Origin of the sequence: Pasteurella dagmatis, from assembly GCF_900186835.1 — a bacterium.
Taxonomy (GTDB): Bacteria; Pseudomonadota; Gammaproteobacteria; order Enterobacterales; family Pasteurellaceae; genus Pasteurella; species Pasteurella dagmatis.
In genome coordinates, this window is the sequence record NZ_LT906448.1 from 1,037,028 (window position 1) to 1,152,370 (window position 115,343).

The following is a 115,343-nucleotide window of genomic DNA, read 5'->3' on the forward strand; positions in this document are numbered from 1 at the left end:
TTTTCAAAATTTTTATTTCATATTGAAATAGAAAACGATAAAAAAATTTAACTGCACTTTTAACTTTTAATTAATCAAATGATGTCGAGCGTTTCTGCTTTACAAAGTCCAAAATCCCCCTAAAATATCCCCCTTTAAATACCTACTTCAGTAGGTTACTGACTTGTAATCAGACTAACGGAAAATTTATGACTACTTTTACTCCTGAGCTTCTCTCGCCTGCTGGCTCATTAAAAAATATGCGTTATGCCTTCGCTTATGGTGCTGACGCGGTTTATGCAGGTCAACCTCGTTATAGTTTACGTGTGCGTAACAATGAATTTAATCATGCTAATTTAAAAATTGGTATTGATGAAGCACACGCTTTAGGCAAAAAATTCTATGTTGTGGTGAATATTGCACCGCACAACTCAAAATTAAAAACTTTTATCCGCGATTTAGAACCAGTGATTGCAATGGGACCAGATGCATTAATTATGTCTGATCCTGGCTTGATTATGTTAGTTCGCGAACATTTCCCTCATGTTGCGATCCACCTATCAGTACAAGCCAATGCAGTAAACTGGGCATCAGTAAAATTCTGGAAACAAATGGGATTAACACGTGTAATTTTATCCCGAGAGCTTTCATTAGATGAAATCGCAGAAATTCGCCAACAAGTGCCAGATATGGAAATTGAAGTATTCGTACACGGTGCCTTGTGTATGGCGTATTCTGGCCGTTGCTTATTATCAGGCTACATTAACAAACGCGATCCAAACCAAGGCACTTGCACAAACGCCTGTCGTTGGGAATATAGCGTGACCGAAGCAAAAGAAGATGAAATTGGCAATATCGTTAATGTGGGTGAAGAAATTCCAGTGAAAAATGTGGCACCCACTCTAGGTGAAGGCGATACCACTAGCAAAGTGTTCTTACTTGCAGAAAGCCAACGCCCTGAAGAACAAATGTCAGCCTTTGAAGATGAGCACGGCACTTACATTATGAATTCAAAAGATCTACGTGCCGTTCAACACGTGGAAAAATTGACCGCACTTGGTGTACATTCATTAAAAATCGAAGGTCGTACTAAATCTTTCTACTATTGTGCTAGAACTGCGCAAGTGTATCGTAAAGCCATTGATGATGCTGTTGTAGGTAAACCATTTGATGAAAATTTAATGGATACTTTAGAATCCTTAGCGCATCGTGGTTACACAGAAGGCTTCTTGCGACGTCATACGCACGATGAGTATCAAAACTATGACTACGGTTATTCGATCTCTGAACGCCAACAATTTGTCGGCGAGTTTACAGGTAAACGTAACGAGCAAGGCATGGCTGAAGTAGCTGTAAAAAATAAATTTTTGCTTGGAGATGAAGTGGAAATGATGACACCAAAAGGTAACATCATATTCAAAATCCAACGTATGCTTAACCGCAAAAATGAAGAAGTGGAAGCTGGCTTAGGTGATGGGCATTTTGTATTCTTAGACGTGCCTAAAGATGTACAATTAGATTATGCGTTATTGATGCGTAATTTAGTCAATACCAACACACGTCAACCCCATCAAAAATAAATACCTGAATAATAGAAGTGCGGTAATTTTCTTAAAATTTTTTAGAAAATTACCGCACTTCTTTATTATCTATAACCATTTTTTACTTAATTAAGACAACGCAATTTCATCAATTGGCTTGCCAAAGCTTGGAATAAAGACCTGAATAAAATAGTCCATTTCCTCACTATACCATTGATTCATCAATGTTTCTAAACGCCCTTTCGCAGCCTTAAATTCTTGGTTGCCATTTTCAAGCTCAAATTGTGCTTTGATATAAGCACAAATTAAATCTGCTTGCTTAACGATATGTTTCTCTTCAGGCGAAAATTTTTCTGAATTGAGATAAGGTGAAAAAGTGGATTGTAACTCTGGCGGTAATAACGAAATTAAATGTAATTCCGCCGCACTTTCAATCTCTTTATATGCTTGGGTAATTTCCGCATTAAAATATTTGATTGGTGTAGGCAAATCACCTGTGAAAATCTCTGATGTATCGTGATACATCGCTATCACTGCAATTTTATCAGCATTCACTTGCCCCTGATAAAACTGATTTTTAATTAAGGCTAATGCGTGAGCCACAAAAGCCACTTGCAAGCTATGCTCCGCTAAATTTTCTTTCTCAAGATTGCGCATTAAAGACCAGCGTTGAATTAATTTCAAACGATCTAAACAAGCAAAAAAATGACTGGTTTGAATTTTTATTTTTGGCATAACTAGTTACTTGGATATTCTTCAATAATAACAGGTAATTCAATTTGCTTACCAAGGCGTAAAATAAGTACATTTAACTGGGTATTAGGGCGTGTATTACTAATAACTTGCATCATTTGTGCAGGTGAAATAGCATCTACATCACCCACTTTTAAAATAATGTCACCCGCTTGCACGCCGGCCTTACCCGCGGGACTATCTGGACTCACATTAGTAATTAAAATGCCTTTTTCAACGCTAACCCCTTGCCCATTATTAAATAAAATATCGCTTTGTACGCCAAAATAACCACGGATCACACGCCCATCACGGATAATTTTCTTCATCACATCATTGGCAAGCTCAATTGGAATCGCAAAGCTCAGACCTTCCGCAATTTCACTGGACGTTTTACCAATACTTAAGGTATTAATGCCGATGAGCTCACCTAGTGAGTTAATCAGTGCCCCACCAGAATTACCTCGATTGACTGATGCATCAGTTTGAATAAAGTTTTGACGCCCAACAAAATCCCCTACTGCATTACGTCCAACTGCACTAATAATCCCTTGTGAAACACTTTGCCCTAAGTTATATGGGTTACCAATCGCAAGCACAACATCACCAACGTAAGATTGTCGCTTTAAATTTTGGGGAATGGTAGAAAGGTTATCTGCTCGAATTTTTAATACTGCAAGATCTGTCAAACTATCTGAACCAATTAAGCTAGCATCAAAAATTTGCCCATTTTGCAAAGCGACCACAATTTGATCAGCATTTTGAATGACGTGTTTATTCGTTAAAATATAGCCATCTTTTGACATAATCACGCCAGATCCCAAATTGCCTACTTCAAGCTGATCGCCACTATTTGATGAAAAAGAGCGGTTATAGACATTCACAACCGCTGGCGACGCTATACGCACCGCCTCTTTGAATGACATTGGTTCTGATTGAAAAAGATTTAATTGATTGACTTTAGGTAACGCAAATAAGATAAATGCTGCACAGGCTAAACCAATAAACACTGAGCGGATAAGTTTTTTTAACATTTTGGCTCCCTAACGATTGGATGATAAATAGACTTCACATCATCTCCGATCCTTTCGATTGAGTGCAATTTCCATTGTGAAGCATCCGCTAATTTGTTCAAATGTGGCAATTTGCATAATCCTCTTGCCTCATCGCCCAATAATTTTGGCGCAGTATAAATAATTAATTCATCGACTAAATTCGCTTCAATTAAAGCCCCTGCTAAAGTCGCACCGGCTTCAATCCACAATGTATTAATTTGACGTTTACCAAGTTCAAGCATTAAATTGTGAAGATATTCTGCCTTATCTTCTAAAATAATTTGCTCACAAGATTGTGGATAGCCAGATAAATCACGTTCAGATTTACTTACAAACCAAACTGGCGAATCCACTTGGAATAAGCGTTGTGTCGGTTGAACTTGATTTTGGGAATCTAAAATTACACGAATTGGCTGGCGCAGATTTTCGTGTTTATATTGTTGTTGAACCTGTTTTGGTAATTGCTCCCAACGAACATTTAACAAAGGATCATCAGCAATAACAGTACTACTTGCGGACAAAATTGCTGAAGCTTTTGCTCGTTCTACCTGAACATCTTGACGTGATAACTCGCTTGTAATCCACTTGCTTTCGCCATTTGCCAACGCTGTGCGTCCGTCTAAACTCATTGCCATTTTAAGCTGAACAAATGGCTTGCCTGTACGCATACGTTTTAAAAAGCCACGATTCAACCACTCTGCTTTTTCTTCTAATAAACCGACCGCACTTTCGATCCCTTGCTCTGCTAACATTTGCAAGCCTTTGCCTGCCACTTGTGGATTAGGATCACGCATTGCACTCACCACTCTCGCCACGCCAGCTTCAATTAAACCTTTTGCACAAGGTGGCGTACGCCCAAAGTGAGAACAAGGCTCTAAGGTCACATAAGCCGTAGCACCTTTGGCTTGCTCGCCTGCATCACGCAATGCCATCACTTCTGCGTGCGGTTCACCTGCTTTAAAATGAAAACCTTTTCCAACAATACTGCCATCTTTTACCAACACACAACCCACTGATGGATTAGGTGTTGTGGTAAATTGACCTTGTTGTGCAAGATCCAACGCCATTTGCATAAATACGGCATCTTGCGCGCTAAACTCGCTCATTTTAATCCCTTAAATTTTCAATTTCTTTACTAAACTGGTTAATATCATCAAAGCTTAAATACACTGATGCAAAACGAATATAAGCGACTTTGTCTAATTTTTTTAATTCTTCCATCGCTAACGTGCCAACTAATTTGCTTGGGACTTCACGCTCCCCCGTTGTACGTAAACGATGAATAATATGACTGATTGCTTGCTCTACATCATCGGCGCTTACTGGACGTTTTTCTAATGCATGTTGAATGCCTCGACGTAATTTTTCCTCATTAAAGGGTTCACGTGTGCCATCATTTTTAATAATTTTGGGAATGATTAACTCAGCGGTTTCAAAAGTAGTGAAACGCTCATGACAATTTCCACATTCACGACGACGGCGTACTTGATAACCATCAGACACCAAACGACTGTCAATCACTTTAGTTTCTTCAGTAGAACAAAAAGGGCAATGCATAGTGTCTCCTAAAAAATAATCAATAAAATGAACTTTATCTTAACAAAGTTTAGATTTATTGACGATGACTATTTCCCTATTTTGCTTAAGATATAATTCATTCAAAATACGGTAATTTAAAACCCGCCAATTCGAAAAAAGTGCGGTAAGATTTTGCTTTGTTTTCTAAGCTCATCGGATAGGCTCTTGAGGTTGAGGGTAAGCGATACAAATGCAATTCTCGCCTCGCATAATGAAAGCTGACAAACTGGTTGGTTTTCGGTGCTTTAATCTTTTCAGGCAATAAGCTCAAAATAGTTTCAGTAGCTTTACCACCTGTAGTAAATAACCAACGGCAATTTGGCACTTCCTTCAACACTGCGGATAAATCAACAGGCTCCACTACCGTTAAAAATTTGTCTGATGCATTATCCTTTTCACGAATGGCACTATGAATAGTCGAACATAAGCCAATCCCCCATTCACGTAAAAATGCTTCAATACGCACAGGGTCAAAACGTTTCTCACCCGATACTTGAAAATACTGAGGATCATTGAAAAATATCAGCCCATAAATTCGCCACATATCATTTTGAAAATTAGGATAATGAAAATGCATACAACGCTTATCCTCTTTAGGAGGAAACGTTCCCATCATCATGACAGTGGCTTGTAATGGGAAAATAGGTGGGAAAGGATGAATTTCAATATTCGGTTCAATCATCATTACATCTCAAAAAAACAGAAAAAATGACCGCACTTTTAATCAAAAGTGCGGTAGTTTTTTATTAATTTTACATCAAAATCATAACAAAAAGGGAATGACTTGCATTCCCTTTAATCAATTATAGCGCTTTCAAAATATCATCCACGCGATCTTTTGCATCACCAAAGAGCATTTGGGTGTTGTCTTTAAAGAACAATGGATTTTGTACGCCTGCATAACCCGTATTCATTGATCGTTTGAATACGATGACGTTTTGTGCTTTCCAGACTTCTAACACTGGCATACCTGCGATTGGGCTGTTTGGATCGTCCATTGCAGCTGGGTTTACAGTGTCGTTTGCACCAATGACCAATACCGTATCCGTATCAGAGAAATCTTCGTTAATTTCGTCCATTTCTAATACGATATCGTAAGGCACTTTCGCTTCCGCAAGTAATACGTTCATATGACCCGGTAAGCGACCTGCAACAGGGTGGATACCAAAACGGACATTCACTCCACGCTCACGCAATTTTTGGGTAATTTCAGCTACTGGATATTGCGCTTGCGCAACAGCCATACCATATCCCGGAGTGATAATAACAGAGCTTGAGTTTTTAAGTAATTCAGCCACTTCTTCTGCGGTAGTTTCACGGTGTTCACCTTGCTCTTCATCGCTACTTGCAACTGGATCGTTACCGAAACCACCAGCAATAACGCTGATGAAAGAACGGTTCATTGCTTTACACATAATGTAAGAAAGAATCGCACCTGATGAACCTACTAATGCGCCTGTTACAATTAACAAGTCATTGCTTAGCATAAAGCCTGCTGCTGCCGCTGCCCAACCAGAATAAGAGTTCAACATTGACACCACAACTGGCATATCCGCACCACCGATTGATGCCACTAAATGCCAACCAAACGCTAATGCAATCGCTGTCATTAATAACACAGGGAAGATATTTTCCGGGCTATTTAAGAATGACACCATCAATAATGCAGAAACAATAATCGCCGCTAAATTTAATTTATGACGATGTGGTAAAGTTAATGCTTTTGAATCAATAATCCCGCGTAATTTACCAAATGCCACCACCGAACCAGTAAAGGTTACTGCACCGATAAAGATACCAAGGAATACTTCCACATTGTGGATATTGCTTAATACTTGTTGCTCAGCTAAAAACGCTGCTTGTGCTGCTGCATCTAAATTGGCTGGCATTGCAGCCTCGTGGTGTAAACCATAGCTATTAAAGCCAACTAATACTGCCGCTAAACCTACAAAACTATGTAAAATCGCCACAAGCTCAGGCATTTCGGTCATTTCAACTTTTAATGCACGTTTGATACCAATTACTGCACCAATCGCCATTGCAATTAAAATCCAAAATGTACCTTCTGATTTTGGACCGAAAATGGTTGCAACTAAGGCGATTGCCATACCGACAATACCATACCAACAACCTGCTTTTGCAGTTTCGTGTTTAGAAAGACCTGCTAAGCTCATAATGAAAAGTAATGCTGCAACGATATAAGCAGCTTGTACTAAACCTTCAGACATTGCTTACTCCTTAATCTTTTCTAAACATGGCAAGCATACGTTGGGTAACTTTGAATCCCCCGAAAATATTGATACTTGCGACTAAAATAGCAATAAATGCTAAGATGCTAATAAAAAAGTTACCTTGTGCAATTTGTAATAATGCACCCACAATGATGATGCCTGAAATCGCATTGGTTACTGCCATAAGTGGTGTATGTAATGCGTGGCTGACATTCCAAACCACGTAATAACCCACTACACAAGCCAATACGAATACGGTGAAATGTGATAAAAACGCTGCTGGTGCAACGGCTGCGATTGCCATAAACAACGCTGCTGCGCCTGCCATCACGACATATTTCATGCGAGGAGCAGTTGGTTTTTCTTCTTTTTTCTCTACTGGTGCCACTTTCGCTTTTTGTGGCTGCGCAGAGACTTTAATTGGCGGTGCTGGCCAAGTGACTTCGCCTTCACGAATCACAGTGACACCACGTAACACCACATCTTCAAAATCAATATTGATATTACCGTCTTTTTCTTTACACAATAATTTCAGTAAGTTGACTAAGTTTGTACCATAAAGTTGAGAAGATTGGGTTGGTAAACGGCTTGGTAAGTCAGTATAACCAATGATTTTCACTTGGTTATCTGTCACAACTACTTCGCCCGCTTTTGATAACTCGCAGTTACCACCCGTTGCCGCAGCTAAGTCCACAATCACAGAACCAGGTTTCATTGATTCAACCATTTCTTTAGTGATTAAACGTGGTGCAGGTTTGCCCGGAATAAGTGCAGTAGTGATAATAATATCCACTTCTTTAGCTTGTTCTGCATAGAGGGCTAAAGCTCTGCGGTTAAACTCTTCCGACATCACTTTAGCATAACCATCACCACTACCGCCTTCCTCTTGGAAATTAATCTCAAGGAAACTTGCGCCCATACTTTCAACCTGTTCTTTCACTTCAGGACGAGAGTCAAACGCACGTACGATTGCACCTAAACTGTTTGCGGCCCCGATTGCCGCTAAACCAGCTACACCTGCACCAATCACAAGCACTTTTGCAGGTGGAACCTTACCTGCAGCCGTAATTTGCCCAGTAAAGAAACTACCAAACTCGTGAGCTGCTTCCACAACCGCACGATAACCCGCAATGTTTGCCATCGAACTTAATGCGTCTAATGACTGTGCACGTGAAATACGTGGTACAGCGTCCATCGCAAGCACATTAATTTTCTTCGCGGCTAATTTTTCCATCAACTCTGGATTTTGTGCAGGCCAAATAAAACTAACTAAAGTCGCACCTTCTTTTATTAAAGCAATTTCTGCATCTGTTGGTGCATTGACTTTAAAAATAATATCTGACTGCCAAACCTGCTCTGCTGAGCCAAGTTTTGCGCCTGCTGCTGCAAATGCTTGATCTTCAAAACTCGCTTTAAAACCTGCGTTATGCTCAACAATCATTTCAAAGCCAAGCTTCAAAATTTGCTGCACAGTTTTAGGCGTTGCCGCCACACGACTTTCGTTATCAAGCAGTTCTCTAGGTACACCAATTAACATAATGTTTCCTTCAAATTGATTGATGATAATTTTTGAGTAAAACCTTACTCTCCTAAAAGATGACAATAAGTCAAAACTGTTCCACTGTATCACTTATTGTTTTAAAGTTGAAAAAATTTTTATCACTTTTATAGCGTATTTAACGTTATTTACTTAATATCAATCAAAAATAGAAAATGTCTAAAATTGTTTATTTCTAACCCTATCATTTATATAAATGATTTAAAATAACATTGTTATCAACAAAATTTTTCACTCAGCACACTTCTCTATCAAATAAAAAAGTGCGGTGGATTTTTCACAGATTTTTTCTTGCCATAGTCAAGAAAATTTCGCAATATAACGCCACTTTTTCAAATGATTTATAGGTATTTGCTATGAAACTTCCTTCGCTTCAATCCGCTACACTTATTCGGCGTTACAAACGTTTTCTCGCTGATGTTCAATTGGATAACGGAGAGGTATTGACCATCCATTGTGCCAATACAGGGGCGATGACAGGTTGTGGTGAGGCTGGTGATATTGTGTGGTATTCCCACTCCGATAGCCAGACCCGTAAATATCCACATTCTTGGGAATTAACGCAACTTAAAAATGGCAATATGGTGTGTATTAATACGCACCGTTCTAACCAATTAACTTTCGAGGCATTACAAAATAAGCAAATTAAAGAATTAGCCATGTATGAGCAAATTCTACCAGAGGTAAAATATGGTGAAGAAAATAGTCGTATCGATTTTTTATTGAAAGCTGAAGGATTGCCTGATTGCTATGTCGAAGTGAAATCTGTCACATTAGTAAAAAACACTATTGGAATGTTCCCTGATGCAGTTACGACACGCGGACAAAAACATTTGCGTGAATTAATGGTGATGAAAAAGCAAGGACATCGTGCTGTAGTCTTTTTTGCGGGATTACACAATGGATTCGATTGTTTTAAAGTTGCGGAATATATCGACCCTGAGTATGACAAATTATTAAGAGAAGCTATTCGTGAGGGGGTGGAAGTCTATGCTTATGCTGGAGAATTTAGCTTTTCTTCTGATGAAAAACCGACTGATCTTTCTTTAACAAATTTAGTACCTTATATCGGTGATAAAAAGCAAGTTGATTATTGATAATAATTTTCATTAAAGTTGTTGACTTTATTCTTGAGAACAATTATCATTTAGCTATTCAAACAACAATAGATAATCACTCCAACATTTGAACGCCTCCTCCCCCACAAAGAGGCGTTTTTTTTATGCAAAATTTTCCTAATACTTACCGCACTTTTTTCTCTCATAAAAAACAAAGGCAAACTGTGAATCGCAATTTGCCTTTTAATTAATAACCTTATTTAATTAGAACGTTGCAGTTAATCCTAATTTAATCGTTCTACCCGGTGCCGGCATTGAAGATTTCGTCATCGGATCAAGATAGTAACGATCCGTCAAATTAGTCGCAGAAAGTGACACAAGTAAATTAGAATTAATTCTATAATTCATATAGGCATCTACTAAGAAAACTGGCTGCCAACGAGGGTTATTATCAGTATTTGCAAACCAACCCGCATCGCGTAATGATTTGTTTCGTGTTTCTTTTACATTAGTGTGATAGACCATTCTCGTGCCTAACTCTAATTTACGATCTAATAAGCGTATACCTAAATTCGAGGTGATCGAATACTTAGGTAAAATGGTATTTTTTAAATAACCATTCGCATTTCCTCCATTCACACATTCTGGCATTACTTCGAGTTGATTATTTTGAATATAGCCACCATCAGTAATTGCCGAACCTTTATCGCAAAATTTATTTCTTATGTTATAGCTAATGCCTAAATCACTAAAGAAATTACCTTGATCATAACGTGCTTGTAACTCAACACCTTCTAAAATACGCTTATCAAACTGCTTCATTTCGTAGGTCTCGTCACGATCAAAAATATTATATGTAGTGTTACGATACCAATTTAAGCGAAGATCTGCTCGCTCTAAACTTGGGAAAAATCCACGTAAATCATGTACATAACCAATTTCAATATTTTTACTGTGTTCAGGTTTACGTTGATAGAACGGCGTTAAAATATCAATGGAATAACCAATTGTATCTTCAAAAATACTTGGCATTCGTTTGGTTTCATCATAACGTGCATAAAGTCGTGCATTTGAGCTTAAAAACACTGTCGCAGCAAAAGAAGGTGCCCAAGCGTGCGCTTTACGCTCGGCTTTTTTCATTTGTTCCCATTGTGCTGCTGTCAATGGAATGCGTTCAGGTTTTGTAGGATCGCTCATGCCAATTTGATGTCGATAAACTTCTTCACCCGTTAGTGGATGTTTCATTTTTTCCGTTAACATTTGTTTAGTAATACGGCCGTCATTAAGCGGAAAACTATCAGGAGAAAATCGCCCATATTGATCACGCTCCCAATAGATTATGGTTTCTTCACCCTCCCAAGGATCTAAGTCTTTTGCCTCAATTTCTGCTTCTGTTGGCGCAACATAACCATTATCTGCTAAATATTTTTCATGAAATTGATTAAACGCTTCCACATCCTGTAAGTATTTATCCTCATTAAACTCACCGTTAGGTAACAAATATTTAGGGTCATCAGTATGAAAAATAGGGTCTTGCTCACCATAGAGTTCACTAAATTGGTTACGTAATTTTGCTCCTAAATCGTCTTTCATATGATAATTGTTATAATTTTTCATTTGTTCTAGAGTAAAAAAACCATACTCTTTATATTTACGATAACTGAATGGAATACGTCCCGCATAAATACGATCTTCTGATCTTAAATCTTTAATTTTTTCCTGTAAACCAATATCTTTCGATTTATAATGTGTATATTTCATTCCTGCAGTGAGTATTAGCCAATCTGTTGGCATATATTCAAATTTAAACCCTGCGGTAAATTCATTGCGTTTCCCTTTGCGGTTACCTGATTTTGCACCATTATCTGCACGGCAGATATAATCCGCTTTCGCACCATATTTATCTTTATCTAAACAAATATGCTCAGACTCTTCCCAGGTTTCGCGTGTCATATTATATTTATTCCAAAGATCATATACATTCGTACTATCTAAAGTTTCACGACGATAATTCGCCATCACATCGAAATTTAATTTTGGATGCAAAGCAAATCGGTTACTAAAAGTAATCCCTTGATGATTGTCACGAGCAAACTGTACTTGTGCACGTTGAGTATTTAATAAGCCATTTAAGTTAGGCACAGCATCATCAGACTTAAGATATTCACGTGCCATTTTTTTTACTTCTTCAAATAATAAATTTTGGTAATACTTCTGCTTCTCGAGTGGTAATGTATGCAGAATACTTTCTAAGTTTTCAATATTTTCTCGTTCGCCAACAATATCAAATACATCAAGACGCTTATAACCCCAATTTTTATCATAAAAAATCACATCACCAGGCGAACCACCAGAAGTATTTGTTTCCGTTTTATTCCAAACAGACCAAAGTCCTATTTTTAAATCAATCCATTTGTTATCTGCTGGGCTATAAGCAAAATCAATACTGGCTGTTGTTTGTTTCACATTCGCTAACGGCCATTCACGCACTGCACCATCATCACGAGTTAACACTGTCCCCAAACGAGAAGGCATAATATCCCCATAATTAATTTTTGAATGACGAACATTAGCATTCACAGATGCTGTATCCGTTAAATTTAATTTTCCTTTTAATAACCAAGAGTTACTATGATAGGAAGTATTGGGTACCTCTTTACCGGGATGATAGATTTTTGCTATTAAAGGAATATAAGGATCATCAGAATTTATTAACTCATAGTTTGGTGGTGTTTTTAAATCTTCTCCATATTTATTGCCACCTCGTTTACCTGAAAAATAATTCCCTTTTGTACGATAAGCATAAGCAGCTAACACGTCATAATTTTCATCTTTGGCAGCAACAGCAATCCTTGCCGCATTATCATTAAAAAATTTATTTCTCCCTTTATTACGAGCTAAAATATGCTCGTTATTTTTAAAATAAACAGCCCACTCCCCTAATTCCGCACTCCCATCTGGCGCAGCCAAACGATAGTCTTGTCCCATCACTGCCCCCTGGTAAGGCCGAGCTTTAATTGAATTATTCGCAGTTTCTGTTTTTAGCTCAATTCCCCATTTTTTACCTGGTTTAATAATATCATCTGCATTTAATGTTTTCATACGAACGGTTCCCCCCGCCCCTGTACGTAAAGAGCGGTCTAAATTTGGCCCTTTTTCTACATTAACCTCACTGATTAAAAAAGGATCTAGATAGTTTCGATTATTTACGCCAGAATAACCACGCCAAATAGTAATTGCTTGCTCCGTATCATCGACTAAAACAGGAATACGCCCTTGTCCCCAAGTGCTACGTATAATAGGATCAATTGCCCCACCATTACGAGCATCACCACTATAAACCCCTGTCACACCACTGATTAAATCAGCTACAGAATGGTTATGAAAGGTTTCAATTTCTTTTTTGCTTTTATATTCAGTGACTTGATCTTTGAGAAATACATCATCTTTACCAGCAACTGCTTTATTTTGTTCAGTACCTTCTACAACAATAGTATCTAAATTTGTTTCAGAATAAGAGAAGGGAATATTCAATAAAAAGAAAAGTAATGCCATTGCTAGGCTCGTTTTCCTAAGGGACAATTTTTTATTACTTATTACGTTCATAGATGCTCTCCATAAAAACAATTAAAATGATAATAATTCTCAATTTTATTATTAAACATTTCTGATGCAATTGAGTAATTTAATTTTTGTGAAGAAAGGCACAGAATTTTCTTATTTTTTTGTAAAAGTTACAAAAATTGATTGGATGAATGTTAAGTGAATCAGCAAATATTAATCCTAGATAAAGCACTGTCTGCTCTTTTCATTTATTGAATAATCACTATAATGTAGAGCTTTATATTAAATAAAACAGGATAAAATAATGACGGATATCAATACAGTCCTCGCCGAGCTGAAACGTGGTGTAGATGAAGTGCTTTCAGAAGCTGATTTAATCGAAAAATTAAAAGAAAATCGCCCTTTACGCGTCAAATTAGGTGCTGATCCAACTGCACCCGATATTCACTTAGGACACACTGTTGTATTAAATAAATTACGTCAATTCCAACAATTCGGACACGAAGTTATTTTCTTAATTGGCGACTTTACAGGTATGGTTGGAGATCCGTCAGGTAAAAATAGCACTCGCCCACCGCTTAGTCGTGAAGATGTGTTACGCAATGCCGAAACTTATAAACAACAAATCTATAAAATTTTAGATCCGCAAAAAACTCGTATTGTATTTAACTCAAGCTGGTTAGGTGAATTAGGCACTGAAGGTATGATTCGTTTAACCTCTAACTATACAGTTGCACGTATGTTAGAGCGTGATGATTTCAAAAAACGCTTTGCTAACAATCAACCTATTGCGATTCACGAATTTATTTATCCATTATTACAAGGTTATGACTCCGTTGCATTAGAGGCTGATATTGAGCTTGGTGGTACCGACCAAAAATTCAACTTACTTGTAGGGCGTGAATTACAAAAATCAGCAGGTCAAAAACCACAAGTGGCTATCACATTACCATTACTAGTGGGGTTAGACGGTGAAAAGAAAATGTCAAAATCACTTGGTAACTATATCGGTGTGACTGAAACACCAAGTGAAATGTTTGGTAAAATTATGTCGATCTCTGATGATTTAATGTGGGATTGGTATAACTTGCTTTCATTCCGTCCATTAACTGAAATTGAGCAGTTAAAACAAGAAGTAGAAAATGGTCGCAATCCACGTGATGTAAAAGTACTGCTAGCAAAAGAAATTATCTCTCGCTTCCACTCTAATACAGATGCAGAAGCTGCAGAACAAGAATTCATCAATCGCTTCCAAAAAGGTGCAATACCTGATGAAATGCCAGAGTTTACTTTTGAAGGCGAAATGGGATTAGCAAACTTACTCAAAGAAGCAAGCTTAGTTGTATCAACTTCTGAAGCAAACCGCATGGTTCAACAAGGTGGTGTGAAAATTGATGGTCATAAAGTAGAAGATGCAAAATTAATTATTTCAACAGGTACCTCAGTTTACCAAGTTGGAAAGCGCAAATTTGCTCGAGTCACCATAAAATAATTTTCTTTTGAATATGACCTTATCAACGAGGTGTGCATAATCAGCCACCTCGTTTTTTTGACTTTTCTTTTCATTATTTTTATAAAAAATAATTTTTGAATATTTTTCAACCTTAACTTGCATTATAATTAAACAAAATTACAATATAATTGACTCAATAAAATCATAAAAATGATTACCTGTCCTTAGTAAAAAGGAGATTCATATATGAAATTAAGCAAGTTATCATTCAAAAGAACATCAATAAGCACTCTAATTGGAGTTATACTCTTTAACCTACCTTTAAGTGCTCCAGCATTCATTGATGAAAAAATTAATGAGGCAATAAGCAATATTAAAAAACTTGAGGCCGCAACAGAGTACAACAAAATAGAAGTAAAAAATACACCAAGTAGTTTCGGTCTTAATGAAGATGACAAAGGGTTCGTTACATTTAATGTTCATTACAATGCTGACAGAAACTATGCGGTTTATTCCAACCATAACCCTCATACAGTACGAGTACTTAATAAAGTCCACTTAGAAAGCTGGGCTGAAGTACTTACTAGCCGTCACGGACATCATATTAAACACCTTTATTTTGTTGAAAACGAAGGAAAAATATTAGGAACAGCAAACAATGCCAATGCGATGACCATTTACGCCCCTAATGTCTATCTCCATAATAAAAAAACTGGTGATATTGTAGGTGAAACCTATACACCTTTAGTAATGTTAAACCTCTATGAGAACCCAGAAAATAGTGTAGTTGTACTTGATAACGAAGGTTCTATATCCACTCTTAAAGCTGACCCTGTTGCCTATATTTCTGGAAAAAATATATTTATGATCAATAGAGAAGGGGCAATCATAAAATCACCAACAACGTATGCATTTTATCTTTATGCAATAAACACTACGTATTTTAAAAATGCAGGAAAAATAGAAGGTAAATCGAAAAATGAGATAACTTCTCCAGAATTATATGGTGAAAATAGCGGCATTATAGATAATGGTTTATCTCTCAATGCAGATAAAGGTGATTTTTTTAATACTGGGATAATAAAAAATGACCTTAGTTTAGCGAAAACTTCTAATGCCGCTGAACTTTTCACCTTACACTTACAAAATGGTACTGTTGAAGGTGATGTTAATATAGCCGATCGGCAAGCACGGACCAAAGTTGTGATCAACTCAAAAAGTAATATTACAGGAAATATTAATGCTCACGGTCCTGATGATATTTTAAAACTCCTTGAAAGAGGAAGCCTTTCAGATCCTAATAAATTTAAAGGCTTTGAACACCTTGCTTTGGAAGGTGATTGGGTACTTGATGATGCAGAATTACAATTCACTAAATCAGTCATTATGGAAAAAGGGACATTACGTCTGAATGGTGGGCAGTTAAATTCACAACGTATTTTTAACTCCACAGAAGCTGATATTATTACCAATAAAGATTATCTGTTTAATGGTTCATTAATTAATGAAGGGCGATTACTCTTCTTATCTGACAATAAATCGCATCATACACTCACTGTTTCTGATGATTACCAAGGATCTGGTAAAATCGTTATGCGTGTCAATGTGGGAACTGAACCATTAAAACATGATAAGTTAATTATTAATAATCAAGCCACAGGATCTACTGCAGTAGAAATTGTTAACCCTGATTCCACTCTTGAAAAACAAATGAAAGGCAAAGCAAAACTGATTGAAACACAAGGTTCATCTGAAAATGCCTTCTACTTAGTGCAAAATAAATTTGGCTCATATAAATATTATCTCTCCCCAATGAGTGAAAATAACCAAGTGAACTGGTATTTATATCAGCTGAAGCTTATCCGAAATGAAATAGGTAACTTGGCATCGTCTATCTCAGCGGGACAACAACTCTTTGCATTTTCTTATTATGATCGTTTAGGTGCAACAAAAATAGAGCACAAAGATCGTCTTTGGACTCGTATGTTCTACAATCGCCATAAAAATGGCTTAATCAATAGTGACATTAAAACTACTAGTAATTCTTATGGATTGCAAATCGGTTATGATTTTGGCGATGTGATATTCAATGATAAACAGTGGAAATATGGCACATATATCAATTTAGGTATGGATAATGCTAGATCACAATCAGCATCAGACGATGAGCAAGCTAAAAGTAAATTGAAAGGCTACGGTGCTGGTTTATATGCATCTTTAGAGCATTCAAATTGGTATGTAGATAGCTGGTTAGGATATAACCATTTTAAAACGAGAGTGACTTCACCAGAAAGCCGAATTAACTACTCAATGAATGCTTTCCAAACCTCTATTGAAGCGGGTTATCAATATATTTTACCGCATAATTGGACTTTACAACCTCAATTCCAAATTATTTATAGCCATTTATCTAAACCGTCATTCAGTGAGTACAAACTAGATGGTAGAAAAAATCTCACAACTAGAATGGGCGTACGTTTATCAACACCACCAACTTTATTTGCGGGAGGTAGTCCATTTATTGAATTAAACTGGCTACATAATAAAAATCGCACAGGTGTATCTACTGATGGAGAAAATTTCTATGTTGCAGGAAACCGCGATTTAAAAGAAGTTAAAATTGGTTTAGATAGTATGAAACTTGGTACTAATATATCCCTTTGGGGAAGCTTTACGCATCGTTTTGGTAAAGATAGATATCGTGATAATTCGGTGAGTTTAGGTATAAGTTATAAATTCTAATCCACTATAAAAACTGACCGCCTAATAAAAGTGCGGTCAGTTTTTTATTAATTTATTCAAAAATGCTTTCGAATTTTTGCCTTAATTTTGTGTAACCAAACGCTGAGGACGAATCACATTATTGCGATCCACTTCCGCTACACCTAAAAAACGATTTTCCGCAGAAAACAACCGCACTTGACCATAAAGCTGCTGAACATTATCAAACCTGACTCGTTGACCAAAACTAATCGCCTTGCTTTGTTCGTCCGTTAGGCTTAGAACTGGTAACTTTGCAACCGCACTGTCCACCGGCAATAAATGCTGATCGAGCAGTGCAAGATCTTGTTTCTCGGCTAGCTCCTGTAAATGCTTCCAATCCATCATGGCTTCAACTGGATAATCAGCGACCCCAGTACGACGCAATACTACCACGTGGGCACCACAACCTAAATATTCACCTAAATCATCCACTAGAGTGCGAATATAAGTTCCTTTAGAGCAATGTATATCCAAAGTTAGATAAGGTGCATTGTATTCAATGAAGTTTAATTCAAAGATCATAATTGGACGGGCATCACGCTCAACTACAATGCCTGCACGCGCATATTCATACAATGGTTTGCCTTGATGTTTCAACGCCGAAAACATTGTCGGTACTTGCATTAAATCGCCACGAAAATGTGGCAATGCAGCAAGAATATCTTGCTCTGAGACATTCACTTCCCTGCTTTCAACCACTTGCCCTTCTGCATCAGAAGTATCCGTACGCTCACCCAATTTTGCTGTCACTTGATAACGCTTATCCGCATCTAATAAAAACTGTGAAAACTTAGTTGCCTCGCCCAAACAAATTGGTAGCATACCTGTTGCCAATGGATCTAATGCTCCCGTGTGTCCTGCTTTGTTAGCTTGAAACACCCGTTTGACCTTTTGCATAATATCATTTGAGCTCATCCCTTGCGGTTTATCGAGCAAAAAAACGCCGTCAATATCACGTCCACGTTTACGAGGTTTTGACATTATTTTTCCTCTGATACCACTTCATCTTCATCATCAATATGACGTTCTTTATCTTGGCGAACAACACTGGTTACCAAATTAGACATACGCATTCCTTCAATTAAAGAGCGGTCATAAATAAAACGAATTTCAGGTACGATGCGTAAACGCATTGCTTTACCTAATAAACTACGAATATAAGGCGATGCTTTTTCTAATCCTTTCATTCCAGCTTCAATTGCGGATTCGTCATTATCAAATAAGAAAGTGACAAAGACCTTTGCATATGCAAGATCGCTTGATACTTCAACATCAGAGACTGTTACCATACCAATACGAGGATCTTTGACTTCACGCTGTAAAATCACCGCAATCTCTTTTTGAATTTCTTGTGCAACACGATCACTACGTTTAAATTCTCTTGCCATTTGCTTTTCCTTCATTTTTTATTAAGGCGTGTATTTTGGCATAAATACCATATTTTTAATACAAATAACTGAACGTTCAAGGTTATTTTATCCAATTTTTCTTAGCAATTTTTCACCTCCTTGTTAAAAATAAGTCAGTTTTAATAAGGATTGATTATTTAGCACAAAATGTTTATGGTATTGATGCTATCTTCCATGAATCAGGAGGCTTTATGAATGTTTTTAAACATTATTTCTTCACATTATTATCGGTTTTATTGTTAACTGGTTGTACAGGTGGATTAACGGAGGCCTTATATGAAAGAGATATTCAGCCAGAGAGAATTCGTTTTGATCTCGAAAAAGATAACCTTTACTTCTTTGGTTTAACAACAGATAAAAAAATTGCGGCATTTGGCGAGAAATACCATTACCTTTTAGAAGAAAAAAATCCGAAAAACAAGCAAATGATTGCTCGATTAGTGAAATTGCCTTTTAAACAACATATTTATTCACAAATTGGGATTATTGAAAGTACACAAGAAAAACCTAGCGAAATTACCACAGCGCTGTATTTAATCATAGATATCAGTAAATTAAATCCGAAAGAGTTAAAGATTGCTACGGAACTCGGCTTTAAAAATAAATCTTATAAGAACGGTCTTTCTCGTATGATTAAGCAATATCAAAACAAAATTGACTTGGAAAAATTAGATAAAGAAAAGAAAATTTGGCATCGAGAAATTACACTTGTTGGTCATCGTTATTTACCTAAGACTGGTGTCAATTATGTAGCAAAAAATCATTACCAATTTTCTGAAGAAGTAGAAATACATACTGAGGCTGAATATCTCCCCGCAGAAAGCAAACCCAGTGCAAGTACAGTTCTACTTAGCCCATTTGCAGCACTTGCAGATATGGCAACTGGGATTGTTGCAGTACCTGCCTATATTGGTTTAAAAGCAGCCTGTATTGATCAAAACGATGGATTTATTTGCAAGTAAAAAGGGGAAAGTGCGGTCATTTTTCTGAAAGTTTTGAAGGATAAATCGTCAATGATCTTTCTGACACAAACAAAAAGCGGATAGTTTTAGCCTATCCGCCTTTTTTCTTCTTGTTAAGAACTAGATCGTACGTTTGATTTCAACCACTTCAAACACTTCTATTTGATCGCCAACTTTCACATCGTTATAGTTCTTCACACCGATACCACATTCCATTCCGTTACGTACTTCTGAAACGTCATCTTTAAAGCGACGTAATGATTCAAGCTCACCTTCAAAGATAACCACGTTATCGCGTAACACACGGATTGGGTTATTACGTTTTACGATACCTTCAGTTACCATACAACCTGCTATTGCACCAAATTTCGGATGACGGAATACATCACGTACTTCTGCAAGACCAATAATTTCCTGTTTGAATTCAGGTTGTAACATACCGCTCATCGCTGCTTTAATTTCGTTCAATAGCTCATAAATAATTGAATAATAACGTAAATCAATGCTTTCTGATTCGATAATACGGCGTGCTGATGCATCTGCACGAACGTTAAAGCCAAGTACAATAGCATTTGATGCTGCGGCTAAAGTTGCATCAGTTTCTGTAATACCACCTACACCTGAACCAACAACTTTCACTTTAACTTCCCCAGTTGAAAGCTCATTCAATGATTGACAAATAGCTTCCACAGAACCTTGTACATCAGCTTTTACAATGACGTTCAATTCTGCAACATCACCTTCCGCCATATTCGTAAACATATTCTCTAATTTTGCTTTTTGTTGACGAGCAAGTTTCACTTCACGGAATTTACCTTGGCGATACAATGCTACTTCACGTGCTTTTTTCTCATCACGAACAACAGTTGCTTCATCACCCGCCGCAGGGACACCAGAAAGACCTAATACCTCAACTGGAATTGACGGACCAGCACTTATCACTTCTTTACCATTTTCGTTACGCATTGCACGTACACGACCGTATTCAAAGCCACAAAGTACGATGTCTCCACGGTTTAAGGTGCCTGATTGGACGAGAATTGTTGCAACTGGACCACGACCTTTATCAAGATAAGACTCAATGACGACACCAGTTGCCATCCCATCTTTAACTGAAGTTAATTCAAGCACTTCTGATTGTAATAAGATAGCTTCAAGCAACTCATCAACACCTGTACCTTTCTTCGCAGATACATAAACAAATTGAGTATCGCCACCAAATTTTTCAGCAACCACTTCATGTTGTAATAATTCAGTTTCCACACGCTCTGGATTTGCTTCTGGTTTATCAATTTTGTTTACTGCAACAACAATTGGTACACCTGCTGCTTTTGCGTGTTGGATAGCTTCAATTGTTTGTGGCATCACACCATCATCTGCAGCAACAACAAGAACAACAATATCCGTTGCTTTCGCACCACGAGCACGCATTGAAGTAAATGCAGCATGTCCTGGTGTATCTAAGAAGGTGATCATTTTTCCATCTTCAGTTTCTACATGATATGCACCGATGTGTTGAGTAATACCACCAGCTTCACCTGAGGCTACTTTAGCTTTACGAATGTAGTCAAGTAATGAAGTTTTACCATGGTCAACGTGCCCCATAATAGTTACAACTGGTGCACGAGTCACTAATTCCGCATCTACATCACGGTCACTCATCACTGATTCTTCAAGCTCATTTTCTTTACGAATAATTACTTTATGACCCATTTCCTCTGCAACAAGCTGTGCAGTTTCTTGATCGATCACTTGGTTAATGGTTGCCATTGCACCCATTTTCATCATTGTCTTGATTACTTCTGTTGCTTTTACTGCCATTTTATTTGCAAGTTCAGCCACAGTGATGGTTTCACCAATCACAACATCACGGTTAACCGCTTGTGCTGGTTTTGTAAATGCCTGCTGTAATGCACTACCTTTCTTCGCATTTTTGCCTTTACCGTTTTTGCCATCTTTTTGATTACGACGATTAGATTCACGTTCTGTTTTTGAGCTTTCATCTTCACGACCGCCTTTTTTCGCCTTAGCTACTTTATTTTTACCACCACGATTACGGCTTTCTTTACGACGCTCTTCTTCATCTTCTGCTTCACGAGCATAAGACGATGTTAAATGATAATCAGCATAATCATCGCTTGAACTAGATTCTGAATCATCAGAGCTTAATTCGGCATAACGTTTTGCCTCTTCAGCAGCTTTACGTGCTTGCTCCTCTGCTTTTTGACGCGCTAATTCATCTGCTTTGCGACGTAATTCAGCTTCTTCTGCACGACGCTTTTCTTTTTCTGCATCAATAACTTTATTCGACGTTGTAGCATTTTGTGCTTTCTTCAGTTCCTCAATTTTTTCAGCTTGTTTTGCTTTTTCAGCTTTCTCTGCTTCTAAACGAGCTTTTGCTTCAGCTTCTTTTTTTGCTTTTTCTGCTGCTAATCTCTCTGCTTCTTGGATTGCTTTCAATTTCGCTTCTTCCGCTCTTTGTGCTGCATCTGTTGGCACCGTGCGTTTTTTACGTACTTCGACTTGTACTTCTTTTGCTTTACCACCCGTTGTAGTACTCACTGTCGTTTTAGTTCTACGTTGTAAACTCAATTTTTTTGGGGTAGTCCCATCAGCTTTTTTTACATCTTCTGTCATCTATTCACTCCTCCACTTACTCACTGAACCAACAAATATTACGTGCAGCCATAATAAAATCTGCGGCTTGTTCCGCTGTTAAATCTTCAATATCAGCTAAATCATCAACACCTTGTTCTGCAAGTTCTTCTAGAGTAGTAATGTTTTTCTCTGCTAATTTTAATGCGATATGACGATTCATACCATCTAATGCAAGTAAGCGGTCTTCAATATGTGCTTGTTTAAGCGCTTCCTCTTCTGCTAACGCTGCAGCAGTGATTGCATTTTTTGCGCGTGTTTGTAATTCTTCAACCAAATCTTCATCTTCTAAACCATCAATTGATGTAAGCTCGTTGACTGAAACATACGCTAATTCTTCTAAAGTTGAGAAACCTTCTTCAATTAAAATATGAGCAAACTCTTCATCAATTTCTAAAGTATTCATAAATAATTTCAATACTTTATTATCTTCTGCTTGATGTTTTTGGTTTAATTCATCCGTGGTCATTACATTTAATGTCCAACCGGTTAATTGGGTTGCAAGACGCACATTTTGACCATTACGACCAATTGCTTGCGCTAAATTTGCAGATTCAACTGCAATATCCATTGAATGAGAGTCTTCATCTACAACGATTGAACTAACATCTGCTGGAGCCATTGCATTAATCACGAATTGTGCTGGATTATCATCCCAAAGCACGATATCCACACGCTCACCACCTAATTCATTAGTAATCGCTTGAACACGTGCACCACGCATACCTACGCAAGCACCTACTGGATCAATACGTTTGTCATTGGTTTTTACTGCAATTTTCGCACGTGAACCGGGGTCACGTGCTGCATTTTTGATCTCAATAAGCTCTTCGCCAATTTCAGGCACTTCGATACGGAATAACTCAATTAACATTTCAGGTTTAGCTCGAGTGACAAATAACTGAGCACCTTTGTTTTCAGGGCTTACTTTATAAAGTACGCCACGTACACGATCTCCTGGACGGAAATTTTCACGTGGAAGCATATCCTCACGTAACATCACCGCTTCCGCTTGTTGGCCTAAATCTAATACAATATTGTCACGATTTACTTTTTTAACAGTTCCAGTCACAATCTCGCCTTCTTGCGAGCGGAATTGTTCAACGATTTTGTTGCGTTCAGCTTCACGAATTTTAGTGCTAATTACTTGACGTGCTGTTTGCATTGTAATTCGATCAAATGCCACTGATTCGATTTGATCTTCAACATAATCACCTAATTGCACATTAGGATCTTCAAATTGTGCCGCTTCTAAAGTAATTTCTTTGGTTGGATTAGTGACTTCTTCAACAACTAACCAACGGCGAAATGTATCAAACTCACCTGTTTTGGTATTGATCACAACACGTACATCAATTTCTTGCTCATATTTCTTTTTAGTAGATAACGCTAATGCACTTTCTAGTGCTTCAAAGATCTTTTCACGTGGTAATAATTTCTCATTAGACACTGCTTCAGCAGCCAATAAAATCTCTTTACTCATTGCTCTATATGCTCCTTAGAATTTAGGAATAATATTGGCTTTTTGAATATTGCCAAACACTAAAACTTGTTCTTGACCGTCAACAGTTAAGGTCAACATATCATTTTCAATTTTTTCTAACTTACCCTGCCATTTACGACGATCTAATACGGGAATACGTAAATGCACAACAATATCTTGACCAATATAGCGTTGGTATTGCGCTAAAGTGAACAAGGCTCTATCTAAACCTGGTGAAGAAACTTCGAGGTTATATTTATCTGCAATTGGATCTTCTACATCTAAAATTGCACTCACCTGACGGCTTACATCTGCGCAATCATCCACAGTGACACCGCCCTCTTTATCAATATATAAACGAACTGTTAAGAATCTGCCTGAACGTTGGCATTCAATGCCCCATAACTCACAACCTAAATCTTCAACAGTGCTTTGTAATAATTCATGTAATTTTTGTTCTAACGTTGCCAAAATTGTCTCCTCTAAATATAGGATGTACAACACATATCAATAATTTCAATACATAATACCAACTGTGTTTACTACCACCTTACATATCAATCTTGAATTTCAGACGTAAAAAAAGGACTTGGTTAGTCCAGTCCTTACATCAAAAACTCCGTATTTAAATATGAAAAAACCCCACTACTTGGGGCTTCTTTACTAAACTATCTGTAAAGTGGTTGCGGGGGCCGGATTTGAACCGACGGCCTTCGGGTTATGAGCCCGACGAGCTACCAAGCTGCTCCACCCCGCGTCCGAAATATGTGCTGTATTATAAGGATTTTGTAAAAAATATCAAGTTTTAATTCTGATATTTCCTATTTTTTCAAAAATCCTGATAAATTTACCGCACTTTTTAATTAAAACCGAATACCAGTACCAACGCCTAAACCAACACCAACACCACTGGAGCCACCACCAGCATTTACACTAGCGCCAATGCTACAAGCTGAAATTATGGTGCTAATAGCTAAAATCATCATTAATTTTTTCATTCTACTTTCCCCTCTTTCATCAAAAATGACATATTCTCAAACAAGCGATAAATTGCAATTAAATCTGTCCTTGCTATTAATTTGAATGGTAGCAAAAGAAAATAAAGAAAGCGATATGTTTGCAACAAATGTAACACTTGTTGCCAAATAGGAATCTTTGCTTGCTGAGCTAATTCATTCACTAAGCGTCTTATTTCTAAATCAGGAATGGCTTTTGAACGGCATAAACTATAAATAAAAATAATAATATCATAAGTTTGTTTTTTTTCACTTGCCTCGTGGTGTGTTTCCAAATCAATAAAGCTAATTTGTTTGCCATTCCACGCCATATCTCTGAGTGCTGGTCGACCATGTACTAGCCCTTTTTGATGTAATGCTAGTAAGGCTTTTACACCTTCTGATAAAATATATTTCTTCTCATTTTCTGGCACTGTGATATCTTCAACCCAATCAGCAAGTGTCGGACCCGCATCTTTTAACACTAAAAAATCTTTGCCGGTTAATAATAGTTGAGGTACTGGGGCATTGGATTTTGCGAAATTTATTAATGAATTGATTTCATGTTGAAAAGCTTTGTTAGGATTTGGCTTAATTAATCGCCAGCTTGCACTCACTACTTCCGGCTGCTTAAGCCAAAAAAGATGACCTTCATATTCAAAAGAATGAATTCGTTTTCCTTTATAGGTTTCAACAAGCTGATGAACATAATTTTCGAAAGAATGCTGGCTTAATTCCATTTTAATTACCTAAAAGAGAAAGTGCGGTCAATCTAACCGCACTTTATAGAAATGATAGAAAACTATTTTTTCATCAAAGTTAATTTCGCAACTTTATTTGCTGAAATTTGACAATTCATTTTATAGTATTGGTTACCATTTAGACGAACTGTTGCATCAATGTGGCTTGCAGTAACAATAGCATTTTCTGGGCTACGGAAAACACGTTGAGTTCCTGCAACTTGCTGAATTTTTGCGATACACAAATAATTCACTTTTGCTTGCTCACCTGTTTTCATATTTACCGCACTACCATCTGCACGATTGTAGCTCATCATTTTATAAAGTTTTGCGCCTTTTGCAGATAATGCTGATTTTTTCTCTGTGCTCACATCTTGCGCTTTGCCTTGTGCATTGAAAGATAATACTTCACTGTTTGCACCAAACTGATAAACACCCGATTTATCTTGTACCGCTAATAGTTTGCCTGATTTATAGAAGAATTTGCTTAAGCCTTCTGCATCTTGAACTTTAATTAATTCAGGTTGTGCACTAAGATAAGTCACATAGTTGTTTTGATTGTAAGTATATTCAAACGTTTTTAAACCTGTTGCCTGCTGTTCTAAACTGACTAAATCAATACCTAATGCCTTGGTCACTGCTGGTGAAGTTGAGACAGTTCCAGTTGAGGAGGTCATGTCAGATAAGTTACTACAAGCAGATAAGGCAAGTACTGAAGAAATTAACATTGCTTTATTGATATATTGACGCATAAAGTTTCCTTTAATAAATAAAAAAGTGCGGTGCTATTTTAACGAAGTTTATTCTTCTTTTGAATAAAATTTCATCTTTTAATGAACCGCTCTTTTATAGCTCAATCGTTTTAAATAAGCAAATCTTTTCTTATTTCTTTAAGAATAATGCAGCTGCTCCTCTTACACCACCTGAATCACCATATTTTGCTTTCTTAATTAAAGGAACTTGTGCACTACGCATTAAGTGAGCAGGCAATGCTTTTGGTAATGCCTCATATAAATAATCAAAGTTAGAGAGACCACCACCTAATACTACAACGTGTGGATCAAGAATCGTAATAATGTTGCCAATAGAAATTGCACAAAGCTCAATGAAAAGATCAACAAATTTCACCGCAGTTTCATCGCCTGCATAAAAACGTTGGATCACCTCTTTTGCACTTAATGCTTCACCTTGTAAATCACGATACAACATTTCGAAACCACGCCCAGATAAATAAGTATCTAAACACGCTTTATTACCACATCCACAACCATAAATTGGTGCTTTATCCCAACCCAATAATTGAAGGGCGTGATAGTTTAGTTGGATATGACCTAATTCTCCGGCCATTCCTACTTGACCTGAATGAATTTGACCATCAAAAACTAATCCACCACCAAATCCTGTACCTAAAATAAGCCCCAATACGCTCGGATAATCTTTATTATCCTCATCCCAAGCTTCTGATAAAGCAAAACAATTTGCATCATTTTCAGCACGTACTTCACGATCTAAAAGTGCCGAAAGATCTTTGATAATCGGCTTATTATCTGCTGCTCGAATATTCGCAATTTCTGCTAACCCCGTGGTATGATTCACAAAACCCGGAATTCCTAATCCAACTGAACCTTGACAATTAAACATTTCATCAGCTTTATGTACCAATCCAACAATAGTATTCAGCCACTCCTCATAACTTTCTTTAGGCGTATCTACACGCTCACTATGCAATTTTTCAAGTTTTTCATTAAATACTGCAAGCTCAATTTTTGTACCGCCAATATCAAGTCCGTATAACATTGTTACCTCACTGATTAAAAAATAACACTGATTTTAACCGCACTTCGATGTGCAATTATTGATAAAAATCGTCTTTTTCTGTAAAAAATGAAAAATTAAAATATGAACGACAAAAGAAAGTAATACACTCACAAATAAATCAATCGGGTAATGCATTCCAAAACGTAATCTGCTAAACAACATTAGGACTGACCAAATTGTCACTACTGCGATCAGTATTTTTGAACTCATTGAGCGTAAACCTAATAATTGTGTAAAACCAACCACAAGGAATAACCAACCTGCTGCAAAAATCGTATGCCCAGACGGAAATGAATAACCCACTTCTTTTTCATAGTGATATTTTAACCAGCTTGGTATAGTAGATTGAGTTTGAAAAAAATGCTGTAAAAATAACGAGCGCTGTTCTCGATCTCGCTGATAAAAACTTTCTGTACTAGTTTGAGTTTGCTCAGCAACATAAGTTACATAAGGACGGGGTTCGGTAAAAATATTTTTCAACACACTTTTGATACCTTGGGTCAAAATCACTGAAAATGCCATGACCATAACTGCTTTCACCCATAATTTTTTATCTAAAAAGAAAGGGTAAAAACACAGAGCCAATACACCACAAGTAATAATAGCGTAAGGCACACTACCACTTTCCGTTAAAAAATAAAGCGCATAGTCAAAATTTGTCATTACATCATTTGCATTCCACTGCCAAGCAAAAATCCAAGCAAAAAAAGGGACAATACAAAGTAATAAGGTATATAATGACAATCTTTTTAACATATTCGTAACCATAAGAATTGATAATCTGTAGAAAGCGTATTCTATCAGAGAACAGACAAAAGTATAAGGATTGATTATGGCAAAAATTCAACGTGTCACTGAAGCCAATTTACCTACTGAATTTGGTATTTTCCGAATTGTTGGCTTTGAATTTCCTGACACTAAAAAAGAACACGTAGCCTTAGTATTAGGTGATATAAGCAATAATGATGAACCTGTTCTCGCACGAATTCATTCTGAATGTTTAACCGGCGATGCTTTATATAGCTTAAAATGCGATTGTGGTTTCCAACTAGCAGCAGCATTACGTCAAATTAGTCAAGAAGGACGTGGTGTTTTAATTTACCATCGTGAAGAAGGGCGTGGCATTGGACTAATTAATAAAATCCGTGCTTATTCATTACAAGATCAAGGAATGGATACTATTGAAGCAAATTTAGCACTAGGCTTTGCTGCTGATGAACGCAATTTCGAAGTTTGCGCAGATATGTTTGATTTACTGGGTGTGAAAAAAGTTCGTTTATTAACTAATAATCCGAACAAAATTGAGACAATGAAAAAAGCTGGCATCAATGTAGTTGAACGTGTTGCCTTAAACGTGGGTGAAAACCGATATAATACGGAATATTTAGACACTAAAGCGAAGAAAATGGGACATTTTATTGTACATAATGAGCAAAAACATTTATTAGAATGTCCTTACTGCAACGAAGAAGTACCACATAAATAAAAGACCACATAAATAAAAATTGCCCACTATAAAATATGGGCAATTTTTTATTAAAAACGAACGCACTGCCTACAGTCGAACCAATCACGTATTATTGTGCCCTCACTTTTCTAAATACATCTTTACTGTAAATCACACCAGTGGAGTTGTCTAAGTGAACGCCATTCAATGTTGGATGAACCCAAATAGGGATTTTATATTGAAAAATCGGCAATACCGCATTATCACTCTGTAAAATCTGCCCCAACTGCGCATAAATACTATGACGCTCTGCCTCATTGACCAACGTTAATGTTTTTTCTAGCAATTCATCGACTTTTGGATTGGAATAGAACATTTTGTTATCAGGACCTTTTGAATAAAACACATTCAAAAATGCTGATGGATCGTGATAATCTGCACACCAACCAGAACGAATAATTTGGAAATCCCCTTTGCTACGCTTTTCAAGTAAACTCTGCAAACTTACTGCTTCAGTGCTTACACGTAGCATATCAGATTGCGATAACATTCTAACCAAGCGTTGTGCAATATTTGAATGAATATTGCCTTGATCGTGTGTAATCTTTAATTGCAATGGATTTGTTTCGGTGACACCATATTGCCCGAACACTTGCTCCACCACTACTGGTTCCCAAGTGCTTTCTTGGTCCATTTGCATTGAATAGGGCAATAAATTAGTGGTCGCCATCATTTGTGGATCAACTTGCTGAACAATATCCCTTGCTGAGACCATCGAAACTAACGCTTTTCTGACCGCACTTTTGCTCAACATTGGATCTTGCATATTAAATTCATAAAAATAGGTGCAGTTTTGCGGAAAATAAGGGCTATTTTCAGGTACGTTTTTTGGCTGTTGTACGATGTCTAAGCCAGTAATATTCTGGTTTTCCGCTAATTTCTGATAATCCACAAATTTAAAAGAGGCTTTTTGTGCCGCCCAATAATGCGGATTTTTTTCCAAATGAATGAGGTTGGCATTTTGATTTACTAAACGATATGCACCATTACCCACAAACTGTGCAGACTCGTGGGAATAACGAGGCAACATTGCAATATGCGCTAGCATATGTGGCAAATATGGCGTAGCTTTTTCAAGTTGAATGCGTAAAACGCGGTTATCAACAGCCTCAACCCCTAATTTTTCAACGGCTATCTCACCATTTATCACTGATTGAGCATTTTCGATATTTAAAAACGCTAAATAAGATTTCAACTCACTGCTTACTCGTGCTAAATTTTGCCAACTAGTCACAAAATCTTGTGCAACTATCAATTCCCCTGTTGACCACTTCGCATCTTCACGCAAAATAAAAAACCAAGTTTTGTTATCTTCAGTTTCCCAACTTTCAGCTACGGCCGGAATTAACTTACCTTGACTGTCATAAGCCGTCAGACCTTCTAATAAATCTCTTAAAAAAGCACTTTGATCACTATTTTGTGCCGAATGGGGATCAAGCAACAAATCACTATACACACCACGTACTAATAATTCACGACTAGGTTCGACATTCACAACAGCTTTATCTTTTTTAGATAGCTGAGAAGGCAACGTAGGATTTTCTTTAGGTTCACAAGCAAGTAAGGAAAAAAATGCTGTAAAAAGGACCGCTCTTTTGATTTTGCTGTAGAAATGAGAGTTGTCGAAACTAAACATACGAAAATTCCCTAAAATAAGGGCTATTATAGCGACAATATAAAAGGCTGTTAACCTTTAAGTTAACAGCCTTTTAATAATTTCCTTTATTCTAGCTTTGCTTGACCGTTTTGATCCAGAAAAAGAAGAACCAATATTTTGTTAATAACACAAGGATAATAACTGTACGTCCAAATACGCTTGGTGTGAAGTAAAAACCGATGGATAACATAATTGTTGCGAATAATAAAATCCAGAATTTCGATTTTTGGCTTAACGCACGCTCTTCTTTAAAGGTTTTTAAGTGTTTCTTGTATAACTCGGTTTGTAAAAACCAGTTATGTAAACGATCTGAGCCTTTGGCAAAGAAGAAAAGCGTTAATAACAAAAATGGTGTAGCCGGTAGTAGCGGTAAAATAATACCAAGTACACCCAAACCGAGAAAAATAAACCCTAATATGATATAGATCGCTCTCATAAAAATCCTTTAGAATAAAAACAATTCTCAATTATATATAGTTTTGCAAAATTTTAAAGCTTGAATTTAAAAAAAATTCCCCCATATTCGAAAAACATTTGCTTAAAAATAAGGATATCTTATGACTAACCCATTACTTACATTTGAAGGCTTACCACCATTCTCTTCAATTAAGCCTGAACACGTTCAACCAGCGGTTGAAAAGCGTATCCAAGATAGCCGCGAACACATTGAAAAATTAGTTCAACAAGAAGAAATCACTTGGGAAAACTTCATTTTGCCATTAACTGAAATAGGCAATCTGTTCAGCAAAACCTGGTCACCAGTGTCTCATCTTAACGCTGTAAAAAACAGCCCTGAACTGCGTGAAGCTTATCAAGCTTGCTTACCGATTTTATCAGAATACAGCACTTGGGTTGGTCAACACAAAGGCTTATACAATGCTTATGAAAAGCTAAAAAACAGCCCTGAATTTGAAAGCTATGATCTTGCACAGAAAAAAACCATTGAAAATGCACTGCGTGATTTCAAACTTTCTGGTATTTCTTTACCAGCAGAAAAACAAAAACGCTACGGCGAAATTTCTGCTCGTTTATCAGAATTAAACTCACAATTCAGCAACAACGTGCTTGATGCAACAATGGGCTGGGATAAAATCATTGAGGATGTTGAGCAACTCAAAGGCTTACCTGAATCTGCATTACAAGCTGCAAAACAATCCGCAGAAAGCAAAGGCTTAACGGGTTACCGTTTCACGCTTGAAATTCCAAGTTATTTACCCGTAATGACTTATTGTGAGAATCGTGAGTTACGTGAAGAAATGTATCGTGCATTTGTCACTCGTGCTTCAGATCAAGGACCGAATGCAGGTAAATGGGACAACACAGCGATTATGGAAGAAATTCTAAATTTACGTGTTGAGCTTGCCAAATTATTAGATTTCAACACTTATACTGAGCTTTCTCTTGCTACTAAAATGGCAGAAAACCCACAACAGGTATTGGACTTCTTAGATAATTTAGCAAAACGTTCAAAAGCACAAGGTGAAAAAGAACTCGCCGAATTAAAAGAATTTTGCGAAACACACTTCAATGTGACCGCACTTGATGCTTGGGATATTGCGTTTTATAGCGAAAAACAAAAACAGCATCTGTACTCAATTAATGACGAAGAACTCCGCCCATATTTCCCTGAAAATCGTGTACTCGCTGGTTTATTTGAATTAATCAAACGCATTTTCAACATTCGTGCCGTAGAACGCTTTGATGTGGATACATGGCATAAAGATGTCCGCTTCTTTGATTTAATTGATGAAACTGACAATGTGCGAGGCAGCTTCTATTTAGATTTATACGCTCGCGAAAACAAACGTGGTGGCGCGTGGATGGACGATTGTATTGGTCGCCGTCGCAAAGCAAATGGTGAAATCCAAAAACCAGTTGCGTATTTAACTTGTAACTTCAATGCTCCGATTGGCGACAAACCAGCATTATTCACACACGATGAAGTCACTACGTTATTCCATGAGTTTGGTCACGGTATTCACCATATGTTGACTCAAATTGATGTAGCAGATGTGGCTGGCATTAACGGCGTGCCTTGGGATGCAGTGGAATTACCAAGTCAATTCTTAGAAAACTGGTGCTGGGAAGCAGAAGCACTTGATTTCATTTCAGGTCACTATGAAACTGGCGAGCCTTTACCAAAAGAAAAACTGGCTCAATTACTGAAAGCGAAAAACTTCCAAGCTGCAATGTTTGTTCTTCGCCAATTAGAATTTGGATTGTTTGATTTCCGCTTGCATCACCATTTTGATCCAAGCAAACAAAATCAAATTTTAGACACGTTAAAAGCAGTAAAAGAAGAAGTGGCAGTAATTAAAGGCGTTGAATGGGCAAGAACGCCACATAGCTTCAGCCATATTTTTGCTGGCGGCTACTCTGCTGGCTATTACAGCTATTTATGGGCAGAAGTGTTATCCGCAGATGCATTCTCTCGTTTTGAAGAAGAAGGAATCTTCAATCCAGAAACAGGTAAATCGTTCTTAAATGAAATTTTAAGCCGAGGTGGATCTGAAGAACCGATGACCCTATTCAAACGTTTCCGCGGTAGAGAACCACAATTAGATGCGTTATTAAGACATAAAGGCATCGCAAACTAAACGCTCTATTTATCAAAATAGCGAAAAAAACAACCGCACTTCATCATCAATAGTGCGGTTATTTTTTAAGGATTATTTGCATATTTAAGATCAAGTTCAAACTTATAATTAGCGTTATCAAGACACTGATTGATTATATGAATACCCGAATATTGCCTAAGGTGGAATGTCCACCCACAATCACGGTCATAAATACGCCTCCTTGGTGTCAATAATTTCTTGGTAATTCATATCAGTAATAGGTCTGTGGTAAAAATCCAGCCATTTTTCCAGTAAATAGGCAAATTCTTTACGGGGGATTACATAGGCATCCGTATCTCTCTCGTCAACATCATCAGGGATATCCTCTTCCTCCAAGCCATCTAATAGATAAAAACCCACTTTTATTTGATCATGGTCTATCAAGGCATCAAATGCCTGAGAACTAATCCAATCCCAAGTATTTGCTGGATCTTTGACTGCTGCTAAAACTTTAAACCCATTATCTGCATAAGAATCTGGAATAGTACTAAGATAATCAGTAATCATCCCATCATTTTCCTCGTTATCACTTTCATAAACACCACAGGTTTGATAGATACCACCCTGAAATTCGTAATATCTAAAACGTACTTTCATTTTATACCTCATTGCTTTCTTGTTGGATAAACTGTTGATAAATAACCGTCTTTATTAATAACCCATTCTACTTTCACCCCTGATTTTGTTGTGCCTTCCCACTTGTTCTTCATAAATACGCCTCCTTGGTGTCAATAATTTCTTGGTAATGAGGGTCGATTATTGGTCTTTGCTTAAAAGCCAAAAATTTTTCTAGCAAATATACCAATTCTTTACGGGGGATTAAACGAGCATCGGTATCTCTTTCGTCAACATCATCGGGAATATCCTCTTCTTTCATATCATCCAACAAATAAAAACCCACTTTTACTTGATCATGATCTATCAATGCTTCAAAAGGCTCTGCATCAATCCATTCTCTATCAAGAGATGGATTTTTAAGCATTTGTAATATGTTATCTATCCAATTTAGCTCGTCTAATGTACCAATATAGTCAGTAACAACGCTATCATCATACTTATTATCACTTTCATATACTTTACAATAAGTATCCCAGTCTCCATTCAAAGCATAATAACCAAATTTTACTTTCATTTTATAACTCCTTGTTTCTCAGAAGGATAAATAGTCAACACTTTACCATTTCTATCCAGAACCCATTCTACTTTCACACCTGATTTTGTTGTCCCTTCCCATTTATTTTCAAACTTTTCCATTGCTACTCTATTTTTAAACGCATGCTCCAGCTCCACTTTCAACCTATCCTCTGTCCATGTTCTTGGAAACATCATACAAACACCGTCTTGATTTTTTGCCATTTTCACCGCTAGCGCTCGTCTTTGATGAGTGCTTTAATCAAACCACACGCCAGTCAACACAAACAGGATATCAATTGCTCACATCACCTCCATGATACAAAAACGGTCAATTTTTCAAAGATAAAACTTTTTTGAAATTGACCGCACTTGAGGAATAATAAGAAAAATATTTTATACCTAGCTATCGGCGATAATGCTAATTAATAAACTCTACGAGTATAGCTTGTTCAATATTATTTATTTCAGAGGGATCAAATATACTTTCATCATTTCTCACCTTATGAAACGTAAAAGTAGAAAACTCACCTATCTCATCATTTTGAAAAGTAATTAACACTACACAATTAAGATCTGGATATATTTCCTTCCATCTTTTCTTAAACTCATCTAAAAATAAGATAGATTGACATAAAATATTACCACTCACATAATCATCGATATGAAATCTATTTATAGACACTTCATAACCTGATAAATCCAAGAACTGCCCAGCAATTTCATTTGCATCAACTCTGGAAATCTCATTGTCTATTTTTTGAAACTTGAAAAATATACATCCATCAATATCAATAAAATCTAATAAATCTAGTAAATCACTAGATATTACACTTTGTTTTATATTATTCTTTTCTTTATTGATTTCATTTTTCATAAGTGGACTAATATAGATCATTTTTTCTCTCCTAAATATTCCAAACCTTTATTTATTCCATTTCTAATTTTAGAATTATTTAATAAATTCTGAATATTTGCTGGAGCCTCTTTACCATCAGAAATTTTTCCTATATAAAATTTATCGTCCATATGGTTATAGTAATACTTTACATTATTTTCATCTTGATAGTGAATTTGTCCTAGTCTTTTTCCTGGAGCAGGATTTTCCACATCAATTCTAGCTTTAGACCCTTGTTTTTTCCAAACAGTAGAACTATATATTTTAGTGCCTTTTGCACCAAACATTACACTATTTGTATCTAAAGCATCACCTGTTTTTACTAAACTGGTAATATCAGAGGCTCTCTGATTTCTCTTCGCAAAACTCCTAATCTTAGGCGATACCTTCTTATTAAGGCTACCTATATTGTTAATATAATCATTGACTAATTGTGCAACCAAGGCTTCAGTAAAGCCTATTTTTTCTGTCAACAAAGACGCTGATTTCTCATTTTCATCAATGATAAACTCAACAAACCTCCCCAGCTCCTCATCAGGCAATTGGCTAAAGAAAGAACCAATAAAACTCGTAAAATCTCGTGCTAATTGATTTGATTGGTCGATTAAGTCTAATGTTGTATGGCGACATAAAATCGCATCTATACAACCTGCACTTAATTCCTTGCGTTGATTTTCACTTAATTGACCAAACTCATGATAAACCTCTTCAAGTGGCGTCCCATTTTCGATGGCTTTTACCAGTTTCCGTCTCAATGCTTCCACTTGGTTCGGTAATAAATAATTATTCTCCACCGCAACCTTACCAATCTCCCCACAGCTAGCGCTCGTCTCTGACGAGTGCTTTAATCAAACCGCCACCATCATCTTCATGATACAAAAACGGTCAATTTCTCAAAGCAAAACTTTTTTGAAATTGACCGAACTTACAATATTAGTCCGTAAATAACGCTTAAAAAATACAATACATTAGTTAAATAAATATCTATTCATAACCATTCGGATAGCGTTCATCAAAATCGTAAAGCATATCTAAAAATGCCTCAAAATTTTCTGCCACAGGAAACAATAAATGCTTACCTGTTTCTTCATCATATTCATCATGAATCACAATACAGATCTTAGGCTCATCACCTTTTGGATCATCACGGTAATCAAAACAGACAAAGTCGCCATTTCCAGTGTAACCAAAGGAATAAACATTCTTATATCCATAAATTTCATCATCATAAATATACTGTCTTAATATATTATTCATTGGTTCGACATTATCTTGTGTCTCAAAACTATCAAAGCTCAATGAGTTTATTATTTTTTTCCTATTTTGGGAAAAATATTCAAAATCACTTTCCTTAAACCAAACGCCATTATATTTTTTCACAAGTGAGATATAGGATGAAGGTAGTTTTATATCAAACTCTTTTTCAAAATTAAAAATAATTTCCTGAGAGACAGAACCATAATCACCATATATTCTTAGATTTCTAAATGTTTTATCTACCTTCACTCAAAGCTCCCTCCCCGATATGTTGGACTGCATCATGAATATTTCTAGGTACTAATTGCATATTATTTGGTGCACTTTGTGCATTATGGTGCCAAGTAAAACCATCAATATTTGGTCTTCCTTGATTAATTTGAGACAATTGCTTTTTGTTAAATTGTTTTACATTTATTTGACCATCTTGAATAGCTTTTTTTAAAGCTAATGTTGCATTTTTCATTTCAGTTTTTTTTCTATCCTCACTTAGTATAATCTGGTAATTACTCGGTTTTTCTATTTTTGTCGTAAACTTCGATACATCATCAAATATAGGCAATCCCCTTTTATCATAAGGAATATTGGCGATTTCCTGACGATGACCAAACTGATCAGGTTTAGCATAAATCTTAACCGCTTTACCTCCTTCAGATTCAATTACTGATACTGTTTCTCCTGTATTTAATACTCTGTTTGTCACTGTAGAACGGGGTTTCATCACGACTGTTGTCGACTTCACTTCCTCTTTCTCAAAACCTTTCTCTATTTTATGACGAATTTGTTTTGGATCATAAAGTGACTTTTTAGCCGATGAATTACCTATATTTTCACCGCTAGCGCTCGTCTTTGACGAGTGCTTTAATCAAACCACACACCAGTGAACACACACAGGATATCAGTTGTCCACATCATCTCCATGATACAAAAACAGCCAATTTCTCAAAGCAAAACGTTTTCAAAATTGACCGCACTTTTGCCGATATCCCTCAATAAGTCAGAAAACAGCACTATTCCCGCTTTGGTGACCAAGGTTTAGCATCGGGTTTGCTATGCTTTTTCCGCCATTCCACACAAAGCGGTTTATCCTATTCCAATTCATTCTCACAGTAAGGACCATCCTTCAAATACCAGCCTTTTCTCTCTAAACAAAGGTTGACTTCTGGATAATTGGACTCCCCTACAAAAGGATCCATCCCACAAGCTCGCATTTCTTTACCACGGTGAACCACCCATTGATAAAATCGCTCTTCTTCAGGGTATTTCTTCAAATGAGGATAATCTGGTGCCCGCCATTTAAAATAGCGGGCAGGAGGTTGGAACCCCTTACCAAAAGAACAGCCTAGTAATAATATACTAGTTATACATAACAAACTGATTATGCTGTATTTTTTCATATATCTTCCTTATTGATTATCCATTTTTATCTCATTCAAAAATTGTCTTTTTTGGTTGCATAATACATTTACGCTTGTGCTGATTTTATACAAAAAAACGGTCAATTTTCAAAACAAAACTTTTTTGAAATTGACCGCACTTTATTTTTACGCTGTGTGATATTTTTGCGGCTTGAAAGCCTAGACACTCCACAAATTACACTATCCATGTGTAAAAGAGTGTTATTAGAACCATATCCAATTTGTTATTTTTTCTTATAAATACTCGTACAATATTTAAACCCTTCCATGACGACTTTTCCTAATTCTTCATCAGATATATCTATTGGATATTCAAATCTAACCCACTTTCTATTTTCATCTTCTATAGCCGTATAACCATTAAGACAGTCTTGATGGTTAGGCTCTATCATAATTTTACCATTCATAATACTCACAGATAAAAAATCCATATTTTTATAAATTTCTTTTCTATTCTTATATGAAAACTCTTCTTTTATTTTTTGTTCTAACGACTTAAAAAATGTACCACCACTATCTAATGACATGACTGCTCTAAGTTCATCAAAATCAATCCTTCTACTTTTTGATAAATTTTCCCTGATGTGTTTTCCCAAAGCAGAATAAGTTATATTCGGTGGTAGCAGATTAATATCTTGCGTAGGATCTAATACACTAAGCACCCCCACCAAGAAATAATTAATCAAAATAAATTTATCTGTTTTTCTTATTATAACGCTATGTACAATCATTATTATTTAACCTCTTTTACTATAATTTTAACACTTTGCAATTCTTCGTATCTAATTGACTTATTTATCGCTTCCCATTACGGTTTAGTTATTGAGTGAGGTATTGCTAAATACATCTCTTTACTCTTAATTTACTCCTTTCTGTAAGTATAAAATCTTCTCAATAGAGATATATTCAATTTCTTATTTTTTCTTATAAATACTCGTAGAATATTCAAATGCATCCATCACCGCTTTCCCTAGTTCTTCATCGGATAAATCAATTGGATATGTAAATTCAATTGCTTTACCATAGCGATCTCGAGCAGTACCAAATGTGCCTAATCCATCTTGATGAGTTGAGCGAATAACAATACTATTATTTATAACTAAAACTGTTACAAATAATGCATCTTTACAAATAGCCTTTGCACTTTTGTATCCATAAACCGACATTACTTTTTTTTCTTCATTTTTATTAAATGACGAGAGTCCTTCATTATCATTAAAATGAAACATAAATAAATCTTCTGAAATTAAATCGCTTTCATTTAATTTCTCTTTTATAGCCTTACCAAAATCGCTAGACATAACGTTAGGGTTTAAATATATCAATGTTTGCTGTGTATTTAAAAGGTTTATTCTTCCAACCCAATAGCTACTTATCGAAATATACTTACTGGTTTTTTCAATAAAGATAAATTTTTTTAACATTACTTAATCTCCTTAACAAGTATTTTAATACCTCGTGAATTCGCATAATCAATAGATTTCTTAATTGCTGTCATTTTCTCTTTGGAAGTTCCGTATGGAATGGCTAAATACATCTCTTTAGATGAAATTTGCTCTTGGGTAATGACTCTACCCCCAATCTAGCGCTCGTCTTTGACGAGTGCTTTAATCAAACCACACACCAGTGAACACACACAGGATATCAGTTGTCCACATCATCTCCATGATACAAAAACAGCCAATTTCTCAAAGCAAAACGTTTTCAAAATTAACCGCACTTTTGCCGATATCCCTCAATAAGTCAGAAAACAGCACTATTCCCGCTTTGGTGACCAAGGTTTAGCATCGGGTTTGCTATGCTTTTTCCGCCATTCCACACAAAGCGGTTTATCCCATTCCAATTCATTCTCACAGTAAGGACCATCCTTCAAATACCAGCCTTTTCTCTCTAAACAAAGGTTGACTTCTGGATAATTGGACTCACCTACAAAGGGATCCATCCCACAAGCTCGCATATCCTTTTCTTTTTGCTCGAACCATTGATAAAACCGTTCTTCTTCAGGGTATTTATTAAGATGAGGATAATCTGGTGCCCGCCATTTAAAATAGCGGGGTGGGGGCTGGAATCCCTTACCAAAAGAACAGCCTAGTAATAATATACTGGTTATACATAACAAACTGATTATGCTGTGTTTTTTCATATATCCTCCTTATGGTTTACTCACATCTTGGTTGAATTCAAAAATTGTTTTTTCAGGCTGCATGATACGATTATCTTTTTCATCCCTATAGCCATCTTTTCCACATTGTTTTTGTCCCAAACCATAACAATTATGAGAAGAGCTTTCACCAAAAGCAATATCCCATAAAAGCACACCGCTAGCGCTCGTCTTTGACGAGTGCTTTAATCAAACCACACACCAGTGAACACACACAGGATATCAGTTGTCCACATCATCTCCATGATACAAAAACAGCCAATTTCTCAAAGCAAAACGTTTTCAAAATTGACCGCACTTTTGCCGATATCCCTCAATAAGTCAGAAAACAGCACTATTCCCGCTTTGGTGACCAAGGTTTAGCATCGGGTTTGCTGTGTTTTTTACGCCATTCCACACAAAGTGGTTTATCCCATTCCAATTCATTTTCACAGTAAGGTCCTTCTTCTAAATACCAGCCTTTTCTCTCTAAACAAAGGTTGACTTCTGGATAATTGGACTCACCTACAAAGGGATCCATCCCACAAGCTCGCATTTCTTTACCTCTATGAACAATCTTTTTATAGAACTCTGTATCGGGATCTGGATCTTTAATGTGCGGATAATCTGGTGCACGCCATTTAAAATAGCGGGCTGGGGGTTGGAATCCCTTACCAAAAGAACAGCCTAGTAATAATATACTGGTTATACATAACAAACTGATTATGCTGTGTTTTTTCATATATCCTCCTTATGGTTTACTCACATCTTGGTTGAATTCAAAAATTGTTTTTTCAGGCTGCATGATACGATTATCTTTTTCATCCCTATAGCCATCTTTTCCACATTGTTTTTGTCCCAAACCATAACAATTATGAGAAGAGCTTTCACCAAAAGCAATATCCCATAAAAGCACACCGCTAGCGCTCGTCTTTGACGAGTGCTTTAATCAAACCACACACCAGTGAACACACACAGGATATCAGTTGTCCACATCATCTCCATGATACAAAAACGGTCAATTTCTAAAAGCAAAACTTTTTTGAAATTGACCGCACTTTTGCCGATACCCCTCAATAAGTTAGAAAACAGCACTATTCCCGCTTTGGTGACCAAGGTTTAGCATCGGGTTTGCTGTGCTTTTTCCGCCATTCCACACAAAGTGTGTTTATCCCATTCCAATTCATTTTCACAGTAAGGTCCTTCTTCTAAATACCAGCCTTTTCTCTCTAAACAAAGGTTGACTTCTGGATAATTGGATTCACCATCAAAGGGATCCATCCCACAAGCTCGCATTTCTTTACCTCTATGAACAATCTTTTTATAGAACTCTGTATCGGGATCTGGATCTTTAATGTGCGGATAATCTGGTGCACGCCATTTAAAATAGCGGGCTGGGGGTTGGAATCCCTTACCAAAAGAACAGCCTAGTAATAATATACTGGTTATACATAACAAACTGATTATGCTGTGTTTTTTCATATATCCTCCTTATGGTTTACTCACATCTTGGTTGAATTCAAAAATTGTTTTTTCAGGCTGCATGATACGATTATCTTTTTCATCCCTATAGCCATCTTTTCCACATTGTTTTTGTCCCAAACCATAACAATTATGAGAAGAGCTTTCACCAAAAGCAATATCCCATAAAAGCACACCGCTAGCGCTCGTCTTTGACGAGTGCTTTAATCAAACCACACACCAGTGAACACACACAGGATATCAGTTGTCCACATCATCTCCATGATACAAAAACGGTCAATTTCTAAAAGCAAAACTTTTTTGAAATTGACCGCACTTTTGCCGATACCCCTCAATAAGTTAGAAAACAGCACTATTCCCGCTTTGGTGACCAAGGTTTAGCATCGGGTTTGCTGTGTTTTTTACGCCATTCCACACAAAGCGGTTTATCCCATTCCAATTCATTCTCACAGTAAGGACCATCCTTCAAATACCAGCCTTTTCTCTCTAAACAAAGGTTGACTTCTGGATAATTGGATTCACCATCAAAGGGATCCATCCCACAAGCTCGCATTTCTTTACCTCTATGAACAATCTTTTTATAGAACTCTGTATCGGGATCTGGATCTTTAATGTGCGGATAATCTGGTGCCCGCCATTTAAAATAGCGGGGTGGTGGCTGAAAACTCGCAACATCAATACATTGTGTTAATGACATTGCTGCCCCAAAAATAATCCAATATTTAATTTTCATGCTCTATCCTTCGTGTCTCGTTGTTTAGCTCAAAAATCGTTTTTTCTGGCTGCATAATGCATTTATGTTTGTGCTGATTTTATACAAAAAACGGTCAATTTCTCAAAGCAAAACTTTTTCAAAATTGACCGCACTTTTCCTATTTATCCATCATGAAAAAACTATTTATTATTTAAATTTAGAATCTGAAATAATTTTATATTCCCCATCAGAAATAATGCACTTATCTATAATGTAAATATCTATATCTTCTGTGTATTTTCCCTTCAATATTTCTTTTGCAACTTTTTGTTGCTCTTTTTCACAAATAAGAGATGTTTTATACCTTTTCGTATCCGCGACACTTTGATTAAAATTCCGATCCAAAAATTTACAAGGATAGCAACCCGTAATGAGAAAAATTAATATCATCAGAACGATATTAGAATGTATTTTTATCATAACGATCCTATTTGTTTGTATTTATAGAATTCACTAATCGCGGAGCCGATAGATTATACACACCATTTATTCCTTTTGTATTTTAAATAGCCATAAAATACATAACTTATTGATAATTTTCATCAGTTACAAATGAGTATTTTCCTTTAGAATGGAGACATTTATGCCAAATATCACTATCTATAGAATCGGAGAGTGTATTCCCTCGCTTTAAGACTGCTATTTTTCTTTCTCTCTGCCAGCATATATTTGCTCGTTTATAAGATAATCTTTGATCCAATTTATTACTATTCCAATCTATTCCTATATATGGAACACCATTATCATTTTCACCTATATAACATCCATATAAACAGAATAGAATAATGATTAAAATAATATGGGCTTTCATCAAGCATCTCCTTATTATTAGAAATATTCGGTTTAACAAGAATGGGTATAGAAGGATTATTCCCTTTTATTGGAGTCCCCATTTTTCGGTAAATTCATCATATTGCAAATTACGCTCTTTAATTCCATTTTTAATAATGAATTCATTTGGTATCTCTGCATAATAACGACTATACGAATAACACATCCAACAAGCACCACCTGTGCTTTCATTAAAGCCCATTAAACCTAGATTCCATTTATTACCAATAGTATCTGCTTTATGCACATGAATATGATTTAAAGTAAAGCATCATTAAAATAAATATTAAAGTTTTTTAAAACCATTTCTTAAAAGACATTCCTCTTTAGTTGAAGCGTTATTTTTATTTTCTAGCATACATCTATTAAAAATAATTTTTGCATCTTCACTATTACCTGGATAGGTATATACATATCCAGCTTTCGATAATGTCTGTTTTTCTTTATCTATACAATTCATATTCCAATCTAAGAAACAATCATTAGAAGGATTTAGAACACCGCTACACCCAAATTGTAAGAATGTTAAAAACAGCAGGGAAATTTTTTCAAAAAGCTTTGTCATTTAAAACACCTCCATCGCTATTTGCAGGTCTAACCAACCTAGGTAATGAAAGATTAACAGGATTTTTAATATCCACTCCCTTAAACATCATCTAATAAAAACAGAAAATTCTGGATAAATTGACAACTCAATTTGCATGCATTCTAAAAAAAATGATATAAAATTACCATTCTCATCTAATAAAATACTTTTTAAATTTTCTTTATATAAGTCAAAACATATCTTATTTCCATGATAAATAATAATACGCAAAGAATTTATGCTTCTATCAAAGCTTAAATTTAACTTTATAGTTTTATCTTTATTATAAAAAAAAACAAGTTTGAATAAACTCTTCAATTTCACAATCACAACCATACATTGAAATAAACTCATTGCAATTGGGTATATCATATACATACATTTTTAATTTCCTCCTTTCAAAATTGTAGTTATAAATCTTCGTGAACCATCATTCATGACTTCAAAAGTCACTTCTATTTTTCTTATTCCCCCCACTACCTATTATAATACTTTCTCTAATCTCAAAATTTTGATGTTTTCCATTAATATTTTTAGAAAAAGACTCTTTAACATATACTTTATCAGATAACATTTTTTCCAATGTTTTTTCTATTATATTTCTACCTCTTTGATCATTATAAATACCAATACTAGATAATTGCTGCTTATTTTGAAAAGCACGTGATGAGTTATGAATATCAAATCTAACATTTCCAAATAAATAATCATACTTACTTTTATCAAAAATCAGTTTAGGTGGATTAATTGATTTAATTTTACTATTGATATTTTCATTTAATAAAAAATTAAAACCACTACGATTCCGCCCAAGATTCGCATTATCTTGTACATAATCTAATTGCTTCGCTACCTCACGTTGATACTTCAATGCCTCTGCACTATTACCTAATCGCTCCGCTTCCTTCGCTTTTTGTAGTGCGGACTTAGCCTTTTTTAAAGGCTTTGTCACAGCTTCCGTGCCAGGTACAATACTAATAAAGGCTAAAGCATAATCAATCCCATCCTCTGCTTCAGCAAAGGATTTTATATCTCCAACTATTGGCGTAAAGTCTGCTAAAAATAATGCAACATCTCCTGTATTTCTTAAACCCTCGACCAATTCAGGATGTTCTTTCGCAAATCGTTCTATCGCTTGCCGAGTTGCTTCATCTGCCTTCTCCTGCCCCAAGCTAGCGCTCGTCTTTGACGAGTGCTTTAATCAAACCACACGCCAGTTAACACAAACAGGATATCAATTACTCACATCATATCCACGATACAAAAACGGTCAATTTCTCAAAGCAAAACTTTTTGAAATTGACCGCACTTTAGGGTTGATAAATAAAGCCCCTCGATATCAAAGGAACTCTCGCATCCGTTAAGATCGCATATCCGTCTCTATTAGAGAGCAATGAAAGACATTACGAATACTTCTCCATCAATTCATCAAATGATTTCAAACTATCTAAAAACGCTTCAAAATTCTCTGCTACAGGAAACAGTCGCATTTTCCCTGTTTTTTCATCATATTCATCATGAATCACTATACATATCTTAGGCTCATCACCTTTTGGATCATCACGATAATCAAAACAAATAAAATGTCCCTCGCCCGTACTACCAAAAGAATATACATGCTTATAACCATACTCTGTATTGTCATAAATATATTGTCTTAAAATATCTTGTGATGACTCATAACTTTTCGTGGAAAAACCATCAAAAGCAATTTCGCTTATTACTTCTTCATCACGATACAAATCATGATATACAAAGCAATTATTCTTTAATGATATATTATTATGATTTAACATCAATTCAATATATGTTTTAGGAAAATTAATATTAAATATATTTTCTACATCAGTAATAACTGATCTTTCAATTACACCATCATCATATAATATTTCTATATTTTTAAATTGCATACTATCTTCCTTCACTTAAAGCACCTTCACCTATATGTTGGACCGCATCATGAATACTTTTTGGTATTAGTTGCATATTATTCGGACTACTTTGCCCATTATGATGCCATGTATATTTATTGATCTGAGCTTTTCCTGAATAAATTTCTTTTAACTGTTGATCTGTAAATTGATTTTTATTCACCTCTCCTCTCTCTATTGCTTGTTTTAGTGCAAAAGTTGCACTTTTCATCTCTGCAATTCTTCTAGATTCACTATTCGTCTCTTGATAATTTTTAGGTTTCTCAATTTTTGTCGTAAACTTCGATACATCATCAAATATAGGCAATCCCCTTTTATCATAAGGAATATTGGCGATTTCCTGACGATGTCCAAACTGATCCGGTTTCGCATAAATCTTAACCGCTTTACCTCCTTCCGATTCAATGACTGATACCGCTTCTCCTGTATTTAATACTCTGTTTGTCACTGTAGAACGGGGTTTCATCACGACTGTTGTCGACTTCACAACCTCTTTCTCAAAACCTTTCTCTATTTTATGACGAATTTGTTTTGGATCATAAAGTGACTTTTTAGCCGATGAATTACCTATATTTTCACCGCTAGCGCTCGTCTTTGACGAGTGCTTTAATCAAACCACACACCAGTGAACACACACAGGATATCAGTTGTCCACATCATCTCCATGATACAAAAACAGCCAATTTCTCAAAGCAAAACGTTTTCAAAATTAACCGCACTTTTGCCGATATCCCTCAATAAGTCAGAAAACAGCACTATTCCCGCTTTGGTGACCAAGGCTTGGCATCGGGTTTGCTATGCTTTTTCCGCCATTCTACACAAAGTGGTTTATCCCATTCCAATTCATTTTCACAGTAAGGTCCATCCTTCAAATACCAGCCTTTTCTCTCTAAACAAAGGTTGACTTCTGGATAATTGGATTCACCATCAAAGGGATCCATCCCACAAGCTCGCATATCCTTTTCTTTTTGCTCGAACCATTGATAAAACCGTTCTTCTTCAGGGTATTTATTAAGATGAGGATAATCTGGTGCCCGCCATTTAAAATAGCGGGGTGGTGGCTGAAAACTCGCAACATCAATACATTGTGTTAATGACATTGCTGCCCCAAAAATAATCCAATATTTAATTTTCATGCTCTATCCTTTGTGTCTCGTTGTTTAGCTCAAAAATCGTTTTTTCTGGTTGCATAATTCTATTATCTTTATTCGTTCTATAACCATCAAATTCACATTGTTTTTGTCCTAAACCATAGCAATTATGTGATGATAATGAACTATTACTCACAATATCCTTCAATAAAGTGTATTTATTTTTCTTTAACGTATTTAGGTTTATCGTATAAGGATTATTCCCAATAAAAAGCGAACTCCCCACGGTATCATGCTGACTATTCTCAATCAGAATCGCCCCTTCTTTCGACATTCTATCCTCCCCTTTTCCTTGTAAATAATTCAAAATATTATCTGCTTTGCTCACATTCGCTGCGGGACCGACCATTTTTAAGGTTGTGTTGGCTAATAACCCTACGTTCTGTTTATCTGGATAGAGCGTTTGTAAGGCATTGCTGATGGTGAGGGTACCTCGGCTGTGAGAACCTAAATATAACCCTTGCTGACTATTGCCTTTATCTTTCAAAATATCTATCGCCTGTTTCACCGAATTATCCTCTGAAGCCGTCCATTTCTGATAGCCTGCGATTAACAGTTCAGACACAATATTATTGGCTTTGGGGTGATGAACAAAATAAACATTTTCATATAATGGCGTGGAAAGAGTCCCCGTTTGGGCATCTCTGCCTGCGATATAGTTTTGTGTGGCAAATTTTGCGGCGGCTTGAATATCATTTAAAATGCCATTAAAGGCAACAAAATATTTTGTTTCTTGTTTACCTGTGTTTGGATCGGTATAAGTCACCGGTTTTATGTGCTGGCGTTCTTGGTCTGACAGCTCATAAAGTTGATAAATATTGTAGCCTTTGCCGAGTTCCTTATCATAATAATCTCTTACATATTGTTTAATTTCAGCTTGATCCGTTATGCCTTTCTTTATTGCCTCTTCCCTACCTAGTTTTTCTAATTTTTCTAGTCGCTCAGGATCCTTCCCCCAAGCTAGCGCTCGTCTTTGACGAGTGCTTTAATCAAACCACACGCCAGTTAACAGAAACAGGATATCAATTGCTCACATCATATCTACGATACAAAAACGGTCAATTTCTCAAAGCAAAACTTTTTCAAAATTGACCGCACTTTTGCCGATATCCCTCAATAAGTCAGAAAACAGCACTATTCCCGCTTTGGTGACCAAGGTTTAGCATCGGGTTTGCTATGCTTTTTCCGCCATTCCACACAAAGCGGTTTATCCCATTCCAATTCATTCTCACAGTAAGGTCCTTCTTTCAAATACCAGCCTTTTCTCTCTAAACAAAGGTTGACTTTTGGAGAATTAGACTCTCCATCAAAGAGATCCATCCCACAAGCCAGCATATCCTGCTCTCTTTGTTCAACCCATCGATAAAATTGCTCTTCTTCGGGGTATTTCTTAAGGTGAGGATAATCTGGTGCACGCCATTTAAAATAGCGGGCTGGGGGTTGGAATCCCTTACCAAAAGAGCAGCCCATCAGTAATATACTGGTTATACATAACAAACTGATTATACTGTATTTTTTCATATATCCTCCTTATGGTTTACTCACATCTTGGTTGAATTCAAAAATTGTTTTTTCAGGCTGCATGATACGATTATCTTTTTCATCCCTATAGCCATCTTCCCCACATTGCTTTTGCCCCAAGCCATAACAATTATGAGAAGAGCTTTCACCAAAAGCAATATCCCATAAAAGCACTCCAGATCCTTTATTTTTCAAGTTTGTGTTGATCGTATAAGGATTATTCCCAATAAAAAGCGAACTCCCCACGGTATCATGCTGACTATTCTCAATTAGAATCGCCCCTTCTTTCGACATTCTATCCTCCCCTTTTCCTTGTAAATAATTCAAAATATTATCTGCTTTGCTCACATTCGCTGCGGGACCGACCATTTTTAAGGTTGTGTTGGCTAATAGCCCTGCGTTCTGTTTATCTGGATAGAGCGTTTGTAAGGCATTGCTGATGGTGAGGGTACCTCGGCTGTGAGAACCTAAATATAACCCTTGCTGACTATTGCCTTTATCTTTCAAAATATCTATCGCCTGTTTCACCGAATTATCCGCTGAAACCGTCCATTTCTGATATCCTGCAATTAACAGTTCAGACACAATATTATTGGCTTTAGGATGATGAACAAAATAAACATTTTCATATAATGGCGTGGAAAGGGTACCCGTTTGGGCATCTCTTCCTGCGATATAGTTTTGTCTCGCAAATTTTGCAGCGGCTTGAATATCATTTAAAATGCCATTAAAGGCAACAAAATATTTTGTTTCTTGTTTACCTGTGTTTGGATCGGTATAAGTCACCGGTTTTATGTGCTGGCGTTCTTGGTCTGACAGCTCATAAAGTTGATAAATATTGTAGCCTTTGCCGAGTTCCTTATCATAATAATCTCTTACATATTGTTTAATTTCAGCTTGATCCGTTATGCCTTTCTTTATTGCCTCTTCCCTACCTAGTTTTTCTAATTTTTCTAGTCGCTCAGGATCCTTCACTGGATTCCCGTTTTCATCCGTAACAAAGCCCATCATTCTATGTTCTGAAATAAACATTTTATGATATTCCTCATCCGTGAATCCTGCTGCTTGTGAAAGTAAAAACTTATTCACCTCTGTTTTTATTTCCACATCTTTCATCAATTTGTCCTTATCGGCTGTCTTGACTTGCTGATTTTCTGCCTGCGTACTTTTTGTGATTGCCTCGATCTGTTGCTGACCCGATGTGCTGGAAATATTAAATTTACCTTCACTGATAACTGAATGGGTGACCGCATGATGATTTTCCGAGGCTTTTGCATTCCCTAATGCATTGACTAACAGCAACTTACTTGCCGCATAGAAATCGTTACTGTGAACATCATTGGCATTTAAACCAAACTTCAATGCACTCACATTTTGTTGATTTGGATTGGCGGCTTTAAAGGTTTCGCCTTTTGCTTCTTTTTCAGCTCGATACTTCGCATTTAGGTGTTTATCTTCGGCTGAAGTTTGATCCCGATTGACAGAAAATCCCCCCATCAATGCGAGACCGCTCGCTTTCGCATGAGAGTAATTGCGAATATCTGTAAAAGAAAAATCTTGTGCTGATAAACTATTTTTTGACTTATCCGCTTTAGAAACTATTGCTCCGCCCACTAAATTGACTTTATCCGCTGAAATATTATAGCCTCGATCGCCTGCGAAAAAGCCAGACTGTTCTGTCACTTGTGCCATTTCACTCTGTCCTTTTTGTTGACTAAATGAGCCAGCCCCCCAAGCTGTGCCAAATGAAATCTGAGCTCGAATGTTCGCACCTGTTTGACTTGATGAGCTTGTATGATGGTCCTGTTGACTGATAATCTCTAAATTTCCTTTTATATCTGCATCAATCTTATTCGCATGAACACTTGCACCTTTTAAGCTCATATCCCCATCAGTTTGTGCTTTAAAATGATTCGTCACCACATGAGAATGATATTTTTGGTGATCATGTTGAGCTTGTTTCCCTCTTTGATAACCTGCTTCAACATACGCATAGGCACCTGTTCCTGCACCGACTTGTACGCCTACCCCCACTTGTGCACCAAAATTAGACTGTTTACTTTTACTGCTCGCTTCTTCTCTTCCAGAATCCAAATATATACCTTGTTTAGATTTCAATAACACATAGCTGTCAGGCAATATTTTCCCTGTTTGATCTTTGGTTGTCATCTCAATATGAGATAAATCAATTTTCCCCAACTCCGTATTAATAGAAATACCTTTTGAAGCATTTAATAGATTCCCTTGGCTTTGTAATGCACGTTGTTCATAACTTGATTGACCATGTTTAAATCCAACACCGGCCTCTGCTCGCAACAAAGCACCAGACATAATAGATTGATAAGCAGAATAACCTTGTAACCCAAGCATTGCACCTTTTAATACTTTTAATCGACTTTCAGCTTTATCATCTTCTACAGTTGATTTGGCTTCTTGAACAAGATTCGCGACATCTAACAATGGCGAAGAAACTTTAGCAAATCCACCCACTTTAGTATTACTGGTTTTGCCACTTGCTAAACTTACATTATCTTTTGTTCTGCTTATGACATTCCCTTTTGCTACAATATTCAGCTCACCATTATTTGCCATCACAGCACTGCTATCTTGGACATAATCTTTTCCAGCATAAATATTCACATTGCCTTTATTGGAACCTATAACAGAACCCTTATGTAACGTTTGATTCGCATTTTGTCGAGACTTGTCTAGATAAACCCCAGTGAATGATTCCGTATCAGAGATTTTTGCACTTCCAAAACCAACACCTTTTGACTTAGCCTGATAAGCATTTTTACTTTGAGTTGTCCCTAATTCAATATTATTGTTTGCGAATAGAGTAATATTACCATCTGATACTATATCTACACCTGATGAACGAATATCCTCCCCAGCTTTTAGAATACTATTTCCACCAACTGAAATGACCGTTTGTTGGAAATCTTCACGGTTTGCATTTTCATTTTCTTTATTACGGTAGACACCTAAGTTTTTTAATAATGACTTTGATGTATCAAAACTAATTCCTTTTTGTTTTCTATCTGCACTCGACTCATTACTTGATTTTACTGCTTCTAATAAAATACTCCCTTTTGCTGATACAATAAAATCCCCTTCAGCCTGCACTTGAGCACCTTCAATTCCTATATCTTTTTTAGTTGCTTGAATATTTAAATTATTTCCAGCAACAATACTTCCCGTTACAGATTTATCAATGAAATGCGTTTGTTTCAATGAATTTGAACTAGTTCCCATACTCATTACGATAGGTTTAGAAAGGCGTTCAATGACTTCGTAACCAGTATCTGCGATAGTCATCACTTTTCCTATTGCACTCTGATTTTTTAACCCGCCTTGCGAATTAATCTGATCTTGTGCCGCTTTTACTGAAGCCCATAAAGGAGAATATGTAAACCCGACGGAAAAACCACTTGATTTTGCATATTGTGAATTGTGTTGTTGATGTTTTTCGCTAACTGCAATGAGTTTTACATCATTACCTTTCAAAGAGATATCTCCTGCTGATTTTAAATCAGTTGCAGAAAGTAAAAGCATTTCGTCAGCAAGCACATTGATATTACCTTTAGCAGATAATTCCGTGGTAACAACATTTTCATCTAACTTCTTAGTTTCACTACCAGCTTTACTACGTTGATATCCAAAAGAGGCTACACCACCTTTTAAACTGCCTCCCAAACCTGATTTTTTAGTTTCTTGCCAATGAATTTCATTACGTTGATTTTTGGCTGTATTTAATTCAATTTCTTTCGCATGCAACTTGATATCTTGCTCTGCTTCGACAGACAGTGCTTCTGCACTTAAACGTTTCCCAGCTTGTAAAATAACATTCTGAGCCTGAATATCTGTGCCTTGATAGGTTTTCTCTTTGATTTCATCATAGCGAGTGTTTTTCGTTTTACTCAAAAAAGAACCGCTCTTCATATGATGATATTCACTATAATCTAATTGTTTACTTGCAGAATTGAGTAGCAAATCATTTTCAGCTATTGCAATAAGCTTTTGCTCAGCCTCTAATTGAGCCGCTTCTGCTCTTAAGTTGCTCGATTGTAAACGTACATCTCCACCACCACTCACACGGCTGATCACTATATCTTGCACCCGTTCATTACGATAATTATCTCCAGCACCCATTTTTTCATCAACAACCGTTTCAAGTGCGGTCAAATTAAATTGATTTTTTGCATGAATACTAGTGTTCCCTACACCTGTATTAATAATATTGGCACCTTGTACTGTCAAATTATCAGCTGTAATGGATAAATTACCCTGTTGTCCTTTTACATAGATAGATGCTTGACGAGCTAGATGAGTTTCATCACGCTTATAGTTTTCAGCGTTAATATGTGTAGTATAAGTCTGGCTTTGATGTAACAAATCCTGTTTTACATTCAATTTCAACGTGTCTTGTGCACTAATTTCACCACCTAAATTGCTGAGACGATCTGCATTAATGATGACTTGTTGAGCATCAAGTTTTCCTTGGTTCGCAAGGTTATTAGCATGTATATCTAGTTGCTTTTCAGCCACAATTGCACCAGTATTTTGAAGCAGCTGTGTATTTAGAGAAATATTTTTGGATGCTATTAATGTTCCTACTGAATTGACATCATTCTTATGTGGAACAGTATAAACTGTTGGTACTAAAACACGCTGTTGACTACCATCAGGTAAAATGACTATTTGTGGTTCAAACCAAACAATATCAGTTGTTAGTTGTTTAATTTGTGCTTCACTTAAACTAATTCCAGGGCGGAGATTAAATTTTTGCGCAAACAAAATTCCACTATCCATCAAAGCTTTATATTGCTGCTCCATATCTTGATAATTGCCTAAAAACTGACGCCCTGTAAGCTGATTAATTTGATCTCGGATCAGCCGCTGTTCATAATAACCATCCCCTAAACGTTTATGTACAGCATTATGCTCTGAACGAAGTATATTAAACATATAATCTCCACTCAGCCACTTCTTACGATCAGCAAAAGCGGGATCAGTTTCTACTAGTACGTGACTCTCTGCTTCAGGATTAATTTTATATAATCGAGAACTCGGTAAAGGAATATTTTCTCCTGTACTTTTCAAGGCTAAACTTTCACTGTCGAATGCGTAATTATCAAACACATTTGCGACAGGTAAAGTAATTGGCTTATTTTGTTGAGTCAAAAGCCCCGAATGCCATTGATTATGCTCCCGGCGATATTTGTTACGCCCACTACCAGTTTTACTTTTACGCTTTCTTAAAAAACTATAATGTCTATCACCATAAGTCTCAGTAATTTGTCTCCCTTCAGAATTAACATTTTCTATTTTTCCTTGCTGGAAGAACAAATTTTCTCCTGAAATGACTCTACTTTTATCATTCAGTAATTTATCTGTATTAATCACTAAAGAACCACCAGATAGAATTTCTCCAGCTTGTGTTTTTTTAACAACATCTTCTTTAACAATTCGACGCTTAACATCTGTTTTCCAATAAGCCTCATAGCGTTGCCCAGCTTGACTTGCTCGATGCTGATTATGTTGTAGGACATGTTTTTGTAGCTCAGCAAATGCAGTTTCGTTATCTTTTACCCATTGCCAATAGGCTGGTTTTACTTTTTCATCAAAATATACTTTGTCTTGTAAGTATGCTTGATACTCAGCATCGTAAATAGATTTTTTCTTTTGATAATCCGCAAGGCGTTTTTCGTAATCTTTTAATTGCTGCTCATTCGCATTATCTGGCTTATTCGGCTCAATAGGTGCACGTGGTTCCACAGGGATTTTGGCTGTATTTAATAAATCTGAGAGGTTATCTCTGATATTTGGCTTTATTGCAAAATGTTCCCAAGCAGGATCTGTTGGGAAATAATAAGAATCTGCGATTAAATCACAATTGGCTCCTTCACCTGCCAAACATTGATTAACTTCAGGTAGATAATTAGATTGAACATCACCATTTTTAGGTTTATGTATTTCATTTGGCACGCCTTTTGCAATATAACCATTACGCCCCCTACTGCGTTCATGCCAATACACTAAATTCATATCTAAGCGCAAATCATGCTCTGAAACACCTGCGGGGAAAATATAATGCCAATCAATCTCTGTTTCAGAAATTAAACGTAATTCAGTTTCAAAAAAACGATTTGTATTATTGATGTTTGCAATATTTAATTTCATATTGCCTTGGCTCTCAATCAACGCACTATTGTTATCTAAGCGAGTAGCTTGTTCAATCGCATCATATTGTTCATTTAAAGAACCACCAATATACAAACTATCACCACTATAAATTGCAGTAGCCCCTTTCACATCCCCTGAATAATGATGATTTTCATTAATAATATGTTTTACACCAATATCAAGACGCTGACGTGCTGCAATAATCGGGCTCACCACACTATCAGTTTTCTCATCGTGGTTATGCAACTGCTCTGCACCCAATGCTACTTTGTCACCATAAATACGACCTGTGCCGATATTTTCAATATGTTTTGCCTTAATGACTGTGCTGGCAATATCGTTTGGTTTGTCTGTTCGGCTATTAATTAAACCTCGGTTAGTCACTTTTCCTTTCGCGTCGATATGTACATCGGCACCTTGTAACTGACCATCTTTATTCTGAATTAAGCCGCCACCAACTTTCGTTGTAAGCTGTTGTCCAGCTCCAATAATACCTGATTGAGTTAGTGATTTTTCAGTATGTAACTCTAGGTTTCCTTGCTGTGCAATTAATTTCCCTGAGCTTGTATTTTCAATTTGTTCTTTGCTTTTAATTTTAAGCTGCTGTTGTGCCTGAATTTGGTTGGTATTTAGCACTTTTCCATTCACATCAATCACAACGTCGCCTGCCGAAGCACCAATATTCCCAGCATTACGAACACCTAATCCCTCTTCTGTGCCAATTAAGTGAATTTTTTCAGCGTACATTCCACCTAAATTAGACACATCTAGGGCGTATTCCACTTCATTTTCTGCTTTTTGATTTTTTAGAGATTTACTGTTAATGATTTGAACTGCATCATTATTTTTACTGACTTTATTTTGCCCTGTCGTAACATTCACTGCTTTTTTTGACCATACGCCTGCATTAATTTGTGCTTCGCGAGCAATAATATCGGTATAATCACTTTGGCTATTGTCCATACCTTTGCCAGTCACTGTCACTTTACCTTTTTCTACGACAAAGCGATCTAAATGCCCATTTTTAAATTGTGGCTTACCCGTCGTTAAGGTTGCTCTATTTGCGTTGATCACGCCACATCCTTCACAATGCAAGCCACTCGGGTTTGCAATAATGACATCTGCCTTTTGCCCGGCAACTTCAACATAACCTTTTAATTGACTTGGTTTGTTTGAGTTAACTTCATTAACAATGACTTTTGCTTCTCCCCCAACTAAATAAGGGTTAGCTTGAACCCAACCGCCTAACTGAGTTTGCGTATGTTGTCGGCTGTTATTTAAAATCGCCCCTTTTTTGTCCACATCAAATTGAGCATAACGGTTATAAGACATTCCTTGCTGATTTGGCGTTTGAATATTGACCTGTGGTATGCCATTTGCGGTTTCTATTACTTGTGGGCGTTGGTTTGCTGTCGCCGTAGGATCTGCTTTAATAATGAGCTGTTCATTTTGTGCTTGCACCTGTGGAATAAAGGTCACAAATCCCCAAGCACAGCAAAGTGCAAAAGAAAGTGGTTTTAAAGAACAATGTGCCATATTTGAGAAAAGTGCGGTCCATTTTTCAGTAATTTGTGATGTTGTATCTAACGACATAACCTCTGCTTTTGCCTTGCCTTCTTTTTTCGCTAATTCAGAAACAACCACAAAACGTTGCTGACTTTTACTGAAAATGACACGATAACAATATTTATTCATAAAAAATTCCTTTATTCTTTCCTAAAAACTCATCAAAAATTGACCGTACTTTGTGACTTTTCCAATGATTTAAAAACTGGCGCTTAAATTAAAACCTAACACTGTATTAGCAGTACGAAAACCTTCAGGTACATAAAGAGGTTTACCGACAAAGAAATCATAGCTAAACCATTTCCAGCTACCTTTAATACCTAAACTCGTGCCAATCAGCGTTGTACCTAATAGATGTTGTGTTGAAGGGCCACTGACTTTCCCTTTATCAAGTGTCACATAAATTTGCTGCCCTCTATCAACAAGTAGCCAACCCAACTCATTACGCCATACCCAACCACGCTCTGCAGAAAGTGAAAGTTCCCCATCTGTGCCTCGCACGGTATAACGTCCACCGATACTAAAACGATCTTGTGCCACTAGTGGTGTTTTGTTCCATTGTGCATTCCAAGTGGTATTTAAAATAAAGTGCTGTGTAAATAAATCAAAAGGCTTAGTTACACTGATATTCACACTGATGATTTTCATTCGAGATGTGCCTTCATTAAGCTTTTCATCAGGTGAAGGTAATGAATGGTTTAGTCCTGTACCTCTTTTATAGTTTGCACCAATTTCTACTGTTGCATTACCTAAATAGGCTTTATGTTCTACTCCTAATTCCCAACCACCTGTACGTTTACGTTGGATTTCAACTTCGTCCTGATTAATAAAGTTGTGGGATTTTCTCGCCCATAGTGAAGCGGAAAGTGACGTTTTATGTTGGCTATTACGAAAAACTAAACGAGATAAAGTCAATCGACTATTTTCACTTTCCCCTGAATAGAGAACGGTAGATCCAAAAGCGCCTGCAACCTCTTGATAATATTCATTTTTAGAATGGCTAGCAGAAAGTTGCCAATAACGCCAAGGAGCGGAGTAATAAAAACTCAAATTGTGGCTTTGGCGACGCCCTTTATCATCTTCGCCTGCCCAATGAGGTCGTTTGAGACTGTGTGTAAAGCTAGTATAAAACAAGTCATTCGCTGTAAAGGTATTGTCTAAAGATAAGGTTGCAGAACCTTGCCAACGCCCCGTTGACGTCGAGCCCGAGTCATCTAACCCAAGAGTTAAACGAAATGGAAAACGTTGTGCATATTGTACAAATAAGTCACTTTCCCCTAACTGAGCATCGCCTTCAGCAGGCACAATATTGATTGTCGCATCGGCGGTTGGTACACGTTTAAGATTTTCTAAAGATTGTTCAATATCACGCACATTTAATAAATCACCTTGCTGTGGCACAATGCCAGCCCAAGCTGTTAATTTTGTAAATTTATCGACCGCACTTTTATCTTCAATCATCGTATGACGTAATGTTCCTGGAATAGCAGTTAACACTAATTCACCAGAAGTGAGATCTTGTTCACCAACAACAGCACGTGTTGTGACATAACCTTTTTCAATGATGGCATTTTGCATTTTTTTCATCAGTACATTGATGCCTTCATTACCTAAACAATGTGGCAGAGTTAAACCTAGTTCACTTGCAGCTTGTTGATAAGCCCATTCAAATTGACTTTTCTTTTGCTGAGATGTTTCAAGCTGTTTTGCTAATCGATATGAAAAATCAACTGAAGAAAATGCGGAAAACTGTGTCACAAGGTCTTGTACAGGTAATTCGGAGGCATGATGTTCAACAACTTGAATTTTATTAATCGGAAAACAAGGTTGTTCATTAACAGGTAATGTGATGGTTGGTACAGGCGGTTTATCAAATAATACGTCAGATTTTGCCGATAATTGAGCGGATTGCTGTGCTTCTAATGCTTGTTGACGTTGTTGCTGCTGTGCATCTAACTGTTCCAATCGTTTTGAGTCAAGCGGAAGATTATTTGCGTTTGCATAGACAAAATTTGAGAAAAAAAGAAATAGAGAGACCCTCGTTAAAAGACTTAAATGCATAAACTACTTTATCCTTAAAAAATCAATAATTAATTTCATATCCTAAATAATTGCAGTGTAATTTATTTCAAATCGTATATATATCTGGAAATTTTAATTCTGAGAGCTAGATCTCAAAATTAATTTTGGTTTAAAAAAATAAAACTTGAATCGATTTAATAAAATTTATTTTAAAAAATATTCAAGAAAGAAAAGAAAATAAATGAATATAAGAAAGGTGAATAATAAAGAGAATATAAAAAATAAGCCCTATATTTTATAGGGCTTATTTGTAATGAATGGGTATTTTGATAAGCTACTCAAAGTGCGGTTATTTATCAAAAAGTTTTGTGAAATTAGTTCAACCAGCCGGCTTGTTGTACGATAAATAATAACGTGAATGATGTTAAATACATTAAGCCGATAATTGACAACCAGAATAAGCCACCTTTGACTTTATGCTCGCCTTTTAATACTAACGATAAGTTTAAATACGCAAATACTGGTGTTGAAACAAATGAGGCGATCATTGCAAATTTCAACATTGGACCTACCGCATTATTAAAGTAGAAAATAATCGCTAAACCTGAAACTGCTGCGAATAAAATAGCAATATTTAATGTGCTTGGGCGACTTTCTTGTTTACCTAAGATTAAGCGTAAACTTTCAACGTTTGTGCGTGAATAGCCATCAATAACGGTGATCGTGGTACCAAACATACACATAAATGCGATAAATGCAATCAAACCTCTAGCCCATTCACCAATGGTGGATGCGTACATATTGATTAATTGCGCAATATATTTACCACCAACCATTTGTACGGTTTCACCTGAGCCGTATTGTACTAATGCGCCCAATGCTAAGAAGACTAAGGCAAGAATAGCAGTTCCAATGTAGCCCACGTTGAAATCCCAAATTCCATCTTGATAAGACACTTTTGAGATACGGCGTTTTGCAATCACCCACATTGAGTTAATCGCCGAAATTTCGATTGGAGCTGGCATCCAGCCCATTAAGGCAACGATAAAACCTAATGCGGCTAAATTCCAAGGGCTTGCACTGACATAATCCGCGGGAGCAACACCATCAATACCATTACGCATTAATGCAATCACTACTGCAGCAACCGTTGTTACAGTTAACGCAATCATAATTAATTTAGATAATCCGTCTAATAAACGGTATTTACCTAATAATAAAATTATTGTACTCACGCCAATCACGATGAAACTTAACGTTGGTATAGGCACTTGCACAGGTAGAACGAAAGTTAAAATTGCAGCACAAAGTAAGCCAACAGCGGCTGTGTTAATCACTGTTGCAAAAGCATTAAGGATAAAGAAAACCCAAAGATAGTGCTTTCCTTTTCTCAAATAACCTTGAAGTAAGGTTTCACCCGAATCTAAGGTATATTGTACACCAAAACGAAAGAAGGGGTATTTGAATAAGTTCGCTAAAATAATAATAATCGCTAGCTGCCAACCGTAAATCGCCCCTGATTGTGTGGAAGCGATAATATGCGATCCACCTACTGCGGCAGATGCCATTAAGATACCAGGACCTAAAGCAGCAAATTTAGAGTGCCAACTTGATTTTTCTATTTGTTGTATTAATTCTGTCATAATTTGTTCCAAAAGTTATTGTAATAAGCATTGTTTTCACAATGTTTTAACAATATCTAATATTTGTTTATATTAGTCAACGGAACAAAAATTAATCAAAATAGCAGTTTATACTAAAATATACATCAAATTAAGAACAATAAACTTTTTTTAGAAATGAAGATCCACAAAACTATTCAGTCTGAGAATTAGAATGCGATATAAAATAAATTTTAAAAAATAATAAAATAATTTAAAAAAGATATCTGTGATCTTTTTTATCGAGATAAAATTGAGATGAAAAGGGATTTTTAATGGCTGGGGTACTAGGATTCGAACCTAGGAATGCCGAGATCAAAACCCGGTGCCTTACCGCTTGGCGATACCCCAATTGAAATATCTTGATGTGAGAATTAAGAAGTTTATTGATAGTATGGCTGGGGTACTAGGATTCGAACCTAGGAATGCCGAGATCAAAACCCGGTGCCTTACCGCTTGGCGATACCCCAACTACTATGTTGATCTGCAAGCTAATGAATGGTGCGGGACGAGGGACTTGAACCCACACACCTCGCGGCGCCAGAACCTAAATCTGGTGCGTCTACCAATTTCGCCAGTCCCGCAAATATGGTGGCTATGACGGGATTCGAACCTGTGACCCCAACATTATGAGTGTTGTGCTCTAACCAACTGAGCTACATAGCCATTTTCCTATTTGCATTCACCTCATCGGCTTTGCGGGGCTAATTATGCTGATATCCATCCCTCTCGTCAACTCTTTTTTTTATAAAAATGAAATTTTCAGCTTATTCGAATAGAGTTTGAACAGGTTGCACTAAAAATATTCCAGATTTATTCAGATAATAAACGGCGTAATAAACTACCATCTAATAATGCACGTTTAATTAATGCAAATGCACCAATAACATCTTCATTTTTTAACTCAGATGCAACTAAAGGAGTATCTTTTACAAATGCTGGTAACGCATGGCTTTCTAATGAACGCTGAATTGCCGCAAATAAAATGTTTTTGGCTTGGGTAATTTCGCCCGAAATCACAATTTTTTCAGGGTTAAACATATTTACGCTCATTGCAAGTACACGCCCTATTTGCACACCTACATGCTCAATTAATTCAATAGCAGCCGCATCTTGTTTATTACTCGCTTTGCAAATCGCTTCAATGTCATACTCATCTAAAGATAGCCATTTACTCTTATAACCATCCTCGAGGAGATCATGCATTTTCTTTTCAATAGCAGTATTGCTCACAACTGTTTCTAAGCACCCTACATTACCACATAAGCAACGCTTACCCAATGGATCTACCTGGATATGTCCAATTTCACCCACATTATTTTTATAACCGAGGAACACCTCGTGGTTAATGACGATTCCTGCTCCTACACCTCGATGAATACGTAATAGCAAAGAGTCATAACAATCTTGTGTTACACCAAAATAGTGCTCTGCTAGCGCAAGACTTCTAACATCATGCCCTATGTAAGTTTGTAAATTAGATAATTCTGAGATTTTGTGCGCAAGATCCCAAGGCTTTTCCAATGATAAATGTGGAATATGTTCAATCATATCTGTTTTTACGTCAACAAAACCTGGCACCGTAATACCAATCGCAATGAATTCACAACCACGCTTTTGGTTCTGTTCAATAAACAAAGATAAATGCGCTAATAAAAAAGTCTCAATAGATTCAACTGTTTGATTTTCTGGTAATTCTAAGACTTCTTTTTTCCACAATTTTGTAGATAAGTCCATAATCGCAAAAGTAGCATGCTTACGACCTAAACGGATTAGGATAGAACGAAACGCTTTATGTTCAACAATAATTGAAGTTGCACGACGACCGCCAGTTGATTCTTGTTGTTCAACTTCTTTAATTAATCCACGTGCTAATAAATGACGGGTGATTTTTGTTACACTCGCAGGTGCTAATTGACTAAACTCTGAAATCTGAATACGCGAAATAGGTCCTTGCTGATCGATCAGTTTATATACGACCGCACTATTCATTTGTTTCACTAAATCAACATTTGCAATTTGATGACTGTCTCGCATATTTGCTCCAATAAAAAATAATATGCTTATTCTAAAATGGATTAAAATAATTAGAAACCATTTTTAAAAACTAATTGGATTTATCTTCATTATCTATAGTAGAAGAGAATAAAGCCAATCCTCCAGAATTCCCAGTTTTGACCATTGTATTCATCACTTGGGTAGGGGAATGTAATAATTTATTCATCAACTTATAACTTAGCTCCTGTAATACTTTTTCAGCATTTTCACCTTGACGTAAACCTTGCAAGGATTTTTCTAAGAGCTCTTCTCGAATAATATCGGCATTTTCTCGATAGTTTCGAATTAAATTAGAAAATTGGTGCGTTTTCAACCATTCAAAAAAATCATCACATTCTTGTTGAATAATAGACTGTGCTTGTTGAGAAGCTTTTTCTCGTTCAGTTAAATTGCGTTGGATAATATGCTGTAAATCATCTACTGTATAATGATAGACACTTTCAAGATTGGCAACACTTGAATCAATATCACGTGGAACAGCAATATCCACCAATAACATTGGTAAGCCACAACGTACTTTTTGTGCATTTTCTACCATCTGTTGAGCAATTAAAATATGTTGGCTACCCGTAGAACTAATTACGATATCCGCTTTATCCAAACCTTGCTGTAGATCGTCTAAGGATAAAATTTGAATATGTTCAGATTGATCCAATTTCTCCACTAAATGCACTGCTCGCTCAAAAGTACGGTTAGCAATCATTAAATTTTGTACACCGTGACGCAACAAATGCCGTGCCACCAATTCAATAGTTTCACCTGCCCCCACTAACAGCACATTTAAAGTCTTTAATGAATCAAAAATTTGGCGGGCTAAATTGCAAGCAGCATAAGCAACAGATACCGCATTGCTACCAATATTGGTTTCGTTTCTGACACGCTTTGCGGTTGAAAATGTTTTTTGGAATAAGCGAGATAGCTCGCTCGAAATAGTATTTTGACAAGTTTTATAATATTCTTCGCTCATTTGGTAAGCTTGTTTTACTTGCCCTAAAATTTGTGGCTCACCGAGAATTAATGAGTCAAGTCCAGAAGCCACACTCATTAAATGTTGAACTGATGCTTGATTTTGTTTCACATATAAAAAATCTCGCAAAATGTCTAATTCCAATTGATGAATTTGAGCAAACCAGTGCAAACAATGCTCGACCCATTGTTCATTATCTTTAGGCGAAATATGTTTATTATGTAGATAAACTTCAGTTCGGTTACAGGTGGATAAAATGACTACACTCTGTGCTAAATCAGAATGCTGAATTTGTTCTAACGCTAAAGTGCGCTTTTCTGCCGAAAACGCAGCTTTTTCTCGAACTTCAACGGAAGCTGTTTTATGATTGAGACCTAGTACTAAAATCGTCATAAATTTATCAAAAAGTACCGCACTTTTTCTACTTTCTCATATCTGAAAAAACAGAAAAGGAAGAAAATATCACTCGCCAACAACATTACAAAACTATAAAGATTATATTCTAATCAATAGTTATTTATTGTTCAAACCTATTGACAAAAATTGCTATCAAAATTTTTCTGAATGTTGATTAAAAGTTATCTTTCGCTTTCCGTAAAGTAATAAATTCATCTAATGTCTTTGCACGTAAGAATGGGTTAATTTCTTTTTCAAGAGCTAAGGTTGTCGGCAAACTTGGCTGGTTGTTAGCACGCAAGTGCTTTACTTTTTCTTTATGCATAATCAAGATTTCATTGTGAACGAATACAGTCTCAGCAAATGCTAAATTACTTAACGTATATTCATGTGCGGGGCAAACTATCGTCTCATCAGGCAATTGCTTTAAGCATTGCAAACCCGTAAACATTTTTTCATAATCTCCTGTAAATACTCGCCCACAGCCGGCCGAAAATAAACTATCACCACAGAATAAATGCCCATCTACAACATAACTTATATGTTGTTCCGTATGCCCTGCTGTTTCTATCACTTGAATATCGTAGTTTTTAGTTTTTAACTTGCCCGCTTGAATAATTTCTGTCGCACCTTTTTTGCTTGTTTCTTCGGGGCCAAATACTTTAATATGTGGAAACACACGTTTGAACTCATTTACACCAGCCGTATGGTCATCATGGTGATGAGTTAATAGAACGGCTTCAACTCGTAATTGATTTTGCTGAATATAAGGTATTAATTGGGTAGTTTCTGGAATATCGATCACAATGACAGGAAAATCTGCTCGTCCATAGAGCCAAATATAGTTATCATTTAAAGCAGGAATAGACACTAACATAACTTATCCTTTAAGGTTGATAATGCGTTGGGATGCTAAATATACAAAAGCAATGACATTGCCAAATAGCTGGCAAGAATTACATAATGGTGAGCACTATTGTAACGCACTTAGTGACTATTTTTATAATTGGTTTCCAAAAATTTTAGGCAATCAACTACTTAAACTTGGTGGACTCAGTGCAGAAATTCCTTGTGATTGCTTTTTAACACACCAAATCTTACTTTCTCCCAATATTAATGAACGTCTTTATACTTTTAGCAAGCAAAAAAATACAAGCGTCATCCAAGCTAATATGACAGACTTGCCTTTCGTAGAAAATTCAGTCAATGGTGTTGTCCTTGCTAATATATTACATTTTAGCCAAGATCCGCATCAAATTCTGCGTGAAGTTGAGCGTGTTTTAACTGAAGATGGTTATCTCTTTCTCTCTCTCTTTAACCCGTTTAGCTCTTTGTTATTTAAACGACACTTAAATAGCTCTAAACAGCCAACACTGCCACTTCGTCATTATTTACCGTGGCGAGTATTAGACTGGTTGTCATTATTAAATTTTGAAATTTTAGATCAACAACAATTGGGACATTGTGAAAAAACAAAGTTCTTTCCCCATCTGATCGCAATCGTTGCACGTAAACGAGTTTATCCTCTCACTCTGAATCCCCAAAAAGTGCGGTTCAAAAATCAAGAGGTTTTTGAACCAGTGAGTGCTTTCAAAGAACAATTATTGCGTAAATAAAGGTAATAGGGCTTGCAGCAAGGTATAAACTCACCTATCATGCCGAACTTTTGTAATAATATGAAAAGATGAGAAGAATTATGTCTGAACAAACATTTATTTTAGGTAAAGATGCCGCACTTGAAGATACTATTAATAAATTTCAACAAAAATTAACCGCACTTGGCTTTAATATTGAAGAGGCTTCATGGTTAAATCCTGTTCCTAACGTTTGGTCAGTACATATTCGAGATAAAGATTGCCCACAATGTTTTACTAACGGTAAAGGTGCAAGTAAAAAAGCAGCATTAGCCTCTGCGCTAGGTGAATATTTTGAGCGTCTTTCAACTAACTATTTCTTTGCTGATTTTTATTTAGGTCAAACAATTGCAAATGGTGATTTCGTCCATTATCCAAGTGAAAAATGGTTCCCGATTGAAGATGAAGCACTACTCCCTTCCGGTATTCTAGATAAAGTATTACTTGATTATTACGATCCAAATCAAGAACTTACACCAGAATTATTAGTGGATCTTCAATCAAGTAATTACGAACGCGGAATTGTAGCAATGCCTTATGTTCGCCAGTCTGATCAATCCACTGTTTATATTCCACAAAGCATCATCGCAAACTTATATGTCTCAAATGGAATGTCTGCGGGTAATAGTAAATTTGAAGCACGTGTCCAAGGGCTATCAGAAGTTTTTGAACGCTACATTAAAAACAAAATTATTGCGGAAACAATCAGTCTACCTCTAATTCCAAAAGAGGTAATGGACCGTTTCCCAAGTATCCAAGCCTCTATCCACAAACTCGAAGAAGAAGGTTTCCCAATTCTTGCCTATGATGCATCATTAGGTGGGAAATACCCCGTTATTTGTGTAATTTTATTAAATCCAAGCAATGGTACTTGCTTTGCTTCTTTCGGTGCACATCCAAACTTTCATGTAGCTTTGGAAAGAACAGTAACTGAGCTATTACAAGGTCGTAGCTTAAAAGATCTCGATGTGTTTACTCCGCCCTCTTTCAATAATGATGATGTAGCAGATCATGCGAACTTAGAAACTCATTTTATTGATTCAAGCGGTTTAATCTCGTGGGATCTTTTCAAACAGAATGCGGATTATCCATTCGCTGACTGGGATTTTTCAGGCACAACCGAAGACGAATATAATAACTTAATGGCAATTTTCCAAGCGGAACAAAAAGAAGTATATATTATGGATTATACACACTTAGATGTATATGCTTGTCGAATTATTGTCCCGGGTATATCAGATATTTATCCTGCTGATGACCTTATTTATGCGAATAATAATATGGGAATGGAATGGCGTGAAATCTTACTGGATCTGCCACATTTCCACCATACCCAAGATACTTACCAAGAATTACTTGATGAACTTGATTCTCAAGGCATTGATGATGCAACTCGTGTACGTGAATTTATTGGTATCGTTGCACCACCCAAATCCGGTTGGAGCACCTTGCGTGTCGGTGAATTGAAATCAATGTTACATCTAGCCGTGGGTAATCTAGAATCGGCACTTGATTGGGCGAATTGGACATTGAATATGAACAGCTCAGTCTTTACCTCTGAACGTGCTAACTATTATCGTTGCTTAATTAACAGTATTGAATTGTTCCTAGATAATCAACGTCAACCCGAGCAATATCGTATGGTATTCGAAAAAATGTACGGCGAAAGTACTGTTAGTTTTGTGTGGGAAGCTATTCAAGGAGGCAATCCGTTCTACGATTTGATTGCAGATGATGAACATCTACAACAATTCCAAGCCCATCAAAAATTGCTTCAAGCTTACGAAAAATTGCAAAACGCAAAACGTGAAAACTGGAAATAATTCATTATTTTAGGATGTCAAACTTGACATCCTTTTTTATACTTGTGATCTAGTGCAAAGAAATATTTCTTGTTTTATGTTAGATTATTACTATCTATCCATCCGTCATAAGGAGTAATTATATGCAAAATTGGACACCTGAAATGTGGCAATCTGCTGGTATTGGCCTACTCGTTGGCTTAATCATTGGCTATTTTTTCCTCCGTTTCACTAAAGACTCAGTGAAAAAACAAGTAAAAACAGAAACTGAACTACAAAAAGTCAAAAATCAATTAGATAGTCAAAAAGAGCAGCTTGAAAAACATTTTGCTGAAAGTGCAGATTTACTAAAAAATATCGCACAAGACTATCAAAAGCTCTATAAGCATCTTGCAACTTCATCTACAACACTATTACCTGAATTAACAAATAAACCCTTATTTTCAGAAAACTTAATTACGGATGAAAGTGCGGTAAAAAAACTAGAAGAAACTGATGGACAGCCAAGAGACTATTCTGAAGGATCATCGGGTTTATTAAAAGGTGAAAAGATTAATCGCTAATTAAAATTGAAAATTGCTCAAAGTAACAATGATAACCCCAAACAAAAAGCTCAGTGAAATCTGAGCTTTTTTATTAATATAGTACTTCTCTAAGTAGTTAGTTTTATTACTCTCTCACATTAAATTATCTTGTCTACGTTCATCATCTTTTACCAATACTTCACAGCCTCTTAGTAATAAAATTCACTGCTGATTATCTATATAAAATTAACAAAAAAGAAAAGCCTCTTATATCTAAGAGGCTTTTGAACTATGAATAACTTTCTTATTAGAATGTTGGTTTCTTAATTGAAGAACGCCCCACTTCTTCTTCGAAGCTTAAAATTTGCTTAAATGCATCTAACAATGCTTCTTTACTACTTGGTTCGTAATAATTATTTTCACCTACACATTTTTGCCACGCTGCTTTTTGTTCTGGTGGTGGTTGGAAACCAAAGGCTGCAAACGCAATCTTAGTCGGTAATGTATTAAATTTTGGATCTTGTAAAGAATCTGCTTTCTTACGAATGTTATCACATAAACCAGCATTTAATAAAGTGGTCAAGGTATCAAAAGTAGGGCGATTGTCCTCACCATCCGAAAGCACCATTAAAATACGCTGTGTATTTGTTCCCAATTTAGCTGGTTGTGCTTCAGGAACTGTATTCTTATCCATCAACAAATTTGCGCCAATGATAAAACCTGATGATGCTGCAGTACTTCCTGTAGGTTTAATTTTAGATAGAGCCTCTGCAACCTTAGGTTTGGATTTAGTAAACCATGCCTGACTCGTCTCAACTCCTTCGTTACCACCTAAACAATGATCTGGGTTATTGTAAGTCAACTTATAATCATTTACTCGATTGCCATCAAAATTCTCAACTTGTTTAATTGTCTTATCTACATCAAGTACATCTTCGAAAATAAGCTTCATTGAAGTTGATAAATGACGGTCATTTAGAGCTGTACGCAAGGCATCCTCTGGGTTTCCTTTTATCAAACAAGCATTCACTGGACGTGGATTACCACGATCATCTAACACATTTGTATCTTTACAATCCCATGGACTACCTCTGTAATTAAAAGAATCTAACTGCCAATAGGCGACTCTAAAATCATGTACACCCGATTTTAAATAATAAGGCATCACACAACTATTCTTATCACCACGTTGTCTTGTTCCTCCTGCAAAAGCAGCAAAACCCATACGATTATATGGACTAGCATCTTCCGACAATTTAGTTGGGAATAAAATATTTTGGATATCAGATACAACAGATCTTAAAATATCAATCTTACGATTTGGATATTGAGCATTCTCGTTATTTTTTAAATCCCATAACATTGATCCAGAAAAATCAGATACCAACATCAAATCTACAGGAATTACAATCGCTTTTTCTTTAACTGCGTAAGAAATACCGGAGTTAATAGGTAAGCGACCGTTTTTTGTATGTGTTTTCACTAAATCAGCACTTAATGGAATCCAAAACTCTCTATTCACACTACCTTGAACATAACAGGTAACTGGTTTACGACGTGAATACTGATTCTTAGGATTAATCAGATCTAACTCTTCGCACTTATAATCAAATGGCTGATCAATCGTAACAGGTAAATGATTATCTTTTTGAGCTTTATTTTCTGAACGTAAATACATCTTAGCTAATCCTTGGATTAACTCCTGATTACGTTTATCTTTTTGCGCACTTAGTTTATCACCAGAAAATTTGCTAAGCTCCTCTTTTGATACACTCTGCTTTGTTACATCATCATGCATAGGATTTTTTCGATAAGCATTATTTTCCGCTACCAATAATAATGCTGCTTGATCTGTTGCTTGAGCTAGACGTACTTTATCTAAAATAATACCTGTGCCATCTACAGTAAAAGCAATCAATACTAGTAAAGGAAAGCTTAGTAGTGCTGTCATTACAGCATACACACCTTTTTCCTCTTGATAAAAGTCTTTAAGTTTTTGAAAACAACGCGTTGACCAATAAAAATTTTTCATAAAAATCCCCTCAAGATTATTACCTTGCAACAGACATTGAGGAAGAACGTAGCCACCCTAATGAATGAGATGATTTATCCAATAAAATTGCCTTAAAGAAACTATGTGTTTCTACACACAATGTGACTTGATAAAGTGGTATTTTTCTTTCATTATTAATTTCTGATTTCGGTGATAAATAAGATACAGTGTCTAATTTTCTATATGGTACACACTGATTTTCAGGTGTCGCTGGCAATGTCATTTGCTCATTTTGATCCCAATACTCTAAAACTATTTTTAAAGGTTTTGAGCTATTTTTATCACCAAATACAAGTTGCTTAGCTAATTGCTCATACTGTTTATAGTCCTCATTCGTAATTTTATAATTACGATCATAAAGTTGAGTACGTTCACGTAAAATATTGACTAATGAGTAAGATGCATTATCTAATTTGCCTGTCGTTGAACGCAAAATAACTAAATCAGCTAAAAAAGCAAAAATAAATGTTAGAAAAATCAACATAAATACAAACTCAATTGTCACTGAGCCTAATTTATTTTTATGAAATCCTAGTATACTAGAACGAAAATTTTGAGCGTTCATATTCTTGTACCACAACAAATTCACGATTAAGGATTGATTCAGACCAAGATTTAGGAATAAAAGGTAACGGGTTAACAAAATTATACTCATATTTTAAAGTATAATGTGCTAAGGTAGCATTCTGACCATTTGGTGAAATCATTTCTCCGTTTGGACCTTTCTGAGGTTGTCTAAATTGCCCATTTAATAAAGCACTGACACATTTTTTCTCATCAGCACAATCTACATATTGAACCTTAACTTCAAATTTGTTCTTCTCTAGTTGAGCTAGATATCCCATAGTAGAACTATCTTGTAATCTTTTTTGTTCGAGTAGAGCCTTCTCAAAAATCTCAGCATAATTATGTGTACCACTATCATTATTCTTAGCAATACGAACACTTTCTGCAATCGCAAGATCCCAATAAGTAGTAGAAATAGCTAAACGACAAAATTCAAAAATTAACATAACAACAAAAAAGTAGATAGCAACAGTTAACCCAAATTCAACTGTTGATACCCCTTTATTATTTGATATAAAACATTTCATATCAAAACCTTCTTATTTACGAACCGCACTTGATGCCCGCTCAGTTTTTTTCAACGCATTAATCAAATCATCAGGAGATGAATTTAAGCGTTCTTTTACAATAATATCTTTTGCATAATCTAGCTCATTACTTTTAACTAATGCAAAAACTAAATTATGAACTAAACGAGGTTCTTTTATTCCGTTTAAATACTGTGGTAATAATAACTGTACAGCATTACGATAATCACCATTAAGAATATAGATCATTCCAAGATTATTGACTGCAACTACATCATTAATAAAAAATGATCTTGCTTTATTTATATCAGCTTCTGCATTCTGTAAATTACCTAATTGAGCATAAGCGATACCACGTAAATTATATATTTCACCATTTTTAGGTGACTTATTTAAAATAGCAGTTGCAACAGACACTGCATCTTTATACATTGCCCGCTGAATTAAGTTCTTAACTTGCAAAGTACGTGCAAAATCATTTACTTGTTTTTGACCAGTTAATAATGGTTCTAAATATAATAAAGAAGAAGAACTATCGCCTTTTGCGTAATAAACCTCAGCTAATTTATAGCGTATCATTTCATCTTCTCGAGTTTTTAATACATCTCTATAAAGAGAAATTAATGCACTATAATTTCTAGTACTTTCATAAAGACTTTCTTTAGCACTAATAGATTGATCAGAAAATTGCTCCTGATTTTTATCCTTTTTTAAAGATAAGCTAGAACAAGCAGAAATTGTCATAGCTAAGCTGCATAGTAAAATATTTTTAGTTACTTTAGAAAACATTTGGAAATACCCTCATTATACCTGGAGCTAAAATTAAAATAATAATTGGGAACATAATAAATAAAATCAAAGGAATACTCATTTTAGCTGCTAATGTTCCTAATTTTTCCTCAATTGTTAATAATTGCAATTCTCGAATATCTGCAGATAATTGGATTAAATGGCTATATATTGAAGAACCAAAATTTAAACTCTGTTGTAATACAGAACAAAACATCCTTACTTCTGTTGTTGGTAATGAAATTGATAAATCTTGTAAAGCCGAAGACAAACCTGTAATTTCAGATTTACGAATAATACGTAACATTACATAAGTAAGATCTGGATTTAATTTTTTAAAATCAATTGCAACCTGCTTTAATGCAGCATCAATACTAATACCCGTTTGGACATTCACTGCAACAAGGTCTATAAAACCAGGTAAATCGACCATAATCTTCTTGATTTTACTTTTTAAAATAGAGTTGGTTAAAATACCAGGGATTAAAATTGTTAAAACAAGAATTAAAGCAGTAGCAGTCAACCAATCAGCTGATCCTTGAGCGAGTGAATAAAGATAATAAAGACCAACTAAGACAAGCATTATAAGTAGTTTGACTTTAATATTTTTATCTACAATACCTAAAAATCGCAAAATAGGGTTGTTATTAATCAATAGTAATTCAAGTTCTACTTGTTGCTTACTTTTACCTTTCTGAACATCATTATTACTTTTATCTCTAGGTCTTTCACCAATTAATACCTCTCTACCTCTCTCTAATTTCTTTTTATGAGAAAAGGCAAAGAATAAAACAACAAAACCAAAAATTGTCAGTAATAAATATATTAGGAATATCTTTAATGTCATGTTGACTTCCTCATCAACCACCAAATAATTAGCATTCCGATTAGTTCACTACCAAAAACATAGTACAAAACATAACGACCAGAAGGATCATTTATCAAAAAATCAAAATTCTCAGGCATTGTAAATTGCATGAAGAAAAAGAATGCAATAGGAAATGAAGCAACTATCATAGCTGACATTCTAGCTTCTGATGTCATAGCTTTTTTCTTTTGTTCCATTTTTTTAGCATCTGCAATAATCCTACCCAAACGAGAAATGACCTCTCGAATTTGTCCACCTTTAGATAGATTCGTACGGATAATGGTAATAAAGAAATAAAACTCTTTATATGGATAACGACTATAACTATCCTCAAATACAGTGACAGGATCTTCACCAATAGCTAATCTTTTATGGATATTTTTAAATTCATCACCTAATTGTCCTGTAAGATCTTTTCCACAGCGTTCTAAAGCCTGCAATAGACCCGCACCAGAACTCGCCGCAGCAGTAAGAATTTGAATCACTTCAGGAAACATAGCATTAAACATTTTATGATTTCTTCGCTCTCCAAATTTCCAAACTAAGAAAATAAAAAGAACCAAGAAAATTAATATAAACTGCCATCTATCTAGACGTATATAAAAAAGATTTACATAAAAAAGTATTAAGAATACTAAAAAGCTAATTATAATATTACGCAATAATTTTTTCTTATCACCTGCAACAAAATAATACTGCCATAAAATAGCTTTTTGCTTTATAGAAGCCCAAATAGAAACATTACTTTTAAATGAATTAGAATATTCATTTATCTTTTTTCTTGTTCTAAACCATCCTCGTGAGGTATACAATAATAAACTGACACCAAAAATGAGGATAAAATAGTACATAAAGCTCATCTAACTTTCCTCAAAAATACTTTGTAATTCTGTACTCAAGTTAAAGACTTGTGCATTTTGATATACCACTGAACGAGTTAGCAAGCCATGAGAAATAAATTCTCCCATAATTTTACCATTAGCATCGCGATCTTTACTTGGTTGATATGTAAATATATCCTGTAACACTATTTGCCCATTTTCCATTCCCATTAATTCTGTGATATTCATAATTTTTCTTGAACCATCATTTAAACGAGAAGCCTGAACAATAATATTTACGGCAGACGCAATGTTACGACGAATGGCCTCTAATGGTAAGCTAGCATTTGACATCATTACCATACTCTCTAAACGAGCTGTTGCATCTCTAGGGCTATTGGCGTGTAATGTAGACATAGAACCATCGTGCCCAGTATTCATTGCTTGTAGCATTTGGAAAGCTTCAGCACCACGACACTCGCCAACGATAATACGCTCTGGTCGCATACGTAAAGCATTAATTACAAGATCTTGCATAGTCACTTCACCAGTATGTTCAACACCAGCTAAACGAGTTTCTAATCTAACTACATGTGGCTGCTCTAAACGCAATTCTGCAGTATCCTCAAGGGTAACTACACGCTCTTGATGAGAAATATAATTTGACAGGGCATTTAATAAAGTTGTTTTTCCCGAACCAGTACCACCAGATACGATGATATTTACTCGAGAACGCGCCGCAATAATGAGAAAATTCGCCATTTCTCTTGTCATGGAACCAAAATTTACAAGTTCTTGTAACGATTTTTTGGATTTGCTAAATTTACGAATGGACATTGATGTCCCATCTAAAGCAATCGGTGCAATAACTACATTTAAACGACTTCCATCAGGTAAACGAGAATCCACTAGTGGACTTCCGTCATCAATACGACGACCAACTTTTGCTACAAGTCTACGTGCTATATCAGTTAATTGCTCATTGTTAACAAAAGTTCTATTGGTTTTTTCAAGAATACCGGCACGTTCAACCCAAATATTATCAGGCCCATTAACTAAAATATCATTAACTGTTTCGTCTTCCATCAACTCGCGTATTGGGCCATAGCCTTCTATTTCATCTGCTATCATCTCTGCCATTACCAAAGCATCTGCCGATGTAATATAAACACCATTGGTTCCAGCGATACGATATACTAATTGAGTTAATTCATCGACTAGTTTTTCTCGATCACTCTGTAGTTGATCGATTTTTTCGATATCTAAATTACTCAGTAACTCATTCCTAAAAAATATTTGCTGTTCTTTTGTTAACATCTTTTAATCTTCATTTAATTATTCATCAATGATCGATACAGAGATGAGAAAAATCCCTGTTTTTCTTTCGATTTACTTTTACGGGAAACGGCACCAATCACTTTCATAACAAGAGATTCAATTTCTTTTTTACCATTACGGCCTAAATTGATCCCTAAGACATTTTTAGCGGTTGTAGACTTCAAAAATGGAATCACTGCATCAACTGGACATTTTAATAATGTTTCAATATCATTTTTGGCCATTAATTTTGATGTTTCTAATCTAGAATCAGAAATACATATAAAAGTACGAATTGGCTTACCTACTGTACTGCGAATACGTTCACATTCATCTAAAAATTGCTTAGCAACCCTTAAAGAATCAATTCTTCGTTCAACAACCAATACAAAACTATTACTATATTCAAAGAATTTAGAAAAATCATCTTTCTTAACATTGAATACTGGTTGATCATAAATCACAAAGTTGTACTTTTCCAAAGTTGAAAGTGGTAGACGATTAGGCGTACCATTAAATAGATCTAAATTAGCACTATATTCAACTACATCACCTTGCAATTTCTTATCAAACAATAAATCCAAGTTTTGTGAGCCATTCGGTCCTTGAGCTAATAATACCGGCACTTTCTTACTGAGAGCGATCTGGTTTGCTACATAAGAACTAATCATGCTAGCACCAATACCACCTTTACAGCTTAAAACAGCAACTTTTACTGTATGGCGAACTAAAGGGATATTAACTCCAGAAATAATTTTCTCCGCCATTTGATTCAACTGAGAATCAGCGTGGAAATAAAGGATACCTTCTTCTAATAATTTTTGTGATAAAGAGATCGAGTCGCTATCACCAACAATACAACACCAAACTTGTTGAGGCACAACACTATATACTAATTCAGAAATACTCTTAATATCTGTTTCATTAGTAATATCAATGATAACACCTAGTGTTTCTTCTGCTGAAAACGTAATATTTTGCTCAACTAAAAAATCACTTTTAACAATTTCAATATTTTCTAAGCCGCGTGTACGTAGAAGTTGGGCTACCTGGGTTTGAATCTCTTCACGATTTGATACGATCATTATCGTACGAGCACTATCTATCGCAACGGTTTCCTTATCAAGCAATAACATATACTAAACCTTCCATTAATATTTTAATTGGATACGATGATTATTTTTACTTGCACAAGGATTATGTCCATCCCAACTCATCATATCTTCAGCCGTAGTTACACGACAATTTGTCTTTTTAACTCCAATTCGAGCAATCTCAACAAATAGAGGATAAAGCGCATTCTTATCCTGACGTTTAAAAATAATTCGCTTACTATCAATACCTCTTTTTACTAAAAAGTCACGAATTTTGACCGCTCTTTTCTTTGCATTTTTATCTTTCCAAACAAAGTTAATGTACTTACTTTTATCACTGCCTAAATCACGAATCACAGAGTGCATTAAATTATGATAAGTAACATCTGAATAGTCAGACAAGACATAACGATTGACAATATAACTTTTATTAAATTGTTTGCTCTGAGTTGGTGCTGCTACTTTTGCATTATTAGATAATTCATTTAAAGATGCGATAGCATTATTTGAAATAAAAAATATACCTAAAAATACTGATAAAATTAATTTTTTCATTGAATAAATCCTCCTCTTTTTAAGAAATTAGAGGTAAGCGTTTTATGATAAATATTCTTAAATGGCGTTAAATTATAAAAACGCTCCATAGTTCCAGTTCTTTCAAATGTTGGATATACAATTTCATCTTCTTGAACTGGTTTTACAGTATTCACTGTAGCAACAATAACTAGTTCACGATCTTCTCGATCTGTTTTGGCATTTCGGAAGAATGCACCCAAGATAGGAATATCACCAAGTACAGGGACTTTATTAATTCCCTCTAAGTCACTAGAGTTAAATAACCCTCCAATGATAAAACTTTCTCCGTCAGCGACTTCAAATACTGATTTTGAACGACGAGTATTAAAAAATGGAATTTCACCTACACTTTCAAATGAATAGTTACCCGCAATTGTACTTACTCTTTGATCTAGTGCTAATCTTATACGGTTATTTTTTTGCAATTTCGCTGCAACAGCTAATCTAATACCGAAATCTTTATAAATAATTGTAGGAGCGCCTTCTTTATCTCTTTGCGCAAATGGAATTTCACCGCCAACAAGAATATCTGCTGTCTCTCCAGATAACATAGAAATATTTGGTTCCGCTAAAATTCGACCATTATTTTGGTTATCCAAAGCGTTAATAAATGCAGAAACCCCACTTGCATCGATTTTTAATAAGCCTTGAATACCATCAAATCCAGTTACTCGAGAAACACCACCTAATAAATCAGGAACTCCACCAGATAAACGGCTCCAATTAATTCCAACTGCTTCAGATAATTTTTTATTCACTTCTACCACAGTTAGCTTCACATTAATCTGCGTTGTTTCATCAACATTAACATTATTAACCACACCATCAAATTGATATTTATCTAAAAATGGAAGTGATTCTTCAGATTCACCGGCCTTGAATTTTGTTTCAGTAACTTTTTTACCATTACCTAATGCTTCACCAACAATACGATGGACTTCATCACTTTCTTCCTGAGAACGTGCTTTACCTTCTATGACATAAGCTTTACCAACTTTTTTCACTGAAAGATTTGTATTTGGAAATCTTGCTTTAATTTGTTGATTAGTATCTGAAATGCCAGTGAATAGAGAGTCAACATTAACGACATCATTTGTTAATGTTTTACCATTTGCATCAAAAGCCGAAATCTCAGCACGCCCCTGCTCTTTTGCATAAATGATAAAAGAATTATCATCTAAGATTTCATAATCAGCAATTGCTGGAGAAGAGACAAATATAGTATCAATTTTTTCTTTAGTTTGAATAAGCTGAGTACCACCTTGTTCCAAATTAAACGTCTTTGCGAACATTACGCCTGGTGATAACACTAAAATAGCACCCAATAAGCAAGTAACCTTTTTTGCTCTAGCTTTTTTATACTGTATAAACATTATTGGCCTCTTAATTTTCTAATAAATACACCGCGGTGATTTATATTCTCATTATTACTCGTTTCAGGTAACACTATTAATTTTGATCCTTTATCTAAGTTATAGAATTTTTTCACCTTATCTGAATCAACTTTAACATTAATATAACCTATATAATCTTGATTTTTATGATCATTAGGCGTCCCTGTATTATTATCTGATGGTTCTTGGAACTCTTTTGTTTGAAGAACCAATAGCTTACCCGAAACTTTTACTAAATCACTTTTATCGTAAATATTACGAGAGTCTAAAGCATTTTTTTGATTATAAATTGACACATAGTCACCGCTATGAATGGTATCTAATAAATATCGTTCATCAGACTTAATGTAAATTCGATATGCAACTTCTTGCTTAGTATCAATACTTGACATCAAAAAACGAGGATCATCAGGAGCAATAATCATCATATTTGATAGGAGTGACCCCGAACTAAGATTGTCTCCGATTAAATATCCCTGCAAAGAATGAGATGATGAATTAGCAAGTACATTTGAAAGATCATTATTTATTAAAGGATTATCTTCTGAAACAGTAACTTGACTGATAGCATAGTCATCAGACTGTAATAGAGTTCCTTTCTTAACATCGCGTTTCAATTCTGCAATTGTAATCACTTTTTCCACTTTTTTCTCAACTTGTGGTTGAGTTACAAAAGTTTGACTATCTTCCCCGTCACCACTTGTTGGCATAAAAAGTATTCCACCTATCCCAACAACTAATGTAAGGAATGAAATGATAAATAACATTCTGTAATTCATTTTTAATCCTTATTTTATTTTTATAAACTAAATAATTTTGAAAACTTAAATTTTATGAGAAATTAACTAAACAAAAGTAAATTAAGAAGGAAGCCTAAACTAATTGCAACCCCATAAGGCAAATGATTTTTTAGTATTGATTCTCTAAAAAAAATCCACCCAATAATAATCAATATCAATCCAGAGCAAGCTGTAAAGAAGAAAAAAGACATAATTTGCTCTTGAGGAATAGCCAGCATTAATACTGAAACTAATTTGACATCTCCTGCGCCTACAGTTTTAAGATTGAATAAAATAAAACCTATTATAAAAGAAATTAAAGCAGGAACAACAAAGATTTCTCCATATTTAATCCAGCTTAATGGTAGGATCACCAAAAGGAGAATGAGAACAATTTTATTGCTAATAATTCTATGTTTAATATCTGTGTAAGATAGTCTTATTAGCAATAAGATAGTTAATAGTTGAAGTGATAAAATAATAAATCCATTCATTATTTTCCCTTAAAAGATATGTTGATTAGCTATCCTTTAGACTGTTTTTTACAATAGAAGACAATAATTCAAATTTACCTTTAATCGCTTCAACTAGTGCATTGTCACCATAAAGAACAGAAACAATAAAAATTGCCACTATTGCTGCTATCAATCCATATTCAATAGATGTAATTCCTTTACATTGCGAAAAAAAATACTTAAATGATACACCCACTTTATACAACAATAACATTATAAACTTCATTTTATAAAAAACAAAAATCTAATCTTGTGCTAGTAACAATACCAGAATACTAGCACAAAATTATTTATTAATGGGACATATTATTGTAACCCATTAGTTGAATTGACTTTAGTTGTCAAAGTATTAAATTTATTCTGTAGCGCTTTAATAAAGCCATTCTCATTATAAAACACAGCCACAATTAACACTGCAACAGCAACAGCAATTAAGCCGTATTCAATTGCTGTTACACCGCTTTGGTTTTCTTTAAATTTACGTAAAGATTCAGTTACTGAAATATATGCTTTAGTTGTTAATTTATTAAACATAAATATGCTCCTAGTTTTTTGAAATAAAAAATGCTTCTCTACCTTGAGAAGTTTTCATTTGACTTTTAGTAATCGGATTTAAACACTATTGTTTAATCACTAAATAATCCGGTTGTGTATTTTAAATATTTTTCCGGTAAAAAAAAGTAAAATATCTGCAACAAGTCTGTGGTCAGACCAGTTTGACAGATATAACCAATAGGTAACAATCAATATCCTCAATAAAATTGATCTTTTATTCAAACATAATTATCAAAAATAGATTTATAAAATAAAGAAACAATAATTTTTCATAAAGAAAAAATTAAGAATGAGCAAATAATGCATTGACAGATAAAGTTCTAGAAGAGCTAAACGATAGAAAAGAATAATATAGATTTGTAATGGTGCCCGAGGCCAGACTTGAACTGGCACGCTTCGAAAAGCGAGGGATTTTAAATCCCTTGTGTCTACCGATTTCACCACTCGGGCGAGCAAATTTTAAATTTTGGAGCGGGAAACGAGGCTCGAACTCGCGACCCCAACCTTGGCAAGGTTGTGCTCTACCAACTGAGCTATTCCCGCATTATTGTTTTTTGATTCTACAATCACTAAACAACGAGGTGCATTTTACTGATTTATCTTGTGCTGTCAAATAAAAAATGTAAAAAAATTTCAAAAATATTTCAAACGCTTAAAAAAAATCCAACTTTAATCATTCCACATGGTTTGCGAGATGCAAACGTTTAAATAACAAGCTCAAATTGTTCAAATTAAAGTCTAAAAAAACAGTAGTGTTTTAAAGCTCAATTTGATCAAGTAAGCTGCCTTTTGCTGCTTTTAAATATTGTAACATTGACCACACGGTTAAAATCGCTGCGATATACAGCAAAATAATTGCAGAAATTTCCATTGCAACGTTATATCGCCACAATAATCCTCCTAAAGCGAGCATTTGCGCTGCGGTTTTGACTTTTCCTACCCAAGAAACTGCAACTTTACTTCTTTCGCCTATTTCTGCCATCCATTCACGTAAAGCGGAAATAATAATTTCTCGTGAAATCATAATAACAGCAGGTACAGTTACCCAAAATGAATGATGGTATTCAACCACAAGCGCTAATGCGACAGTCACCATTACTTTATCTGCAACAGGATCTAGAAATGCGCCAAAACGCGTTGTTTGTTTCCATTTTCTTGCAAGATAACCATCAAACCAGTCTGTTACACCTGCAATAAAAAAAATAGAAGTAGTTAGAAAAGGCGACCAAGAAAAAGGAAGGTAAAAGGCAATCACAAAAAACGGGATAAGAATGACACGAAAGAGCGTTAGAAATATTGGTATATTTAGTTTCATAAATAGAACTTGGTGATAGGCATTTTTATAATGTATTTATTTTAAAACATATCGCTATTATTTGAAAATGGAATTTTCCTAAACATAATAAATTCCTTGTATTATTTAACTTTGTAGTGTTTCGTAGATCTTTTCTGCCAGTGAACGAGAAATCCCTGGTACAGAAGCAATTTCATCTAAAGTGGCTTTTTTCACGCCCTGCATTCCGCCTAAATATTTCAATAAAGCTTGTCGACGTTTTGCTCCAATGCCTTCGATAGTCTCTAAACCACTTTGGATAAAGGCCTGCTGACGTTTTTTACGATGTCCACTAATTGCATGATTATGGCTTTCATCACGAATATGTTGAATTAAATGCAATGCTAAGCTATCTACTGGTAAATGTAATTCGACTTCTTGTTTACTGATGATCAAGGTTTCTAAACCGGCTTTTCTATCTACGCCTTTTGCAACACCAATTAAGTGCGGTCGATTTTTATTCCATTTTACTTTAAGGGAAGCAAATACTTGTAAAGCACGATTAAGTTGCCCTTTTCCGCCATCAATAAAGATCACATCAGGCACTTTATCTTCTTCTAAAGGTTTATCATAACGTTTCAATAATGCCTGCTCCATTGCTGCGTAATCATCTCCTTCTGTGATACCTGAAATATTAAAACGACGGTAATCTGATTTTAGCGGCCCATTGTGATCAAACACAACACAAGATGCAATCGTTTGCTTTCCCATTGTATGGCTAATATCAAAACATTCCATACGTTGAATGCATTCAATCCCCAATAATGCTTGTAGTGCTTGATAACGCTCCTCTACAAGGTGACTTTGTTTTAACTGTGTCATTAATGCTGATTTTGCATTTACTTGTGCTAGCTGCAGATATTTACTTTTTTCACCTTTTGTTTGATCTTGAATACTGACGCTATGGCCTGCTTGTAAGCTTAATAATTCTTCTAACTCTTTTTTTTCTATTAATTTATGGTCAACGACAATTGTATTCGGTATTGTTCTACCTTGATGAGCTTGTAAATAAAATTGTCCTACGAAGGTTTCGGTTAACTCAGCCAAATCGGTATTAGCCGGGACTTTAGGAAAATAGCTACGATTTCCAAGCACTTTACCTTGACGAATAAACATCACTTGAACACAAGCAATACCTAATTGATAAGCAATGGACATAATATCAATATCATCAATACGATTATTTGAAACAAATTGTTTTTCAATAACGGCTCTCACCGCTTGGATTTGATCTCGAATACGTGCAGCTTCTTCAAAATGAAGCTTTTGGCTAGCTTGTTCCATTTGAGAAATTAAATGTGCTAAAACTTGTTGATCTTTTCCTTGCAAAAATAAACGAGCAAAATCTACTTGCTGTTGATAATCTTCATCGCTGACATGGCCTGCAACGCAAGGTGCTGAGCAGCGCCCAATTTGATATTGTAAACAAGGGCGAGATCGATTGTTATAAACAGAGTTTTCACATTGACGAATAGGGAACAATTTCTGTAATAAAGCAAGAGTTTCACGTACAGCACTCACATGTGGATAAGGACCGAAATATTCCCCTTTTACTTTTTTACTACCACGATAAGAAGTAATTCGAGGGTGACGTTCGCTAGTCAATAAAATATAAGGATAAGATTTATCATCACGTAACAAAACATTGTAACGTGGCTGATAATTTTTAATGTAGTTATGCTCAAGTAATAAAGCTTCTGTTTCAGATGTAGTAATTGTAGTGTCAATACGAGCAATTGAAGCCACTAATGCTTCTGTTTTTTTACTCCCAACATTACGTCGAAAATAACTAGCCAAGCGCTTTTTAAGATCTTTCGCTTTACCCACATAAATCACCTCGTCTTTATCGTCATACATACGATAAACTCCAGGCAAATGTGGCACATTAGTTAAAAACTTTTTTGCATCAAACATAAAATGAATAGGCGCCCTAGGACGCCATTAAAATAAATTCTTTTGTAAAATTGACCGCACTTTTTCCAAATCTTCTGGCGTATCTACACCAACAGGCGGTACTTCTTTTGCTAATTCAACATGGATTTTCTCACCATTCCATAATACACGAAGCTGTTCGAGACTCTCAATTTGCTCCAATGAGGTTGGCTGCCATTGCACATATTGTTTAATAAATCCAGCTCGATATGCATAAATTCCAATATGGCGCAGATAATGATCGCCTAATTCTAAAGTTTTATGTAACGCTGGATTTGCTTGTAAGTTTGCAAATTGATCGCGGTTCCAAGGAATCACAGCTCGAGAAAAATATAAAACATAGCCGTCTTTATCTGTCAGTACTTTTACAGCATTTGGATTAAATAATTCTTCTGGGTCAGTAATTTTTACTGCTAGGCTTGCCATTTTAACTTGATACTTCACTAAGTTTTCTGCTACTTGTTGCACAATGACTGGTGGGATTAATGGCTCATCACCTTGAATATTAACAATAATTTCATCATCTTGAATTGCTAATTTCTCTACCACTTCTGCCAAGCGTTCTGTACCGGAATTATGCTTCTCTGAAGTCATGCAAACTTCCGCACCAAAAACTTCCGCAGCTTTTGCTACTTCTGCATTATCTGTTGCAACTACCACTCTACTTGCACCAGATAATTTCGCTTTTTCAAATACATGGGCAATCATTGGTTTACCCGCAATATCTGCTAATGGTTTACCAGGTAAACGGGTTGATGCATAGCGTGCCGGAATAATTACAGTAAATTTTGTCATTTTGAAATTCCTCTTCACCTGTTAGTTCGTAAACAACAGATAATTACGTATTTTCTGATGATTGAATATCAGCGAGTTGAATTGCCTGCTCCGCTAACAAAACGGGAATACCTTGGTTGATCACATAAGCTACTTTATCAAATTGGCAAACAAGATGTTGCTTGTTTTTATCGAGGGTTAAACGCCCATGGCACATTGGACAAGCGACAATTTCTAATAATTTTGAATCCATATTTCCCTCACTCATTTATTTTTGTACTTTCTGAAGAATTCTTTGTAAAAATGACCGCACTTTTTCACCTTCAAGTTCGGCTTCAACAGGCACATACCACCAATTTTCTCTGGCAAATTTCATACATTTTACCGCATCTTTTTCTGTCATAAAGAGCGGTCGATTTTCATCAAGTTTTTCAAACTGTGTTGGCTCAAAGTGCTGATGGTCTTGAAATGCTTGGCTATACTGAACTTGAATGCCCATTTTCTCAAGCATATTAAAGAAACGTTGTGGGTTACCAATCCCCGCTATTGCAGAAATAGAATGATTGTTAAATTCGCTTAATAATTTTTGTTCATTCGTTTTAAGGTTGACTGCATAACGAGGAATTAAGCGCATAACTGCATCAGCAGCCTCAGATTTTCCACCGTTACTGATAATAAAATCCACGGAATTTAAACGGCTTGGCAATTCACGAAGTGGACCTGCTGGTAAAACAAAACCATTGCCAAATCCACGCTCTGCATCCATGACAACAATTTCAATATCACGTTGTAATTTATAATGCTGTAAACCATCATCACTGATAATTAAATCACAATCTGCTATTTGTAATAATAATTCAATGGACTGTTGACGATTAGGCGAAATGACAACAGGAACACCTGTACGCTTAGCAATTAACACTGGCTCATCACCACCCTCGATAGGATCTGTTGTTGAATTCACTAGTAATGGATAAGTTTTTGCTTGGCTTCCATAACCACGTGAAATCACACCAACTTTAATGCCTTGTTGTTGCAATTGTTGTACTAACCAAATCACTACTGGGGTTTTGCCATTGCCACCAACAGATAAATTACCGACAACGATAACAGGTACAGGTGGGCGATAAGAAGATAAAATGCCTTGTTTAAACAAGGCTTTTCTGATTTTAGAAAGAAGCCAAAATAATAACGAAAGAGGTGATAACAACCACATTAGCCAACTGCGTGAATACCATAATTGCATATAACCTCTTTCAATATCAATGAATTATTGCGTAAATTGCATACTATGTAATTGTTTATAAGCACCATTTAGCGCAAGTAATTCAGCATGTGAACCGCGTTCTTTCACTTCACCATGTTCAATAACTAAAATTTCATCAGCATTTTCAATAGTTGATAAGCGATGCGCAATCACAATTACCGTACGATCTTTTTGTAATTTTTCAATTGCTAATTGAATTGCACGTTCTGACTCTGTATCCAAAGCAGAAGTTGCTTCATCTAGGATTAACACTGGTGAATTACGTAGTAATGCTCGAGCAATTGCTAAACGTTGGCGCTGACCACCTGATAAGTTCATTCCATTCTCGCCAATGATGGTATCAATCCCATTTTCTAATTTATCAATAAATTCCATTGCATAAGCATCCTTTGCGGCTTGGATAATTTCTTCTCGAGAATATTTATCTTTAGCTGCATAAGCAATGTTATTCGCAATAGTATCGTTAAATAAATGGACTTGTTGTGAAACTACAGCACAATTTTCACGTAAATTTGATAAACGATAATCTTGAATATTAATACCATCAAGCGTAATTTCACCTTGGTCAACATCATAAAAACGAGTAACTAAATTTGCAATCGTTGATTTACCAGACCCAGAACGACCAACTAATGCAACAGTTTTTCCTTTTAGCACATCAAAAGAAATATTATTTAATGCAGGCTCTTGTTTTCCTGCGTAAGTAAAGGTCACATTTTTAAAACTTAAATTACCCTCCGCTTTATCTGATTTATAGCTTCCCGTATCTTTTTCAGTTTCTAAATCCAATAAAGCGAATAAAGTTTGACAAGCAGCCATTCCACGTTGGAATTGTGAATTAACATTCGTCAAGGATTTTAATGGACGCATCATTGCTAACATTGATGAAAAAACAACAGTAAATGAACCCGCACTTAAATTTTGATCCATAATAGCAGGTAAAGTTGCAAGATAAAGTACTGCAGCAAGAGCAAAAGAAGCAATAATTTGCACCACTGGGTTAGCAATTGCATCAGCCATTACCATTTTCATTCCTTTACGGCGCATATCATTACTCACATAATTAAAGCGCTCTTCTTCAACTATTTGCCCACCAAAAGATAATACAACTTTATGCCCCTTCAACATTTGTTCAGCAGTAGAAGTTAACTCTCCCATTGCATTTTGCATATTTTTACTTAAATCACGGAATTTTTTGGATACAAAACGAATAAGGATAGCGATAATAGGACCAATCAAGAATAACACTAAAGAAAGCTGCCAACTGGTATAAATCATCACTACAAATAAAGAAATAATATATGCACCTTCACGCACAATGGTAATCAATGCCCCAGAGGAAGAGTTTGCGACTTGTTCAGAATCATAAGTAATACGAGAAAGCAACCGTCCTGTTGAGTTTTGATCAAAAAAGGTAACTGGCATAAACATAAGATGTTTAAAAATCCGACGGCGCATTGTCATCACTACTTTACCTGAAACCCAAGCTAAACAATAAGAAGATATAAAATTACTCAAACCGCGTAAAAAAATCACTAACACCACAACGACAGACATTTGGCGTAAAAAAGATGTATCCGCTTTACCAAACCCCTCATCTAGTAATGGTTTTAACAATGAAATCAAACTTGCATCCGCCAAAGCGTTTAATACTAAAGCGATCCCTGAAACAATTAACCCCAATTTGAATGGTCGAATTGTCGGCCATAAACGTTTAAATGTTTGAATAGTTGAAAGATCTTTATCTTGCATAATATCTTATTAATAATTAATAGTCGCGGCATTGTACTCTGATTTTGTTTGTAATCCAATTAATCTACGATACCAGGGGATAAATTTTGTACGAGCCAATGCTATTTTTAGCTTATTTTTGTAAAATTTGATGCTAATTTGTCCAGTGTGTGCAGTATTATAAACATCTGCACCAATAATATTTAAACGATCATTAACCACTTGATGAGGAAAGCCCCAAGCATTCCAACGTCCACTTGAAATTAATGCAATTTTAGGGTTGATTTGAGTCAATAACGCTTCACTTGTCGAAGTTTTACTGCCGTGATGTCCAACCTGTAAAACATCGATTAAAGGTAAATCAAATAATAACTGTTTTTCTACATCCACATCAGCATCTCCCATTAACAATACTGAATATTGTCCATCAGAAATCAGTAACACGCAAGAATGCTCATTTTTAGCTCTCTGTACAATTTGGAACGGTGATAATACTTTAAAATCCAATCCTTGCCACTGCCATTGTTGCCCTCGAATGCAAAAAGTGCGATCCTTTTTTCCATAATTTCTAAAAGAAGGTGTCACAAACTCAATATCAGGAAACTGTGTTAATATTGTTTTTACCCCACCCGAATGATCATTGTCATCATGGCTCAAAATCAGTTTATCGATTTTCAACCCTTCTCGTAGTAAATAAGGTAAAAGCTCTAATTCCGCCATACTACCACCATTCCAAGAAGCACCAGTATCGTACAATATCCCTCTTCCATTTTTCACAACCAACATCGCAAGTCCTTGCCCTACATCAATGGTTTCTAAGCGCCAATCTGGTTCTTGATAAATTTGATAACTGATATAACCAAATAAACTACAAATCAACATCCCGCAAATCGAAAAAGTAACTTTGATAGTTTGATAATCACACTTGTCATTAAGTGCAAGATGGAATCCTTTAGGTCGGGTTAACACTGCACCTTCTTGCTCCACAACTATCTTTAAATAGGTATAACGTAAAAATAAAATAAAAATACTAGTAAGAAAAACTATAATAAGATAAGTCTGCCATGTTGAGATTTGTAGCCATTGTTCAGTTAAATAAGATAACCATTGTGTGATTTGCTCCACCAATACATTTGCCCATCTCCAAGTTATGAAATAATTTTGAGTCACTAATGTAAATAAAATAATCGGTACGAGAATAAAGGAATACAGGGGTACTGCAATTAAGTTAGCAAATAAACCTCCCCAAGATATACCACCAAACATCAGCAATTGCACCGGCGCAAATAAAAAAAATAAACCTATTTGCAAATGAAATAATGAAAGTAGCCACCGTACTTTACGCCATACACTTTGTTCTAAAGGCTTTCCACGCCAATGTAATAACGATAGTGGGAAAAGTTGATACCAGATGATTAATGAAATAACCGCCCCTAAAGATAGCCAAAAACTGGATGATAAACACATTAAAGGATCATAAAACAATAAAATAGCAACAATTCGAAAGAACAACTGCCAAGCGCTGTAATGTAAGCGAGATAAACGCAATAGAAACACGAAAGACAATGCAATAAAAGCACGTTGAGTTGGTATCGCTAAACCAGCTAAAAGCGCATATCCACCTGCAATAAGTAGCCCTATGAATAAGGGGAAATAAGGAGAAATAAGACGCGTTGATAAAAAATATTGCATTCCCCGCCCAAGTAAAAAACCGATCCCCATTGCTAAGCCAATATGTAATCCTGAAATAGCGATTAAATGAGCTGTATTAGTTCGTTGGTAAATTTGCTTATGTAAGGACGATAACCAAGCTCGTTCTCCGAAAGCTAATGCAAGCAACAATCCTTGTGCAGATAATGATTCAGTCTGAATGAAGGCTCGCTCAAGCAACATTGCTCGCAACGAAAAATCTTGTTGAATTTTAACCGCACTTTTTACTGATGCCCAAGCGGTAATACCTTTGGAAAAATACCATTGCTGTTTATCAAATCCTCCTTGATTTAAACGTGATGAAATAGGTCGAAGACGTAAGTTAGCTTTCCAAACCTGCCCTAGTTTTATTTTTTCAGATAATTTCCATTGAATAAAAATACGTTGTTCAGGTAAATCTGAGCTTAATGTTGCTGTTGCAATCGCACTTTGATAGTCTTGCTGATGCAAAATTTCAATAATTTTAATCTTTGTTTCGACTTGTTTTGGTAAATGGGCAACATTATCCGCTAATTTCAGCAATTGGATTGGGTAAGAATGCACATAAATACTACTTAGTAACAAGAACATTAAATACAACAATAAGCACTTTATTTTGTCATCAACTCTATAGTAATACGCAACTCCAACTAATCCACTACAGACCAATAAGCATCTTATCCCCCAAAACCAATCCAATAAAAAATCGCTTGGCACCCAAATTAGTGATAATGCACTGAAAATAAACAGATATAAAATCATTTCAAAAGACAATAATTTCACAAATCAGAGTTCCCCATTGGCATATAACTGCGTATACTCTTACAACAGAAACCAAAGTGTTGGCTAAAACTAAAAACATATTTTGGAAGCCTGATCGCAAAAAACATATTTATTTTAAGAAAAAAGGCAAATGTCAAAAATTTCATTTGATCATTTGCCTTAGTTCTGATATTTATATCGATTTTTAAAATACGAGGTCTTTATAACCTGTATTTGTATATGAATAAATCAACACCAACGCGTGTGAAAATATGATTTCAACAGTATTAATGGATGACTTTCAATTAGGAGCTACCAATGTCTAAATCCTCTTTAAGTATATTAGCCTTAGCTGGTGTTGAACCTTACAAAGAAAAAGTAGGTGAAGAATATATGAATGAAGCACAATTGCTTCATTTCAAAAAAATTTTACAAGCATGGCGTGATCAAATCATGGACGAAGCAACTCGCACAGTAGCACATATGCAAGATGAAGCTTCAAACTTCCCTGATCCCGCAGACCGAGCAACTCAAGAAGAAGAATTTAGCTTAGAATTACGTACCCGTGACCGTGAACGTAAATTATTAAAGAAAATTGAAAATACATTGAAAAAATTAGAAACCGGCGATTTTGGTTATTGTGATTCCTGTGGTATTGAAATTGGTATCCGCCGTTTAGAAGCTAGACCAACAGCAGATCTTTGCATTGACTGTAAAACTCTCGCTGAGATTCGTGAAAAGCAAATGGTAGGTTAATTTTAACCAACGTTGCAAAAATCTAAATAAAAAAGTGCGGTTAATTTTACCGCACTTTTATAATTTTAATATTATAAGTTATTGATGAGGTTAACTATTTTAAAGTACATCAAAAATCTGTTTCACAAAAAATCGAAAGCACATTTAGTCGACATTACAAAAACAGATTCTCAACCTAAACAATCCAATCAACAATCTGAAAGAGCTACCCCAGCTTTTGTTCAGTCAACTAGTTCAACACCAAAAAACTCAAATCAATCATCTCGTTACAATCAACACATTGTTAAGGCCTCACTGCACGGTATTACACCAAGAATGATCAACCGTAATGCAATCGCAGTAATAGAAAAATTACATCGCCAAGGATTTGAGGCTTATATTGTAGGTGGTTGCTTACGCGACTTGCTGCTTGGAAAGCACCCAAAAGATTTTGATGTGGTGACTAGCGCTCGTCCAGAGCAAATTCAAAACATCTTTCAACGCCAATGTCGTTTAGTGGGGCGTCGTTTCCGTCTCGCGCATATTATGTTTGGGCGAGACATCATTGAAGTTGCTACTTTTCGAGCAAATCACACAGAAAGTCGTAATGAAAACCACGCTAAACGTAGTGAAGAAGGAATGCTATTACGCGATAACGTGTACGGCACAATTGAACAAGATGCAGAACGCCGTGATTTTACGGTTAATGCACTTTACTACAATCCACAAGATAATACGCTACGTGATTACTTCAATGGTATCGAAGACCTCAAAGCTGGGAAGTTACGTTTAATTGGTGATCCTGCAACCCGTTACCAAGAAGACCCTGTTCGAATGTTACGCTCAATTCGATTTATGGCAAAATTGGATATGTTCTTAGAAAAACCAAGTGAACAGCCAATTCGTGAGCTTGCGCCATTACTTAAAAATATTCCACCCGCACGTCTTTTCGATGAAAGTTTGAAATTACTACAAGCAGGATATGGGGTAAAAACCTATAAATTGTTACGTGAATATGGCTTATTTGATCAACTTTTTCCTTCATTAATCCCTTATTTCACAGAAAAAGGAGACAGCTTTGCAGAAAAAATGATTATCACCGCATTAACCTCAACAGATGAGCGTGTGAGCGATAATTTACGTGTTAATCCTGCCTTTTTATTTGCTGCATTTTTTTGGTACCCATTCCGTGAAAAAGTAGAAATCCTAAAAAATGAAGGTGGTTTGAACAATCATGATGCTTATGCATTAGCCAGTAATGATATTTTAGAATTATTCTGCGCTGCATTAGCTGCTCCCCGTCGCCATACTGCAGTAATTCGCGATATTTGGTTCTTGCAGCTTCAATTATTGAAACGTACTGGCAATGCAACAATGCGAGTGATGGAACATCCAAAGTTCCGTGCTGCATTTGATTTATTGGTCATGCGTGCAGAGATTGAAGGAGGAGAGGCTATTGAACTTGCAGCTTGGTGGCATGAATATCAATTCAGTAATATGGAGCAACGTGATCTATTAATTAAAGAGCAACAGCGCTTGCATCCAAAACCAAAGAAAAAATATTATCGTTCGAGAAAGCGTCGCAAACCAAGAGCCGTTGAATAAGGATAGCTAATGAAACGTTGTTATATCGCTTTAGGTAGTAATCTCAATACTCCTATTGAGCAATTAAATTCTGCTTTATCTGCACTATCTGAACTACCTAACAGTCAGCTTGTTCAAGTAAGTTCTTTTTATCAAAGTAAACCACTGGGACCACAAGATCAACCTGATTATGTAAATGCTGTAGCTTGTTTAGACACACAACTTGAACCATTGGCTTTGTTAGATCATCTACAACATATTGAAAATACACAAGGCCGCATTCGTGTTCGTCGTTGGGGCGAAAGAACTTTGGATTTAGATATTTTATTATATAACGATGAAATAATACAAACTGAACGTTTAACAGTACCACACTATGATATGCACCAACGTGAATTTGTTATTATTCCATTATTTGAAATTGCACCTGATCTTTACTTACCAAATGGGCTGAAAGTTGCTGAACTTGCAACTCAATTTATTCATCATCAAATGCAATTATTAAAATAACAAAAAATAGGACCGCACTTAGATATCCGTATCTTTTAGGAGCAAGTGCGGTCTATTTTATGTAAATTCTTTAGTTATATTCTGGTGCTAATGCTGCACGAATCTTTCCTTCGAATACAGCGTAATCAACCAGAAAAGCATCATGCCCATAATCAGAATAACACTCAAAGTAACTCAATTGTACACCATTTTCTTCCAATAGTTTTCTACTTTTATGCAATTCTACTAATTTGAATAGCTGATCGTTCTCAATTGCAACAAGTGTATATCTAGCCTTAATACGGGACAATGCTGTTTTGATGTCAGAATAACCAAAACTAGGATCATACAAATCAAGAGCCCTGAGTAAATGCAAATAACTATTTGCATCAAAACGCGCTAAAAATTTCTGCCCTTGATAACTTAAGTAAGATTCCACTTGAAAATAATCGCCCCAAAACTTCGGTTCTGCTTTAGTTGCACGTCCAAATGCTTTTGTTAATTGCAAATCTGTTCGATAGGTCAACATTCCTAACATACGTGCAATCGCAAGTCCTTTTTCAGGAGCCTCACTTTCATAGTAGTCACCGCCATTAAAATTGGGATCATTAATTACAGCTTGGCGCATTATGTGGTTAAATCCAATAGCTTCTGCTCCAAAAAATAAGGAAGAACAAAGATTTACGATGTTATCAACAAAATCAGGATAATCAATTGCCCACTGCGTTGCTTGCATTCCACCGAAAGATCCACCGATCACTGCATGCAAATGAGGAATATCTAATTTATCCAATAAGGCTTTTTGCACACGAATAATATCTTGCACGATAATATTCGGGAACTGACTACCATAAGGCTTCTGCGTTGTCGGTTGTAAAGAAGAGGGACCAGTTGTCCCTTTACAGCCACCCAATACATTTGAGCACACGAAAAAATAGCGCGATGTATCAAGAGCGAGTCCTGGGCCAATAAAACTCTGCCACCACCCTTGACGATCATCATCAAAATAAGGCTCTGCATCCCCTGTTAATGCGTGGCAAAGCAAAACAACATTACTCTTATTTGGGTTTAGTGTCCCATAAGTTTGGTAAGCAACATCAATATATTGCAATTGCCCACCTAAACATAAATTCAAAGGGGTATCGGTAAAGAGAGTTACAGTTTGCACAGCCATTCTGTCGTCCATTATTTATTGTTGTGTTTGCAATAAATGCAATAATGTTTGCCTAACGTTAAAATTTCGATTTCGGAAGTCTAAACGTCTTTACGTATAAATCTACTAAAATTCAGCTTGCACTTCAACCCTTTTTTCATTATGGTAAATCTAATTTTGATAAATTTTAATGCATAGAATGATTGCCTTATCTTCAATATTAAAACATTCATCTTTGAAGCGTGCATTCCGCTATCTAATAGCAGCTCTCTTATGTTCTATCATTTCCTTAGTTGTTATCGATCAAGCAATAGGCTTTTATGTTCGCAATCAAATTTATACCGATATAAATAAGCTGCCTTATCGACCATATGGTGTTGTATTAGGTACATCAAAATACTTCGGACAAAACTCAATCAACTTGTTCTATCACAATCGTTTACTTTCTACTTATGAACTGTTTTCAGCCGGTAAAGTTGATTATTTACTGTTAAGTGGCGATAATAGAACACTTCAATACAATGAACCCCGCACAATGTTTCAAGACCTCAAAAAAATGGGTATTTCTACGGAATTTATGTATATGGATTTTGCAGGATTTAGGACTCTTGATTCAGTTATTCGTGCTGATCGAGTTTTTAAAGCACATTCTTTTACAATTATTACACAGAAATTTCACTGCGAACGTGCATTATTCATTGCTAAATATCACAATATTGATGCAATTTGCTTTGTAGCAAACTACCCTCAAGGCTACCATTTTGTAAGATTTAGGGAATTTTTTGCCCGTTTACAGCTTTTATGGGATATTCTAATTGAAAAGGAACCGCACTTTTTAGGACAGCCAGAACCCCTGCCCTCTCCCGTAACGATTCCTATCATTGAGTAATAGTTATGACACTAAGCACATTTTTCAATCAGATCACGAACAATGATATCTTGTGCTTGCAAACTATCTTTGTATTTAACAGAATCAAGAACTAAACTTAGTAATGATTGAACAATTTTTTCATGATTTTGAACACAACAAATAACATCATTATCAAGGAAGTCTAGCATTTCATGATGGCCAAAAGTCGCAATCACTAAATCTTTTGGAATACCGTCCTCGCGTTTCACTAAAACCTTCAGAATACCTTGTAATAAACTCAATGAAGTCACAAAGATAGCATCAGGCATTTCATTTTTTTCCAACCAACTACGAAATACATTTTCTGAGGCTGATTTATGAAACTTATCCGCATAAACAAAGTTGATTGATTTTCCTTGCTCTCGTAACGCATCACGGAAACCTTTTTCACGCGAAAAGCTCATTGATAAGCTTGGAAATGCTCCAAAAAATAAAATCTTTGTATGATTTGGGTGCTTATTCACTAACCGTTGTGCTAACCGATAAGCATCGCCCTCATCATCAGTTAGTAGCATTGTTGCATTACTTTTCAATTGACGATCAAAAGCAATCACTGGCACATTTGCCACACGCTGGTAAAAATCCGTATCAAAAGGTAATGCTGTTGATACGATCAACGCATCAATACGACGTTGAAATAAGTTCTTCGCACATTGGATTTCATTTTCAGCACTATCATTAGAACAAGCGATAAGTAATTGATACCCTCTTTCACGAAAACTGTTTTCTAAACGATTTGCAATTTTCGCATAACTTACATTCTCAAAATCAGGTACGATCAAGCCGATTGTATTACTTTTACCTGCGCGTAATCCTGCAGCCATTGCATTCGGTTTAAAATCATATTTTTTAATCAGTTTTTCAACCTTTTCAATAGTCTGATCACTTACTCGATACTGCTTTGCTTTCCCATTCACTACATAACTTGCGGTCGTACGAGAGACACCTGCCAGCTTAGCTAATTCTTCTAATTTCACATTCACTCCTTAAATGTTGCAATCTATAAATTCATAAAACATTTTTATTGTCCAGAACATTTCTTTACTCCTCCATTTGTAAAGAAATGTAAATAATAATGTTTAAAATTATATCATTATTATGATCCAACACACAAAGCGGGAAAATCACTTTTTTGATATGAATATATCTATATGAAACAATAATTTTCTCTAATTTACTTTATTTACCCCGTATATTTTCTATTTTTTCAATTATTATCACTCTTAGATAAAATAATGATAACTACTCAAACACCCAAAATGTAAATAAATGTAAATAATAAAATACTGGCAAAAATAGATAAATAAGCTCAATTTGAATAAAAAAACCTATTCACATTAAAAATATCCAAATATAAAAAATACGGCTTAATCTAAAATTAAGCCGCACTTTCTGGTATTAAAAAAGAAAAAACTACAAGCAATTCTTCTCACCACGAGATAAACTAATTAATCCTGAACGTACAATTTCAATAATTTTTGTATCTTCTTGTATTGCACGAATAAAGGCATCAAGTTTGTCTTTCGTACCTGTCAGTTGAATTGTATAAGACTTAGGTGTGACATCTACAATTTGCCCACGATAAATATCCGCTAAACGCTTCAATTCATCTCTTGATCCTCCTTGAGCCTTTGCTTTAACTAACATCACTTCTCGCTCAATATGTTCGCAGTCACTTAAACTAATGACTTTAAACACATCCACTAATTTATGTAATTGCTTTTCAATTTGCTCCAATACTTTTTCATCGCCATAGGCTTCAATAGTCATTCGCGATAACGTCGGATCATCAGTAGGTGCAACAGTTAAACTTTCTATGTTGAATGCACGTTGAGAAAATAATGCAACCACACGAGATAACGCTCCAGATTCGTTTTCTAACAAAACAGATAAAATTCTACGCATTATACATTCTCCGATTTAGTTAAGATCATCTCATTCATAGCTCCCCCTCGTACTTGCATTGGATACACGTGTTCTGTTGCATCAACATTAATGTCAACAAACACTAACCTATCTTTTATAGAGAATGCCTGAGTTAATTTTTCCTCTAACTCATTCGGTGTATTAATTTGAATACCAATATGTCCATAAGCTTCAGCAAGTTTGACAAAATTCGGCAATGAATTCATATAAGACTGTGAATGACGTCCTGAATAAATAATATCTTGCCACTGTTTTACCATCCCTAGGAAACGATTATTTAAACTAATAATCACAATCGGAATTTCATATTGTTGTGCAGTAGAAAGTTCCTGGATGTTCATTTGAATGCTACCATCTCCCGTCACACACACCACCGTAGATTCTGGATACGCTAATTTGGCCCCTAAAGCAGCTGGCAAACCAAATCCCATAGTACCTAACCCACCTGAATTAATCCAACGGCGAGGCTTATCAAATGGATAATGTAAGGCAGCAAACATTTGATGTTGCCCAACATCTGATGCAATATAAGCATCGCCTTTTGTTAAACGGTAAACCATTTCTATCACTTGCTGTGGCTTGATCACTTGACTATTACGCTCAAAATCCAAGCACTTCACAGCTTTCCATTGTTCAATTTCCAGCCACCATTCATCAAGATTAGCTTGAGATTTTATTAAATTTTCATCTTCTAATAACGCTAAAAACTCATTTAATACTTTTTCTGCACTACCTACGATTGGAATTGCTGATAGCACATTTTTTGAAATCGAGCTAGGATCAATATCAATATGGATCACTTTGGCATTTGGACAATATTTGGCTAAATTATTGGTTGTTCGATCATCAAAACGCACACCAATCCCTAGAATAACATCACTATGGTGCATGGCATTATTGGCTTCGTAAGTACCATGCATCCCCAACATTCCCAAAAACTGCTTATCTGAACTTGGATAAGCCCCTAACCCCATTAAAGACGATGTCACTGGCAAATTTAACGTTTGAGCAAAACGAGTTACTTGTTCACTGCAATTCGCAATAATTACTCCACCACCAACAAATAACACCGGCTTTTTCGCTACAAGTAGGGCTTTCAATGCTTTCTTAATCTGCCCTTTATGCCCATAGACTGTTGGGTTATAAGAACGCAATTCAACTTTGTCTGGATAATGGTAAGTATATTTATTTGCTGGATTGACCACATCTTTAGGTAAATCGATAACCACAGGTCCAGGGCGCCCTGTTGAAGCAATATAAAATGCTTTTTTGATCACCTCAGGAATATCTTCCGCACTTTTTACCAAAAAACTGTGTTTTACCACTGGGCGAGAAATTCCAATCATATCGCATTCTTGAAACGCATCACTACCGATTAAACCAGACATCACTTGACCGGATAAAATCACCATTGGAATAGAATCCATATAAGCCGTAGCAATGCCCGTAATGGTATTAGTTGCCCCTGGCCCTGAAGTCACAAGCACGCAACCGACTTTTCCAGTTGCTCGAGCATAGCCATCTGCCATATGCACAGCGGCTTGCTCGTGACGGACAAGAATATGCTCAATCCCACCTAATGTATGAATTGCATCATAAATATCTAAAACAGATCCACCAGGATAGCCAAACAAAAATTCGACGCCCTCATCCCTCAAAGACTGTACAACCATTTCTGCGCCTGACAACTTTTTCATTTTCACCTCTCAAAATGACTACTATTTTTTTATATTTATCTTGTTATGTTACAAGAATGTTAAAAAGCAATATTCTTTTAAGTGTTGTATCGAAAAGGCCATTCACTGTCTAGTGATTTTTAACTGGTAAAAGAGAATAAAAAAGACATCAAATAGAATTTAAAACTAAAAATAAATAATTATTAAGAATAAAATATCATCACAACTATAAAAAACATAAAAAATGCGACATGGAGTCGCATTTTATAAATATATGATAAATTTGAAAAATTTATTGTAAAGTGTGATCTAGATCACATTTATTTACGTTTAAAAAGAAATACCAAAATAACTAATACCACACCCGTAGTTATAAAACCTAAAAGCCCTGAAAGCGTGAACCCTAAGACTAAGTAACCTAAAATTGATGCAACCGCAATTAAAATCGCATAAGGCAATTGCGTAGTTACATGATCGATATGATCACATCTTGCTCCTGTAGAGGATAAAATTGTGGTATCTGAAATTGGTGAACAGTGGTCACCACATACTGCACCTGCCATTACAGCTGATAAACAAGGGAGCATTAACTCAGGGGCTGCATTTGCTGCGATTGCAGCAGCAATTGGTAACATAATCCCAAATGTTCCCCAACTTGTCCCCGTCGAAAAGGCCATTATTGCAGTTAGAATGAATAATAATGCAGGCAATACAGAAACTGGCAAGCTATCAGATACTAATGAAGATAAGTAAACCCCTGTTTTCATATCGCCAACAACATTATTAATTGTCCAAGCAAATAATAAAATTAAGATTGCTCCCAACATTGATTTCATACCAACAATCCAAGCTGTGCGATATTCAGATAAGCTCACTTGACGATCAAGTAGAATACAAATTGTTGAAACAACCACCGCACTTACACCACCAAAAACTAAAGAAATACCCACTGTTGTATTTTCAAATGCACCTAAAATATCAAAAGGTTTATTATCTGCAGCTAACACTTCATAACCGGTATAAAGCATCATTCCTACTGTCGCAACAATTAACACTGCAATTGGCAAAACAAGGTTACGTACACGACCTTTAACACCAGTTTCTTCAACATCAAAGTGAGTAGTACTTTCTAATGCAGTACGTTCGTGTCTTGCCATTGAACCAATATCAAAGGAAAAATAAGCAACAAAAAAGACCATTAAAATAGAAAAGACTGCATAAAAGTTCATTGCACTCATTGTCATAAATGCACCAATTGGTGAATATTCAGTGATCGAATAAGTTGCGAGCAATCCGGCGATTAAAGTAATAATATAAGCTCCCCAACTTGAAACAGGCATTAGTACACACATCGGAGCAGCTGTAGAGTCTAAAATATAAGCAAGTTTTGCACGTGATACTTTAAATTTATCGGTAACAGGACTTGCAATCGCACCGACTGCTAAACTATGAAAATAGTCATCAATAAAAGTCACGAATACTAAAGAGGCCGCAAGTAATTTTGCGCCACGTCTATCTTTAATGCGTTTTTGAGCCCATTCTGCGAATGCTCTATTACTGCCAGATACCGTTAAAAGTGCGGTCAATACACCGAGTAATAATAAGAATAAAATAATATTGATGTTATTTGAATTCAGACCTTCTTCACCATAGAACAGTGATGAAACATTATTTTTCAAATAACCTAGTCCACTCAAAATATTAAAATCTGCTAGCATTAAAGAGCCAACAATAATACCAAGGCTAAGTGATAAAATAACACGACGAGTTGCAATTGCTAACAATAATGCCAATATTGGTGGGATAACCGACCAAACCGACGTTGAATAATCGATAAGTTCCATAAGTTTTCTACCTTATAAAAAAAGGGATAACCACTGAATAAATAGAGAAGTATTCTAAAAGGTAGGCAAATAAGACCTGACCCCAACCAGTAGCGCTCCATAGTGACTAAAAAGACTATGACAGTGACGTTCCTTTCGAAGACGCCACCAACCAATTAGAATGACTTCTAATTGATTTCGGCGGTCACTCCTTTCATTTTTCCTCATCGTTATCCACTCAGAAAAAATACTTATAGTGATCGCACCTCTACATATGTAGGATTGCTCAAGACTACCTGAAAAATGAACAAATGCCAATAGTTAAAAGACGATATTTTTAATAGAATGAAATAAATTGACAATAGATTGAATATTAAATATGAAAATCCCAATTGTCATAATAAAATATTATTTACCAACCCCTTTATTTACTATATCATCTGAAAAGTTAGTTATTACTAATAACTAATCTTTGCTAAATGATATGAGGAAAAAAAATGAGTGAACTACTAAAAACTCTAAATAACATTCGTAGCTTACGTGTTTTGGCTCGAGAATCCACATTGCAGCAACTAGAAGCAGCGTTGGAAAAATTCCAACAAGTTGTTGATGCAAAACGTGCAGAGGAAGAGGAAGCATTACGCCAAGAAACAGCACGTCAAGAAAGAATTGCTAAATTGAAGGAATCATTGAAGCAAGAAGGAATTACTGCAGAAGAGCTAGCTGAAATTTTAGCACAAAATCCAACTAGCCAACGTAAGAAAAGACAACCTCGTCCAGCTAAATATAAATATGTAGATGAAAATGGTGAGGTAAAAACTTGGACTGGTCAAGGAAGAACACCTCGTCCAATTCAAATTGCGTTGAATGAAGGAAAATCATTGTCTTCATTTGAAATTTAATTATTTTCCCTTTTCATATTAAAACCCATTTTTTAATGGGTTTTAATTTATTTGATATACATCTAAACGTACTATTATGATCGAAAATAAAATTCTATTAACTGATTGTCCAGATGACAAAGGGCTTATCGCTAAAATTACTAATATTTGTTATAAACATCAGCTCAACATCCTTCAAAATAATGAGTTTGTGGATTTTGAAACAAAACATTTCTTTATGAGAACCGAGTTAGAAGGTATTTTCAACGAAACAACACTTTTAGCGGACTTACAATATAGCCTCCCGACAGGAACAAATTGCCGTTTAATCAGCAAAAAACGTAAACGCATTGTTATTTTAGTGACTAAAGAAGCGCACTGTATCGGTGATATTTTAATGAAAAATTATTACGGCGGACTAGATGTTGAAATCGCAGCGGTGATCGGTAACCACGATACATTAAAAACATTAGTAGAACGTTTTGACATTCCATTCCATTGCATCAGTCACGAAAACTTAACACGTGTTGAGCACGATAAATTATTAGCAGAAAAAATTGATGAATATTCACCAGATTACATTGTATTAGCTAAATATATGCGCGTATTGAATCCTGAATTTGTAGCGCGTTATCCAAACCGAGTGATTAATATTCACCATTCATTCTTACCAGCATTTATTGGTGCAAAACCTTATCATCAAGCTTATGAGCGTGGCGTGAAAATTATTGGAGCAACTGCACATTTCATTAATAATGAATTAGACCAAGGTCCAATCATTATGCAAAATGTGATTAATGTTGACCACACTTATAATGCAGAAGCGATGATGCGTGCAGGACGCGATGTAGAAAAAACTGTTTTAAGTCGTGCGTTAGAATTAGCTTTAAACGATCGTATTTTTGTCTATAAAAATAAAACAGTTGTGCTATAGCTCCTCATAAAAGTGCGGTCATTTTTTATCAATGACCGCAACCAATTACACAACAGAGACTGCTTTCACTTGAGTAAAAACAGTTTGTCCAATTTGCAAACCTAAATCCTCTAATGCCCATTTGCTGATGGTTGCCCAAAGGTGTTTATCTGCAATCGCAATCTGAACATCTACCCTGTTTTCTCGCACCACAATATTGCTGATTGTCCCTTCTAAAATATTCCGAATACTGGTTTTTTGTGGCATTACTAAGCTAACAGAAACATCCGATCCTTTAATGCAAATACGGACTTTATCCCCCACATTCACATTCTGTTCTTTAATCCAGATTTTCTGATGACTGAGCTCACCTAGTGAAAGTGCGGTCATTTTATATGAAGTTTTATTTTCTAAAACAGGCAAAGAAAGCACCGCACTTTGTTCATCTTCTAATTTCCAAGGTAAAAATAACGGATTTTCCCAAATCGCCTCTAAAGAATCATAAGCACGTACTTTTCCATCTTCTAACAACACTACATTCTCAGCCAATCGCAGAAGCTCATCAATGCTATGTGTCACATATAAAATTGGAATTTCAATTTCTTTTGACAGTTTTTCAAGATACGTCATTAACTCTCGTTTACGTGGTAAATCTAGTGCAGAAAGAGGTTCATCCATTAACAATATTTCAGGTTTAGTCAGCAATGCTCGCCCTATCGCCACACGTTGTTTTTCCCCCCCAGATAAAGTGATTGGATAGCGTTTGAGTAAATGTTCAATACCCAACAGTGACACAATGTAATCAAATTCAGTTTGCTCAAACGCTTTCACGCCATAACATAAATTGCCCTTCACTGTGTAATGTGGAAATAAACGCGCATCTTGGAAAACATAACCGATATGGCGTTGATAAGCCGGAATACAAATATTCGTCGCTTTATCGACTAAAATACGTTGATTTAATGAAATCGCACCTTCATCGGGGTGAACTAATCCACTTACTAAATTAATTAATGAAGATTTTCCAGAGCCAGATAAGCCAAACAGTGCTGTCACCCCACGTGCTGGAATTTGTAGATTCACATCCAGGTTAAGATTGCCTAATTGCTTTTTCACATTAATTTGTAGCATTACTCTGCCCCAATTTTTTCTGCATATTTTTTGCTAACCATTCAGATAGTAATAATGAAATCAAGGAAAGGATAATTGCCAGCACACATAATCTTGCTGCTTGTTCTTCTGCACCTGGTGTCTGAATAAATGTGTACATTGCCAAAGGAATGGTTTGTGTCTCACCGGCAATATTGGACACAAAAGCAATAGTGGCACCAAATTCGCCTAATGAGCGTGCAAAGCCTAAAACTAATCCAGCTAAAATACCTGGCAAAGAAAGCGGTAAAGTAATAGTAAAAAATACACGCCAAGCGGATGCACCTAAAGTTTGTGCAGCTTGTTCTAATTTCATATCAATGCTTTCTAAAGAGAGCCGAATAGCACGCACCACTAAAGGGAAAGCCACCACCGCAGCCGCAAGCACCGCACCATTCCAACTGAAGGCAAAAGAAAAGCTAAACCAGCTATAAAGATATTTACCAATAAGACCGTTGCGCCCCATCGCAACTAACAATAAATAACCAATCACAACAGGCGGTAAGACTAAAGGTAAATGAATGATCCCACTAAGGATAGATTTGCCATAAAAATTCTTTCGAGCCAATAACCACGCCATAAAAATGGCAAAAGGCAAACTCCATAAAATCGCATTAAGCGATACACTCAAGCTTAATTTTACCGCTTGAATTTCCATCGCACTTAAGCCGAGCGAAGTAAAAAGTTCAGTAAACAAAGGCTATTCCATTATTTGAGAAAATTTTGTAAAAATTGACCGCTCTTTGCAGTAATAATTTGTAGTAACAAAAAGAATAAGGATGCCATTCAAGCATCCTTTCTCATTATAATTATTTCACAGAGAAACCGTAGCTTATAAGCACTTTTTTCGCCTCTGCTGATTCTAAATATTTCAAGAAATCACGTGTTTCAGTATTATCGCGATCTTTCAATAAAGCAACTGGATATTCCACCGCTTTGTAAGTATCCGCAGGGAACACACCAACGATTTTCACACCTTTGCTCACTTTACCATCGGTACTATATACGATACCTAATGGCGCCTCAGCACGCTCAACTAGCGCAAGTGCTGCACGCACATCTTTACCACGTGCTAATTTAGCCTCCACTTTATCCCATAATTTTAAGTTGGTTAAGGCTTCTTTCGCATATTGGCCAGCTGGTACGTGATCAGGATCGCCCACTGATAAGAAACTGTCTTTCAACTCTGCAACCCATTCACCTTTCGCCACATCCACATCTTTTAATTTGCTTGCTTCCGGCGCAATTAACACAAGCTCATTGCCTGCTAAAACTTTTTCTGTTTCTTTAATGGTTAAGTTGTTGTCAGAAAGGTGTTTCATCCATTTTGTATTTGCTGAAATAAAAATATCTGCCGGCGCGCCTTGTTCAATTTGTTTTGCTAATGTTGAAGAAGAAGCAAATGAGAAAACTAATTCTTGCTCTGGTTTTACTTTTTTATAATCTTCTGCAATTTGGTTTAATGCGTTAGTCATTGATGCTGCTGCAAATACTGTTACTTTTGCTTCTGCTGAAATAGAAAATGCTAAACACGCAGTCACAAGTGAAGCTGCGATCATTTTTAATTTAAACATTGAATTTACTCCATAAAAGTTAAGCTGATTGAGATTTAAACTTTATATAAAAAATTATACAATGGTTCGACAAATAAATGCTATATAAAAAACTGGCTTTATCTTAAAATGTGAGAAGTATCAAAATTTAGCTAAATATAAGGGAGAAAATGATGTTAAATACTGAAATTTTGCTCACAATTAAGTTACAAGAACAACTCTTTGTTGATCCTAAACGTATCCGTTTATTAAAGGAAATCCAGAAATGTGGCTCCATTAACCAAGCAGCAAAAAATGCTAAAGTGAGCTATAAAAGTGCGTGGGATCATTTAGCTGCAATGAATGAAATTAGTCCTCGTCCACTGTTAGAGCGTAACGTAGGCGGAAAAAATGGTGGCGGAACAGAATTAACTATTTATGCACAACGCTTACTTCAGCTCTATGATTTATTAGAACAAACTCAAGAAAAGGCGTTCCACATTTTACAAGATGAAAGTTTGCCGTTAGATAGCGTATTACACGCCACTGCACGTTTTTCCTTACAAAGTAGTGCGAGAAATCAATTCTTTGGTGAAATAGTCAATCTTCGGCATCAAAATATTCACTGCTTTGTGGACATTCAAATTAAAGGTTTCCCAAGCCTATTGACTGTCTCTATTACAGAAAAAAGTGCGGTGCGTTTAAAATTAGTTTTGGGCAAAGAAGTGATGATGATGATTAAAGCACCTTGGGTCAAAGTACATCGAGAACACCCCACTGATAATGTAATTAACGTTTTCCCAGTTACAGCGCAAAAAATCACAGACAAAGGTAATGTGGAAGAAGTTATCCTTAACTTAAATCATAACGATACGGAAGAAACTGTTGAGTTCTGCGCAACGCTCAACAAATCTGAAAATATCAAACAACAAGAAAAAATCTGGATTAGCATCGATCCTGAACAAGTGATCTTAGCGACACTTTACTAATCTCAAATCAGTAGGGGAATTTTCCCCTACTTTTTCAAACGCTCAACTCAATATTCAAAATCAGATAAATATCACCGCACTTTCCATTAAAGTCTTTTATTTCTTAGGTGTTTTTGATAGACTATGCCAACTTTTTGGGGCTGATTCTGGATTCGACGGGATTAGCGAAGCCCAAGGTGCACGTCGAGGTGCGGTAGGCCTCGTAAATAAACCGCAAAAAAATAGTCGCAAACGACGAACAATACGCTTTAGCAGCTTAATAACCTGCTCATAGCCTTCTCTCCCCAGCTTCCGCTCGTAAGACGGGGATCAAGAGGAGTCAAATTCAAACGAGATCGCGTGGACGCCTCCGCTTGAGGATCGAAACGTTAAATTGAATCAAGCTAGTTTATCTATCGCGTGTCTGTCCGCAGTGGGTAAATGAAATTAAAGACAAGACTAAACGTGTAGTGCTGAAGGTAGAGTAATTTCGGACGCGGGTTCAACTCCCGCCAGCTCCACCACCGAATTGCAATAAAGATTTAATAAAAGCCAGAATAATTAATATTCTGGCTTTTTTATATTCTGTTACATAGTGACTCACTAAGAATAACTAGATATATTTCTATATTCCTATTCTTACATATTTTCCATTGTCTATTTATTTAGTAAATATCTTATAACCATTTTCTTAATTCATAATATTTTCTGTAATTTAAAATTAAAAATAAAATCTATATCACAGAAATTAACTTCATAATTAAATATAATGTAAAAATTCGTAACAAATGGGAGAACAAAATGAAAAAAATCTTACTAATTGGATTAGCAAGCCTTGCAATTGCTGGTTGTTCATCTACACCAGCCTCACTAAATTTTACACCAAGCGATCTAAATCCAGTATCAGCTAAACAAAAAATTGATGCAGAAATTAAAACAATCAATATATCAATAGCAACTAAAGAAGAACAAAAAGGAGAACTACAAGTTGGTGTATTTGGCAATACATATGAACAATCATTTAAAACAACATTCCAGAATTCATTAGAAGAATCATTAGCTAAAACTGCAATTTTCAAAGATGATGCTAAAATCAAATTAACATTATTAGCGAAAGTATTGAGATTCCAATCACCAGGTAGTGGTATTAATTTCGATACTCATATGACTGTAAAATATGACTTTATTGATAGAAGCTCAGGGGAAAGTATTTATAACATTGAAATTAATAGCTTTGGTGCAGTTCCTTTTGATTATGACTTTATGGGTGCAATACGAGCCACCGAAGCAAGAAATAGAGCTGTGAAAAATAATATTCATCAATTAATTGAACGATTGAAGAACGATAGATTTGTTAGAAAATAATACTTAATTAATATTAAAAAGGCAGAAATATCTGCCTTTTATTTTTTGCGCTTAACCTAATTCTTTAATCGCATTTAAAATCCGTTTGTCTGAAATTGGGTATTTTGTGCCGAGTTGTTGGGCAAATAAGCTCACTCGCAATTCCTCGATCATATATGGAATTTCTTTTATTTCATTAGAGTGCGGTTTAGATTTTGGCAGTTTTGCAAGAAGTTGCTGATACGCTTGGTTGACTTGCTCCACTCTTAACATCGCAGCACGATCACGATTCACATCTTGCAACAATTTATCAATCCGTTTATCAATACCTTGTAAATAACGTTGTAAGTCACTCAAACGAGCATACCCTGTTTTTTGTACAAAACCTTGATAAATCAAACCATTTAACTGGGCTTTGATATCAGATAACGCAAATGCCATGGTGAAATCCATTTTACCTTTTAAGCGTTTGTTAAGCTCATAAGTTAAAGTCAAAATTTGTTCCACCTGTTTAGCAATTTCAACGGTGGTTTCATTTAGGTTTTCACGAATAAAATCACGCAATTTATCAAAATCCGCTTCATTCCAAACCAATCCACCAAAATCGGTAATCAGCTTATCTACGGCACAGGCAATACAATCGTCAATCAAGTCCAATACTCGCCCAAAGGGTGTGAAATACAAACCAAGTTTCGATTTATTCGGCAGTTTTTCGTGTAGATATTTAATCGGCGAAGGCACGTTGAGCAATAATAATCGGCGTAAGCCCTGTTGCATTGCGACCTGCTGCTCAAATTCCGTTTCAAATAATTTAATCCCTACTGCTTCTTTTTCATCGACAATCGCAGGGAAAGCTTTCACCGTAAAGCCTCGTTTTTTCTGCTCATAACATTGTGGCAAGCTGTCGAAGTTCCAAACATGGATACCACTTTGCTCGATACCATCATCTGCCACCGCAGAAATGCTTTCTTGAACCTGATCTTTTAATTGGAATTTCAGGCTATCTAAATCCATTGATTCAGCAATTTTTTTACCTTTATCATCAATCACTCGGAACGTCATTTTTAAATGACTTGGCAACTGATCTAATTGCCAACTTTCAGGCTCAACACTCACACCTGTCATTCGACGCAGTTCATAAATCAGGCTTTCTAAAATCGGCTTTTCAAGCGGTTTTACTCGCCCTAAAAATGCCTCAGCGTAATTTGGTGCTGGTACAAAATTACGGCGTAAAGATTTTGGTAGGGACTTGATTAATGCAATAATCAATTCTTTGCGTAAGCCCGGAATTTGCCAATCAAACCCTTTCATTTCTACTTGGTTTAATAAAGGTAATGGAATATGTACCGTCACGCCATCGGCATCAGTACCGGGTTCAAATTGATAGCTGAGCTTGAATTTTAAATTGCCTTGATGCCAGAAATTCGGGAAATCCAACTCACTCACTTGTTCGGCATCTTCTTTCGTTAAAAAGGCTTTTTCAAAATTGAGTAATTCGGGGTCTTGTTGGCTGACTTTTTTCCACCAGCTATCAAAATGGCGTTGCGACACTACTTCCGTACCAATACGCTGGTCATAAAACTCAAACAAAGTACGTTCATCCACCAAAATATCACGGCGACGACTTTTATGTTCTAAATCCTCAATTTCGCGGATTAATTGGCGATTTTGGTGAAAAAACTTATGTTTGGTAAACCAATCCCCTTCGACTAATGCAGATTGAATAAAAATTTCGCGGCTCATTTGTGGATCTATCGAGCCATAATTCACTGGGCGACTTGCTACAATTGGCACACCATACAAACTCACTTTCTCATCTGCCATCACTGCGCCTTTGGATTTTGACCAGCGAGGCTCGGCGTAGGATTTTTTAATCAAGTGCGTAGCTAATGGCTCGATCCATTCTGGGTCAATATCAGCGACCATTCGCCCCCAAAGTCTTGAGGTTTCGACGAGCTCAGCAGCCATACACCATTTCGGCTGTTTCTTAAATAAAACGGAGTTAGGGAAAATCGCAAAATGCGCATTGCGAGCACCTAAATACTGCTGTTTTTCACTTTCTTTCATCCCAATATGCGATAGCAAACCACTTAAAAGTGCGGTGTGAATTTGTGAATATTCTGCTGGCTGAGAATTTATTGGCAGCCCCATTTCACGCACAGTGAGGCGAATTTGATGATAAATATCCTGCCATTCACGGATTCTTAAATAGTTCAAATAATCCTTTTGACATAAACGGCGAAATTGATTTTTAGAAAGTTCTTTTTGCTGAGTTTGAATAAATTGCCATAAATTTAAAAAGGCTAGAAAATCTGATTTTTTATCCGCAAAACGGCGATGTTTATCATCTGCTGACTGTTGTTTTTCTTGTGGTCGCTCACGTGGATCTTGAATCGATAACGCCGAAACAATAATCATCACTTCGTGTAAACAATTTAATTTGACTGCGGTCAACAACATTTTTGCCAAACGAGGGTCAACTGGCAACTGCGCTAACTGTCTACCTACTTGCGTTAATTGACGTCTTTCACCAAATTTTGCTTTGACGAAATGGAAAGCCTCTAATTCTTCTAATAGCTTGATCCCATCTTGAATATTACGTTTATCAGGGGCATCTACAAAAGGGAAGGCATCAATATCATCCAATCCAAGTGCGGTCATTTGTAAAATAACCGAAGCAAGATTCGTGCGTAAAATTTCAGGATCAGTAAATTCTGGACGGTTATTAAAATCATCTTCTGAATACAAGCGGATACAAATCCCTTCACTTACACGACCACAACGCCCCTTACGCTGATTTGCCGAAGCCTGAGAAATCGGCTCAATTGGTAAACGTTGTACTTTAGTGCGGTAACTATAACGGGAAATACGCGCTGTACCAGGGTCAATCACATATTTAATACCAGGCACAGTTAGCGAGGTTTCAGCTACGTTAGTTGCAAGCACAATGCGATTTAAACCAGATGGATTAAAAATTTTATTCTGTTCTTGTGCTGATAAACGAGCAAAGAGCGGTAGAATTTCAGTTTGTTTTAAATCCTGTTTTTGCAAGGCTTCAGCAGTATCACGAATTTCACGTTCACCATTCAGAAATATCAGAATATCGCCGCGTCCTTCAGCCTGTAACTCATCTACTGCATCTAAAATAGCTTGTAATTGATCTTGCTCTTCAGTTTCAACAACGGGACGATAACGCACTTCAACAGGATAAGTTCTACCCGAGACCTCAATAATTGGTGCATTATTAAAATGTTTGGAGAAACGCTCTACATCAATTGTTGCAGAAGTGATGATCACCTTAAGATCAGGGCGTTTTGGTAAAAGCTGTTTTAAATAACCAAGAATGAAATCATTATTTAAACTGCGTTCATGGGCTTCATCAATGATTAACGTATCATATTGATTTAAAAAGCGATCGCTTTGAATTTCGGCTAATAGAATACCATCGGTCATCAATTTGACCATCGTATTTTCACTGATTTGATCCGTGAAACGGACTTTATAACCGACTAAATCGCCAAGTTCAGTGTTTAATTCTTCTGCGATACGTGTTGCCACTGAACGAGCAGCAATACGGCGAGGCTGCGTATGGCCAATTAAGCCTTTTGTGCCTAAACCTAGCTCCAAGCACATTTTCGGTAATTGAGTCGTTTTCCCCGATCCTGTTTCACCGGCAATCACCACTACTTGATGTTGTGCTATTAGTTTTTGGATTTCTTCTTTACGCTGACTTACTGGGAGGTTTTCAGGAAACTCGATATTTTTAACCGCACTTTTACGCTGATTGAAGCGTTCTTGTGCTAACTGGATTTGTGACTGAATTTCAGCTGCGACTGCTTGTTGCGCTTGTTCATTTTTAATAGTGCTAATGCCTTTAATTCGAGCCAACAGCTGACGATAATCTCCATTCATTACTTCATTCAGTGAAGATAATAGGGATTTTTGTAACGTGCTAAATTCCGTTTTTCTTAAATTCTTCTTCATACCACTTAATTTTTAATACTTCGATATGCTAATGCTACCCAACCAATTAAAAATAATGTTCCGCCAATTGGTGTCGCCCATACCAAGGCTTTGCTTGCACCTAACGCTAATAAATATAAGCTGCCACTAAAAAGTAAAATGCCAAATGACCAAGTTGTGCCAATCACAGAAATGCATCTATCACAATCAATACGTAAATAAGACTGTAAACCACCAAGCATCATCAATGCGACTGTGTGGAACATTTGATATTTTAAACCAGTTTCAATCCACGCAAGGGCTTGTGAGGAAAGTGTTTTTTCTAAGCCGTGTGCTGCAAATGCACCAAATGCGATACAAAAAAATCCACTTAATGCAGAAATAAATAACCATTTATTTTTCATTGATTGTTCCTTATTTAACTTTATGATTTACCTAAAAATAATGAAAGAATACCTGCCGCAATTAATGGTCCAACTGGAATGCCTCCAGCAAAAGCAACTCCTAAAATCGTGCCAATTAATAGCCCCGTCAATAATACAGGCTGTGCACCCATTAAGCCAATACCTCGACCGCCAAGCCAGGCTACTAACAAGCCGACAGCAACTGCTAGCCACATTCTCAAGTTTAAGAAAATGCTCACATCAGGTAATTGAATTTTGCCTGATACAATTGGGCTTAATACACCAATCGTCAGAATAATGAGCCCAATATTGATACCATTTTTTTCCATAAATGGAATATATTGCGCTAAAAATGTTTGTTGCATTAATAGCAAAATAGCGGCTGAAATTGTCACTGAACTGTTATTACTTAATACACCGAGCAAAATCAATACTACTAATAATAATGCGACGGAATTAAACTGTAAGGACATAAAACTCTCTAAAAGTGTGGTTAATTTTAGCAACGAATTATAACAAGTTATTATTTGTTTGTGATGCTGATTAAAAAAGAAAACCCGCAAAATTGCGGGCTTTAAGTGATTATTCTTGTGGATGTTTTGCTGCCACTTCAGCTAATAAAGTTTGTAATTCACCTTGTTGGAACATTTCTAACATAATGTCACAACCACCTACTAGCTCACCTTCAACCCATAATTGTGGGAATGTTGGCCAGTTTGCATATGTTGGTAATTCAGCACGAATATCAGGGTGCTGTAAAATGTCAACATAACCAAAAGGCACTTTGCAATGCATCAATGCTTCTACTGCACGCGCTGAAAAGCCACAAGATGGGAATTTTGGTGAGCCTTTCATATAAATAAGAATAGGATTTTCACTGATTTGTTTTTTGATTTTATCTAAGGTTTCCATAATTATCCTCGAAAGTAAGTAAACGGTTGTATTGTAACACAGAGAAAAAAACTGACCAATAACCCGACTGGAATAATCAACTATTTACCAGCTACCGCCAGCACCACCGCCACCGAAACTGCCGCCGCCGAATCCACCACCAGATCCGCTACCACCACCAAATCCACCGAAACCACCTCCGCCACGATAGTTACTACTGCGTCCGAATGTAGTACCTCTACGTGATGAATTATGTCCTGTTGGGCTAATATAAGGTGTTGCACGTAAGTCGCTTAATACAACAAATAAGATGAATACAACGACCATAAAAATTGGAATATAATCTTCCCAACTGTCTTCGTCTGCAACTTGATTTGGATCAAACTCACCTTTGCTAGTTGCAATAATGTAGTTTAAACCGTTATTAATCCCTTCTGCATACTGACCTTGTTTAAAATAAGGTGTAATTTGATTACGAATAAGTTGAGATAAAAAGGCATCGGGCAATATCCCTTCTAAGCCTTGTCCAACACCGATGAATATTTTACGGTCATCTTTAGCAACTAACATTAATACGCCATTATTCAATTGCTTACGCCCAATTCCCCATTTATCAGCGAGCTCAAATGTATATTGCGAAATCTCATATTCTTCCGTTGAGGGAATGATAACTACTGCAATTTGTGAGCTCGTTTCTTTACTATAAGAAATTAACTTTTGCTCTAATGCCCCTTTCTCGCTAGCCGATAATGTGTTGGTGTAATCATTAATATATTGGAGCGGATTCGGCGAAGGTGGAAATTGTGCTGCAAAAGCAGATAATGTAAAGAAAAAAGAGAAAAAAATGACCGCACTTTTTAACCATTTAACCATTGATAATCACCTCATTGTCTAATTCATTCTTATCATTTGGTTGAATAGGAAAGTGTAAAGCAAGCTCTTTTCCTGTATTTTCAATTGCAGTTACAATGCCTTCTGTGTAGTTGCCTTGACGAAAATGACTCACCATCACATCACATTGTTGCTGCCAAAATTGTTCACCAACATATTGATGAATACCATAATCACCAATAATCGAGCATTGATGAGATTTAAATGCAACATAAATTAAAACACCATTACGTGCACTAGTTTCTTGCATGCCAAGCTCATTAAAAATTTGCAATGCACGTTCTATGCCTGAACTCGTTTGTTTAGGCATTTTGCTTTCCACATAAACACGCAATTCTGCCGAGCTTTTCTGCTCAAGTTGAGAAATTGCTTTCTCAACTTGTTGTTTATCGATTGGAATTTTTGAAAATAAAGCCATTTCATTCTCTTAATTAAAAATTGTTAATTAAAATTCACTACTGGTGCATTTGCTGCACCCTCTACTGATTTGAAATATGGTTTTTCTTTAAATCCAAATAACATGGCTACTAACTTAGTTGGGAATTGACGCACTTTTTGGTTATAAATACGTGCTGCTTCGTTAAATTTATTACGGGCAACATTGATACGATTTTCTGTACCTTCAAGCTGTGCCTGTAAATTCATAAAGCCTTCATTTGCTTTCAATGCTGGATATTGTTCAACAGTTACTAATAAACGCGATAACGCAGAGCCCACTTCATTTTGATTTTGTTGGAATTGGGCAAGTTGTTCTTCAGTAAGATTAGCAGGATCAATTTTTGTTTGAGTTGCTTTTGCACGAGCTTCAATCACTTGTGTTAAAGTGCTTTTCTCAAAATCAGCTTGACCTTTCACTGTATTGACTAAATTTGGAATTAAGTCTGCACGACGTTGGTAAGAAGATTCCACATTTGCCCATACGGAATCAATCTCTTCTTCTGCTTTCACTAAGCCATTATAACTAGTCATTAACGTAAAACCAGCAACAATAGCAATTAAAATCAATACTATCCACTTTTTCATAGAATGTCCCTCATAAACAGAAACTAATCAAATAAAAGAAAAGCCTAAACATTTGTTTAGGCCTTTCAAAAAACATATTAAATTAACAAATTAATTATTTGTTACCTTTAACAGAGATTTCAACACGACGGTCATCAGCTAAACAAGCGATAAGTGCTTTACGACCTTTAACTGAATCACATTTGTTACCTGTTACTGGGCTAGATTCACCCATACCAGTTGCGCTGATTGCTTGTGGAGCAACACCTTTAGATACTAAGTAGTTAGCTACTGTATCTGCACGACGTTGTGATAATTTTAAGTTGTAAGCATCAGAACCTAAACGGTCAGTGTAACCTGCAACTGCTACTGAAGCAGATTGTAATTGTGCGATTTCACCATAGATACCATCTAATACACCTTGAGCTTCAGGTTTTAAGTTAGCTTTGTCAAAAGCAAAAGTCACATCAGAGTTTAAAGTGAATTTTTTGCTGATAACTTCAGGAACAACCATTGCACCTTGACCAAAACGGTAAGTTAAACCAGCACTTACAGAACCTACGCTTGGAGTGAAGTCAAGACGGTCACCATTTGCTTTTTCAAGTTTACCTACACCGTTGACCCATTGGTATTCTAAACGAGCTGCTAATTCTGGAAGAATCGCATACTCAATACCACCAGCAAATACTGGAGATACTTTTAAGCTATGAGCACGAGCATCTTTAGTACCTTTTGCTTTATAATCTGAACGAATTAAAGCAGCACCAACACGTGCATATGCATCTAAATCAGCAATTACTGGATAGCTTGCTTTTAAACTTAAATGTGTACCATGATTAGTCATTTTAGCGCTAAAATTTTCTGCTTTGTTAACACCTTTAACACGACCAAAATCATCATAACCTAATTCAACAGCAAAATTATCAGTGATTTGATAACCACCAAATACACCGTAAGTTACAGAGTTACGTTTGATACCAACTGGACCGCCATTTTTGCTGTCAAGTTGATTTAAACCATCATGGAAAGAAGCCCAACCAGCTTTAGTACCTACATAAAATGTATTAGCTTGTGGAGCTGCTTGTGCCGCTGTAGCTGCTGCTAGTGCAGCGATAGTTAATGCGATTGCAGTTTTTTTCATTTGGATGATCCTCTTATCATTTAGTCATCTTTATTAAACCAAATTCCAGCGTAATCGCTGAAATTTGAAACACAAAACTTGTGTTCTATTTTCCATCTTAAACGCTTTTAAGTTAAATGTGAACTCTTTTTAACCTAACACAAGCGCCTTTACAATAAACTAGATAAATTTACTGATTTAATTTTTAATGTAAATTATTTTCCCTTTTTTATTCAAAGAGAAGTTCTAATTTACGATATTATCCTACCTTAAAAAGGTAAGGTCAAATTTTTTCACCAATTTGTTTGAATTTCAAGCTAAAAATATCATTTTTCTTTCCATAAATCATATAAATTTATTCCGAAACAATGTATGAATCGTAAACAAATCTGGATATAAAGCCTAAATAAAAAAAGAGTTCAAAATTTTCCAGATAAAAGATCTTTGCCTAATACTAATCTATGTTAAACTGCTATCAAATTCATTTTTCAGATGAAAAATTATACAATATTGACCTTAAATAAAATACACATTATTTTTTATTACATTAAAATGATAGAGTGATGAAAATGCTACCTCGTTTAAAAAATATTCCCGATATCTCACCTCTTGTATTGAATTATATCAATGAGTTACAAAAACAACATTTTTCGGGGGATATTGCGGTAAGCTACTCCGACCGGCTAAGCCTTGCGACTGATAACAGCGTTTACCAACAACTTCCTCAAGCACTTTTATTCCCTAAATCAACAGCAGATGTAGTAATTCTGACTAAACTCGCACAAAAAGAAAATTATAAAACACTGACATTTACTCCTCGTGGGGGAGGAACAGGGACCAACGGGCAATCACTCAATAATAATATCATTGTTGATCTTTCTCGTCATATGACACAAATCCTTGAACTCAATGTTGAACAGCGTTGGGTTCGCGTACAAGCAGGTGTCGTGAAAGACCAATTAAACCAGTTTTTGAAGCCATATGGGTTCTTCTTTTCGCCAGAACTTTCAACTAGTAATCGTGCAACTCTAGGCGGAATGATTAATACCGATGCTTCTGGTCAAGGTTCTCTACAATATGGAAAAACTTCTGATCACGTTTTGGGATTACGTGCTGTTTTAGTTAATGGCGAGGTTATTGATACACAAACGATCAAAACGGAAGATTTTGCGAACACACTTAAACAGCAAGGTCTAACTAAAAACAGCCAGTTCTTACACCAAGAGGTCTTCCAACGTTGCAAAGAAAAACGAGATACAATTCTCAACGACTTACCACCACTGAACCGTTTTCTAACAGGTTATGATCTCAAAAACGTGTTTAATCAAGATGAGTCTGAATTTAATTTAACTCGTATTTTAACAGGCTCTGAAG

109 protein-coding genes, 7 tRNA genes, 1 other RNA gene, 2 pseudogenes and 1 riboswitch (1 of these 120 only partly in view) are annotated in these 115,343 nt (G+C 35.9%); of the genes and pseudogenes, 20 read left to right on the top strand and 99 right to left on the bottom strand.

Annotated elements, in window-relative coordinates; genetic code table 11:
* Positions 1 to 188 precede the first annotated feature (188 nt).
* Complete coding sequence (trhP, locus tag CKV78_RS04675; protein WP_005762421.1) at positions 189 to 1,559, top strand: prephenate-dependent tRNA uridine(34) hydroxylase TrhP; 1,371 nt, start codon at positions 189 to 191, stop codon at positions 1,557 to 1,559.
* A gap of 90 nt (positions 1,560 to 1,649) precedes the next feature.
* On the opposite strand, the gene yfbR is transcribed toward trhP, so the two are convergent.
* The 7 genes from yfbR to pntA all read right to left on the bottom strand — a co-directional run bounded on the left by yfbR (position 1,650) and on the right by pntA (position 8,653).
* The gene (yfbR, locus tag CKV78_RS04680) at positions 1,650 to 2,255 is read right to left on the bottom strand and encodes a 5'-deoxynucleotidase (RefSeq protein ID WP_005762423.1); all 606 of its coding nucleotides are present in this window, start codon (positions 2,253 to 2,255) and stop codon (positions 1,650 to 1,652) included.
* A gap of 2 nt (positions 2,256 to 2,257) precedes the next feature.
* Positions 2,258 to 3,286 carry an outer membrane-stress sensor serine endopeptidase DegS gene (gene degS, locus CKV78_RS04685; RefSeq protein ID WP_005762425.1) on the bottom strand — a complete coding sequence of 343 codons (1,029 nt, stop codon included), beginning with the start codon at positions 3,284 to 3,286 and terminating at the stop codon, positions 2,258 to 2,260.
* Positions 3,280 to 4,413, bottom strand: coding sequence for a bifunctional diaminohydroxyphosphoribosylaminopyrimidine deaminase/5-amino-6-(5-phosphoribosylamino)uracil reductase RibD (gene ribD / locus CKV78_RS04690; RefSeq protein WP_005762427.1), 1,134 nt, complete (start codon positions 4,411 to 4,413; stop codon positions 3,280 to 3,282). Before ribD ends, degS begins: the two co-directional genes overlap by 7 nt.
* A 1-nt stretch (position 4,414) precedes the next feature.
* Positions 4,415 to 4,864 carry a transcriptional regulator NrdR gene (nrdR, locus tag CKV78_RS04695; RefSeq protein WP_005762429.1) on the bottom strand — a complete coding sequence of 150 codons (450 nt, stop codon included), beginning with the start codon at positions 4,862 to 4,864 and terminating at the stop codon, positions 4,415 to 4,417.
* 97 nt (positions 4,865 to 4,961) lie between these two features.
* Positions 4,962 to 5,570 carry a hypothetical protein gene (locus CKV78_RS04700; protein WP_005762431.1) on the bottom strand — a complete coding sequence of 203 codons (609 nt, stop codon included), beginning with the start codon at positions 5,568 to 5,570 and terminating at the stop codon, positions 4,962 to 4,964.
* A gap of 118 nt (positions 5,571 to 5,688) precedes the next feature.
* Entirely contained in the window at positions 5,689 to 7,113 is a 1,425-nt protein-coding gene (gene pntB, locus CKV78_RS04705) for a Re/Si-specific NAD(P)(+) transhydrogenase subunit beta (RefSeq protein WP_005762433.1), read from the bottom strand.
* Between the two features lie 10 nt (positions 7,114 to 7,123).
* Entirely contained in the window at positions 7,124 to 8,653 is a 1,530-nt protein-coding gene (pntA, locus tag CKV78_RS04710; RefSeq protein WP_005762435.1) for a Re/Si-specific NAD(P)(+) transhydrogenase subunit alpha, read from the bottom strand.
* A gap of 377 nt (positions 8,654 to 9,030) precedes the next feature.
* Between pntA and sfsA the strand changes: the two genes are divergently transcribed.
* Positions 9,031 to 9,771 carry a DNA/RNA nuclease SfsA gene (sfsA, locus tag CKV78_RS04715; RefSeq protein ID WP_005762437.1) on the top strand — a complete coding sequence of 247 codons (741 nt, stop codon included), beginning with the start codon at positions 9,031 to 9,033 and terminating at the stop codon, positions 9,769 to 9,771.
* A 225-nt stretch (positions 9,772 to 9,996) separates the two neighbouring features.
* Here the strand turns inward: sfsA and CKV78_RS04720 are convergent, their stop codons facing one another.
* Positions 9,997 to 13,287, bottom strand: coding sequence for a TonB-dependent receptor domain-containing protein (locus CKV78_RS04720; RefSeq protein ID WP_231964008.1), 3,291 nt, complete (start codon positions 13,285 to 13,287; stop codon positions 9,997 to 9,999).
* Positions 13,288 to 13,600: 313 nt separating this feature from the next.
* Between CKV78_RS04720 and tyrS the strand changes: the two genes are divergently transcribed.
* Both tyrS and CKV78_RS04730 read left to right on the top strand, forming a co-directional pair.
* On the top strand, positions 13,601 to 14,788 hold the full coding sequence (tyrS, locus tag CKV78_RS04725; protein WP_005762441.1) for a tyrosine--tRNA ligase: 1,188 nt from the start codon (positions 13,601 to 13,603) through the stop codon (positions 14,786 to 14,788).
* Between the two features lie 207 nt (positions 14,789 to 14,995).
* Positions 14,996 to 17,491 (top strand): autotransporter family protein, encoded by a 2,496-nt coding sequence (locus CKV78_RS04730; RefSeq protein ID WP_005762443.1) that lies wholly within the window; start codon positions 14,996 to 14,998, stop codon positions 17,489 to 17,491.
* Between the two features lie 81 nt (positions 17,492 to 17,572).
* Here the strand turns inward: CKV78_RS04730 and truB are convergent, their stop codons facing one another.
* Together truB and rbfA are read right to left on the bottom strand one after the other, a co-directional pair.
* Positions 17,573 to 18,493, bottom strand: coding sequence for a tRNA pseudouridine(55) synthase TruB (gene truB, locus CKV78_RS04735; protein WP_005762446.1), 921 nt, complete (start codon positions 18,491 to 18,493; stop codon positions 17,573 to 17,575).
* Entirely contained in the window at positions 18,493 to 18,900 is a 408-nt protein-coding gene (gene rbfA / locus CKV78_RS04740) for a 30S ribosome-binding factor RbfA (protein WP_032855181.1), read from the bottom strand. The genes truB and rbfA overlap by 1 nt, the downstream gene beginning before the upstream one ends.
* 212 nt (positions 18,901 to 19,112) lie before the next feature.
* Between rbfA and CKV78_RS04745 the strand changes: the two genes are divergently transcribed.
* Complete coding sequence (locus CKV78_RS04745; RefSeq protein ID WP_005762449.1) at positions 19,113 to 19,883, top strand: hypothetical protein; 771 nt, start codon at positions 19,113 to 19,115, stop codon at positions 19,881 to 19,883.
* Between the two features lie 120 nt (positions 19,884 to 20,003).
* Here the strand turns inward: CKV78_RS04745 and infB are convergent, their stop codons facing one another.
* The 9 genes from infB to CKV78_RS04790 all read right to left on the bottom strand — a co-directional run bounded on the left by infB (position 20,004) and on the right by CKV78_RS04790 (position 28,342).
* On the bottom strand, positions 20,004 to 22,520 hold the full coding sequence (gene infB / locus CKV78_RS04750; protein ID WP_095075286.1) for a translation initiation factor IF-2: 2,517 nt from the start codon (positions 22,518 to 22,520) through the stop codon (positions 20,004 to 20,006).
* Between the two features lie 16 nt (positions 22,521 to 22,536).
* Positions 22,537 to 24,021, bottom strand: coding sequence for a transcription termination factor NusA (gene nusA, locus CKV78_RS04755; RefSeq protein WP_005762458.1), 1,485 nt, complete (start codon positions 24,019 to 24,021; stop codon positions 22,537 to 22,539).
* 15 nt (positions 24,022 to 24,036) lie between these two features.
* Positions 24,037 to 24,492, bottom strand: a complete 456-nt coding sequence (gene rimP, locus CKV78_RS04760; RefSeq protein WP_032855185.1) for a ribosome maturation factor RimP — start codon at positions 24,490 to 24,492, stop codon at positions 24,037 to 24,039.
* 209 nt (positions 24,493 to 24,701) lie between these two features.
* A tRNA-Met gene (locus CKV78_RS04765) sits at positions 24,702 to 24,778 on the bottom strand.
* 106 nt (positions 24,779 to 24,884) lie between these two features.
* Complete coding sequence (locus CKV78_RS10670) at positions 24,885 to 25,019, bottom strand: hypothetical protein (protein WP_005762462.1); 135 nt, start codon at positions 25,017 to 25,019, stop codon at positions 24,885 to 24,887.
* Positions 25,016 to 25,756, bottom strand: coding sequence for a BUD32 family EKC/KEOPS complex subunit (locus CKV78_RS04775; protein WP_005762464.1), 741 nt, complete (start codon positions 25,754 to 25,756; stop codon positions 25,016 to 25,018). Before CKV78_RS04775 ends, CKV78_RS10670 begins: the two co-directional genes overlap by 4 nt.
* A 62-nt stretch (positions 25,757 to 25,818) precedes the next feature.
* Positions 25,819 to 26,508 (bottom strand): hypothetical protein, encoded by a 690-nt coding sequence (locus CKV78_RS04780; RefSeq protein WP_005762466.1) that lies wholly within the window; start codon positions 26,506 to 26,508, stop codon positions 25,819 to 25,821.
* 130 nt (positions 26,509 to 26,638) lie between these two features.
* The gene (gene nagK, locus CKV78_RS04785; RefSeq protein WP_005762468.1) at positions 26,639 to 27,553 is read right to left on the bottom strand and encodes an N-acetylglucosamine kinase; all 915 of its coding nucleotides are present in this window, start codon (positions 27,551 to 27,553) and stop codon (positions 26,639 to 26,641) included.
* Positions 27,554 to 27,586: 33 nt separating this feature from the next.
* Entirely contained in the window at positions 27,587 to 28,342 is a 756-nt protein-coding gene (locus tag CKV78_RS04790) for a phosphatase PAP2 family protein (protein ID WP_005762470.1), read from the bottom strand.
* 64 nt (positions 28,343 to 28,406) lie between these two features.
* Between CKV78_RS04790 and ribA the strand changes: the two genes are divergently transcribed.
* Positions 28,407 to 29,060, top strand: a complete 654-nt coding sequence (gene ribA / locus CKV78_RS04795; RefSeq protein WP_005762471.1) for a GTP cyclohydrolase II — start codon at positions 28,407 to 28,409, stop codon at positions 29,058 to 29,060.
* A gap of 91 nt (positions 29,061 to 29,151) precedes the next feature.
* Here the strand turns inward: ribA and CKV78_RS04800 are convergent, their stop codons facing one another.
* Both CKV78_RS04800 and CKV78_RS04805 read right to left on the bottom strand, forming a co-directional pair.
* Positions 29,152 to 30,717, bottom strand: a complete 1,566-nt coding sequence (locus tag CKV78_RS04800; RefSeq protein ID WP_005762473.1) for a peptide ABC transporter substrate-binding protein — start codon at positions 30,715 to 30,717, stop codon at positions 29,152 to 29,154.
* A gap of 91 nt (positions 30,718 to 30,808) precedes the next feature.
* Positions 30,809 to 31,174: a YbaN family protein gene (locus CKV78_RS04805; RefSeq protein ID WP_005762475.1), complete on the bottom strand. Its 366-nt coding sequence runs from the start codon at positions 31,172 to 31,174 to the stop codon at positions 30,809 to 30,811.
* Positions 31,175 to 31,295: 121 nt separating this feature from the next.
* On the opposite strand from CKV78_RS04805, the gene prlC reads away from it, so the two are divergent.
* On the top strand, positions 31,296 to 33,335 hold the full coding sequence (gene prlC, locus CKV78_RS04810; RefSeq protein WP_005762477.1) for an oligopeptidase A: 2,040 nt from the start codon (positions 31,296 to 31,298) through the stop codon (positions 33,333 to 33,335).
* Between the two features lie 186 nt (positions 33,336 to 33,521).
* On the opposite strand, the gene CKV78_RS04815 is transcribed toward prlC, so the two are convergent.
* From CKV78_RS04815 to gloB, 39 genes and pseudogenes are all read right to left on the bottom strand, one after another.
* A complete protein-coding gene (locus CKV78_RS04815; protein ID WP_032855187.1) occupies positions 33,522 to 33,953 on the bottom strand; it encodes a DUF5376 domain-containing protein in 432 nt (143 codons plus the stop codon).
* Between the two features lie 8 nt (positions 33,954 to 33,961).
* Positions 33,962 to 34,063 (bottom strand): annotated as a pseudogene (locus tag CKV78_RS10730) (EndoU domain-containing protein); the annotation flags it as partial.
* On the bottom strand, positions 34,063 to 34,488 hold the full coding sequence (locus CKV78_RS04820) for a DUF5376 family protein (RefSeq protein WP_005762481.1): 426 nt from the start codon (positions 34,486 to 34,488) through the stop codon (positions 34,063 to 34,065). The pseudogene CKV78_RS10730 and the gene CKV78_RS04820, both read right to left, overlap by 1 nt.
* A pseudogene (locus CKV78_RS04825) lies at positions 34,485 to 34,694 on the bottom strand (EndoU domain-containing protein); the annotation flags it as partial. The pseudogene CKV78_RS04825 and the gene CKV78_RS04820, both read right to left, overlap by 4 nt.
* A gap of 214 nt (positions 34,695 to 34,908) precedes the next feature.
* The gene (locus tag CKV78_RS04830) at positions 34,909 to 35,385 is read right to left on the bottom strand and encodes a hypothetical protein (RefSeq protein WP_005762485.1); all 477 of its coding nucleotides are present in this window, start codon (positions 35,383 to 35,385) and stop codon (positions 34,909 to 34,911) included.
* Complete coding sequence (locus CKV78_RS04835; RefSeq protein ID WP_005762488.1) at positions 35,382 to 36,179, bottom strand: hypothetical protein; 798 nt, start codon at positions 36,177 to 36,179, stop codon at positions 35,382 to 35,384. Before CKV78_RS04835 ends, CKV78_RS04830 begins: the two co-directional genes overlap by 4 nt.
* A gap of 190 nt (positions 36,180 to 36,369) precedes the next feature.
* Entirely contained in the window at positions 36,370 to 36,891 is a 522-nt protein-coding gene (locus tag CKV78_RS04840; protein WP_005762490.1) for an SMI1/KNR4 family protein, read from the bottom strand.
* Positions 36,878 to 37,384 (bottom strand): HNH endonuclease, encoded by a 507-nt coding sequence (locus tag CKV78_RS04845; protein WP_005762492.1) that lies wholly within the window; start codon positions 37,382 to 37,384, stop codon positions 36,878 to 36,880. Before CKV78_RS04845 ends, CKV78_RS04840 begins: the two co-directional genes overlap by 14 nt.
* Before the next feature lie 346 nt (positions 37,385 to 37,730).
* Positions 37,731 to 38,039, bottom strand: a complete 309-nt coding sequence (locus CKV78_RS04850) for a hypothetical protein (RefSeq protein WP_231964009.1) — start codon at positions 38,037 to 38,039, stop codon at positions 37,731 to 37,733.
* Positions 38,040 to 38,284: 245 nt separating this feature from the next.
* Positions 38,285 to 38,791 carry a contact-dependent growth inhibition system immunity protein gene (locus CKV78_RS04855; protein ID WP_005762496.1) on the bottom strand — a complete coding sequence of 169 codons (507 nt, stop codon included), beginning with the start codon at positions 38,789 to 38,791 and terminating at the stop codon, positions 38,285 to 38,287.
* A 183-nt stretch (positions 38,792 to 38,974) separates the two neighbouring features.
* A complete protein-coding gene (locus tag CKV78_RS04860) occupies positions 38,975 to 39,484 on the bottom strand; it encodes a contact-dependent growth inhibition system immunity protein (protein WP_005762498.1) in 510 nt (169 codons plus the stop codon).
* Complete coding sequence (locus CKV78_RS10705; protein ID WP_331715695.1) at positions 39,484 to 39,642, bottom strand: endonuclease toxin domain-containing protein; 159 nt, start codon at positions 39,640 to 39,642, stop codon at positions 39,484 to 39,486. Before CKV78_RS10705 ends, CKV78_RS04860 begins: the two co-directional genes overlap by 1 nt.
* 174 nt (positions 39,643 to 39,816) lie before the next feature.
* The gene (locus tag CKV78_RS04865; protein ID WP_095075287.1) at positions 39,817 to 40,203 is read right to left on the bottom strand and encodes a hypothetical protein; all 387 of its coding nucleotides are present in this window, start codon (positions 40,201 to 40,203) and stop codon (positions 39,817 to 39,819) included.
* A 9-nt stretch (positions 40,204 to 40,212) separates the two neighbouring features.
* On the bottom strand, positions 40,213 to 40,377 hold the full coding sequence (locus CKV78_RS10495) for a hypothetical protein (protein ID WP_157738384.1): 165 nt from the start codon (positions 40,375 to 40,377) through the stop codon (positions 40,213 to 40,215).
* Between the two features lie 178 nt (positions 40,378 to 40,555).
* Entirely contained in the window at positions 40,556 to 40,942 is a 387-nt protein-coding gene (locus CKV78_RS04870) for a hypothetical protein (protein ID WP_095075288.1), read from the bottom strand.
* Positions 40,943 to 40,951: 9 nt separating this feature from the next.
* Positions 40,952 to 41,116 carry a hypothetical protein gene (locus CKV78_RS10500; protein WP_157738384.1) on the bottom strand — a complete coding sequence of 55 codons (165 nt, stop codon included), beginning with the start codon at positions 41,114 to 41,116 and terminating at the stop codon, positions 40,952 to 40,954.
* Between the two features lie 203 nt (positions 41,117 to 41,319).
* On the bottom strand, positions 41,320 to 41,682 hold the full coding sequence (locus tag CKV78_RS04875) for a hypothetical protein (protein ID WP_231964010.1): 363 nt from the start codon (positions 41,680 to 41,682) through the stop codon (positions 41,320 to 41,322).
* 9 nt (positions 41,683 to 41,691) lie between these two features.
* Positions 41,692 to 41,856 carry a hypothetical protein gene (locus CKV78_RS10505; RefSeq protein WP_157738384.1) on the bottom strand — a complete coding sequence of 55 codons (165 nt, stop codon included), beginning with the start codon at positions 41,854 to 41,856 and terminating at the stop codon, positions 41,692 to 41,694.
* A gap of 178 nt (positions 41,857 to 42,034) precedes the next feature.
* Complete coding sequence (locus tag CKV78_RS04880) at positions 42,035 to 42,415, bottom strand: hypothetical protein (RefSeq protein ID WP_231964011.1); 381 nt, start codon at positions 42,413 to 42,415, stop codon at positions 42,035 to 42,037.
* Positions 42,416 to 42,583: 168 nt separating this feature from the next.
* Positions 42,584 to 42,856, bottom strand: a complete 273-nt coding sequence (locus CKV78_RS04885) for a hypothetical protein (RefSeq protein ID WP_005762504.1) — start codon at positions 42,854 to 42,856, stop codon at positions 42,584 to 42,586.
* A 106-nt stretch (positions 42,857 to 42,962) separates the two neighbouring features.
* Positions 42,963 to 43,247 (bottom strand): hypothetical protein, encoded by a 285-nt coding sequence (locus tag CKV78_RS10540; protein WP_005762505.1) that lies wholly within the window; start codon positions 43,245 to 43,247, stop codon positions 42,963 to 42,965.
* 66 nt (positions 43,248 to 43,313) lie between these two features.
* Positions 43,314 to 43,514 (bottom strand): hypothetical protein, encoded by a 201-nt coding sequence (locus CKV78_RS10615; RefSeq protein ID WP_005762507.1) that lies wholly within the window; start codon positions 43,512 to 43,514, stop codon positions 43,314 to 43,316.
* 39 nt (positions 43,515 to 43,553) lie between these two features.
* A complete protein-coding gene (locus tag CKV78_RS04895; RefSeq protein WP_005762509.1) occupies positions 43,554 to 43,832 on the bottom strand; it encodes a hypothetical protein in 279 nt (92 codons plus the stop codon).
* Positions 43,833 to 44,295: 463 nt separating this feature from the next.
* Positions 44,296 to 45,024: a hypothetical protein gene (locus CKV78_RS04905; protein ID WP_005762513.1), complete on the bottom strand. Its 729-nt coding sequence runs from the start codon at positions 45,022 to 45,024 to the stop codon at positions 44,296 to 44,298.
* Between the two features lie 232 nt (positions 45,025 to 45,256).
* Positions 45,257 to 45,763: an SMI1/KNR4 family protein gene (locus CKV78_RS04910; RefSeq protein WP_032855189.1), complete on the bottom strand. Its 507-nt coding sequence runs from the start codon at positions 45,761 to 45,763 to the stop codon at positions 45,257 to 45,259.
* Between the two features lies 1 nt (position 45,764).
* A complete protein-coding gene (locus CKV78_RS04915; protein WP_005762518.1) occupies positions 45,765 to 46,271 on the bottom strand; it encodes an HNH endonuclease in 507 nt (168 codons plus the stop codon).
* Between the two features lie 268 nt (positions 46,272 to 46,539).
* Positions 46,540 to 46,920 carry a hypothetical protein gene (locus CKV78_RS10620; RefSeq protein ID WP_231964012.1) on the bottom strand — a complete coding sequence of 127 codons (381 nt, stop codon included), beginning with the start codon at positions 46,918 to 46,920 and terminating at the stop codon, positions 46,540 to 46,542.
* Positions 46,910 to 47,701: a hypothetical protein gene (locus tag CKV78_RS04925; RefSeq protein WP_095075289.1), complete on the bottom strand. Its 792-nt coding sequence runs from the start codon at positions 47,699 to 47,701 to the stop codon at positions 46,910 to 46,912. Before CKV78_RS04925 ends, CKV78_RS10620 begins: the two co-directional genes overlap by 11 nt.
* 368 nt (positions 47,702 to 48,069) lie before the next feature.
* Positions 48,070 to 48,456, bottom strand: a complete 387-nt coding sequence (locus tag CKV78_RS04930) for a hypothetical protein (protein WP_032855191.1) — start codon at positions 48,454 to 48,456, stop codon at positions 48,070 to 48,072.
* Between the two features lie 9 nt (positions 48,457 to 48,465).
* Positions 48,466 to 56,337, bottom strand: coding sequence for a two-partner secretion domain-containing protein (locus CKV78_RS04935; protein ID WP_095075290.1), 7,872 nt, complete (start codon positions 56,335 to 56,337; stop codon positions 48,466 to 48,468).
* A 69-nt stretch (positions 56,338 to 56,406) separates the two neighbouring features.
* Positions 56,407 to 58,269 (bottom strand): ShlB/FhaC/HecB family hemolysin secretion/activation protein, encoded by a 1,863-nt coding sequence (locus CKV78_RS04940; RefSeq protein WP_005762526.1) that lies wholly within the window; start codon positions 58,267 to 58,269, stop codon positions 56,407 to 56,409.
* A gap of 335 nt (positions 58,270 to 58,604) precedes the next feature.
* On the bottom strand, positions 58,605 to 59,873 hold the full coding sequence (locus CKV78_RS04945; RefSeq protein WP_005762528.1) for an NRAMP family divalent metal transporter: 1,269 nt from the start codon (positions 59,871 to 59,873) through the stop codon (positions 58,605 to 58,607).
* A gap of 294 nt (positions 59,874 to 60,167) precedes the next feature.
* Positions 60,168 to 60,242 (bottom strand) — tRNA-Gln (locus tag CKV78_RS04950).
* A 44-nt stretch (positions 60,243 to 60,286) separates the two neighbouring features.
* A tRNA-Gln gene (locus CKV78_RS04955) sits at positions 60,287 to 60,361 on the bottom strand.
* Positions 60,362 to 60,390: 29 nt separating this feature from the next.
* Positions 60,391 to 60,475, bottom strand: a tRNA-Leu gene (locus CKV78_RS04960).
* A gap of 5 nt (positions 60,476 to 60,480) precedes the next feature.
* A tRNA-Met gene (locus CKV78_RS04965) sits at positions 60,481 to 60,557 on the bottom strand.
* A gap of 147 nt (positions 60,558 to 60,704) precedes the next feature.
* Positions 60,705 to 61,928 (bottom strand): ROK family transcriptional regulator, encoded by a 1,224-nt coding sequence (locus tag CKV78_RS04970; protein ID WP_005762530.1) that lies wholly within the window; start codon positions 61,926 to 61,928, stop codon positions 60,705 to 60,707.
* Between the two features lie 70 nt (positions 61,929 to 61,998).
* Complete coding sequence (hemA, locus tag CKV78_RS04975) at positions 61,999 to 63,309, bottom strand: glutamyl-tRNA reductase (RefSeq protein ID WP_005762532.1); 1,311 nt, start codon at positions 63,307 to 63,309, stop codon at positions 61,999 to 62,001.
* Positions 63,310 to 63,487: 178 nt separating this feature from the next.
* Positions 63,488 to 64,189: a hydroxyacylglutathione hydrolase gene (gene gloB, locus CKV78_RS04980; RefSeq protein WP_005762535.1), complete on the bottom strand. Its 702-nt coding sequence runs from the start codon at positions 64,187 to 64,189 to the stop codon at positions 63,488 to 63,490.
* A gap of 22 nt (positions 64,190 to 64,211) precedes the next feature.
* Between gloB and CKV78_RS04985 the strand changes: the two genes are divergently transcribed.
* The 3 genes from CKV78_RS04985 to CKV78_RS04995 all read left to right on the top strand — a co-directional run bounded on the left by CKV78_RS04985 (position 64,212) and on the right by CKV78_RS04995 (position 67,311).
* Positions 64,212 to 64,928, top strand: coding sequence for a class I SAM-dependent methyltransferase (locus tag CKV78_RS04985; RefSeq protein WP_005762537.1), 717 nt, complete (start codon positions 64,212 to 64,214; stop codon positions 64,926 to 64,928).
* 80 nt (positions 64,929 to 65,008) lie between these two features.
* Positions 65,009 to 66,769, top strand: a complete 1,761-nt coding sequence (gene ycaO / locus CKV78_RS04990) for a 30S ribosomal protein S12 methylthiotransferase accessory factor YcaO (RefSeq protein ID WP_032855193.1) — start codon at positions 65,009 to 65,011, stop codon at positions 66,767 to 66,769.
* Between the two features lie 122 nt (positions 66,770 to 66,891).
* Entirely contained in the window at positions 66,892 to 67,311 is a 420-nt protein-coding gene (locus CKV78_RS04995) for a YhcB family protein (protein ID WP_005762541.1), read from the top strand.
* A gap of 268 nt (positions 67,312 to 67,579) precedes the next feature.
* Here CKV78_RS04995 and CKV78_RS05000 read toward each other — a convergent pair whose 3' ends face one another.
* The 23 genes from CKV78_RS05000 to CKV78_RS05110 form a co-directional block, all read right to left on the bottom strand.
* Entirely contained in the window at positions 67,580 to 69,304 is a 1,725-nt protein-coding gene (locus CKV78_RS05000; RefSeq protein WP_032855195.1) for a TadE/TadG family type IV pilus assembly protein, read from the bottom strand.
* A gap of 19 nt (positions 69,305 to 69,323) precedes the next feature.
* Positions 69,324 to 69,890 carry a tight adherence pilus pseudopilin TadF gene (gene tadF / locus CKV78_RS05005; RefSeq protein WP_005762546.1) on the bottom strand — a complete coding sequence of 189 codons (567 nt, stop codon included), beginning with the start codon at positions 69,888 to 69,890 and terminating at the stop codon, positions 69,324 to 69,326.
* Entirely contained in the window at positions 69,865 to 70,419 is a 555-nt protein-coding gene (locus tag CKV78_RS05010; protein ID WP_005762549.1) for a TadE family protein, read from the bottom strand. Before CKV78_RS05010 ends, tadF begins: the two co-directional genes overlap by 26 nt.
* 12 nt (positions 70,420 to 70,431) lie before the next feature.
* Complete coding sequence (locus tag CKV78_RS05015) at positions 70,432 to 71,208, bottom strand: tetratricopeptide repeat protein (RefSeq protein ID WP_005762551.1); 777 nt, start codon at positions 71,206 to 71,208, stop codon at positions 70,432 to 70,434.
* The gene (locus CKV78_RS05020) at positions 71,198 to 72,055 is read right to left on the bottom strand and encodes a type II secretion system F family protein (RefSeq protein WP_005762553.1); all 858 of its coding nucleotides are present in this window, start codon (positions 72,053 to 72,055) and stop codon (positions 71,198 to 71,200) included. The genes CKV78_RS05015 and CKV78_RS05020 overlap by 11 nt, the downstream gene beginning before the upstream one ends.
* A complete protein-coding gene (locus CKV78_RS05025) occupies positions 72,052 to 72,936 on the bottom strand; it encodes a type II secretion system F family protein (protein ID WP_005762556.1) in 885 nt (294 codons plus the stop codon). Before CKV78_RS05025 ends, CKV78_RS05020 begins: the two co-directional genes overlap by 4 nt.
* Positions 72,937 to 74,214 (bottom strand): CpaF family protein, encoded by a 1,278-nt coding sequence (locus CKV78_RS05030; protein WP_005762559.1) that lies wholly within the window; start codon positions 74,212 to 74,214, stop codon positions 72,937 to 72,939.
* Between the two features lie 14 nt (positions 74,215 to 74,228).
* Positions 74,229 to 75,350: a hypothetical protein gene (locus tag CKV78_RS05035; RefSeq protein ID WP_005762561.1), complete on the bottom strand. Its 1,122-nt coding sequence runs from the start codon at positions 75,348 to 75,350 to the stop codon at positions 74,229 to 74,231.
* 15 nt (positions 75,351 to 75,365) lie between these two features.
* Positions 75,366 to 75,863 carry a hypothetical protein gene (locus tag CKV78_RS05040; protein ID WP_005762563.1) on the bottom strand — a complete coding sequence of 166 codons (498 nt, stop codon included), beginning with the start codon at positions 75,861 to 75,863 and terminating at the stop codon, positions 75,366 to 75,368.
* Positions 75,860 to 77,176, bottom strand: a complete 1,317-nt coding sequence (locus tag CKV78_RS05045) for a type II and III secretion system protein family protein (RefSeq protein ID WP_407946523.1) — start codon at positions 77,174 to 77,176, stop codon at positions 75,860 to 75,862. Before CKV78_RS05045 ends, CKV78_RS05040 begins: the two co-directional genes overlap by 4 nt.
* An 80-nt stretch (positions 77,177 to 77,256) precedes the next feature.
* Positions 77,257 to 78,057: a hypothetical protein gene (locus tag CKV78_RS05050; RefSeq protein ID WP_032855197.1), complete on the bottom strand. Its 801-nt coding sequence runs from the start codon at positions 78,055 to 78,057 to the stop codon at positions 77,257 to 77,259.
* A 62-nt stretch (positions 78,058 to 78,119) separates the two neighbouring features.
* Positions 78,120 to 78,551 (bottom strand): A24 family peptidase, encoded by a 432-nt coding sequence (locus CKV78_RS05055; RefSeq protein ID WP_005762568.1) that lies wholly within the window; start codon positions 78,549 to 78,551, stop codon positions 78,120 to 78,122.
* A 25-nt stretch (positions 78,552 to 78,576) separates the two neighbouring features.
* Complete coding sequence (locus CKV78_RS05060; protein ID WP_050397003.1) at positions 78,577 to 78,786, bottom strand: Flp family type IVb pilin; 210 nt, start codon at positions 78,784 to 78,786, stop codon at positions 78,577 to 78,579.
* A 92-nt stretch (positions 78,787 to 78,878) separates the two neighbouring features.
* The gene (locus tag CKV78_RS05065) at positions 78,879 to 79,106 is read right to left on the bottom strand and encodes a Flp family type IVb pilin (RefSeq protein WP_005762573.1); all 228 of its coding nucleotides are present in this window, start codon (positions 79,104 to 79,106) and stop codon (positions 78,879 to 78,881) included.
* A 384-nt stretch (positions 79,107 to 79,490) separates the two neighbouring features.
* A tRNA-Leu gene (locus tag CKV78_RS05070) sits at positions 79,491 to 79,577 on the bottom strand.
* 17 nt (positions 79,578 to 79,594) lie between these two features.
* A tRNA-Gly gene (locus tag CKV78_RS05075) sits at positions 79,595 to 79,670 on the bottom strand.
* A 214-nt stretch (positions 79,671 to 79,884) separates the two neighbouring features.
* Entirely contained in the window at positions 79,885 to 80,442 is a 558-nt protein-coding gene (gene pgsA / locus CKV78_RS05080) for a CDP-diacylglycerol--glycerol-3-phosphate 3-phosphatidyltransferase (RefSeq protein WP_005762575.1), read from the bottom strand.
* Between the two features lie 105 nt (positions 80,443 to 80,547).
* Positions 80,548 to 82,374, bottom strand: a complete 1,827-nt coding sequence (gene uvrC / locus CKV78_RS05085; RefSeq protein ID WP_005762576.1) for an excinuclease ABC subunit UvrC — start codon at positions 82,372 to 82,374, stop codon at positions 80,548 to 80,550.
* A 27-nt stretch (positions 82,375 to 82,401) separates the two neighbouring features.
* The gene (gene kdsB / locus CKV78_RS05090; protein WP_005762578.1) at positions 82,402 to 83,187 is read right to left on the bottom strand and encodes a 3-deoxy-manno-octulosonate cytidylyltransferase; all 786 of its coding nucleotides are present in this window, start codon (positions 83,185 to 83,187) and stop codon (positions 82,402 to 82,404) included.
* Between the two features lie 43 nt (positions 83,188 to 83,230).
* Complete coding sequence (locus tag CKV78_RS05095; RefSeq protein WP_032855199.1) at positions 83,231 to 83,419, bottom strand: Trm112 family protein; 189 nt, start codon at positions 83,417 to 83,419, stop codon at positions 83,231 to 83,233.
* A gap of 15 nt (positions 83,420 to 83,434) precedes the next feature.
* The gene (lpxK, locus tag CKV78_RS05100; protein ID WP_032855201.1) at positions 83,435 to 84,412 is read right to left on the bottom strand and encodes a tetraacyldisaccharide 4'-kinase; all 978 of its coding nucleotides are present in this window, start codon (positions 84,410 to 84,412) and stop codon (positions 83,435 to 83,437) included.
* A gap of 24 nt (positions 84,413 to 84,436) precedes the next feature.
* Positions 84,437 to 86,185 (bottom strand): lipid A ABC transporter ATP-binding protein/permease MsbA, encoded by a 1,749-nt coding sequence (gene msbA, locus CKV78_RS05105; protein WP_005762584.1) that lies wholly within the window; start codon positions 86,183 to 86,185, stop codon positions 84,437 to 84,439.
* Between the two features lie 9 nt (positions 86,186 to 86,194).
* A complete protein-coding gene (locus tag CKV78_RS05110) occupies positions 86,195 to 88,615 on the bottom strand; it encodes a DNA internalization-related competence protein ComEC/Rec2 (RefSeq protein ID WP_005762585.1) in 2,421 nt (806 codons plus the stop codon).
* A 318-nt stretch (positions 88,616 to 88,933) separates the two neighbouring features.
* Between CKV78_RS05110 and dksA the strand changes: the two genes are divergently transcribed.
* From dksA to folK, 3 genes are all read left to right on the top strand, one after another.
* The gene (dksA, locus tag CKV78_RS05115) at positions 88,934 to 89,371 is read left to right on the top strand and encodes an RNA polymerase-binding protein DksA (RefSeq protein ID WP_005762587.1); all 438 of its coding nucleotides are present in this window, start codon (positions 88,934 to 88,936) and stop codon (positions 89,369 to 89,371) included.
* A gap of 84 nt (positions 89,372 to 89,455) precedes the next feature.
* Positions 89,456 to 90,955 carry a polynucleotide adenylyltransferase PcnB gene (gene pcnB / locus CKV78_RS05120; protein ID WP_005762589.1) on the top strand — a complete coding sequence of 500 codons (1,500 nt, stop codon included), beginning with the start codon at positions 89,456 to 89,458 and terminating at the stop codon, positions 90,953 to 90,955.
* Between the two features lie 9 nt (positions 90,956 to 90,964).
* Positions 90,965 to 91,444, top strand: coding sequence for a 2-amino-4-hydroxy-6-hydroxymethyldihydropteridine diphosphokinase (folK, locus tag CKV78_RS05125; protein WP_005762591.1), 480 nt, complete (start codon positions 90,965 to 90,967; stop codon positions 91,442 to 91,444).
* 70 nt (positions 91,445 to 91,514) lie between these two features.
* Here the strand turns inward: folK and metX are convergent, their stop codons facing one another.
* Positions 91,515 to 92,597, bottom strand: a complete 1,083-nt coding sequence (metX, locus tag CKV78_RS05130; protein WP_032855205.1) for a homoserine O-acetyltransferase MetX — start codon at positions 92,595 to 92,597, stop codon at positions 91,515 to 91,517.
* 178 nt (positions 92,598 to 92,775) lie between these two features.
* Between metX and CKV78_RS05135 the strand changes: the two genes are divergently transcribed.
* Positions 92,776 to 93,465 carry a SanA/YdcF family protein gene (locus CKV78_RS05135; protein ID WP_005762594.1) on the top strand — a complete coding sequence of 230 codons (690 nt, stop codon included), beginning with the start codon at positions 92,776 to 92,778 and terminating at the stop codon, positions 93,463 to 93,465.
* 11 nt (positions 93,466 to 93,476) lie between these two features.
* On the opposite strand, the gene cra is transcribed toward CKV78_RS05135, so the two are convergent.
* The 4 genes from cra to CKV78_RS05155 form a co-directional block, all read right to left on the bottom strand.
* Positions 93,477 to 94,469, bottom strand: a complete 993-nt coding sequence (gene cra, locus CKV78_RS05140) for a catabolite repressor/activator (RefSeq protein WP_005762596.1) — start codon at positions 94,467 to 94,469, stop codon at positions 93,477 to 93,479.
* 430 nt (positions 94,470 to 94,899) lie between these two features.
* Positions 94,900 to 95,391 (bottom strand): acetolactate synthase small subunit, encoded by a 492-nt coding sequence (gene ilvN, locus CKV78_RS05145; RefSeq protein WP_005762597.1) that lies wholly within the window; start codon positions 95,389 to 95,391, stop codon positions 94,900 to 94,902.
* Positions 95,391 to 97,109: an acetolactate synthase 3 large subunit gene (locus CKV78_RS05150; RefSeq protein WP_005762599.1), complete on the bottom strand. Its 1,719-nt coding sequence runs from the start codon at positions 97,107 to 97,109 to the stop codon at positions 95,391 to 95,393. The genes ilvN and CKV78_RS05150 overlap by 1 nt, the downstream gene beginning before the upstream one ends.
* Positions 97,110 to 97,408: 299 nt before the next feature.
* Positions 97,409 to 98,932 (bottom strand): Na+/H+ antiporter NhaC family protein, encoded by a 1,524-nt coding sequence (locus CKV78_RS05155; RefSeq protein ID WP_005762601.1) that lies wholly within the window; start codon positions 98,930 to 98,932, stop codon positions 97,409 to 97,411.
* An 82-nt stretch (positions 98,933 to 99,014) separates the two neighbouring features.
* A riboswitch (Lysine riboswitch) is annotated at positions 99,015 to 99,190 on the bottom strand.
* 218 nt (positions 99,191 to 99,408) lie between these two features.
* Here CKV78_RS05155 and CKV78_RS05160 point away from each other — a divergent pair.
* Both CKV78_RS05160 and purU read left to right on the top strand, forming a co-directional pair.
* Positions 99,409 to 99,813 (top strand): H-NS family histone-like protein, encoded by a 405-nt coding sequence (locus CKV78_RS05160; protein ID WP_005762603.1) that lies wholly within the window; start codon positions 99,409 to 99,411, stop codon positions 99,811 to 99,813.
* A gap of 76 nt (positions 99,814 to 99,889) precedes the next feature.
* On the top strand, positions 99,890 to 100,726 hold the full coding sequence (purU, locus tag CKV78_RS05165) for a formyltetrahydrofolate deformylase (RefSeq protein ID WP_005762605.1): 837 nt from the start codon (positions 99,890 to 99,892) through the stop codon (positions 100,724 to 100,726).
* A 45-nt stretch (positions 100,727 to 100,771) separates the two neighbouring features.
* On the opposite strand, the gene modC is transcribed toward purU, so the two are convergent.
* The 3 genes from modC to modA form a co-directional block, all read right to left on the bottom strand.
* Positions 100,772 to 101,836 carry a molybdenum ABC transporter ATP-binding protein ModC gene (gene modC / locus CKV78_RS05170; protein WP_005762607.1) on the bottom strand — a complete coding sequence of 355 codons (1,065 nt, stop codon included), beginning with the start codon at positions 101,834 to 101,836 and terminating at the stop codon, positions 100,772 to 100,774.
* Positions 101,823 to 102,512 carry a molybdate ABC transporter permease subunit gene (modB, locus tag CKV78_RS05175; RefSeq protein ID WP_005762609.1) on the bottom strand — a complete coding sequence of 230 codons (690 nt, stop codon included), beginning with the start codon at positions 102,510 to 102,512 and terminating at the stop codon, positions 101,823 to 101,825. The genes modC and modB overlap by 14 nt, the downstream gene beginning before the upstream one ends.
* A 151-nt stretch (positions 102,513 to 102,663) precedes the next feature.
* The gene (modA, locus tag CKV78_RS05180) at positions 102,664 to 103,428 is read right to left on the bottom strand and encodes a molybdate ABC transporter substrate-binding protein (RefSeq protein ID WP_005762610.1); all 765 of its coding nucleotides are present in this window, start codon (positions 103,426 to 103,428) and stop codon (positions 102,664 to 102,666) included.
* Positions 103,429 to 103,577: 149 nt separating this feature from the next.
* Here modA and CKV78_RS05185 point away from each other — a divergent pair, with 149 nt between their 5' ends.
* The 3 genes from CKV78_RS05185 (at position 103,578) to CKV78_RS05195 (ending at position 105,719) form a co-directional block, all read left to right on the top strand.
* Positions 103,578 to 104,375, top strand: coding sequence for a TOBE domain-containing protein (locus CKV78_RS05185; RefSeq protein WP_005762611.1), 798 nt, complete (start codon positions 103,578 to 103,580; stop codon positions 104,373 to 104,375).
* A gap of 136 nt (positions 104,376 to 104,511) precedes the next feature.
* Positions 104,512 to 104,878, top strand: a transfer-messenger RNA (tmRNA) gene (ssrA, locus tag CKV78_RS05190).
* A 277-nt stretch (positions 104,879 to 105,155) separates the two neighbouring features.
* Positions 105,156 to 105,719, top strand: a complete 564-nt coding sequence (locus CKV78_RS05195; RefSeq protein WP_005762612.1) for a YajG family lipoprotein — start codon at positions 105,156 to 105,158, stop codon at positions 105,717 to 105,719.
* A gap of 51 nt (positions 105,720 to 105,770) precedes the next feature.
* Here CKV78_RS05195 and hrpA read toward each other — a convergent pair whose 3' ends face one another.
* From hrpA to ompA, 8 genes are all read right to left on the bottom strand, one after another.
* Positions 105,771 to 109,682 (bottom strand): ATP-dependent RNA helicase HrpA, encoded by a 3,912-nt coding sequence (hrpA, locus tag CKV78_RS05200; RefSeq protein ID WP_005762614.1) that lies wholly within the window; start codon positions 109,680 to 109,682, stop codon positions 105,771 to 105,773.
* Between the two features lie 5 nt (positions 109,683 to 109,687).
* A complete protein-coding gene (locus CKV78_RS05205) occupies positions 109,688 to 110,065 on the bottom strand; it encodes a DUF423 domain-containing protein (RefSeq protein WP_005762616.1) in 378 nt (125 codons plus the stop codon).
* A gap of 20 nt (positions 110,066 to 110,085) precedes the next feature.
* Positions 110,086 to 110,538, bottom strand: coding sequence for a DUF441 domain-containing protein (locus CKV78_RS05210; RefSeq protein ID WP_005762618.1), 453 nt, complete (start codon positions 110,536 to 110,538; stop codon positions 110,086 to 110,088).
* 109 nt (positions 110,539 to 110,647) lie between these two features.
* The gene (gene grxD, locus CKV78_RS05215; protein WP_005762620.1) at positions 110,648 to 110,977 is read right to left on the bottom strand and encodes a Grx4 family monothiol glutaredoxin; all 330 of its coding nucleotides are present in this window, start codon (positions 110,975 to 110,977) and stop codon (positions 110,648 to 110,650) included.
* An 84-nt stretch (positions 110,978 to 111,061) separates the two neighbouring features.
* Positions 111,062 to 111,829 carry a TPM domain-containing protein gene (locus CKV78_RS05220; RefSeq protein ID WP_005762622.1) on the bottom strand — a complete coding sequence of 256 codons (768 nt, stop codon included), beginning with the start codon at positions 111,827 to 111,829 and terminating at the stop codon, positions 111,062 to 111,064.
* Positions 111,822 to 112,265, bottom strand: coding sequence for a TPM domain-containing protein (locus CKV78_RS05225; protein ID WP_005762624.1), 444 nt, complete (start codon positions 112,263 to 112,265; stop codon positions 111,822 to 111,824). Before CKV78_RS05225 ends, CKV78_RS05220 begins: the two co-directional genes overlap by 8 nt.
* Before the next feature lie 23 nt (positions 112,266 to 112,288).
* Complete coding sequence (locus CKV78_RS05230) at positions 112,289 to 112,870, bottom strand: LemA family protein (RefSeq protein WP_005762625.1); 582 nt, start codon at positions 112,868 to 112,870, stop codon at positions 112,289 to 112,291.
* Positions 112,871 to 112,964: 94 nt separating this feature from the next.
* Positions 112,965 to 113,990, bottom strand: a complete 1,026-nt coding sequence (ompA, locus tag CKV78_RS05235) for a porin OmpA (protein WP_005762627.1) — start codon at positions 113,988 to 113,990, stop codon at positions 112,965 to 112,967.
* Positions 113,991 to 114,538: 548 nt separating this feature from the next.
* On the opposite strand from ompA, the gene ydiJ reads away from it, so the two are divergent.
* Positions 114,539 to 115,343 carry the start of a D-2-hydroxyglutarate dehydrogenase YdiJ gene (ydiJ, locus tag CKV78_RS05240; RefSeq protein ID WP_032855293.1) on the top strand. The gene runs 2,282 nt beyond the window's last position, so the window shows 805 of its 3,087 coding nt (coding positions 1-805); its start codon is at positions 114,539 to 114,541; its stop codon lies off the right edge, out of view.

What these genes read in the sequence shown, in the direction of transcription:
- pcnB (WP_005762589.1), top strand. Translation starts at nt 89,456, where the DNA reads ATGAGGTTAACTATTTTAAAGTACATCAAAAATCTGTTTCACAAAAAA.
- CKV78_RS10620 (WP_231964012.1), bottom strand. Translation starts at nt 46,920, where the DNA reads ATGAAAATTAAATATTGGATTATTTTTGGGGCAGCAATGTCATTAACA.
- CKV78_RS04815 (WP_032855187.1), bottom strand. Translation starts at nt 33,953, where the DNA reads ATGAAAGTACGTTTTAGATATTACGAATTTCAGGGTGGTATCTATCAA.
- degS (WP_005762425.1), bottom strand. Translation starts at nt 3,286, where the DNA reads ATGTTAAAAAAACTTATCCGCTCAGTGTTTATTGGTTTAGCCTGTGCA.
- CKV78_RS05030 (WP_005762559.1), bottom strand. Translation starts at nt 74,214, where the DNA reads ATGTTAACAAAAGAACAGCAAATATTTTTTAGGAATGAGTTACTGAGT.
- kdsB (WP_005762578.1), bottom strand. Translation starts at nt 83,187, where the DNA reads ATGACAAAATTTACTGTAATTATTCCGGCACGCTATGCATCAACCCGT.
- CKV78_RS04730 (WP_005762443.1), top strand. Translation starts at nt 14,996, where the DNA reads ATGAAATTAAGCAAGTTATCATTCAAAAGAACATCAATAAGCACTCTA.
- nagK (WP_005762468.1), bottom strand. Translation starts at nt 27,553, where the DNA reads ATGTTATACGGACTTGATATTGGCGGTACAAAAATTGAGCTTGCAGTA.
- CKV78_RS05225 (WP_005762624.1), bottom strand. Translation starts at nt 112,265, where the DNA reads ATGGCTTTATTTTCAAAAATTCCAATCGATAAACAACAAGTTGAGAAA.
- CKV78_RS05045 (WP_407946523.1), bottom strand. Translation starts at nt 77,176, where the DNA reads ATGTTCGCAAAGACGTTTAATTTGGAACAAGGTGGTACTCAGCTTATT.
- CKV78_RS05060 (WP_050397003.1), bottom strand. Translation starts at nt 78,786, where the DNA reads ATGTTATTGTTGTATAAAGTGGGTGTATCATTTAAGTATTTTTTTTCG.
- CKV78_RS04930 (WP_032855191.1), bottom strand. Translation starts at nt 48,456, where the DNA reads ATGAAAAAATACAGTATAATCAGTTTGTTATGTATAACCAGTATATTA.
- CKV78_RS05135 (WP_005762594.1), top strand. Translation starts at nt 92,776, where the DNA reads ATGATTGCCTTATCTTCAATATTAAAACATTCATCTTTGAAGCGTGCA.
- yfbR (WP_005762423.1), bottom strand. Translation starts at nt 2,255, where the DNA reads ATGCCAAAAATAAAAATTCAAACCAGTCATTTTTTTGCTTGTTTAGAT.
- CKV78_RS05195 (WP_005762612.1), top strand. Translation starts at nt 105,156, where the DNA reads ATGAAAAAAATCTTACTAATTGGATTAGCAAGCCTTGCAATTGCTGGT.
- gloB (WP_005762535.1), bottom strand. Translation starts at nt 64,189, where the DNA reads ATGTTAGTGTCTATTCCTGCTTTAAATGATAACTATATTTGGCTCTAT.
- dksA (WP_005762587.1), top strand. Translation starts at nt 88,934, where the DNA reads ATGTCTAAATCCTCTTTAAGTATATTAGCCTTAGCTGGTGTTGAACCT.
- CKV78_RS10540 (WP_005762505.1), bottom strand. Translation starts at nt 43,247, where the DNA reads ATGAAAGCCCATATTATTTTAATCATTATTCTATTCTGTTTATATGGA.
- CKV78_RS04865 (WP_095075287.1), bottom strand. Translation starts at nt 40,203, where the DNA reads ATGAAAAAACACAGCATAATCAGTTTGTTATGTATAACCAGTATATTA.
- nrdR (WP_005762429.1), bottom strand. Translation starts at nt 4,864, where the DNA reads ATGCATTGCCCTTTTTGTTCTACTGAAGAAACTAAAGTGATTGACAGT.
- ompA (WP_005762627.1), bottom strand. Translation starts at nt 113,990, where the DNA reads ATGAAAAAAACTGCAATCGCATTAACTATCGCTGCACTAGCAGCAGCT.
- rbfA (WP_032855181.1), bottom strand. Translation starts at nt 18,900, where the DNA reads ATGGCAAGAGAATTTAAACGTAGTGATCGTGTTGCACAAGAAATTCAA.
- CKV78_RS05055 (WP_005762568.1), bottom strand. Translation starts at nt 78,551, where the DNA reads ATGAATGGATTTATTATTTTATCACTTCAACTATTAACTATCTTATTG.
- folK (WP_005762591.1), top strand. Translation starts at nt 90,965, where the DNA reads ATGAAACGTTGTTATATCGCTTTAGGTAGTAATCTCAATACTCCTATT.
- ilvN (WP_005762597.1), bottom strand. Translation starts at nt 95,391, where the DNA reads ATGCGTAGAATTTTATCTGTTTTGTTAGAAAACGAATCTGGAGCGTTA.
- CKV78_RS05230 (WP_005762625.1), bottom strand. Translation starts at nt 112,870, where the DNA reads ATGAAAAAGTGGATAGTATTGATTTTAATTGCTATTGTTGCTGGTTTT.
- pntA (WP_005762435.1), bottom strand. Translation starts at nt 8,653, where the DNA reads ATGTTAATTGGTGTACCTAGAGAACTGCTTGATAACGAAAGTCGTGTG.
- CKV78_RS04885 (WP_005762504.1), bottom strand. Translation starts at nt 42,856, where the DNA reads ATGATAAAAATACATTCTAATATCGTTCTGATGATATTAATTTTTCTC.
- CKV78_RS05020 (WP_005762553.1), bottom strand. Translation starts at nt 72,055, where the DNA reads ATGACATTAAAGATATTCCTAATATATTTATTACTGACAATTTTTGGT.
- hrpA (WP_005762614.1), bottom strand. Translation starts at nt 109,682, where the DNA reads ATGAAGAAGAATTTAAGAAAAACGGAATTTAGCACGTTACAAAAATCC.
- tadF (WP_005762546.1), bottom strand. Translation starts at nt 69,890, where the DNA reads ATGAACGCTCAAAATTTTCGTTCTAGTATACTAGGATTTCATAAAAAT.
- infB (WP_095075286.1), bottom strand. Translation starts at nt 22,520, where the DNA reads ATGACAGAAGATGTAAAAAAAGCTGATGGGACTACCCCAAAAAAATTG.
- CKV78_RS04875 (WP_231964010.1), bottom strand. Translation starts at nt 41,682, where the DNA reads ATGAAAAAACACAGCATAATCAGTTTGTTATGTATAACCAGTATATTA.
- CKV78_RS05205 (WP_005762616.1), bottom strand. Translation starts at nt 110,065, where the DNA reads ATGAAAAATAAATGGTTATTTATTTCTGCATTAAGTGGATTTTTTTGT.
- CKV78_RS05015 (WP_005762551.1), bottom strand. Translation starts at nt 71,208, where the DNA reads ATGTTTTCTAAAGTAACTAAAAATATTTTACTATGCAGCTTAGCTATG.
- CKV78_RS04820 (WP_005762481.1), bottom strand. Translation starts at nt 34,488, where the DNA reads ATGAAAGTAAAATTTGGTTATTATGCTTTGAATGGAGACTGGGATACT.
- CKV78_RS04940 (WP_005762526.1), bottom strand. Translation starts at nt 58,269, where the DNA reads ATGCATTTAAGTCTTTTAACGAGGGTCTCTCTATTTCTTTTTTTCTCA.
- CKV78_RS04850 (WP_231964009.1), bottom strand. Translation starts at nt 38,039, where the DNA reads ATGAAAAAATACAGCATAATCAGTTTGTTATGTATAACTAGTATATTA.
- CKV78_RS04870 (WP_095075288.1), bottom strand. Translation starts at nt 40,942, where the DNA reads ATGAAAAAACACAGCATAATCAGTTTGTTATGTATAACCAGTATATTA.
- CKV78_RS04745 (WP_005762449.1), top strand. Translation starts at nt 19,113, where the DNA reads ATGAATGTTTTTAAACATTATTTCTTCACATTATTATCGGTTTTATTG.
- ycaO (WP_032855193.1), top strand. Translation starts at nt 65,009, where the DNA reads ATGTCTGAACAAACATTTATTTTAGGTAAAGATGCCGCACTTGAAGAT.
- CKV78_RS04935 (WP_095075290.1), bottom strand. Translation starts at nt 56,337, where the DNA reads ATGAATAAATATTGTTATCGTGTCATTTTCAGTAAAAGTCAGCAACGT.
- CKV78_RS04800 (WP_005762473.1), bottom strand. Translation starts at nt 30,717, where the DNA reads ATGTTTAGTTTCGACAACTCTCATTTCTACAGCAAAATCAAAAGAGCG.
- CKV78_RS05160 (WP_005762603.1), top strand. Translation starts at nt 99,409, where the DNA reads ATGAGTGAACTACTAAAAACTCTAAATAACATTCGTAGCTTACGTGTT.
- CKV78_RS05150 (WP_005762599.1), bottom strand. Translation starts at nt 97,109, where the DNA reads ATGAAAAAGTTGTCAGGCGCAGAAATGGTTGTACAGTCTTTGAGGGAT.
- pgsA (WP_005762575.1), bottom strand. Translation starts at nt 80,442, where the DNA reads ATGAAACTAAATATACCAATATTTCTAACGCTCTTTCGTGTCATTCTT.
- uvrC (WP_005762576.1), bottom strand. Translation starts at nt 82,374, where the DNA reads ATGTTTGATGCAAAAAAGTTTTTAACTAATGTGCCACATTTGCCTGGA.
- ribA (WP_005762471.1), top strand. Translation starts at nt 28,407, where the DNA reads ATGGCAAAAATTCAACGTGTCACTGAAGCCAATTTACCTACTGAATTT.
- CKV78_RS05065 (WP_005762573.1), bottom strand. Translation starts at nt 79,106, where the DNA reads ATGTTTAATAAATTAACAACTAAAGCATATATTTCAGTAACTGAATCT.
- CKV78_RS04720 (WP_231964008.1), bottom strand. Translation starts at nt 13,287, where the DNA reads ATGGCATTACTTTTCTTTTTATTGAATATTCCCTTCTCTTATTCTGAA.
- grxD (WP_005762620.1), bottom strand. Translation starts at nt 110,977, where the DNA reads ATGGAAACCTTAGATAAAATCAAAAAACAAATCAGTGAAAATCCTATT.
- CKV78_RS04830 (WP_005762485.1), bottom strand. Translation starts at nt 35,385, where the DNA reads ATGATCTATATTAGTCCACTTATGAAAAATGAAATCAATAAAGAAAAG.
- CKV78_RS05210 (WP_005762618.1), bottom strand. Translation starts at nt 110,538, where the DNA reads ATGTCCTTACAGTTTAATTCCGTCGCATTATTATTAGTAGTATTGATT.
- trhP (WP_005762421.1), top strand. Translation starts at nt 189, where the DNA reads ATGACTACTTTTACTCCTGAGCTTCTCTCGCCTGCTGGCTCATTAAAA.
- CKV78_RS05040 (WP_005762563.1), bottom strand. Translation starts at nt 75,863, where the DNA reads ATGAAAAAATTAATTTTATCAGTATTTTTAGGTATATTTTTTATTTCA.
- CKV78_RS04910 (WP_032855189.1), bottom strand. Translation starts at nt 45,763, where the DNA reads ATGCAATTTAAAAATATAGAAATATTATATGATGATGGTGTAATTGAA.
- CKV78_RS04805 (WP_005762475.1), bottom strand. Translation starts at nt 31,174, where the DNA reads ATGAGAGCGATCTATATCATATTAGGGTTTATTTTTCTCGGTTTGGGT.
- CKV78_RS04895 (WP_005762509.1), bottom strand. Translation starts at nt 43,832, where the DNA reads ATGACAAAGCTTTTTGAAAAAATTTCCCTGCTGTTTTTAACATTCTTA.
- purU (WP_005762605.1), top strand. Translation starts at nt 99,890, where the DNA reads ATGATCGAAAATAAAATTCTATTAACTGATTGTCCAGATGACAAAGGG.
- metX (WP_032855205.1), bottom strand. Translation starts at nt 92,597, where the DNA reads ATGGCTGTGCAAACTGTAACTCTCTTTACCGATACCCCTTTGAATTTA.
- CKV78_RS05185 (WP_005762611.1), top strand. Translation starts at nt 103,578, where the DNA reads ATGATGTTAAATACTGAAATTTTGCTCACAATTAAGTTACAAGAACAA.
- CKV78_RS04945 (WP_005762528.1), bottom strand. Translation starts at nt 59,873, where the DNA reads ATGACAGAATTAATACAACAAATAGAAAAATCAAGTTGGCACTCTAAA.
- CKV78_RS05220 (WP_005762622.1), bottom strand. Translation starts at nt 111,829, where the DNA reads ATGGTTAAATGGTTAAAAAGTGCGGTCATTTTTTTCTCTTTTTTCTTT.
- hemA (WP_005762532.1), bottom strand. Translation starts at nt 63,309, where the DNA reads ATGACGATTTTAGTACTAGGTCTCAATCATAAAACAGCTTCCGTTGAA.
- CKV78_RS04855 (WP_005762496.1), bottom strand. Translation starts at nt 38,791, where the DNA reads ATGATTGTACATAGCGTTATAATAAGAAAAACAGATAAATTTATTTTG.
- CKV78_RS04860 (WP_005762498.1), bottom strand. Translation starts at nt 39,484, where the DNA reads ATGTTAAAAAAATTTATCTTTATTGAAAAAACCAGTAAGTATATTTCG.
- sfsA (WP_005762437.1), top strand. Translation starts at nt 9,031, where the DNA reads ATGAAACTTCCTTCGCTTCAATCCGCTACACTTATTCGGCGTTACAAA.
- nusA (WP_005762458.1), bottom strand. Translation starts at nt 24,021, where the DNA reads ATGAGTAAAGAGATTTTATTGGCTGCTGAAGCAGTGTCTAATGAGAAA.
- CKV78_RS05050 (WP_032855197.1), bottom strand. Translation starts at nt 78,057, where the DNA reads ATGAATTACAGAATGTTATTTATCATTTCATTCCTTACATTAGTTGTT.
- CKV78_RS05110 (WP_005762585.1), bottom strand. Translation starts at nt 88,615, where the DNA reads ATGATTTTATATCTGTTTATTTTCAGTGCATTATCACTAATTTGGGTG.
- CKV78_RS05095 (WP_032855199.1), bottom strand. Translation starts at nt 83,419, where the DNA reads ATGGATTCAAAATTATTAGAAATTGTCGCTTGTCCAATGTGCCATGGG.
- pntB (WP_005762433.1), bottom strand. Translation starts at nt 7,113, where the DNA reads ATGTCTGAAGGTTTAGTACAAGCTGCTTATATCGTTGCAGCATTACTT.
- CKV78_RS04985 (WP_005762537.1), top strand. Translation starts at nt 64,212, where the DNA reads ATGCGTTGGGATGCTAAATATACAAAAGCAATGACATTGCCAAATAGC.
- CKV78_RS04780 (WP_005762466.1), bottom strand. Translation starts at nt 26,508, where the DNA reads ATGCGTCAATATATCAATAAAGCAATGTTAATTTCTTCAGTACTTGCC.
- modA (WP_005762610.1), bottom strand. Translation starts at nt 103,428, where the DNA reads ATGTTTAAATTAAAAATGATCGCAGCTTCACTTGTGACTGCGTGTTTA.
- modC (WP_005762607.1), bottom strand. Translation starts at nt 101,836, where the DNA reads ATGCTACAAATTAATGTGAAAAAGCAATTAGGCAATCTTAACCTGGAT.
- CKV78_RS04880 (WP_231964011.1), bottom strand. Translation starts at nt 42,415, where the DNA reads ATGAAAATTAAATATTGGATTATTTTTGGGGCAGCAATGTCATTAACA.
- CKV78_RS04700 (WP_005762431.1), bottom strand. Translation starts at nt 5,570, where the DNA reads ATGATGATTGAACCGAATATTGAAATTCATCCTTTCCCACCTATTTTC.
- CKV78_RS04775 (WP_005762464.1), bottom strand. Translation starts at nt 25,756, where the DNA reads ATGGAATTAAGCCAGCATTCTTTCGAAAATTATGTTCATCAGCTTGTT.
- modB (WP_005762609.1), bottom strand. Translation starts at nt 102,512, where the DNA reads ATGGAAATTCAAGCGGTAAAATTAAGCTTGAGTGTATCGCTTAATGCG.
- tyrS (WP_005762441.1), top strand. Translation starts at nt 13,601, where the DNA reads ATGACGGATATCAATACAGTCCTCGCCGAGCTGAAACGTGGTGTAGAT.
- CKV78_RS04790 (WP_005762470.1), bottom strand. Translation starts at nt 28,342, where the DNA reads ATGGTTACGAATATGTTAAAAAGATTGTCATTATATACCTTATTACTT.
- CKV78_RS05155 (WP_005762601.1), bottom strand. Translation starts at nt 98,932, where the DNA reads ATGGAACTTATCGATTATTCAACGTCGGTTTGGTCGGTTATCCCACCA.
- msbA (WP_005762584.1), bottom strand. Translation starts at nt 86,185, where the DNA reads ATGCAAGATAAAGATCTTTCAACTATTCAAACATTTAAACGTTTATGG.
- ribD (WP_005762427.1), bottom strand. Translation starts at nt 4,413, where the DNA reads ATGAGCGAGTTTAGCGCGCAAGATGCCGTATTTATGCAAATGGCGTTG.
- truB (WP_005762446.1), bottom strand. Translation starts at nt 18,493, where the DNA reads ATGTCAAAACCTCGTAAACGTGGACGTGATATTGACGGCGTTTTTTTG.
- lpxK (WP_032855201.1), bottom strand. Translation starts at nt 84,412, where the DNA reads ATGCAATTATGGTATTCACGCAGTTGGCTAATGTGGTTGTTATCACCT.
- prlC (WP_005762477.1), top strand. Translation starts at nt 31,296, where the DNA reads ATGACTAACCCATTACTTACATTTGAAGGCTTACCACCATTCTCTTCA.
- CKV78_RS04970 (WP_005762530.1), bottom strand. Translation starts at nt 61,928, where the DNA reads ATGCGAGACAGTCATCAAATTGCAAATGTTGATTTAGTGAAACAAATG.
- CKV78_RS05000 (WP_032855195.1), bottom strand. Translation starts at nt 69,304, where the DNA reads ATGAAAAATTTTTATTGGTCAACGCGTTGTTTTCAAAAACTTAAAGAC.
- CKV78_RS05025 (WP_005762556.1), bottom strand. Translation starts at nt 72,936, where the DNA reads ATGAGCTTTATGTACTATTTTATCCTCATTTTTGGTGTCAGTTTATTA.
- CKV78_RS10670 (WP_005762462.1), bottom strand. Translation starts at nt 25,019, where the DNA reads ATGAAAAAATTAATGATGATTTTAGCTATTAGCACCATAATTTCAGCT.
- CKV78_RS05010 (WP_005762549.1), bottom strand. Translation starts at nt 70,419, where the DNA reads ATGAAATGTTTTATATCAAATAATAAAGGGGTATCAACAGTTGAATTT.
- CKV78_RS05035 (WP_005762561.1), bottom strand. Translation starts at nt 75,350, where the DNA reads ATGTTATTGCTTGATAAGGAAACCGTTGCGATAGATAGTGCTCGTACG.
- CKV78_RS04995 (WP_005762541.1), top strand. Translation starts at nt 66,892, where the DNA reads ATGCAAAATTGGACACCTGAAATGTGGCAATCTGCTGGTATTGGCCTA.